This is a genomic window from Embleya sp. NBC_00888 (genome assembly GCF_045207655.1).
Lineage (GTDB): Bacteria > Actinomycetota > Actinomycetes > Streptomycetales > Streptomycetaceae > Embleya.
Genome location: NZ_CP108784.1, coordinates 5,052,764 through 5,168,106 on the forward strand (window position 1 = coordinate 5,052,764; position 115,343 = coordinate 5,168,106).

Here is a 115,343-nt window from a genome sequence, read left to right on the forward strand (position 1 = left end):
CGCGCTGGTGTCCGGCCGGGCCGCCACCGGCGACCCGCTGGAGAAGTTCATGTCGGCGCCGCTGCCGGTGGTCGGCTCCGGCGAGCCGATCGCGCGGCTCGCACGGGTGCTGGAGCAGGCCGACGCGGCGCTGGTGCTGGTGCACGGCAAGCCGCAGGGTGTGGTCACCCGGCAGGACCTGCTCGGCCACCTGGCGGGCTAGTCCCGCGCACGGCGCGGGCCGCCGTGTTTCGCCACCGGGGCGGCGACGTCACCGGATCGGTTCGCTCCGGACACGCACACGTAGTCGATGCGTAACACCGCCTCGACACCGTGGGGTTCGACGGGGAACGGACCACGAGGGGACCGCTCCGGTGGCGAGAGGCGGTAGGGACATGACGGCGATTTCGGTGCGGGGTCGGGCCCGGCTCACCATGGTGAGCGAGGTCGGCGCGGGCGAGTGGCCGTCGCACGTACGGGTGCGAGTGGCCCGCGCGGAGGACGCCGCGCAGGTGCGCGCGATGCACGAGCGCTGCTCCCCGGAGACCCGTCGATTGCGCTACTTCACGTCGGCACCCCGGTTGCCGGAGAGCGCGCTGGGTCGGCTGCTGGTGCCGGAGCACGGGGTGAGTCTGGTGGCGGTCGCGCCCGACGGTGCGATCGGGGCGTTGGCCACCCTCTTCCACCCGGCGCACGAGCCGGTGGCCGAAGTGGCGTTGCTGGTCGAGGACGGGTGGCAGCGGCACGGGCTCGGTACCGCGCTGTTGTGCTCGCTGGTCGAGCACGCGGCCGTGCGCGGGGTGAGCGAGGTGCGCGCGCACGTGTTGCCGTGGAATCGGCGGATGCTCGCCCTGTTCGATCGGGCCGGGCTGGTCAGTCGGCGCGGCTACGAGGACGGCGTGGTGCTCGTGGAGGCCGACGTGCCGCCGGGGGTGCTCGCTTCGGACCGCTGCGCCTGACGCGATCGACGGGCGATGGGATTTCCGCTGGTTTGCCTGATTTGGGGCTTGGTGAGGCGAGAAAAAATTGCCTCTGAGGCAAGTTAATTGCCTCATTGGTCAGCGCCTGCCTAGCCTCGAAACATGGTCGCCACCCCAAGCTACGACATGGACGAGCCGGACCCGGCATCCGCCGAGGCGGTACCGACCGGGCTCGGTGAGCGGTTGCGCGCGGCCCGTCGGGCGAACGGCTTCAAGCTCGACGAGGCCGCGCGGCTGACCAGGCTCTCCGTCGCCTATCTCTCCCGGCTCGAACACGAGCGCCGACAGCCGTCGCTGCCCGCGCTGTTGACCCTGGCCCGGGCCTACAACACCACGGTCTCCGAACTGCTCGGCGAGGACAGCGCCTCGGCCGAGCCGGTGGTCCGGGCCCGCGCGGCCGAACCGGTCGAGGCGCACGGCTGGACCTATTGGCGCGTGGGCAGTCCGCGGCGCGGCATGCAGGCACTGCGGGTGCGGGTGCCGGCGGGGCGCGCGGACGGGCCGGCGCGGGTGCATCCGGGCGAGGAATGGCTGTACGTGCTCAGCGGCCAGCTCCGGTTGACCCTGGACGGGGCCACCCACCTGCTCGCGCCCGGCGACGTGGCGCACTTCGATTCGGGGCTCGCGCATCGGATGGAGTCGGCCGACGCGTATCTGTCGGTCGAGTTCCTGATGGTCCACGCGGCGCCCGCGTTGGTGGCGTTCTCGCCGTGTCTGCCGGCGCATGTGTGAGCGGCGCGCGGGTGAGCGTGGCGCGTGTGTCCGAGTACTTGTCGATGTGCGATCGGTGTCCGCGCTCGGTGTCCGAGCGCGCCCATGTCCGAGGAGTTCGTGATGGAGAGTGAGAAGAGCCGGGCGGCCGGGATGTGGATCCGGATCGCGATCTACATCCTGGGATTCTCCGTGGTGTTCGGGGCGCTGATGTTCACCGCGGTGACCTACGGCCACCGCTGAGCGTGCGGCGCGTCCTCGCGCCGACGGCCGGGCGTGGGCCCGTAGGCTCGCGCTCATGGACAACGCGACTTCCTCCGACTCCACGACCCGCTACATCCGGCTCAACCTCGAAATCGTGCTTGAGGTCACCGACGCCGACGCGCTGCGTGCCGCGGCGCTGGACAGCGTCAAGGCGGACGAGGAGCTGTCGCCCGGCGACCGGGCCGACGCGACCGCCGCGATCGAGAGCGACCTGGCCGAGTCCGTCTCGTACCTGATCGACCCGTTCAGCCTCGTCGAGGACATCGCCGGTACCGAACTGAGCGAGGCCGGCTGGCAGTCCGAGGGCGCCGAGTACCTGCCCGAGGACGACGACGAGGACGACGAGGACGCCTGACGCCCGTCGGCTCGTGGCCTCGCCGCCGCTCGGGCGCGGCCACGATTCCCGCAGACCGTACGCAGATCCGATCGTCCCCCCGCGCCCCGCGAAGCGTCCGCTCCGCGGGGCGCCGACCGTTGCGGTGGTGCGGTGGTGCGGTGGTGCGCCCGCGCCCGGCACCGGCGTACGGCGCAAGCATTCGTCCACGTAGGGGTGAATCGGCGGCCAACCGGACGGCGGGGCGTTGCCCATCGTCGCGGCCTTCGTTGTCCCACGTGCCGCATCCGTTCGTGCGGCACTGTGACATGGAGGAAGAATGAACACGGTCAAGAAGGCGGCCTTCATCACCGTCGCCGCCGGCGGCATCCTCGCCGCGGGTATGGGTGCGGCCAACGCCAGTTCCGAGGCGGATGGCGCTGCGGTCGGCTCGCCGGGTGTCGCCTCGGGCAACAACATCCAGGTGCCGGTGCACGTTCCGGTCAACCTGTGTGGCAACACTGTCGACGTGGTCGGCGTGCTGAACCCGGCGTTCGGGAACGTTTGCATCAACCACGGCTGAACATCTGTACCTTCGGTGGGCGCTGTACGGGGCAACCGGTCCCGGGACGGCGCCCTCTGGCTTTTGGGTTCGCCTCATGCGCGCGCCGGCGGGGCTGGGTTGGCCTCATGCGCCGGCCCGGCTATTTGGCCTCAAGCGCCGGCCGGGCTGAGTGGCCTCATGCGCCGGCCGGGCCGGTGTGGCCCGGCCGGTGTTGAGGGTGGGGTTGTGGTCAGGCGTGTGTGCCGCCGTCTATGCGGAGGGATGTGCCGGTGACGAATTTGCCGTCGTCGGAGGCCAGGGCGGCGATCATGCCGGCTATGACGTCGGGGGAGGCCATGCCTTCGCCGATGATGGGCATCAGTTTGGCGAAGAGTTCCCAGTCGGCGTCGTCGGGGACCTGGTTCGGGGTGTCGTCGACTATGCCGCTGGAGATGCTGCCGGGGGCGACGTTGACCGCGCGCAGGCCCTGACGGCTGTATTCGAGGGCGATCGCGTGGGTGAAGGCGTCGATCGCGCCCTTGCTGGCCGCGTAGGCCGCCATGTACGGGTGGGCGAAGCTCGCCGAGGTCGAGCTGAAGTTGATGATCACGCCGTTGCCGGTTTCCAGGAGCGGGGGCAGTGCGGCGCGGGTCATCAGGAAGGTGCCCGTCAGGTTGACGGTGATGATCTGGTTCCACTTTTCGAGCGGGAACGTGTGGGTGTGTCCCGCGCGCAGGATCCCCGCCGCGTTCACCAGCACGTCCAGGCCACCCAGACGCTCGACGATCTCGGCTACTCCGGCGCCGACCGCGTCCTCGTCCGACACGTCCAGCACGCTCGTGCTCAGCCGGGCCTCCAGGCCCTTCTCCGCCGCCATCGCACGGGTCTTCTCCAGCCCGTCGGCGTTGACGTCCGCCGCGTGTACCGTGCCCGCCTCGCTCAGCAGCCGCAGCACCGTGGCCTGGCCGATGCCCGAGCCGCCACCGGTGACGATGATGCGCCGATCCTGGAATCGCTCCACAGTGTTTCCTCCTTGGACGGGGTGTACGGGTCCCATCACAAGCTTTCGTACACGCGGGAGCAAGCCTCCTGAACGGTTGGCGGGACGTGAAATGAAACATGTTCCACGGCAGCCACGCGGCCGATCGGATTAATTCGCCCGGATTGCGTGACGAACCGATCGGGAAGGGGTCAGACCTCATGTGAAGGGGAGCCCCCACCCCTCACGAAGCGGCGAAAGACGAGGTTCCAGCCATGGCAGACTCACCCGCCCGCACACCGGAGAAGACCCAGGCCCGCCCGGAGCGGGCGGAGCGGCCACAGACCGGCTCCGGACACCTCACCGAGGTGACCGCGCTGGCCACGGATCGGGGGCGGACCTCGATCGCGGACGGGGTGGTGGCCAAGGTCGCCGGCTTGGCGGCGCGCGAGATCCCGGGGGTGTACGCGCTCGGCAGCGGCGTCTCGCGGGCGTTCGCGGCGATGCGCAAGGCGGTACCCGGCGGTCGTCCCGACGTCGCGCGCGGGGTCGGCGTCGAGGTCGGCGAGAAGCAGTGCGCGGTCGACCTGAGCCTGGTGGTCGAGTACGGCGCGCCGATCGCCGAGGTCGCGGCCGCGGTGCGCGAGCACGTGATCGAGTCGATCGAGCGGATGACCGGCCTCGAAGTGGTCGAGGTGGACATCTCCGTGGACGACATCCACATCGAGCAGGACGACGACGACACGTCCTCGCGCAACCTGGCCTGAGTCCCGGGCGCGCGGCCTCCGGGCCGCGTCGCCCCGGCGCACGGGGAAAGGGCGGGCCCGGATCGCACCGGGCCCGCCCTTTCCCCGTGTTCGCGTCGCGCGGTCAGCGCCGCCGGCCGCGCGTGCCCAACCCGACCGCGCCCACCACGATCGCCACGACCGAGGCCGCGAGCACCGACCACGCCATGGTGGTCAGCGAGTCGGTGAACACGTTGTAGATCGCCTCGATGCCGTCCCGGTTCAAGGTGTTCCGGGTGGCCAGCTCGTCCGCGACCGGACCGCGCGCGGCGGAGACCAGGATCAACAGCAGGCCGCTGGTGACCAACAGGCCGACGCCGGTCATCACCAGCGCGCGGAACCGGTTCACCGCGACCACCAGGCCGACCACCAGCAGCACCAGGGCCAGGATCGGCAACCACTTGCCCGCGTCGTCCACGGCCTGGAGCGCGTCCCGGCTCTGCTCGGCCTCGGACGCGTGCGGCAGTTCGGCCAGGTCGATCGGGATGGTGGTCGGCAGACCCGCCTTCGACACCGGGATCCCGGACTTGTTGAGCTGCGCGACGATCGCGTCGAGCGGGCTCTTGAGGTTGACCACGACCTTGTCGCCGTCGGAGGTGACGTTCTTGCTGTCCCGGCCCAGCAGGGAGGACATCACGACGTCGTGCGCGGTGGCGATGCCGTCCTTCCAGATCGCCTTGAACGCGGGCTTGCCGATCTCCTCGGTCACCGCGGTCCGCACCACATCGCGCGGGACCTGGCTGCGCACGTTCGACGGGAGCTGCTTCATCACCTCGTCGGTCATCAGCCGGGCGACCTCGGTGCGGATCGCCGACTCGTCGATCAGCGCCACCGCGTTGTCGGTGAAGCCCTGCTCGGAGACCACCTCCCAGCGCAGCCACAGCGCGGACAGCGCCGGGATCGTCAGCAGCACCGCCAGCACCAGACTGAGCCCGGCGACGGCGCCGCGCAGCGCGCCGTACGCGGGCCGCGACGGCTGCCGGGACGGCGGGCCGTGCGGGCCGCCACCGCCGCCGGGGCCACCGGGTTGGTACGGACCGCCCGGATCGTACGGCGGCGGTGGGGCGGGCGTGGCCGCGTAGGGCGGGGGCGGGGGCGGGTAGCCGCCACCCTGGCCCGGATACGAGCCCGGGGACGAGTGCATCGCGCTTCCTCCGTCGTCGTGGTCGGACCGCCGTGGAATCGGCCCGGCTTTCGAGAGTCTCACCCACGCGCCGCTGCCACTGCCGCGCGCCCGGTGTTGTGCCTGTTCGGTGACACGGGCGGGCGGCGGCACGGGAGTGTTCGACGGCGCGTAGGTGTCCCGGTGCGACGGTCCGGGTCGGTACCGGCGATCCGCGCACCCGGGCATAACCTGCTCGGATGGACACTGTGGACAACGCGCCGCAAGCGGGCCGCCGGCGACCCCGGGTAGGCCATATCCAGTACCTCAACTGCCTGCCCATCTACTGGGGCCTGGCCCGCACGGGCTCGTTGGTGGACCTGGACCTCACCAAGGACACCCCGGACAACCTCAACGACGCCCTCGTGCGCGGCGACCTCGACATCGCTCCGATCAGCGTGGTCGAGTTCCTGCGGCACGCGGACGACCTGGTGGTGCTCCCGGACATCGCCGTGGCCGCCGACGGACCGGTGATGTCGGTCATGCTGGTCAGCCAGGTGCCGGTGGAGCAGTTGGACGGGGCGCGGGTCGCGCTCGGTTCGCAGAGCCGTACCGGGGTCCGGCTGGCCCGGCTGCTGCTGGAGGAGAAGTACGGCGTGCGGCCGAAGTTCTTCACCTCGGCGCCCGACCTGGGACTGATGATGCAGGAGGCGGACGCCGCGGTGGTGATCGGCGACGTCGCGCTGCGCGCGACGTTGTACGACGCGCCGCGGCTGGGCCTGCTGGTCTACGACCTCGCGCACGAGTGGAAGCAATGGACCGGACTGCCGTTCGTGTTCGCGGTGTGGGCCGCCCGCCGGGAGTTCCTGGCCGCGCACCCGGCCGAGGTGCACGCGGTGCACCGGGCCTTCCTGGAGTCCCGCGACCTGTGCATGCAGGAGGTGGACAAGGTCTGCGAGCACGTGGCCCGGTGGGAGGCGTTCGACGCGGCCACCCTGGAGCGCTATTACACCGAGGCGCTGGACTACTCGCTCGGTGAGCGCCACCTGGCGGGGATGGCCGAGTTCGCCCGCCGAACCGCGCACGACACCGGGTATCCGGCCGATGTGCGGGTGACCCTGCTCGACGCCCCGCCGACGTCGTGAGCGGGCCGGATAGGCTCGTTGACGAGCTTTTGTTCCACTGGCATTCGTTCCACTCGTATTCGTTCCATGCGGAGGCTTCCCCGTGAGCAGCGATCTCCAGCCGGTCCTGGACCGGGCCGCCACCGGTGGGCGGATCACGCCCGACGAGGCACTCGCCCTGTACGTCCACGCGCCGCTGCACGCGCTCGGCCGGGCAGCCGACGCCGCGCGGCGCCTGCGCTACGCGGACACCGTCGACATCGCGACGTACATCATCGAGCGCAACATCAACTACACGAACGTGTGCGTCACCGCGTGCAAGTTCTGCGCGTTCTACGCTCCGCCCAAGAGCGAGAAGGGCTGGGTCCGCGAGATCGACGACATCCTGCGCCGGTGCGCGGAGACGGTCGAACTCGGCGGCACCCAGATCATGTTCCAGGGCGGGCACCACCCGGACTTCGGCGTCGAGTACTACGAGCGCTCGTTCGCCGCGATCAAGGCCGAGTTCCCGCAGTTGGTGATCCACTCGCTCGGCGCGTCCGAGGTCGCGCACATGGCCAAGGTCTCCGGGGTGGGCATCGAGGAGGCCATCACCCGGATCCACGCCGCGGGCCTGGACTCGTTCGCGGGCGCCGGCGCGGAACTGCTCCCGGAGCGACCGCGCAAGGCGATCGCGCCGCTGAAGGAATCCGGCGAGCGCTGGCTGGAGATCATGGAGACCGCGCACGGTCTGGGCGTGGAGTCGACCTCGACGATGCTGATGGGCACCGGCGAGACCAACGCCGAGCGGATCGAGCACCTGCGGATGATCCGCGACGTGCAGGACCGCACGGGCGGCTTCCGGGCCTTCATCCCGTACACCTACCAGCCGGAGAACAACCACCTGAAGGGGCAGACGCAGGCCACCCTGCTCGAATACCTGCGCCTGATCGCGGTTGCCCGGCTGTTCCTGCACAACGTCGCGCACATCCAGGGCTCGTGGCTCACCACGGGCAAGGAGGCCGGCCAGCTCACCCTGCACTACGGCGCGGACGACCTGGGCTCGGTGATGCTGGAGGAGAACGTGGTCTCCTCCGCCGGCGCCAAGCACCGCTCCAACCGGATGGAGCTGCTGCACCTGATCCGCGCCGCCGGCCGGATCCCCGCCCAGCGCGACACCACCTACAACCACCTGATCGTGCACGACGACCCGGCGAACGACCCGGTCGACGACAAGGTGGTCTCGCACTTCTCCTCCACGGCCCTCGACGGCGGCACCGCCCGCCCCCTGCTCAAGGTCGTCGACGCGCGCTGAGAGCGGCTTGCGATGATGGGCGCATGTCGTTGACCTTGCATGTCGCGCCCGTTGTCCTGTCGATGGTCGACGCGGAGCCCATCCGCGACGGGGCCGTGCTCGTGGAGGACGGCCGGATCGTCGCGGTGGGCTCGCGGGGGGAGTTGGCCTCGGCGGGCGCGCGGGAGCGGGTCTGGCGGGGTGTGCTCACGCCGGGGCTGGTGAACGCGCACGCGCATCTGCAGTACACCGACTTCGGGGATCTGGCGTTGTCCGGGCTGGCGTTTCCGGAGTGGATTCGCACGCTGACCGCGCGGCGGGCCGACTTCTCCGAGGTGATGTGGCAGGAGAGCGCGCGGCGCGGGGTGCATCACATGTTGCGGTCCGGGACGACGGCGGCGGCGGACGTGGTCACCGATCCCTGTGTGTTGGTGCCGGTGGGGCGGTCGGGGCTGCGCGGGATCAGCTACGTCGAGGTGATCGCGGACGACGCGATGTGGACCGGCGGGCGGCGCGCGGCCTTCCTGGAGACGTTGGACGGGGCGAGCGGTGGGCGCGCGTTGGGGGTCTCGCCGCACACGCCGTTCACGGTCGGCACGTCGGTGTTCGAGGAGTGTGTGGCGATCGCGCGCGAGCGCGGTCTGCGGCTGCACCCGCACCTGGCGGAGACCGCGCACGAGGCGGAGTTCATCCGACACGGCACCGGCCGGTTCGCGGACATGAACCGGGCGATCGGGATGGCCCTGGAACTGCTCGACGGCGGCAGCGGCGCCGGCCCGGCGGCCTACCTGGACGGGTTCGCCGGCCTGGGCGCGGACGTACATGTCGCGCACGGGGTGCACCTGGCGGGAGAGGATCGTGCGCTGCTGCGCGAACAGGGCACCGCCGTCGCGCTGTGCGTGCGCTCCAACGCGATCCTGGCGGCGGGTGAGCCGCCGGTCGCCGACTACCTGGCCGAGGGCGCGCCGATCGCGCTGGGCACCGACTCGCTCGCCTCCTCGCCGTCCCTGGACCTGTGGGAAGAGGCGGCGGCGGTCCGGGAACTGGCGGTCCGTCAGGGATATCGCGCGGACGACCTGGATCGGCGCCTGGTCGAGGCGGTCACGATCGGCGGTGCGACGGCGATGGGTGGGCTGGACGGCGCGGGCACGCTGCGCGCGGGCGGACTCGCCGACCTCGCGGTGTTCGACGTGCCGACGGAGGGTGATCCGTACGCCGCGCTGGTCGCGCACGGGACGGGGTCGTGTGTGGCCACGGTGCTCGGCGGGCGGCTGGTGCATCGGCGCTGAGCGGGTCGGGCGGGCATTCGGTCGGCGATGGTCGCACGATCGTTTCGGCATGGTCGCGCATACGCGTACGGACCCGGGGCAGGCGCTCGGTCAGAACGACACGGTATTCGCAAAGGCCACTTACCGACCCGGGCCCTGTCCGTCCGGGATGAGGAGGCACACCATGTCCGTCGGTACCCGCATTCGTTCCATCGTCCGCGCCGTCACCCCGCGCCGTAGGGGTCGACGCACCGGCGGCGGCCGTGGTGGCGGCGTCGGCATCGGCGCCCGGATCGGCCGCGTCGGTGGCGGCGTCGGGGCGAACCGGCGCGGCGTCGGCGGTGGCGTCGGCCGTCGGTGACGCACACGCACGACATGATCGATTCCGGGCGGGTCGCGGATCGCACGCGACCCGCCCGGTGCGTTGTCCGCCCCACGGCACGAGGGCCCGGTCCGGCGCGAGATGATGACCGGGTGACTCGAGCATCCCTGGACAAGCAACCGCGTGAAGTCGCGTCGATGTTCGACGCGGTCGCGGCGCGCTACGACCTGACCAACACCGTGTTGTCCATGGGCCAGGACCGGTCCTGGCGCAAGGCCGTGGCCCGGGCCGTGGACGCCCGGCCGGGCGAGCGCGTGCTCGACCTCGCGGCCGGCACCGGTACCTCCTCGCTGCCCTTCCGGGACGCGGGCGCGGACGTGGTGCCGTGCGACTTCTCGGTGGGCATGCTGCGCGAGGGCAAGCGCAAGCACCCCGAACTGCCCTTCACCGCGGGCGACGCGACCAGGCTCCCGTTCAAGGACGCCACGTTCGACGCGGTGACCATCTCGTTCGGCCTGCGCAACGTCGAGGACACCCAGGGCGCGCTGCGCGAGATGTTGCGGGTGACCCGGCCGGGCGGCCGACTGGTGGTCTGCGAGTTCAGCCGGCCCACCTGGCGTCCGTTCGAGACGGTGTACGTGGAGTACCTGATGCGCGCGCTGCCGCAGGTGGCCACCGCGGTCAGCAGCAACCCGGACGCGTACGTGTACCTGGCCGAGTCGATCCGCGCGTGGCCCGACCAGGCCGGCCTCGCGGCGCTGATCGGCGGGGCCGGGTGGGTGAACCCGGCCTGGCGCAACCTCACCGGCGGTGTGGTCGCGCTGCATCGGGGCTTCCGGCCGTCCGAGTGACCCGCGGGTCGGTCCCGTGCCCGTGCGGGTGACCGCGGGCCGGCGTCGCGTCCCGCGGGGGTGGACCACAGCCCGTCCCGCGCCCGGCGAGTGGCCACAGGCCGGCCCGTCGCCCGCTCCTCATAGACTTGTCCGGCCGGAACCGTCCCGGTTTCGGTACTGCCGCAGAGACTTCCAGGGGAGTCGTCCGTGACCGACGCAGCGCCCGTCACAACCACCAAGCGCGCCGACTCGACGCATGAGGCCGACGTCATCGTGGTCGGGGCCGGTCCGGCCGGATCGACCACGGCGTACCACCTGGCCAAGTCCGGCGTCAGCGTGATCCTGCTGGAGAAGACCGAGTTCCCCCGGGAGAAGGTCTGCGGCGACGGGCTCACCCCGCGCGCGACCAAGCAGCTCATCGCGATGGGTGTGGACACCTCGGTCGAGGCCGGTTGGCTGCCGAACAAGGGTCTGCGGATCCTCGGCGGCGGCATGCGCCTGGAGCTGGACTGGCCGGATCTGGCCAGCTATCCCGCGCACGGTCTGGTCCGCAAGCGGGCCGACTTCGACGAGATCCTGGCCCGCCAGGCGGCGTCCGCCGGCGCCAAGCTGTACGAGCGCGCGAACGTCACCGGCCCGATCCTGGACGATCGCACCGGCCGCATCGTGGGCGTCAACGTGCGGATGAACGGGTCGAAGGAGGAGACCGTCTTCCGCGCGCCGATCGTGGTCGCCGCCGACGGCAACTCGACCCGGCTCTCCCTCGCGATGGGCCTGCACCGCCGCGAGGACCGACCGATGGGTGTCGCGGTGCGCACCTACTTCAAGTCCCCGCGCAGCGACGACGACTACCTCGAATCGTGGTTGGAGCTGTGGGACCGCCGCGACGGCCAGGAGAAGCTGCTGCCCGGCTACGGCTGGGTGTTCGGCATGGGCGACGGCACCTCGAACGTGGGCCTGGGCCTGCTGAACACCTCGGCCGCCTTCAAGGACATCGACTACCGCGACCTGCTCAAGGGCTGGGTCTCGGGGATGCCCGAGGAGTGGGGCTACACCGACGAGAACCAGGAGGGCTCGATCCGCGGCGCCGCCCTCCCGATGGGCTTCAACCGTCAACCGCACTACACCAAGGGCCTGTTGCTGGTCGGCGACGCGGGCGGGATGGTCAACCCGTTCAACGGCGAGGGCATCGCCTACGCGATGGAGTCGGGCGAGATCGCGGCCCAGGTGATCACCCAGGCGGTGGCCAGGCTCACCCCCGAGGGACGCGAGCGCGCGCTGCACGACTATCCGCGCATCCTCAAGCAGACCTACGGTGGCTACTACACGCTGGGTCGGGTGTTCGTGAAGCTGATCGGCGACCCGAGGGTGATGAACTTCGCCACCAAGCACGGTCTGCCGCATCCGATGCTGATGAAGTTCGTGCTCAAGATGCTGGCCAACCTGACCGACCCGCGCGGCGGCGACGCGATGGACCGGATCATCAACGGCATGGTGCGGATCGCGCCCGCGGCGTGAGGCGCGCGGTGCGGGCGTGCCACGCGGGTGGTCCGCGGGTAGCCCGCGCGTGATGCGCGCGTAGTGCGTGCGTAGTGGTGGTGTGCTTGGCTCGGCGGCGCACCATCACTACGACTCCGGAGGACTGCTCCCATGCAAGACGCCCGTGACATGCGCGACTTCATCGCCGGACTGCCCAAGTGCGAGCTGCATCTGCACATCGAGGGCACGCTGGAGCCCGAGCTGAAGTTCACGCTGGCCGAGCGCAACGGGATCGAGCTGCCGTACTCCTCGGTCGAGGAGATGCGCGCCTCGTATCGGTTCGACAGCCTCGCGTCGTTCCTCACCGTGTACTACGAGGGCATGCGGGTCCTGGTGCACGAGCCGGACTTCTACGACCTCGCGATGGCGTACCTGCGCAAGGCCGCCGCGCAGAACGTGCGGTACGTGGAGATGTTCTTCGACCCGCAGGCGCACACCGGTCGCGGGGTGCCGTTCGACGTGGTGGTGCGCGGGCTGACCCGGGCGATCGGCGACGCCCGGCGCGAGCTGGGCATCCGGGCCCAGTTGATCATGTGCTTCCTGCGCGACTTCCAGGCCGAGTACGCGATGGCCACCCTGGTGCAGTCGCTGGCGTACCGGGAATGGATCGTGGGGATCGGGCTCGACTCGGACGAGCGCGGCAATCCGCCGGCCAAGTTCGCCGCCGTGTACGCGCGGGCGCGGGCCGAGGGCTACCGGTTGACCATGCACTGCGACGTCGACCAGGAGAACAGCGTCGAGCACATCCGGCAGGCGATCGAGGACATCGGCGTGGACCGGATCGACCACGGCTCGAACGCGCTGGAGGACCCGAAGCTGGTCGCGGCGATCAAGGAGCGCGGGCTCGGGCTGACCGTGTGCCCGGTCTCGAACTCCTTCGTGGTGGACGGCATCAAGGGCGCGGAGATCCGGCGGATGCTGGACGAGGGCATCCTGGTCACGATCAACTCGGACGACCCCGCCTACATGGACGCGTACGTCCTGGAGAACCTCGAGCGCGCCCAGGCCGACCTGGGGCTGAGCCGGGCCGAGGTGGCACGGTTCGAGTACAACGCGTTCGCGATCTCGTGGTTGCCGGAGGATGTGCGGGACGGGTACGTGGCGGAGTTGGACGCCTATCTGGCGAACACCGCGAGCTGAGCCGTCGCACGGGTCGAACTCCCGTGTGCGCACGGGAGTTCGACTGCCGGACCGTACGGGCTAAGGGAGCGGCGCGACCCAGGTGCCCGGGTCCGCGACGTTCTTGAAGTCGAGGCTCTCGACCATCCGTGCGAGTGCCGGGTAGGGCACCAGGGTGTTGCTCTCGACCAGGATCAGCAGTTCGTGTCCACCGACGTCGACCACCATCAGGGCACCCCCGGGGGTCGGTGAGTATCCGACGGCGGGCGCGGTGAAGTACCAGGTGTCGCGGCTCCCGAGCACGGTCGGCGGGCCACTCTGGCGTACCCGACCCAGGTGGCCGTTGTCGGAGGCGGTGAGTTGCATCCGCAGGGACCCCCTCTCCGTCAGACCCAACAAATCGGTCCGCTTCATGGCCGGCCGGCCGGCGTCGACGAAGACGAGGACCGAGTTCGCCTCCGATGGCATGGAGGTGGCCGAGCCGCCGTAGTCGAACCGCAGGCCGGGGGGTACGAATCCGATCCGGTAGGGCGCGGTGACTCCGGTCGGCACGACGCGTACCGCTTCGGCGAGCAGGTCCAGTTCGGCGCGGTTCTGCGCCCCGGAGACGATCACCCATCGACCGGATGCGTCCGGCCACGCGATCACGGGACTTCGCACGTCGTGCGGGGTCGGGAGGACGGCTTTGCCGGGGCCGATGGTGGGGATGTCTTGTCGTTTGACCGCGATTTCCTCGTCCTCGGCCCGGCTGAGCAGGTAGTCCGGGACGTACCGGGCGGGTTTCCCCTGTACCCGGATCGGGGTGCCGGCCTCGATCGCGGCCATGTCGACGTCGGCCGCCGGGTAGGCGGCGATGTTGCCGCCCCAGCCCGTCACGGCCGTGTTGTGCGACCGGATGCTCGCCAGGGCCCGAGGCCCGGCGAACCCCTGTTGCAGCGGGTAGAAGCCGTTGGCCCGGTCCACGTCGAGGGTCAGGGCCGGCGCGTTGGAGAGTGGCGCGGGCTTCGGCACCGGCGGGGTGGGTGCCGTCGCGTGCTCCGGGCGGTCGTCGCGAAACGGGGACACCACCGCGGGGGTGATCGCGCCGATCGCGACCACCGCGGCCACCCCGACGCCGGCGACGGTCAGTCGGCGGCGGCGGATCCGGCGGGCACCGGCGTAGGCCTGCTCCACCATCCCGTCGGGGGGTGGCGCGAGGTCGTCGTGGCGGGCGAGGGTCTGCCGTAGATCCCGGATATCGGTCATGTCGCTTCTCCCTGGACGGGTTCGGGGGTCCTGGTCAGGTCCACGCGCAAGGTGGCGAGGGCACGGGAGGCGTAGCCGCGGACGGTGCCGGGCCGGCAGTTCAGCGTCTCGGCGATCTCGTCGTCGGTCAGGTCCTCGTAGTAGCGCAGCACCAGCACGGCTCGCTGCTGACGCGGCAACTCGCCCAGTCGGTGCCACAGGTCGTCCGCGAGCCCGGCGTCGGCGGCGTGATCCGGCACGCTCGGCCCACCGAGTCCGTCCATGGCCGCGTGCTCCAAGGCGACGGTCCGCACCGCCTTGCGCCTGCGCAACGAGAGGAATTCGTTGGTGACCATGGTGCGCAGGTAAGCGTCCGGCCGATCCATGCCGCCGATGCGTTTCCACCGCACCAGGGCCTTGGCCAGCGCGTCCTGGACCAAGTCGCGCGCCAACTCCCGATCGCCGCACAGGAGCGCGGCGTAGCGCAGCAACCCCGGCAGCCTCGCCGCCGCGAAGTCCTCGAACCGCATCCTGGTCGTCTCCTCGCCGGCGATCCCCGGTGGACGGCCTCTACCGATACAAACGCGACCACCGGGCGATCTGCTGTGCCGGACGCGCGATTGGCACCCGTGCTCGGCCACGCGCGACCGCCGCGCGACTGCCACGCGCGACGCGCACGGCATCGGCGACCGGTCCGGAACATCCCGGAACAACATTCTCCGTACTACTGTGCATTGCGTGGTACCGTGCAACGCACAAGAGCTGGAGGTGTCATGGATCCGAGTCAGTTGCTCAAGGGAGTGCTGGACCTGGCGGTACTCGCCGTGCTGCGCGAGGAGGACGGCTACGGCTACGACGTACTGCGCAGACTGCGCAAGGCCGGTCTCGACGACGTCGGCGACGCCTCGGTCTACGGCACGCTGCGTCGGCTGTACAACGCCGGACTCCTCACGTCCTATGTGGTGGCGAGCGACGAAGGCCCGAACCGCAAGTACTACGCGCTGAACGAGCCGGGCCGGCTGCGGTTCCGGGAGTCCACCGACACGTGGAACTCGTTCGCCCGGACGATGTCGGAACTGGTGGGGGAGACCCGATGAAGGACACCGCACTGCACCCCGTCGCGGCGGACTACCGCCTCGAGGTCGCCCGCATCCTGGCCGACCTGCCGGTCGCCGAGGCGGAGGAGATCCTGGACGACGTCGAGGTGAACCTGAGCGAGGTGCTCGCCGAACTCGACGAAGTGGTCACCTCCGAGTCGCTGCGTGCTCGGCTGGGCACCCCGCACGAGTACGCGGCCGAACTGCGGGCGGCAGCCGGGTATCCGCCGCTGACGCCGACCGGGTCGGGGCCCCTGTCCCGCATCGGCAAGCTCGAACTCCTTTGCCTGGGACTGTTCGTGGCGCTCGGAGCGGCGTTCGTGACCGGCATCGGGATCGGTGCCGCCGAGCACGGGCAGGAGCGGTGGTGGATTCTTCCGTGCCTGCTGGGCCTGGTTGTCGAGGCGCTGAACGCGTTGTGGCTGCGTGGTCGCGCGCCGGGACTGCCCGAGATCGCCGCGCTGTCGATCACCCGACGTGCGAGGACTCTCGGGGAGTCCTTGCGCACGGGCCGATGGGCGGAACCCGTACGGTTTCTGATCGGTCTGCAAAGCGCGTGGTGGGTCACCCGGGCGCTGATCGTGGCCGTGCTCGTGTGGGTCCTCGCGGGCGGTGTGTGGTGGCCGGTGGCGGCCGGTGTCCTGGCCCTGGCCGGGTCGTTGTGGTTGGGGCCGCGTGCGGCGCACGACCGTCGGCTGTTGTGGGCGGCGGTGCCGATCAACGCGCTCGTGATCGGAGCAGGGATCGGGATGCTCGCCGCGGGACAGTTGACACCGGAGAGCAGGACCGAGTACGTGCACAACAACGTCCCGCCACGGTCGAAATACTACTCGCCCGTGGACGGTCACCCGCTGGACGGCGGCGCCCTGCTGACCAAGGCGGACGGGGGACCGCTGAAGAACATCTATCCCTTCGACGCCCAGGGGCGTCCACTCAAGGACGTCCTGCTCTTCGACCACAACGGCAAGCAACTCGGCATCGTCGGCGACGAGTACGAACGCTACTGCGGGCCCTCGAACCAGTCCGTGGTGCCCAACCGGGACAGCCTGCCGTTCCCGCAGCCTCGGGTCGTCGGCGACTCGGCGACAGGAAGGTGCCGCGTCGAGGAGGGCACCGCGCCCTTCACGATTGCGATCCCGGTCCGACCGGGCGGGCAGCCTTCGGCGGATCCGAACCCGGGCGCGGTGCCGCAGTCCGGTGCGCAGGTTCCGCAGGGCGGTGGGCAACTGCCGCAGGCCGTCCCGTCGACGCCACCCTCGGCCGGTGCGTCGGGCGCGGTGAACCCGGCGAACCCGCCGGCGAGCCCCACGAGCCCGACCACCCCGCCGGTGTCGCCGAACTCGGCTCCGCCCGCCTCGCAGACGGGTCCCAAGACCGGGGAGTCGGCGACAGCTCCTGCGGAGAGCGGGAGTTGAGACTCGGGACCGGGCCCCGACTCGGGTCCCGGGACCGGCGCTCGGGGACCGCCGGTCCCGGGTCTACCGGCTGCCGGCCGGGTGAGGCACGGCCGGCAGCCGTTACACCCGGGCCGGGCCGGCGTCCTCGGCCCGGCGCCCGCGCGGGGCGAATCGACGTCGGGCGCGACCGCGTCCGGTCGATGGCCAGTGCGCGGCAGGACGGCGGCAAGGGTGTTCAACGGACGTCGAGTGAGCGTTGAACGCGGCGTGGGACAACGGCCGGACGACTTCAGCCCCGGCCGCCGCTCGGCCGCTCGTGACGCATCAGTAAGGTCTCTTATCCATGCTGACGTTTCGTGTTCTGGGAGCGCTCGAAGCGTGGGACGGTGACCGGCCGGCCGACCTGCGCGGCCCGCGCCATCGGGCCGTTCTCGCTCGGCTCGTCCTGGCGCGGGGGCACGTCGTACCGGTCGACCGGTTGATCGAGGATCTGTGGCACGGCGAGTCGCCGCATCGCGCGCTCGGCTCCGTACAGACCTTCGTGTCGCACCTGCGCCGTGCGCTCGAACCCGATCGCGCGCCGCGCACGCCCTCGACCGTACTGGTGACCGCGCCGCCCGGATACGCGTTCCGGGTCGGCACGGACGAGGTCGACGCGTGGCGCTTCGAGGCCCTGGTGCACCGGGCCGGCGGCCTGTTGGCGGCCGGTGCCGCCGAGGAGGCGCTGCGTGAGTTGACCGCGGCGCTGGACCTGTGGCGTGGGCCCGCGTACGCGCAGTTCGCGGACGAGCCGTGGGCCCGGCCCGAGGCGGCCCGGCTGGAGGAACTGCGGTTGGTCGCGGTCGAGCGCCGGGCCGAGGCGGGGCTCGCGATCGGGCAGGCGTCCGGGATCGTGCCGGGGTTGGAGGCGCACGCGGCGGCCCACCCACTACGCGAGGAGAGTTGGCGATTGCTCGCGCTGGCGATGTACCGATGCGCCCGTCAGGGCGATGCGTTGGCCGTGCTGCGCCGGGTACGCACCGCGCTGCGCGAGGAGTTGGGCGTCGAGCCGGGGGCGCGGTTGCAGCGGCTGGAGGCGGACATCCTGGCGCACGCCGCCGAGTTGGACGCCCCGGCAGCGGTGTCGACCTCGGCGGGGCCGGCGACCGGGGCCGCCGCGCCGCGTGAGGTTCCGAACACGGCGCAGGCCGCCGACGAGGCGACGGAGGACGGATTCGTGCCGCGGACGACCACCCTGATCGGCCGGACGGTGGAGACCGCGACCCTGCTGGCCGCGGCGAAGCGGGCCGACGGGCGGCTCTCGGTCGCCCTGGTCAGCGGCGATCCGGGCGAGGGCAAGACCGCGTTGACCGAGCACGTACGGGAGTTGCTGGCCGCCGAGGGCTGGCGGGCCGCGTGGGGGCGCTGCCCCGAGTCCGGTGGCGCGCCGGCCGGGTGGCCGTGGACCCAGATGTTGCGCACGCTCGCCGCGGTGAGTCCGCCGGACGAGGAGACCGCGCGGGTGCTCGCACCCTTGCTGGCCGACTCGTTCGTCCCGGTCGGCGATCAGGCCGCGGCGAAGTTGATGCTGCATCAGGCGGTGGTGGGCTACCTGGCGCGGGCCACCGCCGAGACGCCGTGGCTGCTGGTGCTGGACGACGTGCACCGCGCGGACGAGGAGACATTGGCACTGTTGTGTCACCTGGCCACCGACCGGGACGCGGCCGGGCGGGTGTTGCTCGTGGTCACCTACCGGCACAACGAGGTCGGGGACCTGCTCGCCGACGCGCTCGCCCGGCTGGCACGATGCGGTCCGGAACGCATCGAACTCACCGGCCTGGCCCCGGAGGCGGTCGCCGACCTGGTGCGCGGCGCGGTCTCGGCGGCGATCGACGAGGACACCGTACGGGCGATCGTGGACCGCACGGCGGGCAACCCGTTCTACGTCCTGGAGACCGCCCGGGTGCTCGCTGCCGAGGGCGCGCACGCGGCGGTGTCCGAGGTCCCGGTCGGAGTGCGGGACGTGATCCGGCGGCATGTCGCGGGGCTGCCGAAGGCCGCGCAGGAGGTGCTCAAGCAGGCCTGCGTACTCGGCCGGGACATCGACGTGGACGTGCTGTTGGCGCAGGGCAACGCGGACGAGGACACCGTGCTGGACGCGGTCGAGTCGGCGCTGCTGACCGGGCTGCTCGTCGAGCCGGACGCGGGCCAGTTGCGGTTCACCCACGCGCTGGTGCGGGACACGCTGTACGAGGACCTGTCCCAGCTTCGCCGGGCCCGGATGCACGCGCGCACGGCCGAGGCGATCGAGGCCGTGCGGCCTCGGGACGTGGCGGCACTGGCGCATCACTACCTGGCCTCGGCGTCGCGGGCGACGGCGGCGAAGGCAACGCACTTCGCGCGCTTGGCGGCGCTCGACGCGGAGATCCACTTCGCGTATCGCGAGGCCGCGCAGTTGTGGCGGGGCGCGCTGACGGCCTTCGAGCGGTCGGGGGCCGCGGACGACGCGGCCCGCAAGGAGATGGAGGCGGGAGTCGAGCGCTCGCTTGCCCAGTCGGGGGACCACAGCCAGGGGTAGCGGCATGGGTGGGGCCGCGGTGGTGCGGGCCGGGCCGGTACGGGCCGGGCCCACCGCTGGGGGTCGACGGCTCCGGATCGACCGCTTCGGGCCGAACGCTCCGACCGGACGGGACGGCCTGCTCCGATCCGGCCGGGAACGACACCCGTTCGGCGCGCGTCGCTGCCATCGGCGGAGCCCTTCCGGAAGCCTTGCCCACGCCGCGACGCACCCCGCACCGCGCCGTGCCGGCGCGGTGCGGGGTGCGTCGGGGTCGAGGCTAGGCCGGGATGTGCGGGGCGATGATGGCGGCGTAGTTGGCTTCGCCTCGGCGGTTGGGATGCAGCGGGGCCGCGAGGTCGGTGGGGACGTAGCCCTCGACCCATTTGGCCGAGGGGGCCTGGCAGGCGTCGTGCCCGGTGCTCGGGCCGGCCACGTCCACGTAGGTGGCGCCGTGGCCCGCGGCCTGGGTGGCGATGGCCGTGTTGAGCCGGTTCACGCTGCCCTGGAGGTAGTCCGCGTCGACGCCGAGGACCGGCTGGTACGGCCAGCAGCCGCCGGGCTTGATGTACAGGCCGTATCCGGTGACCACGACCCGTGCCTGGGGCGCGCGTTGGTGGATCCCGGCGAGCACCGCGCCGAGCTTGGGCGCGAACGCGTCGATGCGCTGCGCGATCTGGTCGACGCCGCCGGCCGTCCACTTGTCCTTGCACGGGGTCGCGAACGGGTTGAGCGTCGCGCAGCCCTGCGCCACGCCGACCAGGCCGACGTCGTTGCCGCCGATGGTGAGGGTGACCAGCGTGGTGTCCGCACTCAGCGCGTCGAACTGCGGCGGTGCCTCGCCCATGTCGATGCCGCCGAGGGACAGGTGTTGCGGCGAGGTCATGTCGTTGCTGTCCGCACCGCTACAGGTCACGTCGCGCAGTTCGGCGACGTTCAGGCGCGCGGCGAGCACGTGTGCGTAGTTGTTGGTGGACCGGCCGCACGCGAGCGGCCCGGTGATGTCCGGGATCAGCGGACCCGAGGCCATCGAGTCGCCGAGCGCGACGTAGACCTGATGATCCGCCGCGCCCGCCGGCCCGGTCGCGGCGACCAGACCGGCCAGTGCCAGTGCGCCCGCCGCGATCGCCGCCGCCGTCCCGCGCCCGAACCGGCGCAGCCGGCCAGGTGGATTCCGTGGACTGTTGTGTAGCCGACTCCTCATGCGTGCCGCAGAGTTCATGACGACTCCCGCCGGTCGTGGAATGTCCCACGCGTCATCATGCAGACTCGGACACAGCGGCTTAACTGGTGAGTAACACAGACTTTCCGGGAGGTCCCTGTGACACGTGACAACCCGCCGGGTGATCGGGCGCCCACCACCCGCGAGCGCCCGCCCGCCGAACGATCGCGGCGCGGCCCGCTGCGGATCGGCGGGCGTCCCGTGGCGGCCCGACTGCGGGCCGGTGCGCCGCGGTTGACCAGGGAGGTGCTGGACGGGCTGCCCGCCGAGCTGCCCGCGTACGCGGCGCTGCCGGCCGAGGAACTGGCCGGGGACATCGCCGAGATCGTGCAGCACACCGTGCGCCTGTTCGCCGACGTCGTGGAGGGCCGGCTCACCGCCTGCGACGCCGACCTCGCGCCGCAGCGCGCCTCGGCGGCCCAGCGGGCGGAGGAGGGCGTACCGCTCGACGCGATTCTGACCGCCTATCAGATCGGCGTGGAGATGTGCTGGCGGGAGACCACCGGTCAGGCCCGCCCGGAGGAACTCGCGGACGTCCTAGCCCTGTTCGCCGACCTGCTCGGGCTCCAGCGGGCCATCGTCACGGCGGTCAGCTCGGCCTATCTGGAGGCCTGTCGACTGGCGGCCGGCCCGGAACAGAGCGGCCGGCACGAGCTGTTCGCGGCGCTGTTGGCGGGCGAATCGGCGGACGCGGTCGCCGGGCGGACGGGGGTGCGCCCGGCGGCCCGGTACCTGGTGCTGACGCTGGCGCTGGCCGCGCACCCGGACGAGGCCCGGCCCGGCCCGTGTGCCGTCATCGCCGCGCGGCGCAAGCTGCGCCGGATTCGGCAGGCCCTGGACGGATTCACCGGCGCGCCCGCGCTGGCCGCGCTCGACCCGCGCGGAGGGACGGTGCTGCTGCCGGTGGACGCCGCGCCGGGCTGGCCCGAGGTACGCGCCCTGATCGCACACGCGGCGCACGCGGCCGACACCGCGATCACCGCGTCGGCCGCGCTCACCGAGCCGACCGGGATCCCGGACGCGGTGGACCGCAACGCCGAGGTGCTGCGCCTGGTCCGCGGCAGTGGCCGCGGCCCCGGCCTGTACCTGCTCGCCGACGTGCTGCTGGACTACCAACTCAGCCGACCGAGCGCCGCGTTGCCCGGTCTGGCCGGCCTGCTCGCGCCGCTCGACCGCAGGCCCGAACTGCTGCTGACGCTGGAGACCTACCTGACCCACGGCCGCGACCGCCGAGCCACCGCCGCGACGCTGCACCTGCACCCGAACACCGTGGACTACCGCATCCGCCGGGTGACCGGGCTCACCGGGCTGTCCCCGGGCCGCGCCGACGACCTGCATCGCCTGAACGCTGCGCTGGTGGCCCGGCGCACACTGCGCACGGACGGAGTGGGCGGGGGACTCGGGGGCGCCTGAGGCGGCCGGTTTTCGTGCTGTGCGGACGGGTCGGCGGCGAGGGGCCGGTCCGGCATCTCCGAATCGGCGGCGAGGGGCCGGTTCAGCACCTTCGGGTCAGCGGCGAAGGGCCGGGTACAGCACTTCGGGGTCGGCGGACAGGGCGGCCTTGGCGTCGCGGCTGTAGTGGTCGACGAGGACCTCGTACAGCTCGGCCTCGACCGCGTCGAAGGTCTGCGCGGCGACGTCGGCCGGGGCGATCTTGGGCAGTTGTACGCCCGCCGCCATGTCGGTGTCGATGAAGCCCGCGTGCACGCCGATCACCAGGGTGCCCTGGGCGGCGAGTTCGAGACGCAGCGCGTTGGTCAGCGACCAGGCGGCGGCCTTGGAGGCGCTGTACGAGCCGACTCGGGGGATGGTCATGAAGGACAACACGGAGAGCATGTTGACCAGCGCGCCGCCGCCGTTGCGGGCCAGGACGGGGGCGAACGCGCGGCTCAGCGAGAGGGTGCCGAAGTAGTTGGTCTCGATCTCCGCGCGGGCCGGGTCCAGGCTCTCCGCGGTCAGGAACGAGGCGGCGCGGGAGACGCCCGCGTTGTTGACGAGCAGGTCGACGTCGTCGAGTCGGCGGGCGACCTCGGCCACCTGGTCGGGATCGGTGATGTCCAGCTCGATCGGCATGACCCCGGGGTCGGTGACGGTGCCCGGGTCGCGGGCGCCGGCGTATACGGTGCGCGCTCCGCGTTCGACCAGGGCGCGGGTGAAGGCGCGGCCGAGGCCGCGGTTGGCCCCGGTGACGAGGGCTACCGAACCTGCGATCTTCATGCGGGTGCTTCTTTCGGGATCGGGAGGGTGGAACCGCGGTACGGGGCGGCGGGTTGCCTGCCGGGTGGCCGGGTGGCCGGGTGGCCGGGTGGCCGGGTGGCCGGGTGGCCGGGCTGCGGGTCGTTGGTCGAGGTGGGCGGACGGGTGGGTCAGGCGAGGCGCTCGATGATGGTGACGTTGGCCATGCCGCCGCCTTCGCACATGGTCTGCAGGCCGTAGCGGCCGTTGCTGCGTTCGAGTTCGTTGAGCAGCGTGGCCAGCAGTTTGGTGCCGCTCGCGCCCAGGGGGTGGCCGAGTGCGATCGCACCGCCGTTGACGTTGACCCGCTCCGGGTCCGCGCCGGTCGCGCGCTGCCAGGCGAGGACCACGGACGCGAACGCCTCGTTGATCTCGACCAGGTCGATGTCGTCCAGGGACAGGCCGGTGCGTTCCAACGCCCGGGCGGTCGCCGGGATCGGTCCGGTCAACATCATCACCGGGTCGTCGCCGAGCACGGTGAGGTGGTGGATCCGGGCGCGCGGGCGCAATCCGTGTACACGCAGGGCGCGTTCGGAGACCACGAGGGCGGCCGAGGCGCCGTCGGAGACCTGGCTCGCGAGCGCCGCGGTGATCCGGCCGCCGGGGCGCAGGGTGGGCAGCGAGCGGATCTTGGCCGGGTCCGGCTCGCGCGGGCCCTCGTCCCGGGTGACCTCGCCGTACGGCACGATCTCGTTGGCGAAGCGACCCTCGCGCTGGGCGCGCAGCGCGCGTTCGTGCGACGTGATCGCGAACGCCTCCATCTCCTCCCGGGTCAGGCCCCAGCGCTCGGCGATCAGTTCGGCCGCGCGGAACTGGGTGATCTCCTGGTCGCCGAACCGGTCCCGCCAGCCCTGCGCGCCGTCGTACGGGGTCTCGAAGCCGAACTCCCGTCCGGCGCGCAGCGACGCGGAGATCGGTACGGCGCTCATGTTCTGTACGCCGCCGGCGACCACGACGTCGGCGGTGCCGCTGAGTACGGCCTGCGCGGCGAAGTGCACGGCCTGCTGGGAGGAGCCGCACTGGCGGTCGATGGTGGTGCCCGGGACGCTCGTCGGGAGACCGGCGGACAGCCAGGAGGTGCGGGCGATGTTGCCGGCCTGCGGGCCGATCACGTCGAGGCAGCCGAAGATCACGTCGTCCACGGCGGCGGGATCGAGGCCGGTGCCGTCGATCAGACTGCGCAGGATGTGCGCGCCGAGGTCGGCGGGGTGGACCTTGGCGAGACCTCCGTTGCGCTTGCCGACCGGGGTTCGGATGGCGTCGACGATGTACGCCTCGTTGCTCATGAGCGGCCGCCTTTCGACAGGGCGTGCGATCGGGCCTGGCGGCGTCCGCGCGCTGTGGCGATCCGCCCGAGGCCAGAGGGTTGGAAAATCCAACTCGCTTCTCCGTCAACGTAGCGCGAGTGGGTTGGAGATGGCAACCTTGTCGATGTGATCGTCATGAGTGGTTCCTCGAACGGTTCGTCCGCCGACGACTCGACGGCGTCCGCCGGCGGCTCCAAAGCCCCGACCCGGTCCGGACGCGGGCCGGTCGGGCGGCCGTGTTCGGTCGCGGCCACGCTGTCGGTGGTGGGCGAGAAGTGGGCGCTGCTCGCCATCCGCGAGCTGAGCTTCGGCAATCACCGCTTCGACGCGATCGCGCGCAACACCGGCGCGCCGCGCGACATCCTCACCACCAGGCTGCGCGCGCTGGAGGCGGCCGGGATTCTGGAGCGCCGCCGCTACCAGGAGCGTCCGCCGCGCTTCGAGTACCACCTGACCGACCAGGGCCGCGACCTCGCGCCCGTGTTGCAGACCCTGGCCTCCTGGGGCGACCGCTGGCTGACCGAGGAGCCGCCGGTGGTGTTCGGGCACGGCGACCACGAACTGGACGTCGCGGTGATGTGCCGGGGCTGTGGCCGGGAGGTCGAGCCGGGCAGCGTGCAGATCCACGTCCACGCGAAGGGGTGGGACCGGGCGGGGCCGGTGGGATGAGGGGTCGACCCGGCGGGGGCGGGTGACGGGTGGGTCGGCGGGCGTCCTCGTGGGCGCGGCGAACGGTGCCACCGCCTCGCGGCCGCGGGCGTGGTCCCGACCGCGGCATCCGTCGATCCGTGGATCGGCGGATGCCGGGCGCGCGGGCGGGAGCGTACGTCCTTCGCTACCTCACCGTCGTGATCGGACTCGCCCGGAAGCCGGGCGGCCGGGTCGCACCCTCCCATTGGCCCCGGGGCCCCGCGCATCGGCGATGTGCCACAGCGCGGCCCATTGATGCGCCGTCAGATCCTTCGGCAGTGCGAACGGCGGGAGCCGCTCGTCCCGGAACCAGCCGCGCAGCGCGGTACCCGCGAACCGCCCCGTCCGGGCGAGGACCTCGCGCAGGCCGCGGCCCGGTCCGGTGAACACCTCGCGCACCAACTCCTGGTACGGGCCCGGTCGTTCCTCGACCAGTGGGATATCCCGGCGCGTCATCGTGAGCAGCCCGCCGTCCACCGACGGCATCGGCCGGAACGCCCGAGCCGGCACGCGCGCGTGCAGCCCGAACTCGAACCACGGCCACCAGGCCGCCGTCAGCATCGTCGCCCCGCCCACGCCCGCCCGCCGCCGGGCCACCTCCCACTGCACCAACAACACCGCGCTCCGCCAGTGCTCGGTTTCCAACAGTCGTCGCAACACCGGGGTGGTCAGATGAAACGGCAGATTTCCCACCACGGTGTGCGGCTCGTGCGGAAACCGGAACCGCAGTACATCGGCGGCCACGACCTCGACGTGTCCGGGCACCCTACGAGCCAGCCGCCGGGCGCGCTTCGGGTCGAGCTCGACCGCCGTGATCGGCCGCCCGGTCCGAGCGAGCGGCAACGTGATGGCGCCGTCGCCGGGCCCGATCTCGACGATCGGCCCGGACGTACGGGCGACCAGGTCCTCGAAGAGTGCGATCACCGCACGATCGACAAGGAAGTTCTGACCAAGCTCATGACGTCCACCATGAGTGGGATAAGGCACGAGGGGACTCCGCGAAGGCAGTTCGGAGCCGGGCAGCACGAAGGGCCGCACCGGCGAATGGACCCGAAGTGCGGCGGAACTGGGAGAGAAGAGACCCTCGGCCCGCCGCTAGAAGCGGCGAGTCCTCGTGAAGGCGGAAGCGAACATGCTCCGACCATAGCCCGACACCCGCGCTGTCCTCGAACCCATTTCCCGGCCGGGGGTCAGGGAGGCGGGCGGAGCCTCGGTGGGATCGGAGGTGGGGCTTGGTACGAATCGGCGCAACTGGTAGGTGGTCGGCCGCATCAACCGTCCGCAGAAGATGTCGATCCTGATGGTCGACGCATCGAGCTGCTAGTCCTCGGCATGCGGGTGCCGGAGACAAGCCCCTGCCTGTGAAGGCTCTCCGGACGCGAAGGTCACCTCCCAGTGCCCCGCGCCGGGCGCGAAGCGGGCAGCGTCCCGCCGACGCCGCTCCTGCGCCCGTTGCTTCCGCCTTCCCCTTCCCCTGCCCTGGCATGGTCCCGGCATCGTTGTCGACCACCACTACGACAAGGCAATTCGCCGGCACGCCGGCGCGGCGTGCGCGCTTGAGCGGCGGGCTGGGTGGGGGAGGGGTCCCTGCTCGCCCGAGGTGCCTCCGGAGCAAGCCTGCGATTGTCACGGTTCGTTACGCGCATGCGTAGGCGCCGGGGTGTGCCGGCCGATGCGTACGAACCCGACCGAGCCGGCGACGAAGACACCGGCAGCGTGGCGTGTGGGGACCGGTGGGAACGGCGACGGCACCGCGGAACGGCGGGACTTCCAGGGTTTCGTACATCGGTCGAGCAGTGGCGGTTGTCGCCGGGGCGGGTGTGCCGTTGTCGGGGTGACGAACGGGGCTGAAGGGGCTGATATTGCGTCCTGTGACCATGTCACCGGTCTGCGACAGCGGTGTCGTGGGACGACGACTCCCATATCCCCGGCGTCCGCGGGCGCTTCATAGTGATCACGCAGACACCGAGAAGCCGAGATCGTCTCGGCCTCAACTACGGGATACCAAGGGGTATTTACATGTCCGGCAACCGCCGCAAGTCCATTCTCGTCTCCGCAGCCCTCCTCGGCGGCGCCATGCTGATGACGGCGTGCCAGGGCACGGACTCGAACTCGGGTGCTGCGAAGGGTGCTGCGCCCGCCCCTGTCGCCGGCCAGGCGGTCGCGCCGTCCGGCTCATCGACCACGGGCGGCAACCAGGGCGCCGAGGCCAACCAGGTCACCAATCAGCTCAGCAATCAGGGCGGCAATCAGGGTGGCGGCAAGACCTCGACCGGGAAGGACTCAGCCGGGAAGACCTCCGGCGGGCAGGGCACCACCGGCACCACCGGCGGGGCCGGGAACGACGACAGCTCGATCGGCAAGTGCCGCACCGACGACCTCAGGGCCACCGCGCAGGACGCCACCATCGGCGGCGACGACGAACTCACCGTCATGGTGACGTTCAAGAACATCGGCCACAACTGCACGATGTCCGGATTCGCGGGCGTCGACCTCCAGACCGCCAAGGGGCCCCTGTCCGCCAAGCGCGTCGGCGCCCCGGCCGACCCGTTCGTCCTCAAGAGCGACAAGTCCGTGTCCTTCGGCGTCACCTACCCCAGCGGCGCCACCGGCGACTACGGCGTCAAGATCACGGGCCTGCAGGTCACCCCGCCCGGAGAGACCAAGACCATCACCCTCAGCTGGCCCGGCACCCCCACCCTGCCGGTCATCGACGGCGCCGGCTCCCCGGTCAACGTCGGCCCCATCGGCGGCGCCGGCCAAGGCGGCTGACCCACACACCCGCAACACCGACGCACACCCCGGGCCCCGCCCCACCGCACAAGCGGTGGGGCCCCTGCCCACAGACCCATCAACACAGCCACCCACATGCCGGCCTGCGGCCGGCATCGGTGTCGGCGCCGACGGATGATCGATCGGCGTGCAACGACCCGGCCCTGATGCGCACCGACGCCATGCGTCGTCGTGAGCACCCCGCCGTCCGCCGAGAGCATCGACCGAAACGCCCGCGGGAATCGACGGGCGCGGTCGACGGAGCCGAGACCGACACTCGGCACATGAACCAGGAACACGAGGCCGCGTCGACGGACCCCGCCGAGGTGTTCTCCGGCGCTGGTGACCTCGACGTGCTCAGGGCCTGTCCGGCGGATCATGCCGGGCAGTTCACCGACGCTGGATTGCTGTAGCTACCCGCCGGACAAGTGCCTCGACATCGGCCACAGTCATCGGGAACGCTTGGCACGATGACCAGAATCGACGACACGCCGCCCGCGTGGGACGAGCGCGCACAGCTCACCACATTTCTCGACTACACACGTGCCACCGCCCGCGCCAAGTGCGATGGCGTCTCCGCGGAGAACGCCCGCAAGGCGCTCCTGCCGGGCTCACCGCTGATGACCGTGAGCGGATTGATCAACCACCTCCGCTGGGTCGAGTACCACTGGTTCCGGGTGGTCTTCCTCGGCGAGGAGGACCGGGGCCCCTGGACCGATGAGGACCCCGACCGCGAGATGCGTATCGCCGTCGACTTCCCGCTCGCGCAGTTGCTCGACGAATACGCCGAACAGAGCGCCCGCCACCGCGAACTGGTCGCCGGGAACAGCCTGGACACCCAGGCCAGGGGAGCCGTCCGCGACGGTCTCCACGTCGACCTGCGCTGGATCCTCCTGCACCTCACCGAGGAGACGGCCCGCCACAACGGCCACCTGGACATCCTGCGCGAGATGCTCGACGGCACGACCGGCGACTAGACACGGCGGAGATCACGGCCGGAGCCGGAGCCGGATCGAGGCGATGGTGGGCCGTGGAAGACGGAGACACGGACCAACAGCGGGCCAACACTCGTTCGGCCGCCTGTCCGACGGGTCTGCGTCAGCGGGAGAGCTTCATGGCTTCGGCGAAGATCGTCCACGCCCGATAGTCGTACGTGTGGATGGGCCCCGAGACCACCTTGCTGTCCCTGACCAGGACACCACGGCTGTCGAGGGCGGTTTCGACACAACCGCCGCCGTCGCTGTAGGACGAGGTTCTCCACGCTGGCGTGGTGTTTGGCTGTGACATGTGACCTCCCAGGCTAGGCATGCTTTCCTCCATCATGGAACCGGGGCGTGACTCGCGGAAACGCGGGGCCATCGATCCTGCGTGCGTTGCTGCACAGATCGACCGTCGGCCGTTGGAAGACGGCGCGAGATCGACCTACTTCGAGTGGAACTCCCGCAGACTGCACAGGAATTCCGCGCTCTCGTCCGGCTCGAGAGACAGCGTCTCGATAGCAGCGAAGGCATCGGCGAAGCCCGCCACCTGATCTTCCTTGGTGAAGTACGTGCTACCGCTGAGGTTTTCCGTGTAGACGACGTCCGGCATCTCAGTCTCGCGTGGCAACTTGAGCCACAGGAAGGCATTGGTCAGCCCTCTGTGGGCACCAGCCTCGAACGTGACCACTCTGATCGTGATGTTGGGCAGCACGGCAAGGTCGATCAGGTGTGAAATCTGGTCTCGCATGATGGCATGGCTACCGATGACGCGGCGTAGGGCGCTCTCGTCGATGAGAGCCAGCAGACTCGGCGGAGACTCACGCCGAAGCAATTCCTGGCGGCGCAAGCGCAGTCGGACGCGGCCCTCGACCAGCGACTGATCCGTGGTGTGCACACTGATGATCTCTCGGGCGTACTCCTCGATCTGGAGCATGCCAAACAGCATTCCGTTGCTGACGGTTCTGAGCTCGTCGGCCGCCGTCTCGACGGCGAACAGTTGGCCCAAGCCCTGTGGGACGACGCCGGCCTCGTCCTGCCACCAATCCGGCAGCTTCGCCTTCTCCATCAGAGCGAGCGTGTCCTCGACCTCATGAGGACCTCGCTCATACAAGCGAAGCAGTTCGGCGATCTCGATGCGCTTGAGCGGCCACTGGCGACCGGTTTCATAGCGCGAAATCTTGGGCGTGGAACCGTCGATCGCTTCGGCCGCCGCCTTCGCGGAAACCCCGGCCTCGTCGCGGTACTTACGCATGCGACGACCGAGTTGAACGCTGGCCACTGTCGGCTCCGGCCTGTTCTCCGCCAACACGTCTCCTCGACTGCCCGTGTCCAGATGTCGCCGTCATCCTGCCGCATGGTGTGACGCGGCGATGCTCCTCGCCCTGAGAGTGCCGCGCCGAATCGTCGCACGGAATCACTCTTCTCATTGAAATTTCAGAGATGTCTCTTGCGCTGAGAATGTTCGCTTGTATCTTGAGGTTACCTTCGTGCTACTGATCGTGATCATGCGGGAAGGCAGTTTTGGGCGAGCAAGACCCCCTGCCGCAAGGGAGTTCGAGATGACATCAGCCCCAGCCCCCCAGCTGGATCTGCCTAGGGACACGGTCGTGACAAAGGCCGCTCGTGCATACGTACTTGACGTGTGCACCGCCCTGGGCGTCGACCGAACCACCGAGGGTCATGCCAATTGGCTGGATGACGTCCTCGTGGTTGCAACCGAGTTGGTCACCAATGCTTGGAGGCACACCACCGGCGAGATCGCCGTCCACTGGTGGGTCGACGGGCCCACGCTGATGTTCGGCGTCACGGACACCCGATTTGTGGAGCTCATATGGACTTGTGACTTGGACGCCGTGCCTGCGGAGGGCGAAGCTGGACGGGGACTTGGGATTGTCGCGAACCTCGCGGACCACTTGGCCTACGGACCCATTCGTAACGACGGCCACGATGGCAAGTGGGTCGCTGCCGGATTCACCCTTCCCGGTGCCCTCCATGCTGTGCATCGTCGTCGAGCAGCAGGGAACCGTCCGGCCTGGCATCGCGATCGGAGCGTCACGGGGCTTGGTGGCCCGGAAGGAAGCGAAAGCCCGATCAAGGGCTGTACGAGTCCATATCGGGCAATTCGGGCGGCACTTCGACTTCTTGCGGTGCAAACCTCAGCGGGAGTGGTGAGGGGCGTGGCTCGTGCGATGTGCCGTAGCCGTACAGGTTCGTCGTCCAGCGCGGCCCTGACCCCGAGGCCCCAGAGGGTGCCGGCGGCCGATTGAGCGAAGAGAAGGAAGACCGGGCGGCCGAATGTCGCCGCCTCCTCGACCGGCAGCGGTCGGGCGTCTCGATTCCAGGCGTGAGCCCGGCCGCTGCCTCCACCTATCCACCGTGAGGCAGTGATGGAGATTCAAGAATATCGAGCCGACGCACAGCCGCGGATTCGTGTCGGTTGTCGTGTTCGGCACGTCGATGCGCATGCCGATCTTCCGGAGGGAACGGTCGTTGCCCTTCCGCCCGCGTCGGAGCGTGTTGCCGTGGTGCAGCCGCATCGGGTGGGGAGGTTGCCCTACCTGTGCCCGATCGGTCACCTGGCGGTGCTCGATCTCGATGTGGAACTGGGCAGGGCGGTACGGCGGTTGATGCGGGTGGACCACCTCGGTCGCGAAGTCGGCGCAGTGTTGTTGTCGGTGACATCGACCGGGAAGCCTTGCCTCCGTCCGGCCGTGCGGACCGAGCCGATTCGGGAGGTGGGATGAGCAGGCGTTATGTGTGGCCTGAACTCCCTTTCGCGGTACAGGGGTTCATCGAGACTACGGTCGGGCCCGTGCTCTCGGTCGAGTCCGTTTCCGGTCCCCACACCAGTTCCTTCGCCGCGACCGTCACCACCCCGACCGGTCCGGTGTTCGTCAAGGTCGCCGAGGAGGACACCGCACCGCTGTCGGCGCGAGCGCAGACGAGCGAGATCGCGGCGAGCGCCGTCACGGGAGTGCTGTCGCCACGCTTGTTGCGGCACGGCACGGTCGACGGATGGCGCGTACTGGTCTTCGAACACGTGGAGGGCCGTCCCCTCCGGCTGTGCCTGGGATCACCGGACATGGTGCTGGTGGTCGGAGCCCTCGACCGCATCGGGCGCATCCGACCCGGCCGCAGCGCCGGCCTGCCCACACTGGTCGGGCGGCTGCGGTCACACCTGCCGCCGGGACGTACCGGACCGCTGTGTGGCAACCGCCTGCTGCACACCGACCTGACCTCGGCCAACATGATCGTCCGGCCGGACGGGCGGCTGTCCGTCGTCGACTGGGGGCAGGTGGCACTCGGGCCGCCATGGGCGGAGGTCGCCTACCTGGGCGCGAACCTGGTGGACGCCGGCCACAACTTCGGCGAGGTCCGCCGCTGGATGTGGCGGTTCCCCGAGTGGCGACGGGCGTCCCCCAGCGCGCGGCGGGCGCTCGCGGAAGCGATGGTCGGCCATACAGCCGGCCACGCGACCTGGTGGCCCCTCCTGATCGAACCGCCCATCGCGGGCTGACCCGTCCGGGTCCGGCGCCGAGCGCGGGCCGCACCGTGGCGGCCCGCGCCGGATCGGTAGGGCGCTCGCAGCGGTGGACGGGATGCCGGCGACGCAAACTGTGGAGATGATTCGTGCGGTGACGGCGGAGGGGAGCCGATGAACGCCGAAGCGAGGTGGATGTTTGAGCGCTACGGCGTCGAGCGTGTCGACGAGGTCGAGCCGATCGTGCGGGCGCTCTACGCGGAGGTGTATGCCGAGGCTCCCTACAACGAGACGGCGGAGAGCGTGGCGGCTTGGATCGCGGGTCCGTGGGCCAGGCAGCGGGCCATGGCGGGATTCGCGGTCGTGGTCGCGCGTGCGCGGGAGGGGCAGCCCGCAGGCATGGGGTACGGGGTGGCGTTGCCGGTGGGGTCGCGGTGGTGGGCGGGGTTGCCGAGTCCGCTGCCGCTGGACGAGGCTCGTGAGGACGGGAAGCGCACGTTCGTGATCATGGAGTTCGTAGTGCGGAGTGGTTTTCGGCGCGATGGGCTCGGCAGCGCTTTGCACGACGCGTTGGTCGGTCCGTGGCGAGGAGAACGGACCGCGTTGACGGCTCGACAGGATGCTCCGGGGGCCTTGGCGTTTTGGTCGGCTCAGGGGTACCGCTCGTTGGGGCCGAGCGTTCCGCGTGAGAGTGGGCCACGGTTCGAGACGTTCGTGCGTTCGGTCGACTGACGACTTGGCGAGTAATGCCGTGTCGCTCGGTGCCCGGGATGTGCTGGTTCACCGGTGTGAGTGATGTGGTGGATGGGGCAGTTGGGCCGCCCGGGTGAGGGAGGCCGCCGAATGTCGCGACTCGGGCCGGCCAACCGCTTGAACCCCCCGAGCACCGCTTCGGGAGCCCGTCGCCCACCACTCCGCCACGACCCACGTCACCCCCCTCCGGCGCCGCTGCGCACTCGGCGGCTCCCCGGCGCGTCAGCGCCCACGACTTGATCGTCGACCAGTGATCGACGAGCACGCGAGGAGAGCGGCCGGAGGCCGCCGGCGGCGCAGCCGCCCCCGCGCGAAGCGCGGCGTTTCCGGGAGCGGCCGGAGGCCGCCGGCGGCGCAGCCGCCCCGCCCGCAGGGCGGCTTTTCCAGTGACGCTCTGTGCGCGAGGGCCCCGATCGGCTATCACAATCGATCATGTTCGGCCAAATTTGATGCGCTTGTGAACGGGTGGTATAGGCGATTTTCGTGATCAACATCGTCCGTGAGTGCCGAACCGTTTAGGCTCCCCTATTTCTCACCCTGTGTGATTTTTGCCTGCACGCAACCGTTTCTGATCGATCATCAGGTGGGGAAGATCACACCATGATCGTTCCCTACCCGTGTCGCAGATCACATCGTGAGGGGCCTAGGATGGGCGCCGTTCCGGCAGCTTGTGAACCCGGTCACATGCGTGACTCCGGGGGACTGAGAAGGGAGATGGGAGCGCGGTGAACCTGTACGCGCCGATCCTCGTGCTCGGGGGCATTGCCCTGGCCTTCGGAGTGGTCTCCCTCGTGATGGGGGCGCTCACCGGGCCCAAGCGCTACAACCGGGCCAAGCTCGAAGCCTACGAATGCGGCATCGAGCCCACCCCGCAGCCGATCGGCGGCGGGCGATTCCCGGTCAAGTACTACCTGACGGCGATGCTCTTCATCGTCTTCGACATCGAGATCGTCTTCCTCTACCCGTGGGCCGTGTACTTCGACTCGCTCGGGATGTTCGGTCTCGTCGAGATGGTCCTGTTCGTCGCCGCGGTCTTCGTCGCGTACGCCTACCTGTGGCGTCGCGGCGGCCTGGATTGGGACTGACGTGGAAGCGACGGACGACGTGGGACCGATGAGCCGAGACGCCCAGGCTTCCCCACAGGCTTCCCCCAACGACTGACGGAGAGAGGGCATCCGCGTGGGTATCGAGGAGAAGCTGCCCAGCGGCTTCCTGCTGAGCACCGTGGAAGGGCTGGCCGGCTACTTCCGCAAGGGATCCTTCTGGCCGGCCACGTTCGGACTCGCGTGCTGCGCGATCGAGATGATGGCGACCGGTGCGGGGCGCTACGACCTGGCCCGGTTCGGCATGGAGGTGTTCCGCGCCTCGCCGCGCCAGGCCGACCTGATGATCGTCGCCGGCCGGGTCAGCCAGAAGATGGCGCCGGTCCTGCGACAGATCTACGACCAGATGCCCAACCCCAAGTGGGTGCTGTCCATGGGCGTCTGCGCGTCCTCGGGCGGCATGTTCAACAACTACGCGATCGTCCAGGGCGTCGACCACGTGGTGCCGGTGGACATCTACCTTCCCGGCTGCCCGCCCCGACCCGAGATGCTGATGGACGCGATCATCAAACTCCGCGAGGAGATCCAGGCGGCGCCGCTCGGCGTCAACCGCGAGAAGGCCGCCCGCGCCGCCGAACAGGCCGCCCTGAAGGCGCTGCCCACCATCGAGATGTTGCCCGCGAGCGCCCGCCGCGGCGCGCACGAGCTCGATCCCGGCATCCCGGTCGGCCACGCACCCGACGGGGGCGCCCGATGACCACTCCCGGCAGCACCCCCGAGGAGAAGGCCCAGCTGCCCATCCCCCGCGACGCCGACGTGGAACCCATCGAGGTCCGGCACGGCATGTTCGGCGCGAGTGGATCGGGCGACACCTCCGGCTACGGCAAGCTGGTCCGTACCGTCGCCTTCCCCGGCTCCGCCGCCCGCCCCTACGGCGGCCCGCGCGGAACCGCGGACGGCGAGGGCGAGTTCGACCTGGTCGCCGACGAACTCTCCGGCGCCCTCGCGGAAGCCGGCATCGAGTTCGACGACGCGATCGAGAAGGTCGTGGTCGACCGCGGCGAACTCACCTTCCACGTGCGCCGCGAGTCGCTGCCCCGGATCGCGCTGACCCTGCGCAACGACCCGGCACTGCGGTTCGAGCTGTGCACCGGCGTCTCCGGTACGCACTACCCCCAGGAGACCGGCCGCGAGCTGCACGCGGTCTACCACCTGCGCTCGATCACCCACAATCGCGCGGTCCGGCTCGAGGTGAGCGTCCCCGACGCCGATCCGCACCTGCCGTCCCTGGTGAGCGTGTATCCCGCGCTGGACTGGCACGAGCGCGAGACCTACGACTTCTTCGGCCTCGTCTTCGACGGCCACCCCGCGCTCACGCGCATCCTCATGCCGGACGACTGGCCCGGCCACCCGCAGCGGAAGGACTACCCGCTCGGCGGCGTGCCCGTCGAGTACAAGGGCGCCCAGATCCCGCCGCCCGACCAGCGGAGGTCGTACACCTGATGAGCGATCAGACAACGACACCCCCATCCGCCGCGCACGCGCGGGAGACCACCGAGGGCCGGGTCTACACGGTCACCGGCTCCGACTGGGACGAAGTGGTCCAGGCCGCGGCGGACGCCGAAGAGCGCATCGTCGTCAACATGGGCCCGCAACACCCCTCCACCCACGGTGTGTTGCGGCTGATCCTGGAGATCGACGGGGAGAGCGTCACCGAGGCCCGCTGCGGAATCGGTTATCTGCACACCGGCATCGAGAAGAACCTGGAGTTCCGCAACTGGACCCAGGGCGTCACCTTCGTGACGCGCATGGACTACCTGATGCCGCTGCACAACGAGACCGCGTACTGCCTCGCGGTGGAGAAGCTGCTCGGCATCACCGACGACATCCCCGAGCGCGCGCAGGTGATCCGGGTCCTGCTGATGGAGCTCAACCGGATCTCCTCGCACATGGTCTGCCTGGCCACCGGCGGCATGGAGATCGGCGCGCTCACCGTGATGACCTTCGGGTTCCGCGACCGCGAACTGATCCTCGACGTCTTCGAGATGATCACCGGGCTCCGGATGAACCACGCCTACATCCGCCCCGGCGGCCTCGCCCAGGACCTCCCGCCGGGCGCCGTGGACAAGGTCCGCGAACTGGTGAACATCCTGCCCGGCCGGATCCGCGAGTACGAACTGCTGCTCAACGACAACGCGATCTTCAAGGGCCGCACCCAGGGCATCGGCTACCTCGACCTGGCCGGCTGCATGGCCCTGGGCCTGACCGGCCCGGTGCTGCGCTCCACCGGACTGCCGCACGACCTGCGCAAGACGCAGCCGTACTGCGGGTACGAGAACTACGAGTTCGACGTGGCCACCACGGACTCCTGCGACTCCTGGGGGCGGTACCTGATCCGCATCGAGGAGATGAAGCAGTCGCTGCGGATCGTCGAACAGTGCCTGGACCGGCTGGCCCCCGGCCCGGTCATGGTCGGCGACAAGAAGATCGCCTGGCCCGCGCAACTCGCGCTCGGCTCGGACGGCCTGGGCAACTCGCCCGCCCACATCGCGAACATCATGGGCACCTCGATGGAGTCCCTCATCCACCACTTCAAGCTGGTCACCGAGGGCTTCCGGGTACCACCGGGCCAGGTCTACAGCGCGATCGAGTCGCCGCGCGGCGAACTGGGCGTACACGCGGTCAGCGACGGCGGCACCCGCCCCTACCGCGTGCACTTCCGCGACCCCTCGTTCAACAACCTGCAGGCCATGGCCGCGATGTGCGAAGGCGGTCAGGTGGCCGACGTGATCGTCGCAGTGGCGGGCATCGACCCCGTCATGGGAGGTGTCGACCGATGAGTACGGACCTGGGCATGCCGATGCCGCCGGCCAAACCGGCTCCGCCGTTCCCGCCCGCGGTGCGCGCGCGTCTGGAGGTGGACGCGAAGGAGGTGATCGGGCGCTACCCGCAGGCCCGCTCGGCGCTGCTGCCGCTGCTGCACCTGGTGCAGGCCGAAGAGGGCTACGTCACCGGCACCGGCATCGAGTTCTGCGCCGACGTGCTGGGCCTGACCACGGCGGAGGTCTCCGCGGTCTCCACCTTCTACACGATGTACCGGCGTCGCCAGGGCGGCGACTTCCACGTCGGCGTCTGTACCAACACGCTGTGCGCGGTGATGGGCGGCGACGAGATCTTCGCGAGCCTGAAGGACCACCTCGGGATCGGCAACAAGGAGACCACCGCCGACGGCGTGGTCACCCTGGAGCACATCGAGTGCAACGCCGCCTGCGACTACGCGCCCGTGGTGATGGTCAACTGGGAGTTCTTCGACGACGCGACCCCGCAGTCGGCCAAGGAACTCGTGGACGACCTGCGCGCGGGCAAGGACGCGGTGCCCACCCGCGGCGCGCGACTGTGCACCTTCCGGGACACCTCGCGGATCCTGGCCGGCTTCCCGGACGAGCGACCCGGCGCGGTCGACGAGGGCGGCGCCGGCGGCGCGGCCAGCCTGGTCGGGCTGCGTATCGCCAACGACACACACACCGACCGGCCGGCCCGGGCGGCGACCCCGCCCGCCCCCCGGCGGGCCGACGAGGAGGGCGCGGACGAGGTTCCGCGGACCCCGAGTTCGCACGACGCCCCGGCGCCCACCGCCGAGTCCGACCCGGCCCACCCCGCGGCCGCCACCGACCAGGACGGGGACCAAGCGCCGTGACCGAGCCCTCCCTCCTCACCCCCGTGCTCTCCGCGAACTGGGATGAGCACCAGCCGTGGACGCTGGACACCTACCGGCGCGGCGGCGGCTACGACGGACTGCGCAAGGCGCTGGCGATGCACCCCGACGAGGTGATCCAGACCGTCAAGGACTCCGGTCTGCGCGGTCGCGGCGGCGCGGGCTTCCCCACCGGCATGAAGTGGGGCTTCATCCCGCAGAACGACGGCAAGCCGCACTACCTCGTGGTCAACGCGGACGAGTCCGAGCCGGGAACCTGCAAGGACATCCCGCTCATGTACGCCAACCCGCACGTGCTGATCGAGGGTGTGATCATCGCGTCCTACGCGATCCGCTCCGAGCACGCGTTCATCTACGTGCGCGGCGAGGTGGTCCCGGTGCTGCGCCGACTGCACAACGCGGTCCGCGAGGCGTACGCCGCCGGCTACCTCGGCAAGAACGTGCTGGGCTCGGGCTTCGACCTCGAACTCACCGTGCACGCGGGCGCCGGCGCGTACATCTGCGGCGAGGAGACCGCGCTGCTCGACTCGCTCGAGGGCCGCCGGGGTCAGCCCCGACTGCGCCCGCCCTTCCCGGCGGTGGCCGGCCTGTACGCGTCCCCGACCTGCGTGAACAACGTCGAGTCGATCGCGTCGGTGCCGCCGATCCTGAACAAGGGCGTCGAGTGGTTCCGCTCGATGGGCTCGGAGAAGTCGCCCGGTTTCACGCTGTACTCGCTGTCCGGACACGTCGAGCGACCCGGCCAGTACGAGGCCCCGCTCGGGGTCACCCTGCGCCAACTCCTGGACCTGGCGGGCGGCGTGCGCGAGGGGCACCGGATCAAGTTCTGGACGCCCGGCGGCTCGTCCACGCCGATGTTCACCGACGAGCACCTGGACGTGCCGCTCGACTACGAGGGCGTCGGCGCGGCCGGTTCCATGCTCGGCACCAAGGCGCTGCAGATCTTCGACGAGACCGTGTGCGTGGTGCGCGCGGTGCTGCGCTGGACCGAGTTCTACGAGCACGAGTCCTGCGGCAAGTGCACGCCGTGCCGCGAAGGCACCTACTGGCTCACCCAGTTGCTCACCCGACTCGAGCGCGGCGAGGGCACCGAGGAGGACTTGGAGACGTTGCTCGACGTCGCCGACAACATCCTCGGCAAGTCCTTCTGCGCGCTCGGCGACGGTGCGGCGAGCCCGATCCAGTCCTCGCTCAAGTACTTCCGCGACGAGTACCTGGCGCACTTCGAGCACGGCGGCTGTCCGTTCGACACCGCGGCATCCACCGCGTGGGCGAAGACAGCCCCCGCTTCAACCGGGGCAGGAGCGCACAGCTGACATGACAGTCACGACCAACACCCCCGCGAGCGGGCCGCCGGCCCCCAAGCCGGAGGACCTCGTCACCATCTCGGTGGACGGGATCGACGTCTCCGTGCCCAAGGGCACCCTGGTGATCCGGGCCGCCGAGCTGATCGGCATCCAGATCCCCAGGTTCTGCGACCACCCGCTGCTCGACCCGGTCGGCGCCTGCCGGCAGTGCCTGGTCGACGTCGAGGGCCAGCGCAAGCCGCTCGCTTCCTGCACCACCACCGTCACCGACGGCATGGTCGTGCGCACCCAGCTCACCTCGCCGGTCGCGAAGAAGTCGCAGGACGGGGTGATGGAGCTGCTGCTGATCAACCACCCCCTGGACTGCCCCGTCTGCGACAAGGGCGGCGAGTGCCCGCTGCAGAACCAGGCGATGAGCGCGGGTCGTTCGGCCTCGCGCTTCACCGAGGTCAAGCGGACCTTCCCCAAGCCGCTGCGGATCTCCTCCGAGGTGCTCCTGGACCGCGAGCGCTGCGTGTTGTGCGCGCGCTGCACCCGCTTCTCCGAGCAGGTCGCGGGCGACCCGTTCATCGCGCTGATCGAACGCGGCGCGCTCCAGCAGGTCGGGATCTACGAGAAGCAGCCGTTCGAGTCCTACTTCTCCGGCAACACCATCCAGATCTGCCCGGTCGGCGCCCTCACCTCGGCCGCCTACCGGTTCCGGGCCCGGCCGTTCGACCTGGTGTCCTCCCCGACCACGTGCGAGCACTGCGCGTCCGGGTGCTCGCTGCGCGCGGACCACCGGCGGGGCAAGGTGCTGCGCCGGCTGGCCGGCGACGACCCCGAGGTCAACGAGGAATGGAACTGCGACAAGGGCCGCTTCGCGTTCCGCTACGCCACTCGACAGGACCGGCTCACCTCCCCACTGATCCGGGACGAGGACAGCGGCGAACTGGTTCCCGCGTCCTGGTCCGAGGCACTGGGCGTGGCCGCGCGCGGGCTGGCCGCCGCCCGCGGCTCGGCCGGCGTCCTGGTCGGCGGCCGGGTCACCCTCGAGGACGCCTACGCGTACGGCAAGTTCGCCCGGGTCGCGCTGGACAGCAACGACATCGACTTCCGCGCCCGCGAACACTCGGCCGAGGAGGCCGAGTTCCTCGCCGCCGAGGTGGCCGGTACCGGGCTGGGCGTGACCTACGCCGAGCTGGAGAAGGCCCCCGGTGTGCTGCTCGTCGGGTTCGAACCCGAGGACGAGTCGCCGATCGTGTTCCTGCGGCTGCGCAAGGCCGCCCGCAAGGGCCTGAAGGTGTACGGCATCGCGCCGTTCGCCTCGCCCGGCCTGATCCGGATGAAGGGCAGCCTGCTGCGGGCCGCGCCCGGCACCGAGACCGAGTGGCTGTCCGCGCTCGGCGACCCGGCGATCGAGGGCGAGCTCGCCCGGGGCGCGGCCGACCTGCTGCGCACCCCGGGCGCCGTCGTGCTCGTCGGCGAACGACTGGCGGGCGTGCCGGGCGCACTGGCCGAGGTCACCGCGCTGGCCGCGCGCACCGGCGCCCGACTCGCCTGGATCCCGCGCCGGGCCGGCGAGCGCGGCGCGCTCGACGCGGGCGCGCTGTACAACGTGCTCCCGGGCGGGCGACCGCTCGGCGATCCGGCGGCCCGCGCCGAGGTGGCCTCGCTCTGGCGGGTCGCCGACCTGCCCGGCGGCTACGGCCTGGACACCACCTCGATGCTCACCGCGGCCCGCGAACAGCGCCTGGCCGCGCTCGTGGTCGGCGGCGTCGACGTGGACGACCTGCCCGACCCGGCCGGCGCCCTGGCCGCGCTGGACGCGGCCCGCTTCGTGGTCAGCCTGGAACTGCGGCACAGCGCGGTCACCGAACGCGCCGACGTGGTCTTCCCGGTCGCCGCGCCCGCCGAGAAGCCGGGCACCTTCGTCGACTGGGAGGGCCGCGAGCGCCCGTTCGCCACCGTGCTGAAGAAGGACCAGCTCGCCGGCGACCTGGCCGCGGTGATGTCCGACCTGCGCGTGCTCGACGCGATCGCCGAGGCGATGGCCGAGCAGCGCGAGGGCACCCCGATCGGACTGCCCACGCTCACCGCCGCCCGGCGCGAACTGCGCCGGCTCGGCCGGTGGACCGGCGACCGCGGTCCGGCCCCCGAGGGCCGGGCCCGCGAACTCCCGCGTCCCGGCGCGGGCGAGGCCGTACTGGCCACCTGGCGTCTGCTCCTGGACGAGGGCCGGGGCCAGGACGGCGAACCGCATCTGGCGGGCACCCGGCGTGCGCCGGTCGTCCGGCTGTGTGCGTCCACGGCCGCCGAGATCGGCGCCGAGGACGGGGGCGGCGTCACCGTGACCTCGTTGCACGGGGAGGTCACGTTGCCGCTGCGCGTCACCGACATGACCGAGCGCGTGGTGTTCCTGCCCGCGAACTCGCCGGGCTCCTCGGTGCGTCGCGCACTGGGCGTCGGCGCGGGCGAGGTGGTCAAGATCCGGCCGGCTGTCGTGGATCTCGCCCAGGCCGAAGGCCCACCCAACGGCACCGGCCACAACGGTCGGACCGCACACGTTCACGAGGAGGAGCGGTGACGGACAGCGGCATGCAGCTCGCCGCCGTCGGGTTCGGCACCGACGTCTGGTGGCTGGTCCTGCTCAAGGCGGTGCTCATCTTCGCGTTCTGCGTCGTGATGACGCTGTTCGCGATCTGGTGGGAACGCAAGGTCGTGGCCTGGATGCAGATGCGCATCGGGCCCAAGTACACCGGCCCGCAGGGCCTGCTCCAGTCCCTCGCGGACGGCGTGAAGCTCGCGCTCAAGGAGGACATCACCGTCAAGGGCGCCGACAAGGCCGTCTACATCATCGCCCCGATCGTGGCGATGGTCCCGGCGTTCATGGCGTTCGCGGTGATCCCCTTCGGCCCCGAGGTCTCCATCTTCGGGGAGCGCACACACCTGCAACTGACCGACCTGCCGGTCGCGGTCCTCTACATCCTCGCGGTCGCGTCCGTGGGCATCTACGGCATCGTGCTCGCGGGCTGGTCCTCGGGCTCGACCTACCCGCTGCTCGGCGGGCTGCGCAGCTCGGCGCAGATGATCTCGTACGAGATCGCGATGGGCCTGTCGTTCGCGGCGGTCTTCCTCTACGCCGGTTCGATGTCCACGTCGGAGATCGTCGCCGCCCAGCAGGACACCTGGTACGCCGTTCTGCTGCCGGTCTCGTTCATCATCTACGTCGTCGCGATGATCGGTGAGACCAACCGCGCGCCGTTCGACCTCCCCGAGGCCGAGGGCGAGCTGGTCGGTGGCTTCCACACCGAGTACTCGTCGCTGAAGTTCGCGCTGTTCTTCCTCGCCGAGTACGTGAACATGGTCGTGGTCAGCTCGCTGGCGACCACCCTGTTCCTCGGCGGCTACCTCGCGCCGTGGCCGATCACCGCGGTCTGGGACGGCGCCAACTCCGGCTGGTGGCCCTTCCTCTGGTACTTCCTCAAGGTCCAGGCCTTCATCTTCGTGTTCATCTGGCTGCGCGGCACGCTGCCGCGCTTCCGCTACGACCAGTTCATGAAGATCGGCTGGAAGGTGCTGATCCCGCTCTCGCTGGTGTGGCTGATGCTGGTGGCCACCGTGCGCGCGCTCAAGAACGAGGGCTACGAGCAGTCCCGGATCGTGCTGTGGGTCGCCGGCGGCGTGGTCGCCCTGCTCCTGCTGTCGATCCTGTGGGACGCGGTCACGCCCAACAAGGACGAGGAGGCCGACGCGAAGGCGGCCGGCCCCGAACCGTTCGACCCGATGGCGGGCGGGTTCCCCGTACCGCCGATGCCGGGACAGCAACTCCCGCCGGTGCCGCGCCGCAGCGTGCGCAAACCCGAGCCGGTCGGGGTGCCGGCCGCGGCGGAGCCCCCGGCCGACCGCACTGAAGGAGAGGCATAGACCCGTGCCCAAGTTCCTCGGACCGGTCGCGGGGTTCGGTGTCACCTTCGCGACGATGTTCAAGAAGGCGAACACCGAGTACTACCCGTACGAGAAGAAGGTCACCGCACCGCGATTCCACGGCCGACACCAGCTCAACCGGTACGCCGACGGCCTGGAGAAGTGCATCGGCTGCGAACTGTGCGCGTGGGCGTGTCCCGCCGACGCGATCTTCGTGGAAGGTGCCGACAACACCGACGAGGAGCGCTTCTCGCCCGGTGAGCGGTACGGCCGCAACTACCAGATCAACTACCTGCGCTGCATCTTCTGCGGCCTGTGCATCGAGGCCTGCCCGACCCGGGCGCTGACCATGACCAACGAGTTCGAGCTCGCCGACACCAGCCGGGCGAGCCTGATCTTCACCAAGGAACAGCTGCTCGCGCCGCTGTACGAGGGCATGGTCCCGGCGCCGCACGAGATGTACCCGGGCACCACCGACACCGACTACTACCTGGGCAAGGTCACCGCGGCCGCGCCCGGCACGGTGACCCAGGGGCAGCCCCGTGAGACGGCCGAGGCGCACAAGCAGGGGACGGAGGCGGGCCGATGAGCCCCGGAATCGACTTCGCGGCCGAGGTCACCAAGACCTCCACCGGCGAGGCGCTGCAGTTCTGGGTGCTCGCGGCCGTCGCGCTGATCGGCGCCCTGGCCACCGTCTTCATGAAGAAGGCGGTGCACAGCGCGCTCGCGCTGGTCACCACGATGATGTGCCTGGCGATCTTCTACCTGGCCCAGGGCGCGATGTTCCTGGGCATCGTGCAGATCGTGGTCTACACCGGCGCGATCATGATGCTGTTCCTGTTCGTGCTGATGCTGGTCGGCGTCTCCTCGGTGGACTCGCTCAAGGAGACGCTGAAGGGCCAGCGGATCGCCGCCGCGGGGCTCGGTCTGGGCTTCGGCATCCTGCTCGTCGCCGGCATCGCCAACGCGTCCATCACGCACTTCAGCGCCCTGGCCACCAAGCCGCCGGGCAGCCGCCCGGTCTACCCGGCCGAGACCGACGACGAGGCACTGCGCGCGGTGGCCGAGGGCAACGTCCAGGGCCTGGCGCACCAGATCTTCACCAAGTACATCTGGGCCTTCGAGATGACCAGCGCGCTGCTGATCACCGCGGCGGTCGGCGCGATGGTGCTCGCGCACCGCGAGCGGCTGGTGGCGCGCAAGACCCAGCGCGAACTCTCCGAGGAGCGGGTGCGCGACAACAAGCAGGTCGCGCCGCTGCCCACGCCCGGTGTGTACGCCCGGCACAACGCGGTGGACGTGCCCGCGCTGCTGCCGGACGGCAGCATCTCGCAGTTGTCGATCAACAACACGCTCCGCGCTCGCGGACAGATCCGCGACGTCAGCGCCGAGCAGGTGCACAGCGTCGCCGAGTTGGAGAGCGCCGGCGCCGACACCGACGACGAGGCGTGGCCGGACGAGTCGGACGGACCCTCGTCCGCGCCGGTGCCGACCGCCCGGCAGGAACACGACGACGCCGACACCTCGGCGGGCGACGGGTCGGGCAACGAGGTTGCCGCCGGCGCAGGCTCCAAGGAGGGGCGCCCGTGAACCCGGTGAACTACCTGTACCTGTCCGCGCTGTTGTTCACCATCGGCGCGGCCGGGGTCCTGCTCCGGCGCAACGCGATCGTCGTGTTCATGTGCGTCGAACTGATGTTGAACGCGTGCAACCTCGCGTTCGTGACGTTCGGCCGCATGCACGACAACCTCGACGGCCAGATCATCGCGTTCTTCACGATGGTCGTCGCCGCGTGCGAGGTCGTGGTCGGACTGTCCATCATCATCGCCATCTTCCGCAGCCGCCGTTCGGCCTCGGTCGACGACGCCAGCCTCATGAAGTGGTAGGTCGGAACCGGTGATCGAAACCTCCTCCCTGGCCTCCGGCGTCGTGCTCGCCAACGAGGGCGGCGGCGGGCTGCACTCCGTCGCGGCGAGTGGCGCGTTCTCGGCGCTGTGGCTGGTCGTCGGCCTGCCGCTGCTGGGCGCGCTGCTGCTGCTCGTCGGCGGCAAGCGCACCAACGCCTTCGGCCACATCCTCGCCACCGCTTTGGCCCTCGGGTCGTTCGTGGTCGGCGCGCTCATGTTCGTGACCATGCTCGGCAAGGACGACGCGGACCGCTCCGTCGACCAGCACCTGTGGACCTGGGCGCCGGTCAACGAGTTCCAGGCCGACATCGGCCTGCACCTGGACCAACTGTCCATGGTGTTCGTGCTGTTGATCACCGGTGTGGGCTCGCTGATCCACATCTACTCGATCGGCTACATGGCGCACGACGAGAACCGTCGACGCTTCTTCGCCTATCTGAACCTGTTCGTCGCCGCGATGCTGCTGCTGGTGCTGGCGAACAACTACCTTCTGCTGTACGTCGGTTGGGAGGGTGTGGGTCTTGCCTCCTACCTGCTGATCGGTTTCTGGCAGCACAAGCCCAGCGCCGCGACCGCCGCCAAGAAGGCGTTCATCATGAACCGCGTCGGCGACTTCGGTCTGGCCGTCGCGATCTTCCTGATGTTCACCACGTTCGGCAGCTTCGACTTCGCCGACGTGCTCGGCGGCAGTGCGAGCGCGAGCGACGGCACGATGACCGCGATCGGCCTGATGTTGCTGCTCGCCGCGTGCGGCAAGTCGGCGCAGTTCCCGCTCCAGGCCTGGCTCGGCGACGCGATGGAGGGCCCGACCCCGGTCTCCGCGCTGATCCACGCGGCGACCATGGTCACCGCCGGCGTGTACCTGATCACGCGGTCGGCGGAGATCTTCAACGCCTCGCCGGACGCCCAGCTCGCGGTCACCATCGTGGGCGCGATCACCGTGCTGTTCGGGGCGATCGTGGGTTGCGCCAAGGACGACATCAAGAAGGCGCTGGCCGCCTCGACGATGAGTCAGATCGGCTACATGATCCTGGCCGCGGGCCTGGGTCCGATCGGCTACGCCTTCGCGATCATGCACCTGGTCACGCACGGCTTCTTCAAGGCCGGGTTGTTCCTGGGCGCGGGTTCGGTCATGCACGGCATGAACGACGAGGTCGACATGCGCCGCTACGGCGGCCTGCGCAAGTACATGCCGATCACCTTCGCCACCTTCGGCCTGGGCTACCTGTCGATCATCGGCTTCCCACTGCTGTCCGGGTTCTTCTCCAAGGACAAGATCATCGAGGCGGCGTTCGCCAAGGGCGGCACCTCCGGCTGGATCCTGGGCGCGGTCACCCTGCTCGCCGCCGGCCTCACCGCGTTCTACATGACGCGGGTGATGCTGATGACCTTCTTCGGCAAGGAACGCTGGAAGGAGGCGCCCGCCGGTGCCCCGGCGGACTGGCACGAGCCGCACCCGCACGAGTCGCCGACCTCGATGACCGGTCCGATGATCCTGCTCGCGTTCGGATCGGTGTTCGCCGGTGGCCTGTTCGTGCTCAACGACTCGTTCGTGAAGTGGCTGACGCCGGTCACCGGCTTCTCGCACGGCGACCCGCCGATGAGCGAATGGGCGGTCACCGGCATGGCGCTCGCGATGGTCGCGCTCGGCTCGGCGGTGGCCTACGTGCAGTACGCCCGCCGGGACGTGCCCGCCGTGGCGCCGGCCGCGAGCCTGGTCACCGTGGCCGCTCGTCGGGACCTGTACCAGGACGCGGTCAACGAGGGCCTGGTGATGCGGCCCGGTCAGTACCTGACCCGCCTGCTCGTGTGGTTCGACAACCGCGGCGTGGACGGATTCGTGGGCGGACTCGCGGCGTTCTTCGGCGGCACCTCGGCGCGCGTGCGCAAGGTGCAGACCGGCTTCGTCCGCTCGTACGCGCTGTCCATGTTCGGCGGCACGCTGCTGGTCGTGGCCTGCACGCTGATGGCTCGGATGGCCTGAACATGACCATCCGGACACGACCCCAGATCGCCCACACCGTAGGCGCCTCGGCGGAGGGACTTCGATGAACGGCCACTTTCCCTGGCTGACGACGCTCGCGGCGCTGCCGTTCGTCGGCGGCCTGTGCGTCGCCGCCGTTCCGGCCGGCAAGCGCAAGCTCGCCAAGAACGTGGCGCTGCTGTTCAGCCTGCTCACACTGGCCGTCGCGATCGTGGTGGCGACCAGGTTCGACAACGACGGCGGCCGTTTCCAGATCACCGAGAGCTACAGCTGGATCTCCTCGTTCGGGGTGCGCTGGTCGCTGGGTGTGGACGGGATCGGCCTGGTGCTGATCCTGCTCACCGCGGTGCTGATGCCGTTGCTGATCCTGGCCTCCTGGCACGACGCGGACCAGGCGCCGGTGAACGCCGACGGCTCGGCCGGCACCGGCAAGCCCGCGCCGCGCAGCACGCACGCGTTCTTCGCGCTGATGCTGCTGGTCGAGGCCATGGTCGTGGTGTCCTTCGCGGCCACCGACGTGTTCATGTTCTACGTCTTCTTCGAAGCCATGCTGATCCCGATGTACTTCCTGATCGGCGGCTACGGCGGCGCGCAACGCTCCTACGCGGCGGTCAAGTTCCTGCTCTACAACCTGCTCGGCGGACTGGTCATGCTGGCCGCCGTGGTCGGGCTGTACGTGGCGACCGCGAACCAGGGCATCGGGATCGACGGCAACGGCACGTTCGACTTCGTGAAGATCTCGCAGGCGGTGGCCACCGGTCAGCTCGACATCGATCCGACCGCGGAGAAGGCGCTGTTCCTGGGCTTCATGTTCGCGTTCGCGGTCAAGGCCCCGCTGTGGCCGTTCCACACCTGGCTGCCGGACACCATGACCGAGGCCACGCCCGGCATCGCGGTGCTGGTCACCGCGATGGTGGACAAGGTCGGCACGTTCGCGATGTTGCGGTTCTGCCTGGAGATCTTCCCGGACGCGTCGAAGTACTTCGCCCCCGTGATCATCACGCTCGCGGTGATCGGGATCATCTACGGCGCGCTGCTGGCGGTCGGCCAGACCGACATCAAGCGGCTGATCGCGTACACGTCCATCTCGCACTTCGGTTTCATCATCCTGGGCATCTTCGTGATGACCAGTCAGGGCCAGTCGGGCGCGACGTTGTACATGGTCAACCACGGCTTCTCCACCGCGGCCCTGCTGCTGATCGCGGGCTTCCTGATCACCCGCCGCGGCAGCAAGACGATCGCCGACTTCGGCGGCGTGCAGAAGGTCGCCCCCATTCTCGCGGGTACGTTCCTGGTGGCCGGACTCGCGACCCTCTCGATGCCGGGACTCGCCCCGTTCGTGAGCGAATTCCTGGTGTTGGTGGGCGCGTTCGCGAAGTACAAGGTGGCCGCGATCTTCGCCACCACCGGCATCGTGCTCGCCGCCCTGTACGTGCTGGTGTTGTACCAACGCACGATGACCGGCCCACTGCGGCCGGGCAATGAGAAGCTCCGCGACCTGGTGCCGCGTGAACTGGCGGTCGTGGTACCGCTGATCGCGTTCCTGCTCGTGCTCGGCGTCTATCCCAAGCCGGTGCTCGACGCGGTGAACCCGGTCGTGGACCACACGCTCAGCCGGGTGGAGCAGAAGGACCCGGCGCCCACCAAGCCCATCGAACAGGCCGCGGGCACCGAGGCGCACACCACTGGAGGCTCCAAGTGAGCATGAGCACCGCCGCTACGGCAACGCTCGCCGCGACGAAGGTGGACGCGCCCACCGTCGAGTACGGCAAGCTCTCGCCGATCCTGATCATCGCGGGCGTCGCCGTGGTCGGCGTGCTGATCGAGGCGTTCCTGCCCCGACCGGCCCGCTACCGCGCGCAGCTCACCGTGGCCCTGGTGGGCATGATCGGCGCCTTCGGCGCGGTCGTCTGGCTCGCCCGGGACCTCCCGGACGACCACCGGGGCAGCATCACCGCGATGGGCGCGGTCGCCGTGGACGGCCCGTCGCTGTTTCTGCAGGGCACGCTGCTGCTGATCGGCATCGCCTCGGTGTTGCTGATCGGCGAGCGCAGGCTGGAACCGGCCGGCGGCGACGCGTTCGCCCCGCAGGCCGCGGCGGCGCCGGGCAGTCAGCAGGAGAAGGACGCGACGGCGGCCGGGTGGACGCAGACCGAGGTCTACCCGCTGACCATGTTCTCGCTGGTGGGCATGCTGCTCTTCCCGGCGGCGAACGACCTGCTGATGATGTTCGTGGCGCTCGAGGTGTTGTCGCTGCCGCTCTACCTGCTGTGCGGGCTGGCCCGGCGCAACCGGCTGCTGTCCCAGGAGGCGGCGCTCAAGTACTTCCTGCTCGGCGCGTTCTCCTCGGCGTTCTTCCTGTTCGGCGTGGCCATGCTGTACGGCTACTCGGGCAGCGTCTCGCTGGACAGGATCGGCGTGGCCTCGGCGGGCGCGATGGACAACGACGCGCTGCTGCTGATCGGGCTCGCGATGGTGGCGGTCGGCCTGCTGTTCAAGGTCGGCGCCGTGCCGTTCCACTCCTGGACGCCGGACGTGTACCAGGGCGCGCCGACCCCGATCACCGGGTTCATGGCGGCGGCCACCAAGGTCGCCGCGTTCGGCGCGATGATGCGGTTCTTCTACGTCGCGCTGCCGGGCATGCGCTGGGACTGGCGGCCGGTGATGATCGGCGTCGCGATACTGACCATGGTCGCCGGCGCGATCATCGCGATCACCCAGACCGACGTGAAGCGACTGTTGGCCTACTCGTCGATCGCCCACGCGGGTTTCATTCTGACCGGAATGATCGCGATGAACGACGCGGGCGTGTCGTCCACGATGTTCTACCTTGTGGCCTATGGGTTCGTCACTCTGGGTGCCTTCGCGGTGGTCACACTGGTACGCGACGCCCGCGGCGAGGCGACCCATCTGTCCCACTGGGCGGGTCTGGGCAGGCGCTCCCCGCTGGTCGCGGGAGTGTTCGCACTGTTCCTGCTCGCCTTCGCCGGCATCCCGCTGACCAGCGGTTTCTCCGGAAAGTTCGCGGTCTTCCAGGCGGCGGCGCAAGGGGGTGCGGGCAGCCTCGTGGTGGTCGGTGTGCTGTGCAGCGCGATCGCCGCATTCTTCTACGTGCGGGTGATCGTGTTGATGTTCTTCTCGGAGCCCAAGGTCGACGGTCCGACGGTTGTCGTACCCAGCGTGATGACCACCGCTGCCATCGCGCTCGGGGTAGCCGTTACCGTGGTCCTTGGCATCCTCCCGCAGCCGGTACTGGACCTCGCGGACAAGGCAGCCTTGTTCGTCCATTGAGCACGACGCAGAGACTCTGCGTGATCGACAGGAGAGAACCGTCATGGCGATCGTGGGGCCCTTCGGGCTGAGCGTCACGGACGAGACTCTCGACGCCGATATCAGGGCGGGGATGGCCGCCGTGGAGCAGGAGCTCCTGGCGGCCACCAAGAGCGAGTTCCCCTACCTGACGCAGACCTCGCGGCACCTGGTCGAGGCGGGCGGCAAGCGGTTCCGGCCTCTGCTGGTGCTGCTCGCCGCCCAGTTCGGCGACTGGCAGGCCCCGGGCGTGGTGCCCGCGGCGGTGGTGTGCGAACTGACCCACCTGGCCACGCTGTACCACGACGACGTGATGGACGAGGCCCCGCTGCGGCGCGGCGCGCCCAGCGCGAACTCCCGGTGGGACAACTCGGTCGCGATCCTGACCGGCGACTTCCTGTTCGCACGGGCCTCGGAGATCGTCGCCGACCTGGGCAACGAGGCGGTCCGGATCCAGGCGCGGGCGTTCGCCCGGCTGGTCACCGGCCAGATCCGCGAGACGGTCGGACCGGGCCCCGGCGACGACCCGGTCGAGCACTACCTGTCGGTGATGGCGGACAAGACCGGCTCGCTGATCGCGGCCTCGGGCCAGTTCGGCGCGATGTTCGCGGGCGCGGACGAGCACGTGGTGGACATCCTGACCCGCTACGGCGAGCGGTTCGGCGTCGCGTTCCAACTGGCCGACGACGTGCTCGACATCGCCAGCGAGGCGACCGAGTCCGGCAAGACGCCGGGCACCGACCTGCGCGAGGGTGTGCCGACGTTGCCGGTGCTGCACCTGCGGGCGGGCGTGGCCGGGTCGTCGCCGGCGGCCGACCGGCACCTGCTGAACCTGCTGGACGGGCCGATCACCGACGACGACGAGCACGCCGAGGCGCTCGCGCTGTTGCGCGCGCACCCGGCACTCGCGAAGGCCCGCGAGGACACTCGGCGTTATGCCGAAGCGGCTCGGGAGGTCCTGGCGCCGCTGCCGGAGTGCAGCGCGAAGCGGGCGTTGTCCTCGTTGTGCGAGTTGGTCGTGGAGCGCAGCGCGTAGTTCTCGATGCCGGCCCGCCCACCCGTGACGTCGGGTGGGCGGGCCGTGGTGTACCGCGGGAGTGCTCGCCGGCTGCTCCCTCGGGAGTAGCGCGGGAGGTGGTGCGTCACCATCAAGTCCCGTACTCGGGTGCGGCGCACGTCTTGAGGGTGACGTTTTGCGGTGACGTGAGGCCGACGCCGACTGCCCGGTCCCGGTGATCCCCTTGTGGTGTCGCATTCGACACTCGAATCAGGGGGCAATCTCCATGACTCGCACCACCCGCCGATCCGTTCCGTGGCGCTTCGCGGTGCCGGCCGCGATCGCGGCGGCGACCGTGGGCGCCGTGACGTTCGGCCCCGCCGCGTTCGCCGACGACTCGCATCCGGGGCTACCGGACCAGAGCGCCGATCAACTCGTCGCCAAGGTCGCCGCCGCCCGGGCGGACGCGCTGACCGGCACCGTCCGCATCGACACCGACCTGGGCCTGCCCGCCCTGCCCGGCAAGGCCGGCGGCGGCCCGCAGGCGCTGCTGTCCGGCACCAACAAGCTCCAGGTGGCCGTGGACGGCCCGGACCGACAGCGGATCGGCATCATCTCCGATCTGGCCGAGTACAACGTCATCCACAACGGCCGGGACGTGTGGACCTACGACAGCCGCGCGCACGCGGCCACCCACGGCACGATCGACACGAGCCGGCCGGACGTGGCCGCGCTGCTGCCGACCACGCCGCAGGACGCGGCCGGGCAACTGCTCGACCTGGTCGGCCCGAGCACCGACGTCCGGGTCGACGGCACCGCCCGGGTCGCCGGGCACGACGTCTACAAGCTCCGCTTCGCGCCCAAGGCGCAGGGCAGCCTGATCGCCGCGGCGACGGTGTTCGTGGACGCGAGGACCGGGGTGCCGCTGCGGGTGACGGTCGACACCGTCAAGGGTGGCAAGCCCGCGATCGACATCGGCTTCGAGAAGGTCTCCTACGACAAGCCGGCGGCCGACACGTTCGACTTCAAGCCGCCGGCCGGGGCGCGGGTCAAGGAGGTGCCGACGAACGAGGCGGTGCCCGAGCCGCCCGCCGCGCCGAACCCGCCCGCCGCTCCCACCGGGGAGCAGCCGAAGCAGAACCCGGGTCTGTTCGGCGACGGCTGGGCCACCGTGGTCGAGCTGCCCGCCGGCGCGGAGGGCAGGGACGCCACCCGGCTGTTGGGCAAGCTGGGCAAGCCGGTTCCGGGCGGGACGCTGATCGACACCCGGCTGCTGAACGTGTTGAGCACCGACTCGGGCCGGATCTTCGCCGGCGCGGTCGACGCGGACACGCTCCAGCGGATCGCGGCACAGCGATGAGCGCGTCCACGGCGGTCGGTGCCGCGGCGATCCGTACCGAGGGGCTGTCCAAGCGCTACGGCCGGGACCGGCTCGCCGTGGACGGACTCGACCTGACCGTGCCGGCCGGTTCCGTCTTCGGGTTCCTCGGGCCCAACGGTTCCGGCAAGACCACGACCATCCGGATGTTGCTCGGCCTGATCCGGCCGACCGGCGGTTCGGTCACCCTGCTCGACGGCCCCATGCCCGGGGCCGTCGGGCAGGTCCTGCCCAGGGTCGGCGCGCTGATCGAAGGCCCGGCCCACTACGGCTTCCTGACGGGTCGGCAGAACCTGGAGCGGCTGGACGCCGCGGACCCCACGTCGGAGCCGCGCACCCGCGCCGCCCGGGTGGACGAGGCCCTGGCCAAGGTCGGGCTGACCGCGGTGGCCGGGCGCAAGGCGCGGGCGTACTCGCTGGGCATGAAACAGCGGCTCGGCATCGCCTCCGCGCTGTTGCGACCGCGCGACCTGCTGGTGCTGGACGAGCCGACCAACGGCCTGGACCCGCAGGGGATGCGCGAGATCCGGGCGCTGATCCGCGCCTTGGCCGCGGACGGCACGACGGTGTTCCTGTCCTCGCACCTGCTGGACGAGATCGAGCAGGTGTGCACGGACGTCGCGGTGATGAGCCACGGCAGGCTGATCACCCAGGGCACGGTGGAATCGCTGCGCGCGGGCACCCGGGCCCGCCTGGTGGTCACGACTCCCGACGCGGAGGCGGCGGTCGTGGTGCTGGCCAGGCTCGGCGCGAGCGACATCGTCACCACCTCGGACGGTGTCGAGGCCGACCCCGCTCCCCTGGAGCCCGACGAGGTCTGTGCGGCGCTGGTGCGCGCCGACGTCCGGGTCCGTTCGTTCACCCTCGCGCGGCCGTCCCTGGAGGACGCGTTCGTCGCCCTGACCGGAGAAGGCTTCGATGTCACCGACTGACGCACTGCCCAAGACGGGCGTCCTGTCGCCCGCGTTCCGGTACTCGACGGGCACCGAGGCGTTCGGGTCCGAGCGGCCGCCGCGGCTGCGCGGGCTGATGCGCAGCGAGCTGCGCCTGGTCTTCCTGCGCCCGCGCACGGCCGCGATGCTGGGCTTCCTGGCCTTCGTGCCGGTCATGCTCGGGGTCGCGTTGCGCTACTTCCACGACGGGGGTTCCTCGGGCGGTGGCGGCGGCGGGGGGATGGACTTCGTGAACCAGGTCACCGGCAACGGGCTCTTCCTGGTCTTCGCGTCGCTGGCCGCCGCGCTGCCGTTCTTCCTGCCGATGACGGTCGGCGTGGTGGCGGGGGACTCGATCGCGGGCGAGGCGCACGCCGGGACGCTGCGCTATCTGCTGGTCGCGCCGGCCGGCCGGACCCGGTTGTTGCTGGTGAAGTTCGCCGGCGTGCTGGCCTTCTGCCTGGCCGCCACGCTCACGGTGGCGCTGTCCGCGCTGGTGGTGGGCGCCGCGCTGTTCCCGATGGGCGATGTGCCGCTGTTGACCGGGGACACCATCTCGATGGCCGAGGCGTCCTGGCGCGCGCTGTTGATCGCGCTGTGCGTCGCGGCCTCGCTGGTCGGCCTCGCGGCGATCGGGCTGTTCGTGTCGACGCTGACCACGGTGCCGGTCGCGGCGATGGCCACCACGGTGGGCGTGGTCATCGTGACCGCGATCCTCACCGGCATCCCGCAACTGTCCGGAATCCACCCGTGGTTGTTCACCGACGGCTGGATGAGCTTCGGCGACCTGCTGCGCAACCCGATCCCCACCGACGAGATCCTGCGCAACCTGGGCGTCCAGACGGCCTACACGGCCATCTTCGGCGCGGCGGCCTGGGCCCGGATGACCGAACGCGACATCACCACGTGAGCGCGGGCGGGCCGGCCGGTGGTCCGGGTGGGCGACTCGTCCGGGTGAATGTCCGGTTGGCGCGGGTGTCCCGGGTGCATGTACGGCCCCATGAGGATGCGCGCGGCGATCGCGATGGTGTCGGCGGCCGCGGCCGCGGTGTTCGGCACGGTGCCCGCGGCGGCGCGGTCGGCGGACACGCCGCCGGAGACCTACTCGTACCTGGTGCTGACCCGGCCCGACGGCGCGGCGGGCGCGGTGCTCGCCGAGGCGGTGGTGCGGCGGGCCGGGGGCACGGTGGTGCAGGCGTACGGGCGGATCGGGGTGGTGGTCGCGCACGGTGGGCCGGGATTCGCGGCGGCGGTGCGCGGGCGGCCCGGGGTGGCGCGGGTCGGCGCGACGCGCACGGTGCCGGTGCGCGCGGCGGAGCGGTCCGGCGGGCCGGCCGCGGATCCGGCCGAGGCGGCGCAGTGGAACCTGGCGATGGTGCACGCGTACGAGGCGCAGCGGATCACCGAGGGTGCTCCCGACGTCGTGGTCGCGGTGGCCGACACGGGCGTGGACGATCGGCATCCGGATCTGGCGCCGAACTTCGACGCCGCGTTGTCCGCGGACTGTTCGACGGGCCGGCCGATCCAGGCGGACGCGGCGTGGCGGGCCCCGCGCTCGGATCACGGCACACACGTGGCCGGCACCATCGCGGCGGTCCGCAACGGCACGGGCGTGGTCGGCGTGGCGCCCGGGGTGCGGATCGCGGCGCTGCGGATCGGTGACGCGGACGTGATGTTCCACGGCGAGGCGAGCGTGTGCGGATTCGTCTGGCTCGCCGAGCACGCGGACCGGGGGCTGCGGATCGCCAACCACAGCTACTACAACGACCCGTGGTGGCTGCTGTGTCCGGACGACGAGGACCAGGCGGTGATCCACGAGGCGGTACGCCGGGCGGCGGCGTACGCGGCCGAGCGGGGCGTGTTGTCGATCGCGGCGGCGGGCAACGCCGACTACGACCTCGCGCACAAGACGGTGGATTCGTACAGCCCCGACGACGCGGCCGATCGGCCCGCGAGGCCGCGGCCGGTGACCGACGCGTGCCGGATGTTGCCGGCCGAACTCCCGGGCGTGGTCACGGTCGCGGCGGTCGGCGCGGACGGGCGCCGGGCCGGCTACTCGAACACCGGTCTGGGTGTGGTGGATCTGGCCGGCCCGGGCGGCGGGGCGGGTGGCGAGGGCGTGTTGTCGACGGCGCGCGAGGGTGGTTGGGCGCACAAGGCGGGCACGTCGATGGCGGCGCCGGCGGTGAGCGGGGTGGCCGCGCTGATCGCCTCGGCGCATCCCGCGTGGGGGCCGGCGGCGATCACCGCCCGGTTGTACGCGACGGCGACCCGACTGCCGTGCGCGGCGCCGTGCACCGCGTCGGGCGAGATCGACTCGTTCCACGGCCACGGCTTGGTGGACGCGTTCCACGCGGTGCGGCCGGGGGAGTGACCCGGTCGCGCACCCGGCACTCGTCCCGTGCGCCGACCACGGGCGCGCGGGGCGGGTCACCGGAGACTTCGGCCCGCGCCGAAAACACCCGCGTGCCGGCGTGCCCGGGCCGGCAGGGTGGTGCCGTGAGTGCTCCCTCCCGCAGTTATCGCTATGTCGGGCCGGCGGACATCCGGGCCGAGGTGGTGCGTGACGGAGGCGGGGGCCGGCCGATCCGCTCGGCCGGCGAGTTGGCGGCCTGGCTCGGGGCCCAGGCGCGCGGCGACCTGGCCGAGCCCTTCACATACGTGGTCGCGCTCGACGGGGTGCTGCGGCTGGCCCCGCGCCGCAGCGAGCACGTGGCCTGCGCGGGCGGCGAACGGGTACTCGGCGCCGGAGAGATCGCCTTCGGGGTCGAGGACGGGGCGTGGGCGGTGGTCGAGATCGGCAACCAGTCGACCGGCTATTGCCCGGAACCGGATTCGTGGCCGGCGGTCGCCGCGGCCCTCGCCCGGATCGGGGTGGCCCGTCCGGACGGCTTCACCGACGTGTTCGTGTTTCGCCGGTGTCCGGATTGCGGTGAGCGCGCGGTGGTCAAGGAGGACGACTTCGTCTGCGCCTGCTGTGCCGCCGAGTTGCCGCGGGACTGGAACTTCGAGTGAATGCGCAGGTCGGCGGGGGTGGCTGACAGCCGGCGCCGGCGCTGACAGCGGGCTGTCGGGGCGGTCAGTGGTTTGTGCGGGGGCTGCCGGCGGTGAAGTGGATGCTCTTGCACATGGACACCACGAGCAACACCACCGCCAAGGCACCCGGAGTGATCGGCTCCTTCGTCCGCTTCGTCGTCTTCGGCGGCGGTGTCGGCCTCGCGAGCAGCGCGACGCTGGTCCTGCTCTCCGGCCACGTGCCGTTCGCCGCCGCCAACGCGCTGGTGACCGTCGGCTCGACGCTGATCGCCACCGAGCTGCACAGCCGGTTCACCTTCGGTCAGGACAAGCCCGGCAAGAGCGACCACCTCAAGGCGGCGCTGACCGTCCTGGTCTGCTACCTGTTCACCACCGCCGCGATGCTCGCCCTGCGCGCGATCGAGCCGAACGCCGGTGTGCTGGTCGAGCAGTCGGTGTACCTGTCCGCGTCGGGCCTGGCCGGCATCGGCCGGTTCGCCTTCATGCGCCTGGTGATCTTCGCGAAGAAGGGCCCGAAGGCCACGCAGCGGGTGCTGGCCCGCGAAGCGGTGGTCACCGCGGCCTGACCGGACCGACCCGACGATCGACGGATCGGCGCGAAGCAGCGAGCGGCGAAGTGTCCCGCCGACTCCCTGCCTCGCGCCGATCCGTCGCCGCGTTTTTGGGTGTCCCGAGCCGGCCGCCGGGATCAGGTCACGAAGCAGAACTCGTTGCCCTCGGGGTCGCCCATCACTTGGAACGAGCCCTGCTCGTCGGTGACCGTGGTGCCGCGGGCGTCGGCGCCGAGGGAGACCGCCAAGGCCACGGCGGCGTCGATGTCGGTCACCCGCAGGTCCAGGTGCAACCGGTTCTTCCCGGCCTTGCCCTCGGGCACCGGCTGGAACGACATGCGTACCGCCCCGGGCGGTTCGACATGCGACCAACCCCGTTCCCGATCCACCGGCTCGCCGCCGAGCAGGCCGGCCCAGAACCGCACCAACTGCCGGGGCTCCCGGGCGTCCACCACGATCTGATGCAGGTCCACGCGCATAGGCCGCAGCCTAGGCCCAGCCCGGAAGGCCCCGCCTCGGCTCGATCGGGTGAACCGGATCGGGAGGACTACTGTGCGGTCGGACCCGAAACTAGGCTGAAGATGTTGCCTCGGGGAGGGGAGGAGCGGGTGTGATGTCCGTCGAAGCTGTGTACACACATGGTGTGGAAACCGACGACGATGCGATGCCGGATCCGTTGCAGGTGTTCTTCGCCCTGTCCGAGCGACTTCACGACTATCGCGTGGAGTTCATCGATCGGGAGACGAGCGTGGCACCACCGCCGGACGGCGATCACGAGACCTTGATCTGGCGCCTGGTCAGACAACTCGCGCGTTTCGACGTGGACGAACGCTTCGATGCCGCGATGAACAAGGGCTTGCAGACCCCGGGTGGGGCTCGGGTCATTCCGGACATCACGGTGACCTCGTCCGGTGGCATGCGGGACGCGGAGCCGTGGATGCCGTCCGGCGACGTGCTCTTGGTGGTCGAGGTGACATCGACCGCCCCAGGACGGGATCGCATCACCAAACGGCAGGTCTACGCCGAGGCCGCGATCCCCTTGTACCTCCTGATCGACCGCTCCGAATCCAAGCTCACGCTGTTCACCGATCCGGACAAGGGCAGCTACACCGGTCGGGTCGAGGTCGGCTTCGGCAAGCGGCTGCCGCTGCCCGATCCTTTTGGATTCGTGCTCGACACCGCTTCGATCGTCGACTGAACCGTGGGGACGTGATCCCGTGTCGGATGCTTCGGACAGTGACCTCAGCCCGCTTGCCCGGCGGGTGCTCGCGTGCATGTTGGCGGTGCCCGCGGGGATCAAGTTCACCGGTAAGGACGTGGCCGACGTGATGCCGGAAGGGCCGTACCGGGTGCAGAAGGCGTTGCGCGAACTGGGCGCCACCGGGCATCGCACCGTGCGCCGGCTGAAGAAGCCCAACGGTCAGTTCTACGTCGAGGTCGAATACCACGCGATACCCGTGCGGGCCGATGACTCGTCGATGGATTGAAGAGATTACGTAACTGCGTAACAATCACGACGTGGCGCATCGACCGGACGACGACAGTGAGCGGCCCGACCCGACCACTGCGACCGACAAGACCGACAAGACCGATAAGACAGACAAGATCGAGAAGACCGACCAGGCGGCCCTGCTCGCGCGCCTGGACGCGTTGACCGAGCGCGTCGCGGCGCTGGAGGCCGCGGCCGCCGAACCGCCGACCGGATCGGCCGACCGGTTCGTGCCGAGCTCGGACGCCGAGACGTTCTGGGCCCTGGAAGGGCTCAAGGAGCACTACGGGATCGGCGCGCTGCTGTACACCGGCGCCCTGCGACTGCCCGAGGGAACGCCCGTCGAGTGGCAACTGGCCGCCGACGCGGACGCGTTGCTCGCCGAGGACTGGGCACCGTTCGCCGAGCACCTGGGCGCCCTCGGCCACCCCGTACGACTGTCCCTGCTGCGCGAGATCCTGCGCGGCACCGACACCGCGGCCGAACTCGGCGCCCTGGAAGGGATGGGGACCAGCGGGCAGATCTACCACCACCTGCGCCAACTGGTCGCCGCCGGCTGGCTGCGCACCGTGGGCCGAGGGCACTACGAGGTACCCGCGATGCGCGTCGTACCACTCCTGACCGTGCTGTTCGCCGCACGCCCCTGACCCGCGCCACCCGATCCCCCACCACCGGTGAAGCCCTCGCAGAGCCGTTCTCTACGATCTGGATCATGGGGCGGACGACGGTCGAGACGATGCGAGGCCACTTCCACGAGACCGCGCGTGCGCGCGGATACCTGCTCGACGCGGCACAGGAGCAGGCCGCCGATCGGCTCGCCGAACTCGGCGCGGCGCTGGGCCGGGGCCGAGGGCACGGCCTGTTCCATCGCCGGCCGGCAGCGGGGCTGTACCTGTGGGGTCCGGTCGGCCGGGGCAAGACCTGGCTGCTCGACACGTTCTTCGCGGCCGTACCGCTGCCCGCCGAGCGCCGGACGCGGGTGCACTTTCACGCCTTCTTCCGCCGCCTGCACGAGGCGGTCCGCCGGCACCGCGACGACCACGGCCACGAGCGCAGCGCCGTCGACGCGGCCGTGTCCGAACTGGTCGGCGACGTCGACCTGTTGTGCTTCGACGAGTTCCACGTGCACGACCCGGGCGACGCGATGCTGGTCACCCGCCTGCTGCGGGAGCTGCACGCGCGCGGGGTGGTTCTGGTCTGCACGTCCAACTACCCGCCCGCCGGGCTGCTGCCCAACCCGCTCTACCACCACCTGTTCGAGCCGACGATCCGCGAGATTCAGGCGCGGATGACCGTGGTCACCGTCGCCGGTCCGCGGGACTATCGGTCGCTGCCCCGGACCGAGACCCTGGACACCGCGTTCGCCCGCGGCGCGGTGTTGTGGCCCGGCGACCCCGAGCAGTTGCGCGGGCAGCAACTCGTACCGCCCACGCCGGACGAAGCGGTCACGCTGCGGGTCAACCACCGCGAGCTCGCCGTCGCGGCGGCCCGACCGGGCGAGTTGTGGAGCGGGTTCGCGGCGCTGTGCGAGGGCCGGACGTCGCCGCTGGACTACCTCGTCCTGGCCGAGACGTATCCCACGTGGGTGCTCGGTGGGCTGCCCGCGCTCAAGACGGCGAGCGCCGAGGCCCGGCAGCGGTTCGTGAACCTGGTCGACGTCTGCTGCGACGCCGACGTACGGCTCTTCCTGTGCAGCGACCGCACCCTGACCGAAATCCTCGCCGGCGACGACCTGCCGACGGACATCACCCGCACGGCCAGCCGCCTGGGCCTGCTCCGCCGCGTCGACGGCTCGAACAACGGCGATGGCGACGGCGGCAAGAGCGTCGAGGGTGCCGAGGGCGCCCACCAAGGCGGCGGCGCGGAGCACTCCGACTAGGCCCAATACCAGTGACTTTGATGGGGTTCGCTCGTTGGATGGGTTGTGCCAAGGCCTGGGCAGGTGAAGTCGTCGACGGGTGAGCGGTTCTCGGATCGGATCGCGTTGGGGGTGTTGACGCGTGCGTTTCCGCCGGAGTTGGTCGACGAGGTGGTCGCGGGGTGTGGGCGGGTCGAGCAGCGTCGTCGGTTGTTGCCGGCGAGGGTGGTCGTCTACTTCGTCCTGGCGATGTGTCTGTTCTCGGGTCAGGGCTACGAGGAGGTCGCGCGTCTGCTCACGCAGGGTCTGGAGCGGGAGCGTCGGTGGGTGGGGACGTGGCGGGTTCCGACGACCGGGGCGATCGGGCGGGCGCGGCTGCGGTTGGGGCCGGAGCCGTTGAGGGTGTTGTTCGCTCGGGTGTGTCGTCCGGTGGCGGTGCCGGGGACGGTCGGGGCGTGGTATCGCGGGCGCCGTCTGGTCGCGGTGGACGGCACGACCTTCGACCTGCCCGACAGCGAGGCGAACGCGGGTTTCTTCGGTCGGCCGGGTACGAGTCGGGGCCAGGGTCGGAGCGCGTATCCGCAGGCGAGGGTGGCCGTGTTGGTCGAGTGCGGCACCCACGTGGTGTTCGCGGCCGACATCGCGCCGCTCGCCGTGCGCGAAACGACCGCGGCCCGGCGGTTGTTCGCGTCGTTGGAGCCCGGGATGCTCCTGTTGGCCGACCGGGGTTTCCACGACTTCGAACTGTGGCGGGCGGCCTCCGGGACCGGCGCGGACCTGTTGTGGCGGATCAAGGGCAACGCCGTGCTCCCGGTCCTGACCTCCCTGCCCGACGGGTCCTACCTGTCCGAGATCTTCGCCGGTCACGACCGCCGGCGCGTCGATCCGATCCGGGTCCGTGTGGTCGAGTACACCCTGGGCCCGGGCGGTGGGGAGGAGATCGTGTATCGGCTGATCACCACCGTCCACGATCCCTCGGCGGCTCCGGCCGCCGAGTTGGCGGCGCTGTATCACGAGCGGTGGGAGATCGAGACCGCCCTCGACGAGATCAAGACCCACCAGGGCGGTCCCGGCCACGTGTTGCGTTCCCGTCACCCGGCGGGTGTCGAACAGGAGATCCTCGGTGTTCTCCTGGTCCATCACGCCCTGCGCGACCTGATGCACCACGCCGCTCGGGATGTGGACTGCGACCCGGACAGGCTGTCCTTCATCCGAACCCTGCGCGTCGTCCGCCGCCACGTCACCGGCCAGGCGGCGTTTTCCCCCCTCCCGACTCGCCGTCGCACTCCTCGCCACCCTGTGTGAGATCCACGAACGGCCCCTGCCGCCGAGGCGGTTGCGCTCCAACCCCCGCGTCATCAAACGCAAGATGTCCAACTGGGCGCTCAAGCGAACCGAGCACCGCAGCACACCCCCACCGAACCCACCCGACGTCACGCTCGTCGGACCGACCCGCACCACCCCAACCTGCCGCAGAAAGACCTAAAAACACCGGTATTGCGACTAGGCCCTGTCCGCCGGACAGGGCCTAGTCGTCCTCCGGCAGCAGTTCATAGCTCGGGTCGGACATCGCCAGGTGCCCCTCCGACTCGCCGACCACCCCGTGGACCCGCATCCGGCGGCCCGGTTCCACGCCGGCGAGGTGCCGGCGGCCGTGGAAGAGCAGCCTGAGGCCGCCGGTGCGGTCGTACAGCTCGACCTCCAGGGCCGGCCGGGCGCTCTCCGGCGATGTGGATACCGACCGGACCCGGCCGACCACCTCGGCTCGCTGCCGCCACTTGAGCTCGGCCACCGACGTGGCACCCGCCGCGTGATCCGCCGACTCCGGCTCCGCGTCCATCGTCGGCAACAACCGGGTCACACACTTGGCCGCCGCGGGCTCCGTGGGCATCGGCCGGTGCGCCATCGCCGCGGCCACGTCGAACGGCACGACGGTGGCGATCGCGTGCGGCACTCGGGTCAGCGCCGACGCGATCGAGTCGGTGGTGCGGCCGTGCAGCAGGCGCCCGATCACCGGTGGATAGGTGTGCCGAGGCAGCAGCATGGTGACTCCGGACGCGCCGTCCGCCACCTCGCGCGCGGCCAGTTCCAGCACCGCCCGGGCCAGCCGCCGGTCCGGACACTCGATCAGCTCCAGCGGGATGTCGGCGGCCCGGCTCGCCTCCCACCGCTTGCTCAGCTTCTTCGCGTGCCGGCTGTCCAGCACGAAGTGCGCCGCGTGCAGGTCGTCCGCGCGCAGCGAGCGGGCGTAGCGCACCGCCTGGAGCACCGCGACGTCGAGCGAGTCGACCAGCACCACGACCACCGAGCGATCGCGAATGTTGAAGTCCGCCGTGGCCGGCGCCACCGCGAGTGCCGCCGCCTCCTCGCGGTAGCGCCGGTTGACCCCGATCAGCGCCCACACGCCCAACGGGAAGAGCACCACCACCAGCCACGCGCCCTCGGTGAACTTGGTGACCGCGAAGATCAGCACCACCGCGGCGGAGACCACGGCCGCGAGCGCGTTGAGCACGGTCGCGGCCCGCCAGCGACCGGTGCGCACCCTCCAGTGGTGCCTGGTCAGCCCGGCGCCGGCCATCATGAACCCGGTGAACACGCCGATCGCGTACAGCGCGACGAGCGAGTCCACGCTCGCCCCGGTCGCCAGCAGCAGCGCGACGGCGGGCACCGCGAGCAGGATGATCCCGTTCGAGAAGGCCAGCCGGTGGCCGCGCTTGCGCAACATCTTCGGCAGGAACGCGTCCTCGGCGACGAAGTCGGCCAGGAACGGGAAGCCGTTGAACGGCGTGTTCGCGCCGGTGTACAGGATCAGCGCGGTGGCCAGTTGCACGAAGATCAACCCGGCCCGACCGAGCACGCCCTCGCCCAGGACCAGGTGCGCCTCCTGCGCGATCACCGTCGGATCGCCCTCCAGGTAGGGGATCGCGTGGGTGGCGTGCGCGAGCAGCGAGATGCCCAACACCAGGGTCGCGAGCACCAGCGACATCGCCACCAGCGTCTTGCGCGCGTTGCGGGCGCGCGGTTCGCGGAAGGTGGACACGCTGTTCGAGAGCGCCTCCAGACCGGTCAGCGAGGAGCCGCCGTTGGCGAACGCCCGCAGCACCACGAACAACGAGGCGCCGTAGAGCAGTCCGTTGCCGGACTCGCCGAGCGGCACGGCGCCGGCGGCGTGTACGTCCGCCTGCGGCAGCGCGCCGTCGCTCGCCCAGCGCACCAGCGCGACCGTGAACACGATCGCCATCGCGCCGATGAACAGGTAGGCCGGCAGCGCGAACGTGCGCCCGGCCTCCTTGACCCCGCGCAGGTTGCCGTAGAACAGCACCGCGACCACGCCGACACAGATCTCCGGCTTCCAGCCGCTGATGTCGGTGCCCCACAGCAGGTGCAGCAGCGAGGCGATGGCGTCGGTGCCGGCCGCCGTCTGCACCGCGACGGTGACCACGTAGTCGATCAGCAGCGCGACCGAGGCGACCTGCGCGACGCGCGGCCCGAAGTTGTCGCGCGCGACGATGTAGGAGCCGCCCGCCTTGCTGTACAGGCTCACCACGTCCCGATAGCACAGGGTCAGCAACAGCAGCACCGCGAGGATCGCGTAGGTGACCGGCAGGAGCAGGGTGAACGCGGCGAGGCCGATGTAGGGCACCAGCGCCCGCAACATCTGCTCGGTGCCGTACGCCGACGACGAGATGCAGTCCGAGGCCAGTACGCCCAGCGCGGTCGGGTTGGACAATTTCTCGCCGCGCAGCCGCGAGGTCACCAGCGGCGGGCCGAGCAGTCGTTTCTTGAGCCGGTATCCGACCGTCTCGGGAATCCGGACGTCCACGCTGAGCGGAGCGGGCGGGCCGGTGGGTGGCTGCATGACCCCTCGGCTGCCCCGGCGCCCCGCCGCACATGCCCGCGCTCGGCCGAACAGGGGCCGTGGCGCCGGCCCGGCACGTGGGGTGGGACGACGGGCGGGCACACGCGTGGGGCCCGGCGGAAATTCCGCCGGGCCCCATCCGCGTACCGGCGTCGCCGGTCGTGCCGAGTCGCTAGTTGATCGTCCAGGTGTCGTTGCCCCGGATCAGCGAGGCCAGGTCGCCGGCGCCCTGGGTGCTCGCCGCCTCGGCCATCTGGGCCGACATCAGCCGGTCGTAGACCGGGCGCCGAATGTCGCGGAAGACGCCGATGGGGGTGTGCGTGTTGCTGGTCAGATCGCCCAGCCGGGTCAGCGCGAAGGCCAACTCGGGGTTGTCCGCGTGCGCGTCGTGCACCATCAGCGCGTCCTCGCCGACCTTGGCCACCTCGGCCACGTCCAGCGAACCGCGCGCACCCCGGATCACGCCGAACTGCCCGTCCGAGCCGAACCGGATCGGCTGCCCGTGCTCCAGCCGGATGGTCACGTCGTCCCGCTTCTCCGGGTCCTTGAGCTGCTCGAACGCGCCGTCGTTGAAGATGTTGCAGTTCTGGTAGATCTCCACCAGCGCGGTGCCCTCGTGCGCCGCCGCCGCGCGCAGCACCGAGGTCAGGTGCTTGCGGTCGGAGTCGATGGACCGGGCCACGAACGAGGCCTCGGCGCCGATGGCCACCGACAGCGGGTTGAACGGGTGGTCGAGCGAGCCCATCGGGGTGGACTTGGTGATCTTGCCGGTCTCGGAGGTCGGCGAGTACTGACCCTTGGTCAGGCCGTAGATCCGGTTGTTGAACAGCAGGATCTTCAGGTTGACGTTGCGCCGGAGTGCGTGGATCAGGTGGTTGCCGCCGATGGACAGCGCGTCGCCGTCACCGGTGACCACCCATACCGACAGGTCCTCGCGCGAGGTGGCCAGACCGGTCGCGATGGCCGGCGCGCGCCCGTGGATCGAGTGCATGCCGTAGGTGTTCATGTAGTACGGGAAACGGCTGGAGCAGCCGATGCCCGAGACCCACACGATGTTCTCCTTGCGGAGACCGAGTTCGGGCATGAAGCCCTGCACGGCCGCCAGGATCGCGTAATCCCCGCAACCCGGGCACCAGCGCACCTCCTGGTCCGACTTGAAGTCCTTCATGGACTGCTTGCCGTCGGCCTTCGGGATCAGCGACAGCGAAGGAAACCCGCCGGCGCCGTTCGCAGACTCAGACACTCTCGATCACTTCCTGGATCACGTGAGCCAGTTCCTCGGACTTGAACGGCAGACCGCGAACCTGGGTGTAGGACATGGCGTCCACGAGGAACTTCCCGCGCAGGAGCAGGGCGAGCTGACCCAGGTTCATCTCCGGGACGATCACCTTGTCGTACGACTTGAGCACCTCGGCCGTGTTGGCCGGGAAAGGGTTGAGGTGACGCAGGTGGGCCTGCGCGACCTTGCCGCCCGCGGCCCGCACCCGACGGACACCGGCGGCGATCGGACCGTAGGTGGAGCCCCACCCGATCACGAGCACCTTGGCGTCACCGGTCGCGTCGTCCACCCACAGCGGCTCGATGTCGTTCGCGATCCCGTCGACCTTGGCCTGTCGGGTGCGCACCATCAGGTCGTGGTTGGCCGGGTCGTAGGAGATCGATCCGATGCCGTCGGCCTTCTCGATGCCGCCGATCCGGTGCTCCAAGCCCGGCGTGCCGGGGACCGCCCACGGGCGGGCCAGCGTCTCGGGGTCGCGCTTGTAGGGCCAGAACTCCTTGGTCCCGTCCGGCATCTCCTGGTTCGGTTCGGTCGCGAACTCGACGCGCAGGTCCGGCAGTTCGGACGTCTCCGGCAGGCGCCACGGCTCCGAGCCGTTGGCCAGGTAGCCGTCGGAGAGCAGGAAGACCGGGGTGCGGTACTTCAGCGCGATCCGGGCCGCCTCGATGGTGGCCGCGAAGCAGTCGGACGGGGTCTGCGGGGCCACGATCGGCACCGGGGCCTCGCCGTTGCGCCCGAACATGGCCTGGAGCAGGTCGGACTGCTCGGTCTTGGTCGGCAGACCGGTCGAGGGCCCGCCGCGCTGCACGTCGACGATCAGCAGCGGAAGCTCCAGCGAGACGGCCAGGCCGATCGTCTCGGACTTGAGCGCGACGCCGGGGCCGGACGTGGTGGTCACCCCGAGCGCGCCGCCGAAGGACGCGCCGAGCGCGGCACCGATGCCCGCGATCTCGTCCTCGGCCTGGAAGGTGCGCACGCCGAAGTTCTTGTGCTTGGCCAGTTCGTGCAGGATGTCCGAGGCCGGGGTGATCGGATACGAACCGAGGTAAACCGGCAGCTCGGACAGTTGCCCGGCGGCCACCAGGCCGTAGGACAGCGCGAGGTTGCCGGTGATGTTGCGGTACGTGCCGGCCGGCAGCTTCGCCGGGGCCACCTCGTAGGAGACCGCGAAGTCGTCCGTGGTCTCACCGAAGTTCCAACCCGCCTTGAACGCCGCGACGTTGGCTTCGGCGATCACCGGCAGCTTGGCGAACTTCTTGCGCAGGAAGGCGATGGTCGCCTCGGTCGGCCGGTGGTACAGCCAGGACAGCAGACCGAGCGCGAACATGTTCTTCGCCCGCTCGGCGTCCTTCTTGGAGATCTCGAACTCGGCCAGCGAACCGACGGTCAGCGTGGTCAGCGGGATCGCGTGCACGTTGTACGCGTCCAGCGAGCCGTCCTCCAGCGGATTGTTCGCGTAGCCGACCTTGGCCATCGCCCGCTTGGAGAACTCGTCGGTGTTGACGATGATCTCGGCCCCGCGCGGCAGGTCGCGGATGTTGGCCTTGAGCGCCGCCGGGTTCATCGCGACCAGGACGGTCGGGGCGTCGCCCGGCGTCAGGATGTCGTGGTCGGCGAAGTGGAGCTGGAAACTCGACACGCCCGGCAGGGTGCCCGCGGGCGCCCGAATCTCGGCGGGGAAGTTGGGAAGGGTCGACAGATCGTTTCCGAACGTCGCCGTCTCGGACGTGAAACGGTCACCCGTCAGCTGCATTCCGTCACCGGAATCGCCGGCGAACCGGATCACTACCCGGTCGAGCTGCTTGACCTGCTTGGTCACGGGGAAGGACCTCCTCGGCGCTGCGGCGGTTGGTCCGCGCACCGCGCGGATGTCGCAGTTTTCATCGTACGGCGGTACAGATGGGGGCCGTGGCGCCCCCCGGAGCGGGCGAGGATCCGCCCTGGCGCGTGACGTGAGCGGTGTCACGCTGCGGACATGACCCGCAGGGGGGCACATATCCGCCTATATCCGAGCAAACCAAGAGCCCGTCCCGATTCGGGACGGCTGCTCCGATCGACCGGATGATTGCATGGGTCCAGTAATTCGATCCCTACGATGTCAGGATCCGAGATACGCGAGTACCGCGAGGACTCGTCTGTGATCGGTGTCACTGGGCGCGAGACCGAGCTTCCCGAAGATGTTGCTGACGTGCTTCTCCACCGCTCCGTCGGACACCACCAGGGCCTGCGCGACCGCCGCGTTCGTGCGTCCCTCGGCCATCAGGCCGAGCACCTCGCGCTCGCGCGGTGTGAGCTTTTCCACCACGTCGCGCTTGCGGGAACGGCCGAGCAACTGGGAGACGACCTCGGGGTCGAGCGCCGTGCCGCCGGTCGCGACCCGCTCGACCGCCGCGACGAAGTCGCCGACGTCGGCGACCCGGTCCTTGAGCAGATAGCCGACCCCGCTGGTGTTGCCCGCCAGCAACTCCGTCGCGTACTGCTCCTCGACGTACTGTGACAGGACAAGCACGCCGACCTGCGGCAGCGTCGCCCGCATCCGCACCGCCGCGCGAATGCCCTCGTCGGTGTGCGTGGGCGGCATGCGCACGTCCACGACGCACACGTCCGGGAGCAGCTCGCCCGCGACGGCGACCAACCGCTCGGCATCCCCGACCTCGCCCACGACCTCATGGCCGCGAGCGGTCAACAGACGGGACAAACCGTCTCTAAGTAGTACGGAATCCTCAGCGATGACGACGCGCACAGCGTTCACATCCCCCAAATCCGGTAGCCGCACCCGAGGAGCGGGTGCGGCTACAGTCTTCCGGATTCGAGTCGATGCGGTGTACCGCGGGCGGGTCGGATCTCAGCCCCGCCGCGTCCTCACAGCGGCAGCCACACGGTGACCCTGGTGGGCCCGCCCTCGGGACTGTCCACGGTCAGCGTGCCGTCCACCCCGCGCACCCGCTCGATCAGGCCGGCCAGCCCGGACCCCTTGCCGGTCGAGGCACCACCGGCGCCGTCGTCGGCGACGATCAGATACATCCGGCCGTCCTGATGGCCCACGGTCACCCACGCGTGGGTGGCCCGGGCGTGCTTGGAGACGTTGGTCAGCAGTTCGGACGCGCAGAAGTAGGCGACCGATTCGATCGGCGCGGCCGGCCGGCCGGGCAGGTCCACCTCGACCCGGACCGGGACCGTACAGCGGGCCGCGATCGAGGACAGCGCCGCGTCCAGACCCCGGTCGGTGAGCACCGCCGGGTGGATGCCCCGGGCCAGGTCGCGCAGTTCCTGGAGGGCGAGCTTGACCTCGTCGTGCGCGGAGGAGACCATCCGCGCGGTCTCGATGTCCTCGCTCGTGTTCAGATTCTCCTTCGCCATGCCCAGGTCCATCGCCAGGGCGACCAGCCGGGCCTGCGCGCCGTCGTGCAGGTCGCGCTCGATCCGGCGCAGGTCGGACGCGGCGGTGTCGACGGCGGCCTCCCGGGACACGGTCAGGTCGCGCACCTGCTCGGACAGGAATTTGGGGCCGAGCAGCCCGCGCACCATCACCCGGTCCACGTTGGCCATCCCGCGCACCAGCCACGGCGTCGCCAGGAACAGCAGTACGCCCGCCGCCACGGTCAGCGTCACCGGGCCCGGCCCGGCGAGGTAGTGGTCGGCGCCCGGCGCGTGCGGCCCGTCGCCGGAGAGCTTCGCGCCGGGCATGTCGGCCCGGCGGTACAGCGGCTGGGTGAGCGGATAGGTGACCATGGTCAGCGACGCCGCCCACAGCGCCGTGGTGACGGCGAAGGTGAAGACGCCCCAGGGCAGTTGCACGCACAGATACAGGCAGGCCCGCCACCCGGTCCGGTCGGTCAGCGCGGACTTGATCCAGCCGGTGACCCCCGGCCGCGGCCGGAGCGGGGCCGGTGCGCGCACGTGCTCGTCCAACAGCGCGCTCGCCCGGGCCCGCTCCATCCGGCCGAACAGCCGGCTGCCCATCAGGGTCAACGCCAACAGCGGCAACCCGATCAGGAACAGCGGGGTCAGACCGACGCCGAGCGCGATGAACACCACGGCGTAGGTGAAACCGACGATGCCGATGGGCAGATTGAGCACGAGATGGATCGTGTCGGTCCACGTGCGCACCGTGAACGGCGCGCGCAGGATGCCCGGCCGCGCTCGGGCCGGGGCATCACCTGTGGACCCGTCGTAGGCAGTCACGGGTGAGGGCATGGACATGGAGTTGCCTCGCTGGGAGAGAAGCCGATCCGTTGGGTCAACTCTGCCCGGTGACCCGGGCGGGTCCCATGGCGCGGGTCGGTGTCTTGGGGGTGGGGTTGTCCCTACCACCTTCGGTTCGGGAGCGGTATCGCCGATCCGGCCGGCCGGCGGATTGGACACCGGGGACAGGTCCGGCGCAACCCCCCTAGACTCCCGTGCCACAAACGTAAGCAACGTCCACGCAACGTTCGGGCAATGTCGGATCGGGAGGCAGGCGCCAGGTGGAGGGCTACTACGGAACGTACGCGCTCGTGGGTCTGGTGCTTCTCGTCGCGTCGGCCTTCGTCGCGGTGGCGTTCGCCGGCGGGCGGCTGTTGCGACCGAGCGTACCCACGCACGAGAAGCTCACGACGTACGAGTGCGGGGTCGACCCGGTGGGGGTGGGGTGGGCGCAGGTCCACATCCGGTACTACCTCTACGCGTACCTCTACGTCATCTTCGCGGTCGACGTGATCTACCTGTTCCCCTGGGCGACGGTGTTCGACGCGCCGGGCTTCGGCGCCGCGACCCTGGTGGAGATGTTCGTGTTCGTCGGCTTCCTGGCCACCGGACTGCTGTACGCGTGGCGAAAGGGCGTCCTCGCATGGACCTGACACCGGCACCGGTGGAACGCACACCGGTCGACCTCCCGCAGCCGAGGCTCGGGGTGCTCTCGCGGCTCGCGCCGGACCCGGTGCGGCTCGTGCTCAACTGGGGACGGCGCTACTCCCTCTGGGTGTTCAACTTCGGCCTGGCGTGTTGCGCGATCGAGTTCATCGCGTCCTCGATGGCCAGGCACGACTTCATCCGCCTGGGCGTGATCCCGTTCGCCCCCGGGCCCCGGCAGGCCGACCTGATGGTCGTCTCGGGGACGGTCAGCGACAAGATGGCGCCCGCGATCAAGCGGCTGTACGAGCAGATGCCCGAGCCCAAGTACGTCATCTCGTTCGGGTCCTGCGCGAACTGCGGCGGGCCGTACTGGGATTCGTACTGCGTCACCAAGGGCGTGGACCAGATCGTGCCGGTCGACGTGTACGTGCCCGGCTGCCCGCCCCGGCCCGAGGCGCTGCTCCAGGGCATCCTCAAGCTCCAGGAGCGGATCGCGGTGGAGAACCCGGCGGCCCGGTACGCCCGCAAGCTGCCCGCCGCCGCGCTCGCGCGACCGCTGGTCGCGCCGCCGAAGCCCGCGGCGGGGGATGCCGGATGACCCCGGAGGAGATCCGCGCGGGCCTGGGCGAGGAGTTGGTGCTCGCGGTGTCGGACGCGTACGGACTGGTCACCGTCGATGTCGCGGCGCGGAACTGGGCGGCCGCGCTGACCGCCGCGCGCGACGTGCTGGGCTGCGCGTTCTTCGACTGGCTCACCGGTGTCGACGAACTCGCCGAGGGGTTCGACGTGGTCGCGCACGTGTGCGCGATCCCGACCGGGCCCCGGCTGTTGCTGCGCACCCGCGTGCCGCGCGAGGCCGCCGTGCTCGCGAGCGTGACCGGCGTGTACGCGGGGGCCCGCTGGCACGAGCGGGAGACGCACGAGATGTTCGGCATCGACTTCACCGACCACCCGGGCCTGGATCCGCTGTTGTTGCCGGACGGCTTCGAGGGACACCCGCTGCGCAAGGAGTTCGTCCTGGCCGCGCGGGTGGCCAAGGCGTGGCCCGGTGCCAAGGAACCGGGCGAGTCCGACCACGGCGGCGGGCCGGGCCGCTCGCCGGGCCGCCGCCGTACGTTGCCGCCGGGCGTACCGGATCCGGCGACCTGGGGCCCGCACAAGGAGGAGGCGGCGGCCGAGGCCGCTGCCGCCGCCGAGGAACGCCCACGCCGCGCCCGCGGTGCCGCGGCGGGCTCGGCGAGCCAGGCCGGCGAGGGCGCACCGCCGGCGCGCCGCACCCGCAGCGTGTCGCAGGGTTCGGCGAGCCAGGCCGGCGCGCCGCCGGCCGAACCGGCCGCGCCGGAGCCGGCGTCGCCCGAGCCTCCCGCGACCGACTCGACTCCGCCGGCCGAGCCGGCGTCACCGGCGCCCGCGGCGCCGGCCGAGCCCGCCGCGCGACCCGAGCCCACGACGCCCTCCGCATCCGATGCGTCGCCCGAGGCGCCATCCGAGCCTGCGGCGCCGGACGAGTCCGAGGCGCCGGACGAGTCCACCGCGCCCGGCGAATCCACCGCGTCGCCCGAGGCGCCCGCCGTCGAGCCGCGCGAGAGCGGTCCGACCCGCCCGTCCACCGAAGGGGACACCCCGTGAGTCTCCTCGACGTGTGCCTCCGGCTCGTTCTCGTGCTCGGGGCGTTCCTCGTGCTGCCCCTGCTGATCGGGCAGACCGAGCACAAGGTGATGGCGCACATGCAGGCGCGGGTCGGCCCGATCTACGCGGGCGCCTTCCACGGCTGGGCGCAGTTGGTCGCCGACGGCGTCAAGTTCGCCCAGAAGGAGGACATCGTCCCGGCCGGCGCCGACCGCAGGGTGTTCAAGCTCGCGCCGGCCGTCGCGCTGATCCCCTACTTCGTGGTGCTGATCGCCATCCCGATCGGCCCCAACGGCCTGGTCGGCCGGACCGTCGACGCCGGCATCGTGTTCGTGCTCGCGGTGATGGGCGTCGGCGTGCTCGGCTCGCTGATGGGCGGCTGGGCCTCGGCCAACAAGTACTCGCTGCTCGGCGGCATCCGCTCGGCCGCCCAGTTGATGGCGTACGAACTGCCGATGCTGCTGGCCGCGGCCTCGGTCGCGATGGCCGCCGGGACCGTGTCGCTGTCCGGGATCGTCGAGGGCTTCGAGTGGTGGTGGCTGCCCTGGCAGGCGATCGGCGGCGTGGTGTTCTTCACCGCCGGCCTCGCCGAGATCCAGCGCCCGCCGTTCGACATGCCGGTCGCCGACTCGGAGATCATCTTCGGCGCCTACACCGAGTACTCCGGCCTGCGCTTCGCGCTGTTCCTGCTGTCCGAGTACGCCGGAATCCTGATCGTGTGCGCGCTGACCACCGTGCTGTTCCTGGGCGGGTGGCACGGGCCGTGGTCGGACTCGGTCGGCTGGTTGTGGACCCTGCTCAAGACCGGCCTCCTGGCGTTCGTGGTGATCTGGCTGCGGGTCAGCTATCCGCGCCTGCGCGAGGACCAACTGCAAAAGCTCGCGTGGACGGTGCTCGTCCCGCTCGCGCTCGGCCAACTCGTCCTGACCGGCGTGGTAAAGGTGGCGACCTGATGAAGGGCCTGGCCAAGGGCCTCGCGGTGACCCTGAGGACGCTCACCAAGAGGTCCGTCACACAGTCCTATCCGGAGGTTCTCCCGGAACTGCCGCCCCGCTCGCGCGGGGTGATCGCGCTGTTCGAGGAGAACTGCACGGTCTGCATGTTGTGCGCGCGCGAATGCCCGGACTGGTGCATCTACATCGACTCGCACAAGGAGGTCGTGCCCGCCCGCGAACCCGGCGCGCGCGACCGCACCCGCAATGTGCTCGACCGCTTCGCGATCGACTTCGCGCTGTGCATGTACTGCGGCATCTGCGTCGAGGTGTGTCCGTTCGACGCGCTGTTCTGGTCGCCGGAGTTCGAGTACGCGACCGGCGACATCCACGAACTCACGCACGAGAAGGACAAGCTGCGCGAGTGGATGTGGACCGTGCCGCCACCACCCGCGCTGGACGAGCACGCCGAGGACCCCAAGGAACTGATCCAGGCCCGCAAGGCCGTCGAGAAGGCGGAGAAGGCCGCGGCCGCGGCCCGGGCCGCCGCACCGGAAGCGGAGGAGACCCCGTGAACCTCGCCGCCACCGAGCACGCATTCCTCTCGCCCACCGGCGCCGAGATCGCCTTCGTCCTGGTCGGCGTCGTCGTGCTCGGCTCCGCGCTGCTCGTGGTGAGCACCCGTCAGGTCGTGCACGCCGCGCTGTGGCTGGTGGTCACGCTCGGCGGGCTGGCCGCCGAGTACCTGCTGCTCACCGCCGAGTTCATCGCCTGGGTCCAGGTGCTGATCTACGTCGGCGCGGTCGTGGTGCTGCTGTTGTTCGGCCTGATGCTCACCAAGGCGCCGATCGGATACTCCGAACCGGCCGATCCCGCCGCCCGGATCCCGGCCGCCGTGGTCGCGCTGGGCGCCACCGCGACCCTGCTCACCGTGATCGTGGACGCCTTCCGCACCGCCTACCTGCATCTGGGCGACGACACCGTGGGCAGCACCCGGGTCACCGGGGAGAGCCTGTTCAAGGTGTGGGTGCTGCCGTTCGAGGTGTTGTCCGTGCTGCTCCTGGCCGCGCTGATCGGCGCCATCGTGCTGTCCCGCTCCCGATCGGGCGTGCGCTCGGGCCGGAAGGACTGACCCCGCGATGCATCTGGTCTATCCGCTCGTCCTCGCCGTCCTGCTGTTCGGCATCGGGCTCTACGGGGTGATCGCGCGCCGCAACGCGATCCTCGTGCTGATGTCGATCGAGCTGATGCTCAACGCCGTCAACATCAACCTGGTCGCGTTCGACATGTATCTGCGCGACACGCTGCACGCCGGTCAGGCGCTGACCCTGTTCGTGATCACCATCGCCGCAGCCGAGATCGGTCTCGGGCTGGCCATCGTGCTGATGGTGTTCCGCAACCGGGCCACCACCGACGTTCCCGAACTGCGCGAGCTCGCCGAGCACAAGGAGGGATCGGTATGACGGTCGCCGCCGCGACGGCCACCGGCCTGCCCGCGCTCGCGGCCCTGCTCGGGCTGTTCCTCGGGCGCCGGGTGCGCCCGGTCCTGTTCGCCGTACCCGCGGCCCTGGTCGCGACCGTGCTCGCGATCGTCGTGGCCGCCGGCATCGGCGACGACACGCGCGAATCGGCGGTGCGGCTGACCCCCACCGGCGCCCTGGACATCACCCTGGGGCTACAGGTGGACGGACTCGCCGCGATGTCCGCGGTGCTGGTCACCGTGGTCGCGCTGCTGGTGCAGGTCTACTCGGCCGCCTACCTGCGCGAGGACCCGCGCTACTCGTCCTACGCGGCGCTGGTGTCGCTGTTCACCGCGGCGATGCTGCTCGTGGTGTTCACCGGCGACCTGATCGTGCTCCTGGTCGGCTGGGAGGTGATGGGCGTCTGCTCGTACTTCCTGATCGGCCACCACTGGGAGACCGAGGCGGCCCGCTCCGCCTCGATCAAGGCGTTCGTGGTCACCAAGCTCGGCGACGTGCCGTTCCTGATCGGCATCCTCGTGCTCGCCGTGGGCGCCGACTCGTTCCGGATCCGGGACGTGCTCGCCGCCGTGCCCGAGGGCGGCGCCGGGTGGGTGACCGCGGGCACCCTGCTGCTGTTGGGCGGCGTCGCGGGCAAGTCCGCGCAGGTACCGCTGCAGACCTGGCTGCCGGACGCGATGGCCGGCCCGACCCCGGTGTCCGCGCTGATCCACGCGGCCACCATGGTCGCCGCCGGCGCCTACCTGGTGGCCCGCCTGTACCCGGCCTTCCTGGCCGCGCACGCGACGCTGATCGTGCTCGCGGTGCTCGCCGCGGTGACGATGATCGGCTCCGCGCTGGCCGCGCTCGCCCAGGAGGACCTCAAGCGGGTGCTCGCGTGGTCGACGGTCGGCCAACTCGCCTACATGACCGGCGGGCTCGCGGTCGGCGGGCGCGACGCGGCGGTGTTCCACCTGCTCTCGCACGGCGCGTTCAAGGCGCTGCTCTTCCTCGGCGCCGGGGTGGCCATCCACGTCGCCGGAACCGGTGCGCTGGCCGGCATGGGCGGGCTGCGGCACCGCGCGCCGATCGCGTTCTGGACGATGACCGCCGGGCTCGCCGCGCTCGCGGGTGTGCCGCCGTTCTCCGGCTTCTTCAGCAAGGAGGCGGTGCTCGGCGCGGCCGAGCACACCGCCGCCGGCCACGGCTCGGTACCGCAGGTGGCCGGCTGGCTGGTCCTGGTGGCCGGGCTGCTCACCGCGGTGCTGACCGCGGCCTACGCGACCCGGGTATGGCTGCGGGTGTTCCTCGGGCCGGTGCGCGAGGCGGCGCCCGGCGCGGAGGTGCCCGCGCACGCGGACGCGGCGGACTACGGCGAGCCCACGCACCCGGGCGAGGCGCCCGCCGCGATGGTGTGGCCGCTGATCGTGCTCACGGTGCCCACCGTGCTGTTCGGCTTCGTGGCCTTCCCGGGCCTGCCGCCCCTGGGCAGCGACCTGGGCTATGCCGAACTGACCCCGAACCCGCTGACCACGGTGCTCGCCCTGATCGCGCTCGGGCTCGGGGTCGGCTCGGTCGCCGCGCTGTGGCGGCGCGACCCGGTCGCCGATCCGGCCCGCGCGCTGGGTCCGCTGCGCGGTCCGGCACTGCGCGGGTTCGACGTGGACGGGCTGTACGCGGCGCTGGTCCTGACCCCCGTCCGACTCGCCGCCAAGGCGTCCCGGTTCACCGACGGGGCCGTCGTCGACACCTACGTCAAGGGCGCCGCACAGAGCGCGTGGCTGCTCGGCGGCGGAATCCGGCGAGGCCAGAACGGCAACGTCCGGCTGTATCTGACCGGCCTGTTCGCGGGCGTGGTCGTGCTCGCCGTCGCGGTGGCGGTGGGCTCGTGACGCGCCGTCGACCGTTGCCCCCGACGCCCCCTCATGCCCAGGAGACCTCGCGGTGAGCGTCGTGCTGATCCTCGTCGTGGCCGCGCCGCTGCTCGGCGCCGCCCTGCTCCTGCTGCCCGGGGTCGGTGATCGCGCGGCCCGGCTGATCGGCGTCGCCGCGAGCGCGGCGACCCTGGTCGGCGCCGTTGTGCTCGCGTGCGGGTTCGACCGCGGGCGCGGCATGCAGTTCGAGACCGACGTGTCCTGGGCACCCTCGCTGGGCCTGCGCTTCCACCTGGGCATCGACGGCATCTCGCTGCCGCTGCTCCTGCTCACCGCGCTGCTCACGCTGCTGGTCGCCGTGCACAGCCTGTGGAACATTCCGCCCGGCGGCGACTCACGGGCGTTCGTGGCGCTGTTCCTGCTCCTGGAGACCGGCACGCTGGGCACCTTCGCGGCGCTCGACCTGATCCTGTTCTTCCTGTTCTTCGAGGTCGTGCTGGTCCCGATGTACTTCCTCATCAACCGCTGGGGGAGTCCGGGCGAGCGCGGCCCCGCCTCGTACAAGTTCATCCTGTACACCCTGCTCGGATCGGCCGTGATGCTGCTCGGCTTCCTGCTGATCCAGGCGAAGACCGGCACCTTCGACATGGTCGAGCTCGCCGAACGGCACGGCGCGGGCATGTCGCACGGCGTCCAGGTGCTCGCGTTCCTGGCGATCGGCCTGGGTCTGGCGGTCAAGGTGCCGATGTGGCCGCTGCACACCTGGCTGCCCGACGCGCACACCGCCGCGCCGACGGCGGGCTCGGTGCTGCTGGCCGGCGTGCTGCTCAAGATGGGCACGTACGGCCTGATCCGGATCGCGGTGCCGATGTTGCCGGAGGGCGCCGAGACGTTCGCGCCGTATCTGGCCGCGTTCGGCGTGGTGGGCATCGTCTACGGCTCGCTGGTGTGTCTGGCCCTGCTGCGCGACCCGGACGGCGACCTCAAGCGCATCATCGCCTACTCGTCGGTGGGCCACATGGGCTTCGCGCTGCTGGGCATCGCGACCCTGACCCCACAGGGGATCAACGGCGCGTTGTTCGTCAACATCGGCCACGGCCTGATCACCGGCCTGCTGTTCTTCCTGGCCGGCGCGGTCAAGGACCGGCACGGCACCGCGCTGCTGGGCCGACTCGGGGGCGGGATGTACGGGCGGACCCCGCGACTGGGCGCACTCGTGGCGTTCGGCGCGGTGGCCGGGCTCGGGCTGCCCGGGCTGGCCGGCTTCTGGGGCGAACTGCTCGCGATGTACGGCGCGTACGAGCCCGCGGCCGGGTTGTCCACCGGCGGCTACCGGACCTTCCTGGTCCTGGCCGGCCTGGGCACCGTGCTGACCGCGGCCTACATGCTCGGCCTGGTCCGCCGATTGTGCATGGGCCCGGCGGGCGAGGCCCCGACCGGGCGGCCCGAGGTGGACGTGACCGGTCGTGAAGTCGTGGTGTGGACCCCGCTCGTCGCGCTGACCCTGCTTGCCGGACTGTGGCCGGCCACCGTGCTCGCGATCACCGACCCGGCCGTGCGTGCCCTCATGGGAGGCAGCTGACATGCCGTTCGACGTCCAGTCGATCGACTGGCTCGCGATCGGGCCGGTGGTCGCCGTCGCGGTCGCCGCCCTCGTGGTGCTGCTCGCGGACCTGTTCCTGGAGGGGGCGCGCAAGGCCGCGCTGCCCTGGCTCACCCTGGCCGGACTCGGCGCCGCGCTGGTGCTGTTGTTGCCGCTGCGCGCCGCGGACGACAACGCGCGCGGCACCTTCTGCTCGCCGTCGGGCTGCTCGTACGTGGTCACCGACCTGACCATGGTGCTGCAACTGGTGCTGCTCGGCTCGGCGTTCGTGGTCGTGCTGCTGTCGATGCCGATGACCCACCCGAGCGCGGACGGCGACGAGGGCGAGGTGCCCGGCGGCGAGTACCACTTCCTGCTGCTGTCCTCGGTGACCGGCGCGGTCGCGCTGGCCGGCGCGCGCGACCTGCTCACCCTGGTGGTGGCCCTGGAGACGTTGTCGCTGCCCGCGTTCGCGCTGGTCGGCCTGCGTCGGGACGGCCGGGGCGGCGAGGCCGCGCTGAAGTTCTTCCTGCTGTCCGTGGCCGCCACGGCGGTAATGCTGTTCGGCGTGAGCCTGGTCTACGGGAGCACCGGCAGCGTGCACCTGGCCAGGATCGCGGGCGACCTGGAGCATCTGGACCCGCGGCTGACCAAGGTGGCCGCGACCGGCGCGGTACTGACCATGGTCGGCTTCGCGTTCAAGGTCGCGGCGGTGCCGTTCCACTCGTGGGTGCCGGACACCTATCGCGGCGCGCCGATCCCGGTGGCCGCCTACCTGTCGGTGGTCTCCAAGACCGCCGGGTTCGCCGGACTGCTCCTGGTCGCCGGCATCGCGTTCCGGCCGTACGTGCACATCTGGGGTCCGGCCATGGCGGTGCTCGCCGCGGTGACGATGACCGCGGGCAACCTGGCCGCGCTGCGGCAGACCGACGCGGTGCGGCTGCTGGCGTGGTCCTCGATCGCCCAGTCGGGCTACGTACTGGTCCCGTTCGGAACCGCCGCCGGACACGGCGAGGACCTGGCCGACACGCTGCCCGCGGCGGTCGCCTACCTCGCGGTGTACGCGGTGATGAACCTGGGCGCGTTCGCGGTGGTGACGCTGGTGGCCCGCGAGCGCGGCGGGCTGGTCTCCGACCACCGCGCGCTGTTCCGGTCGCGCCCGGTCGGCGCCGCGGCGATGGCCTTCTTCCTGCTGTGTCTGGCGGGCATCCCGCCGGGGTTGGCCGGGCTGTTCGCGAAGGTGACCGTGTTCCAGGCGGTGATCGACTCCGGCACCGGGTGGCTCGCGGTGGTGATGGCGGTCAACGTGGTGATCGGGCTGTACTACTACCTGGCCTGGACGGCGCAGTTGTTCGCTCCCGCGGCCCCCGGGGTGCCGGGCGCGATCGGGGGCGCGGAGGGCTCGGCGGGCACGGGCGGCGCGGAGGGTGCGGCGGGCTCGGCCGGCTCGCCCGGCGGTGTCGAGGGTGGTCGAACGCCGGCTCCATTGGTCGCCGCGCTGGTGCTCACGGGGGCGCTCGGGGTGCTGCTCTCGGTCGCGCCACAGCTCGTGCTGCACGTGCTCACCGTGCCGGGTCTACTCGGCTGACCTGCGGTTCCGGTCCCGGAGCGGGGGGTTACGCCCGCCTCGGGAGGGAACTCTGCGAGGCGTTGTCCCGTTGCGAAGGAAGAGACAACGGGCAGAGGGCGACAAGCCGGCGGATACCCCGCACGGACCCGCATTGTCACCCCTGGGACGCTTGCGAGAGGACTCTGCCGTGCACGGCCAGCACAACGGACTGAAGACCGCCGTACTGCTCGGCGGCATGTCGGCGCTCATCCTGGTCGTCGGCAGCTTCTTCGGTCGGACCGGGTTGATCATCGCCCTGTTCGTGGCCCTGGCCACGAACGGCTACGCCTACTTCAACAGCGACAAGATCGCGCTGCGCTCGATGCGCGCGCGACCGGTCGGCGAGGCGGAGAACCCCGAGCTGTACCGGATCGTGCGCGAGCTCTCCAACGACGCCCGGCAGCCGATGCCGCGCCTGTACATCTCGCCCACCGAGGCGCCGAACGCGTTCGCCACCGGCCGCAACCCGCGCAACGCGGCGGTGTGCTGTACGACCGGCATCCTGCGCATCCTGGACGCGCGCGAGCTGCGCGGGGTGCTCGGACACGAGCTGTCGCACGTCTACAACCGGGACATCCTGATCTCGTCGGTGGCCGGTGCGCTGGCCAGTGTGATCATGTTCCTGGTCAACTTCGCCTGGCTGATCCCGTTCGGCCGCAGCAACGACGACGAGGGGCCGGGTCTGTTCGGGATGCTGGCCATCATGATCCTGGGTCCGCTGGCGGCCGGTGTCATCCAGTTGGCGGTCAGTCGTTCGCGTGAATATCAGGCGGACGCCTCCGGGGCTCGCCTCACCGGAGACCCGATGGCGCTCGCGAGCGCGCTGCGCAAGCTGGACGCGGGCACGCAGGCGCTGCCGCTGCCGCCGGAGCCGAAGCTGCAGACCACCAGCTCGCTGATGATCGCCAACCCGTTCCGCCGGGGCGCGGGCGGGATGAGCAAGCTGTTCTCGACGCATCCGCCGATGGCGGACCGGATCGCGCGGCTCGAGGCGATGGCGGGGCACTGAGGCGGGGCCGGCATCGGGCTTGCGGGCCGGGGTAGAACAAGTCCGTGAAAACTGTCCTGAACATCATTTGGCTCGTGTTCTCCGGCCTGTGGCTGGCCATCGGCTACGCCATCGCCGGCATCGTCTGCTTTCTGTTGTTCTTCCTCGTCGTCACCATCCCGCTGGGCATCGCGTCCTGGCGGATCGCGGCGTACGCGCTGTGGCCGTTCGGCCGCCGGGTGGAATGGCGTCGCGACGCCGGCGCCGGGTCGATGCTCGGCAACATCCTGTGGATCGTGCTGTTCGGCTGGTGGCTGGCGATCATGCACCTGTTCACCGGCGTCGTCCTGTGCATCACCATCATCGGCATCCCGCTCGGGCTGGCGAACTTCAAGCTGATCCCGGTGTCGCTGACTCCGCTGGGCCGCGAGATCGTCTCGACCGACGACCCGATGCACGTGGGCGTCTGAGCGGGTCGGTTCGCGCGGGTTCGGGCCTCGGCGATCGCCCATCGGGTGGTCGCTGAGCCCGGACAGGCCAATCGTGTGGTCTCGTACGAGGGAGACCGGAGCCAACCGCTCCAGCCGCGCTCCCGGTGTGTCGATATGTCCCGGTAGGCCCGGGTAGACGGAGAAGACACCCACACCGGGAAGCAGACCCACACCGGGAAGCGCGGAGGTTGCCGTGGCGGCGACGGTCAGTGTCATCGTTCCGACCCGCGACCGCACGGCCCTGCTGGCCGATGCCCTGCGCAGCGTGGCCCTCCAGGGCACGCGGGACATCGAGGTCGTCGTGGTCAACGACGGCGGCGCGGACGTGGCGGGCGTGCTGCCGCTGGGCGTGCGGGGGATGACCGTGCGGTTGCTCTCCTTCCCGCGCTCGCGCGGCCCGGCGGCGGCGCGCAACGCCGGTCTGGAGATCGCCACGGGGCGGTTCGTCGCCTTCCTCGACGACGACGACATGTACCTGCCCGGCCATCTCGACCGGGCCCTGGCCGCACTGGAGCGCACCGGCTCCGACGCCGTGTACGCGGACTGCATCCTCAGCGGCGACCGGGCGGCGCCGGGCGAGACGCCGGGCAGCCCGTACCGCTACGACTTCCCGTACGACCCGGACATGCTCTCGGTGGCCAACTTCGTGCCGACCACCGCCGTGGTCGCCCGCAATCCCGCGCACACCGCGCCCGCGTCGTGGTTCCGCTTCGACCCGGAGTTGCCCCTCCTGGTCGACTGGTCGTTGTGGTTGCGGCTGGTGCACGATCGGGGCTGGTCGTTCGCCCGGCTGTCCGAGCCCGGCGTGGTCTACCACCGGGAACCCGCCGACTCCAGCCTGTCCGGCGGCGCGGCGGCCCAACTCGACTCACTGGGCCGGTACGAGGACACCTACCGCACGATCATCGCCCGCTGGCCGGTCCCACCCACCGGCCGCGTCGCGCGCTTCCGCCGACACGCTTTGACCATGTTCGCGATCGCTCGGGAACAACTGTCCACCGGCGCCCACCTGGCCCCGTTCGCCTACGAGGACGCCCTGCGCGTCCTGCACGCGGGCTTCACCGGCCGACTGGAGGAGGACGCCGTACCCACCCGCTTGTCCGCCGTCCTGACCGGCGCCCACACCCCGACGATCGACGCGTGCGGGCCCCTGGTGGAGCGCGTGCAGCAGTAGGGCGGTTCCGGCTCGGGAGGCCGATCGCGGCAGGCGGCACCCGGCACGCGGCACGCGGCACCCGGACACCGTCCCCCACGGCCGCGCAAAAAGGGCACGAAAACGGGCACAGCGAGGGCGGTGGATCCACCGGCCGGGTCCGACCGGCGATCCGCCCTCGCTGTGCCCTCGACCCGTCACCCACCGGGCCCGCCACGATCCCGCCGCCGCGGGGTGGCGGCCTCGGTCAGCGGTAGTTCACGAACTGCAGCGCGAAGTCCAGGTCCTTGCCCTTGAGCAGCGCGATGACCTCCTGGAGGTCGTCCCGGTTCTTGGACGAGACGCGCAGCTCCTCACCCTGGATCTGCGCCTTGACGCCCTTGGGCCCCTCGTCGCGGATGATCTTGGAGACCTTCTTCGCGTTCTCCTGGGAGATGCCCTCCTGGATCGACGCGAAGATCTTGTACTCCTTGCCGGAAGCCTTCGGCTCCCCGGCGTCGAGCGACTTGAGCGAGATGCTGCGCTTGATCAGCTTGCCCTGGAACACGTCGAGGATCGCGTTCACGCGCTCCTCGGAGTTGGCGCGCATCTCGATCTGCTCGCCGGTCCAGCCGATGTGCGCGCCGACGTTCTTGAAGTCGAACCGCTGCGCGATCTCCTTCGAGGTCTGGTTCAGCGCGTTGTCGACCTCCTGACGGTCGACCTTGGACACGATGTCGAAAGAGGAGTCAGCCAAGGCTCGGAATCGCTTTCTGTGGGATCTGAAGTGAGAGGGAAGGCAACCCCTCCAGCCTAGAGCGTCCCCCACGACCCGGACTCCGACCGCGCCCCACCCCGCCCGATCCGATACCGAGTGGCGAAGCACCCCGGGTGGTCCGCTATTGTTGTCCCGTCGCGCCGCAAGGCGCACACGGCGGGTTGCCCGAGTGGCCAAAGGGAGCAGACTGTAAATCTGCCGGTGTATGCCTACGTTGGTTCGAACCCAACACCCGCCACATCGAAACGAAGGCCCCTGATCAGCGGAAACGCTGGCCGGGGGCCTTTGTCGTGTGCGGGGTCGTTCGTTCGGTGGGTGGTGGGCGGGTGGGGCGGCGGCATACTTCGCTCGTGGGTTGTGGGTGGGGAGGGTGGCGGTGACCTCGGGGGCTGTGGTTCTTTATGGGCCGCCGGCGGCCGGGAAGGACACGGTCACGGCGGCTTTGTCGCGGGTGGACCGGGCGTTTGTTCAGTTCCGGCGGTTGAAGGCCGGGCCGGGGCGTTCGTCCGGGTATCGCATGACGGACTCGCGGGTGTTGGCGGGGTTGCGGCGGGACGGGTTGATCGTGCACGGCAACCGGCGTTACGGGGCGGAGTACGCGACGGACGTACCCGAGCTCGATCGGCTTACGGCGCGCGGGTGTGTTCCCGTGGTGCACGTCGGACAGGTCGAGGCGGTCTTCGCGCTCGCGGCGTATCCGGTGCACTGGACGCGGGTTTTGTTGTGGTGTTCGCGGGATGTCACCGCCGAGCGTTCGGCCGGTCGGGGTGATGTCGACGGTGATGCCCGGTTGCGGGTCTGGGCGGAGACGTACGCCGATCTGGAGGCGCATCGCGAGGTGCCGTGGTCCGTGATCGTGCGGACCGACCGGACGTCGCCGGACGAGTCCGCGGCGCTGATCCGGCAGGCTGTGCGTGACCGGGCGCCGGATCGATTCACCCCGACCCACCTGCTTCGAGGGGCCACATGACCACGATCGGAATTCTTCATCCGGGCAGCATGGGCGCGGCGGTGGCGGGGGAGTTGACCGGCCGCGGGATCACCGTGTTGTGGTGTCCCACGGGTCGTGGTGCGGCGACCGCGGCGCGCGCGGAGAGGTTCGGCCTCGAACCCGTCGAGGAGCTCGACGAGTTGCTCGATCGCAGTGCCTGTGTGATCTCGCTGTGCCCTCCCGCCGCGGCGGAGGCGGTTGCCCGTTCGGTCGCCGAGCGGCGGTACGCCGGGTTGTACATGGAGGCGAACGCGGTGAGCCCGGAGCGGATGGGGCGCATGGCCGCGCTGCTTGCCGCGGGCGGCGCCGCCGTTGTCGATGGAGGTGTGGTCGGGTCTCCGCCTTCGCCGACCCGGTCTCCCCGCCTCTACCTGTCCGGTGCGGGCGACGAGGTGGCTCGTGTCGCCGAGTTGTTCGCCGACACGAGGGTGCGGGTGCGAGGCCTGCCCGGCGGGATCGGGCAGGCGTCCGGGCTGAAGTTGTCGTTCGCGAGCTATCAGAAGGCGAGCAGGGCGCTCGCCGCCGTGGCACATGCGATGGCGAGCGAATACGGCGTCGGGGCGGAGCTGCTCGACATTGCCCGGGATCACTCCACGCGGCATCTCGCGGAGCCGGACTACATCGCGGACGCCGCCGCCAAGGCCTGGCGCTGGGAGCCGGAGATGAGAGAGGTCGCCGCGGCCCTGACGGCCGTCGGCCTGCCCGCCGAGATGGCCCTCGGCGCCGCCGATGTCCTCGCGCGGTGGGCGCCCGCGAAGGACACCGGGCTCGACCCGACCGAGGCCATCGAGATGCTGCGCGACACACCGTAGCGGCGGCATCCGCGCCTGACTCCGGTGCCCGGCCCCGGCCCCGGCTCCGGCGCCCGGCTCCGGCTCCGGCGCCCGGCTCCGGCGCCCGGCTCCGGCGCCCGGCTCCGGCTCCGGCGCCCGGCTCCGGCTCCGGCGCCCGGCTCCGGCTCCGGCGCCCGGCTCCCGGCTCCCGGCTCCGGCTCCGGCGCCCGGCTCCCGGCCCCGGCCCCGGCTCCCGGCCCCGGCTCCGGGTCCCCGCGTCCGGCCCCCGCGCCGAACCCGCGCATCGGACCCGCCCATCCGCCGCGCGTTCGCCCGCCGCGTTCGCCCGCCGCGTTCGGCCCCGCATGCAGGCCCCGAAATTCGGTACATGCGATCGTCGGCCAGGATGGAGCCACGACTACGACGGACGCGGCGGGGGAGCGGATGAGCGTGAGCGGTAACGACGAACCGGTATCCCAGGGACCGATCGACCACCACGCGACCTTCCCGGGGATGCCGGGGGTGCCGGGGATGCCGGTGGTCGCGTCCGTGGTGCTGCGCGATCGGCACGGTGGGCTCGTGGTGTTGGATCCCGGTCACAGGCCGGGACTGGACCTTCCGGGTGGGACGGCCGAGCCGGGGGAGGCCCCGCACGAGGCCGCCCGACGTGCGGTGCGGGAGGTGTTGGCTCTCGACCTCACCGTCGGCCGATTGCTCGCGGTGTGCACCTCGAGGGCCGGGGCGTCCGGCCGGGTCGTGCTCGACTTCCTCTTCGACGGGCCGACGCTGACCGACGAGCAGGTCGCCGCACTGGTCCCGGTCGCCGCCGGGTCGCACGCGGTGTACGTGCTCACGCCCGACCAGGCGCTGCCGCGCTTTGCGGGGCGGACTCGGCGGCGGGTGTCGGTGGCGTTGGAGGCGTACGCGTCGGGGGCCTGTCTGTACGTGGTCGACGGGCGCGAGTACCGGCCGGCCAAGGAGCGGGTGTGGCACGAGGACGAACCGATCCCGGCCGGGGCCCCGGTCCTCCGCGCGGCGGGCTGGCTGTTCGACCCGGAGGGTCGGGTCCTGCTGGTCGGTGACCCGGACGGCGGGTACGCGCTGCCCGGCGGCGGCGCCGAACCGGAGGACGTGGACGCGCTCGCGACCCTGACGCGCGAGGTCGCCGAGGAGGCCAACGCGGTGCTGGGCAAGACCACCCACGTGGGCTATCTGTCCGACCCGGACGGCGGCGACGTCAGGTCCCGCAGCGCCGCCCGGATCGCCTCACTCGGTCCGCTAGCCCCCGACCCGGCGACGGGATGGTCGTGGAGCCGCGCCCTGGTCACCCCGCGCCGAGCCGCCGCACTCCTCAGCGGCGGCTACGACGCGCGCCTGCCTCAGGCACTGGCCGCCCAACGCATCGCCCACGAACGCCTCGGCGTCCCGATCCTCGACGACGACAGCCGGGTGGACGTACCACCCGAGGGCGTCACGTTCGAGTAGGCGCGAGGAGCGGGCGCGGCCCGCACCGGCTGTCGGAACCGCAGGGGGCCACCAGCGGTCCGGTGTGATCGGCCGACCGTCGGGGCGTATCTCGCTCCGTCAGGACGACCGGTCCCGTCGGACGCGCTTCGGCCCGTCACCACGAGTCGGGGCACGCCCCGCCCGTCACAACGACTGGTTCAGGTGCCGGCTCAGGTCGCCCACGTAGTCGGTGATCATGTGGCGCCGGGTGAAGCGCCAGGTTCCCTCGGGTCGTTCGAAGGTGTCGTGGTAGCGGCCGGTGAAGACGGGTTGGAGCGGGAAGTCGGGAAGGGCCTGGAAGACCGTCACGTAGCTGCGGCACGTTCCGGTGCCCGCGTCGTCGTCCACGTCCAGGATCAGGTTCGTGGTCACGTGCCGGGTGTGCGGTGTGCCGTTGTCGGGATAGCGGCGCGTCCACGCCTCGAACATCGCCCGGGCCGCGTCCGCCCCGGCCACCTTCAGGTCCCGACCCTCGGCGGTGATCACCGCGTGCGCGAACAACTCGCCCACGCCCGCGTAGTCGCCGGCGTCGATGCGCTCGGCGTACAGCCCGATCAGATTCGGAATCGCGTGGTATCCGGACGACATGACGGCGACCTCTCGACCTCTCGACGCTTCGACCGACGGCAACGGCTCGACCCACGGCGCACCGGGTTCCGAAGCCCACCGCGCCTCGCAGCCCGTCGCGCCCCGCGACACACCACGACCCGCAGTCCACCGCAGCCCGACCGCCCGACCGTAGCTGACGCGGCGTCAGATGTCTCGGTCCGAATGCCTCGATCCCGCCCCGCCCCCGCCTCGAACCCTCGCCCCGCTCCGGCTCGAACCCCGCCCCGCCTCAAACCCCCCGCCGAATGTCCTTCGTCAATTCCAACAACTCCGCCTCACGATCCGCCCGCTCACGAGGCCACCCGATCGCGTCCGGCCGGGTCTGCCACGGATGCGGCCCGGCCAAGGGCCGGTACTCCACTCCCAGCGCGTCCAGCCGAGCCAGGTGCGCCGACGTCAACCGCTCCGTGAACTCGGCGAAGTCGCCGGGACCCGACCACACCGCCTCGGCGAACGCGCACAACCTCGGGAACGCCATGTAGTCGATCCGCCGGACCGAGTCCATGTGCTCGGTCCAGATCTGCGCCTGCCCGCCCAGCACCCGCGCGCCCTCCTCGGCCGTCAGCGCCGAGGGCACCGGCCGGAAGGCGTACACGTCCGCCAACGTCAACAACGGCCCGACCGGAATCGGCTCGTCCGCGCCCTCGCCCTGCCGGTAGTCGAAGTACACCGAGGTGTCCGGGCACGCCACCACCTCGAATCCGGCCCGCGCCGCCGCGATCGTGCCGTGCTCGCCGCGCCAGCCGCCGATCAGCGCGTCCGCCGGAACCGCCGCGCCGCCCGCCAGGACCTCGTCCCAGCCGAACAGCCGCCGCCCGTGCGCGGCCAGCATCCTGGCCAACTCGGCCACGAACCAGCCGCCGAGCGAGCCCGGATCGGGGTGACCCATCCGCTCCCACGGCCCGGTCGGCACCTCGTCGCCGCCCACGCACACGTACCGGGACGGGAAGATCGCGCACACCTCGGCCAGCACGTCGCGACAGAACCCCAGCGCCTCCTCGGTCGGCGCGAGCACCCCGTCGGACAACCCGCCCCACCGGGTGCGCACCCCCTCCACCGGCACCGCGCCGAGCGACGGATAGGCCGCCGCCACCGCCTGCACGTGCGCCGGCAGGTCGATCTCGGGCACCACGGTGATGTGCCGATCGGCCGCGTACGCGACGATCTCGCGCAGGTCCGCACCGGTGTAGTAGCCGCCGTGCGGACGCTCGTCGAACATCTCGTGCTGCCGCGATCCCCGCATGCTGCCCGTGCGCCACGCGCCCACCGAGGTCAGCCGCGGCCACCCCGGAACCTCGATCCGCCAGCCCTGGTCGTCGGTCAGATGCAGGTGCAGCACGTTCAACCGGTGCACCGCCATCAGGTCCACGAAGCGCAACACGTCCTGCTTGGGCAGGAAGTGCCGGGCCACGTCCAGCATCACCCCGCGCCAGGCGAAGGCCGGCTCGTCCTCGATCACGCACACCGGCAGCGACCACCCGGCCGTGCCCACCCGCGCGCGCCGGAACGCGTCCGCCGGGAGCAGTTGGCGCAGCGTCTGCAGACCCGCGAACACCCCGGCCGCCGAGCCGCCGCGCAGTTCGACCGCCGTCGTGGTGACCTCCAACCGGTACCCCTCGGCCGGCAGCGCGTCCGGGTCGAGCAGCAGCGTGATGCCCGGACCGGACCCCAGGAGGCATCCGGTCGCCGGGCCGAGCGCGCCGCGCAACCACGCGGCCTCGGCCGCCAGTTCCGGCGGATGGGTCACACCCGTGGTCGCGGTGGGCGTGAACGTGCCCGCGCCCGGGACGACCCGAGCCGGCCGCGGCAGCACGGACGTCGCCGGCGACGGCGACGAGGAGGCGCCGGTCGAGGAGGACGAGGAGGTGGTCATGGAGGAATCAGTCCTTCACCGCTCCGCCGAGCCCCGAGACCAGGTGCCGCTGGACCAGCACGAAGAAGATCAGGACCGGAATGGTCATCAGGGTGGAGGCGGCCATGATGCCGCCCCAGTCGTTCTCGTCCGGCTTGAAGAACACCATCAGCGCCGCCGGCAGCGTCTGGTGGTCGGTGTCCAGGATGAAGGTCTTCGCGAACACGAAGTCGTTCCACGCGGTGATGAACGAGAACACCGACGTGGCCGCGAGCCCGGGCGCCACCAGCGGGAACAGGATCCGCCACAGGATGGTGAACCGGTTCGCGCCGTCGATCCGGGCGGCCTCCTCCAGCGATTCGGGGATCGCCTTGACGAAGCCGCGCAACATCCAGATCGCGAACGGCAGCGAGAAGGCCAGGTTGACCAGCATCAGCGAGCCCAGCGTGCTGAGCCCGAATCCGGGGGCCACCGAGCCGATGTCGCGGACCAGGAAGAACAGCGGGATGGTCAGCGCCTCGACCGGCACCATCTGGGCGACCAGGAACATCACCAGGATCGTGGTGCGGAACTTGAAGTTGAACCGGGTCAGCGCCACCGCCGCCAGGAACGACACCAGGCCGGAGAGTACGACCACCACGGTCGCCACGATCAGGCTGTTGAGGAAGTAGCCGCCGAAGCCGCTGACCCCGAACGCGTCGCGGAAGTTGTCCAGCGTCGGATGCCACGTCCACGGCCGCGGGTTCACCGAGTTGATCTCGCCGTCCGGCTTGATCGCGGAGAGCACCATCCAGTAGAGCGGGAACACCGTCAGCAGCGCGACCACGATCGCGGTCGTGTTGGCGATCCGCCGGGACACCTTCCGGTTCCCCTTGGAACGGCGCGGCCCGACGGGGCGACGCGGCCGGTCGGGTCGAACGGCGGCGCCCGACCCGGGGACCGCGGGGCCCGAAGAAGTGGACACAGTGCTCACAGCTCCTCCCCGGAGCGACGCAGCGCGCGGATGTAGAAGACCGTGACGACGAGCAGGATCAGCGTCATCAGCACGCCGATCGCCGCGCCCAGGCTGTAGTCCGAGGACGCGAACGCCTTCTGGTACGCGTACACGTTGAGCACCAGGTTCTGGCCGGCGATGCCGCCGCCCCCGGTCATCACGTAGATCTGGGTGAAGACCTTGAAGTCCCAGATGATCGACTGGATCACCACGATGGTCAGGATCGGCCGCAGGATCGGCAACATCACGTGCCGGAAGGTGGTCCAGGTGGACGCGCCGTCCAGCCGGGCGGCCTCCAGGACCGAGACCGGGATCGACTCGATGCCCGCGTACAGCGAGATCATCACGAACGGGAACGAGTGCCACACCACCACGACGCCGACCAGCGCGAACGCGGACCACTTGTCGTAGAACCAGTTGTGGCCCTGCATGCCCAGGACCTCGTTGACCAGGCCCAGGTTGGTGTCGAACAGGAACATCCACACCGTCGAGCCGGTCATCGCCGGGGCCGCCCACGCGCCGAGCGCGGCGAACATCAGCAGCAGCCGCGGCCACTTGCCGATCCGGGTCAACAGCACCGCGAGCGCCGCGCCGACCGCGAGGGTGGCCACCACACAGGCCGCCGCGAAGATCACGGTCTGGGTCAGCACGTCCCAGAACTGGTCGTCGCCCAGCAGGGTCGAGTAGTTGTCGAAGCCGACGAACTCCGCGACCTCGCCCGCCGAGGCCTGCGGCTGCCCGAACTTCAGGAAGGAGAGCAGGCCGAGCTGGTAGAGCGGGTAGCCGAACAGCGGGATCAGGATGACCGCGGAGGGCAGCAACAGCCACAGCGGCATCCACGAGCGGCGCCGACCGGTCCTCGTCTTCTTCGCGCCGCCGCGCGGGCGGACCGGGGCCGAGGCCGGCCGGTCCGCCCGCGCGGGCGTGGTGGTCGTGGTCACCGTGCTACTTCCCGGCGAACGCGTTGTCGATCGCGGTCTTGGCCTCGCCCGTCGCCCCCGGGACGTCGGACTTGCCGGTGACCACCTTCTGGAACATGGTCGGCACCACGGACTGCGAGTCGATCTTGGCCCACGCGGCGTCCTTGGGCACGAACTTGGTGCCCGCGTTCAGGGTGTCGATGAACGGCTTGAGCCACGGGTCCTTGGCCACCACGTCGCCGCGCGCCGAGGCGAGTGTGGGCAGGTTGCCCATCGCGTCGAACATCTGGAGCTGGTACTTCTTGCCGCCCAGGATCTTCATGAAGTCGACCGCGAGCGAGCGGTGCTGCGAGGACTTCATCACGCCGAGGTCGTTGCCGCCGGAGAAGGCCGGCGCGATCGAACCCGGGGCGTTGCCCGGCAGCGGGACCACCGCGTACTTGCCCTTGGCCACGCCCGCCTCGACCGCGCTGCGCGAGGAGTTGGGCAGGATCGCCATGCCCGCGGTGCCGGCCGCGAAGGCCTCCACCGTCTTGCCGCCGGTCAGGTCGGCGCACTGCTGGGGCGGACAGATGTCCTTGGAGAACAGGTCGGTGTACGCCTTGACGCCTGCCTGCGACTGCGGCGAGTCGATCGCGGCCGCGTACTTGCCACCCTGCTGGGTGGCGATGTCGCCGCCGTTGGCCCACAGGAAGGGCAGACCGCCGAAGGTGTACTTGCCGCCGACCGCGATGCCGAACATGTCCGGCTTGGCCGCGCGCACCTTCTTCGCGGCGTCGACCAGCTCGGCGTACGAGGTCGGCGGCTTCAGGCCGAGCTCGGTGAACACGTCCGTGCGGTAGTACAGCGAGCGCAGGCCCAGCCACCACGGCAGGCCGTAGGTCTTGCCGTCGACCAGCGTGGTGTCCTTGAGGTCCTTGGGCAGGTCGCCCGCCTCGGACCAGTTGCCCAGGTCGGCGGAGATGTCCGCGAGACCGCCGGCCTGGACGTAGCCGAACAGGTCGGTGTTGCCGAACTCGACCACGTCCGGCGCGCTGTTCGGATCGTTGAACGCGCCCTTCATCTTCTCCGCGCGCGGGCCGGCGTCGGTGGGTATGTAGCCGAGCTCGACGTTCACCTTCGGGTGCGCGGCCTTGAACTCGGCGACGGCCGCGTTGACGACCTTCTCCTTGGGCCCGCGGTTCGCCTCGTCGTACAGCCACACCTTGAGCGTGCCGGTCTGTTCGTCGGCGGACTTGGACTTGGACGCCGTGCCCGGCGCGCACGCCGCCAGCGCGATGCCGGCCACTGCGACGGCGGCCAAACTCCGGATCTTCACGACAATTCCTCCTGCGGCGAGGCAGGCCGGAGCGATCGCGGGGATGCCGCGACCCGAGGGTCGGCCTGTACGTCTGGACGTCTGCATCAATCGACACGAACGGGCCGCAAGGGGGGAAACATCCGGTGCGGCGTGAGCGGGACGTTAGAAAGCGGCGCCGCGTTCCGACAAGGCGTCCCGCCGAACGTTGTGCAGTGCAAAATGGTGTGCTGCGAAAGTGGCACCGAGCGCTCACGGACACGTAACGTCCCTGCTCGGTCGATCCGTCGGCCATCCGCAGGACACCGCCCGTTCCTACCGGCTCGGACGCGAGGGACCACGAAGGGCAGGGAGGGCTCGCATGTACGACGTACTGCTGCGCGGCGGGCAGGTGCTCGACGGCACCGGCGCACCCGCCTTCCGGGCCGACGTCGCGATCACCGGCGACCGGATCGCCGCGATCGGCCACCTGGACGGCGCCCGGGCCGCGACCGAACTCGACGCGAGCGGCCGGTACGTGGCGCCCGGCTTCGTCGACGCCCACGTGCACGGCGATGCCGCCGTGCTCGACCCCGACGTCCAGCTCGCCGCGCTGCGCCAGGGCGTGACCACCTTCGTGCTCGGCCAGGACGGCCTGTCCTACGCCCCCGCGACCCCCGCCGCGCTGGCCTACGCGACCCGCTACTTCGCGGCGATCAACGGCACCCACCCCGGCCTGGGCGAAGGTCCGGTCTCGGTCGCCGACCTGCTCGACACCTACGACCGCAGCACCGCGGTCAACACCGCCTACCTCGTGCCGCACGGCACCGTCCGCTACAGCGCGCTCGGCCCCACCGCGCGCCCCGCCGACGCCGCCGAGCTGGCCGCGATGACCAAGGCCGTCGAACAGGGCCTGGACGAGGGCGCGTGCGGCCTGTCCACCGGCCTGGAGTACGTGCCCGGCCGCTACGCGGACACCGCCGAGCTGGCCGCCCTGCTCGCCCCCGTCGCGGCCCGCGGCCTGCCGCACGTCTCGCACATGCGCGGTTACGAGGGCGCCGCCGGACCGGCCATGCGCGAGATGCTCGACGTGGCCCGCGCGGCCGGCGTGGCCACCCACGTCTCGCACTACCACGGCCCGGCCGAGGAACTGATCGCGATGGTGGACGCGGCCCGGTCCGAGGGCCTGGACCTCACCTACGACGCGTACCCCTACCTGCGCGGCTGCAGCATCCTGGCGATGGTCGCGCTGCCCCGCGCGCTGGACGATCCCGATCCCGACCAGGTGGTGGCCGCACTGGCCCGACCGGCCACCCGACGCCTCCTGGCCGACGAGGTGGACCCGGCCCTGTGGCCCCGGATCACCCTCGCGCACGTGCCCGCCGCCGACTTCCGCTGGGCCGAGGGCCGGCGCCTCGTGGACGCCGCCGCCGAGGTCGGCGCGAGCCCCGCGGAATTCTGCGCCGACCTGCTGATCGCCACCGACCTGGTGGCGAGCGCCGTGTTCGACCAGCCGCCGACCAACAGCGACGAATCGGTCCGCGCGCTGCTGCGCCACCCCGCGCATGTCGGCGGCTCCGACGGCATCTACATCGGCGGCAGCCCGCACCCGCGCGGCTGGGGCGCGTTCGCCCGACTGCTCGCCCGACACGTGGTCGAACTGGGCGACTGGACCTGGGAACAGGCCGCCGTGCACCTCGCGTCGCACCCGGCCCGCCGCTTCGGGCTGACCGACCGGGGCCTGCTCCGGGTCGGCCTGGCCGCCGACATCGCGGTGATCGACCCGACCCGGGTGGCCGACCTCGCCGACTACGGCGACGCCCGCCGACCCGCCGCCGGCATCGACGACGTCCTGGTGGCCGGTGTCCCCGTACTCTCGTCCGGAGCCCTGACGGGCAACACGCCCGGGCGCCCGGTCGGACCGTCCTGAGGACATGCCAGTGAGCACTCACGAGCACGAGCGCGGCGCCCACGAGTCGCCGAGCGAGCCCCGCGGCGAGACCCGCGGCGGACCGCGCGGCGAGGACCGCCCGCCGGCGGCGCGCAACCAGTCCGCGTCGCTGCGCCGCGCCCTCGCCGTCCTGGAGGAGGTCCGCGACCACGCGGGCGCCGAGGGCCTGAACCTGACCGAACTCGCCGACGCGCTCGGCCTGTCCAAGAGCACCGTGCTGCGCCTGGCCCAGCCGCTCCTGGACACCGGGCTGCTCGCCCGGGACCGCCGGCACGGCCACTTCCGGCTCGGCCCCGGCGCGCTCGCGCTCGGCCAGGCGTACCTGGCCGGCATCGACCTGCGCACCGCCGCCGCCGAGGAGGCGCACCGGCTGATGCGCGAGGCGGGCGGCACCGTGCACCTGTGCGTTCCGGACGCGCCGCACATCGTCTACATCGACAAGGTCGAGAACGAGACCGCCGTGCGGATGGCCTCGCGGATCGGCAGCCGCGCGCCGATGTACTGCACGGCCGTGGGCAAGGCCATGCTCGCCTGGCTGCCCGAGGAAGTGTTCGCGCAGGTGGTCGACGCGGGCCTGCCCACCGTCACCGCCCGCACCCTCACCGACCCGGTGCTGCTGCGTACCGAACTGGCCCGGATCCGCAACCGGGGCTACTCGGTGGACGATCGGGAGAACGAGCCCGAGGTGCGCTGTGTCGCGGCGCCTATCTTCGATCACAACGACGTCGTGGTCGGAGCGCTGTCGGTCTCCGGTCTCACGTCCCGCGTCACCGCCGCGCGGGTCCGCGAACTGGGACCCGCCGTCGCGGGGGCGGCCCTCCGTGTATCGCGCACCCTGGGAGCGACCCGATGACCCTCGACTCGTACACCAAAGGCACCTGGCTGCCGTATGAGGAACTCACCGACGACGAACTCGGCGCCGCCGAACACAGCCTGTTCGACGGTCCGTTCACGTGGCCGGTGATGGTCGCGCGCAAGTCCGCGCTGATCGCGAACGTGGCCACGATGAGCGAGTACACCGCGCGGCACGGCGTGTTGTTCGCGCCGCACGGCAAGACCACCATGTCGCCCGAACTGTTCGCCGAGCAACTGGCCGCCGGCGCCTGGGGGATCACCGTGGCGACCGCGAACCAGGCGCTGGCCGCACACCGGTTCCGGGTGCCCAGGATCCTGATCGCCAACGAGGTGCTGGACGAGAAGGTGCTGCGCTGGGCCGCCACCCGGCCGGACCTGCTGTTCTACGTGGACTCCAGGGCCGGCGTCGAGGTCGCCGCGAGGGCGCTGGCGGCGGTGCCCGGCGGGAAGTTGTCGGTGCTGGTCGAGCTGGGTCGCCCGGGCGGGCGGACCGGCTGCCGCGGCATCGCCGAGGGCGTCGAGCTGGCCCGGGCCGCGGCCGAGGTGCCGGGGCTGACCGTGGCGGGCGTGGCCGGCTACGAGGGCGGCCTGCCGGACGCCGCGGCGGTGGCGGACTGGATGCGCGAACTGGCCGGGCTGGCCGACGCGATCGCCGACCTGGTGCCCGGGACGCCGATCGTCTCGGCGGGGGGCAGCGCCTGGTTCGACGCGGTCGTGGACGTGCTCGCGCCGGAGGGCAAGCCGCTGCCGGACCGCACGATCATCCTGCGCAGCGGCGCCTACGTCTCGCACGACGACGGCTTCTACACGCGCGTGACGCCGTTCGCCAGGCACCCCGAGGAGGGCTCGCTCGCGGCCGCCCTGGAGGTGTGGGCACAGGTGCTCTCCGCGCCCGAGCCGGGTCTGGCCGTGCTCGGCGCGGGCCGCCGCGACGTGCCGTTCGACCAGGACCTGCCGATTCCGCTGCGGGTGCGCGCGCTGGACGGGACGATGCGCGAAGCGGGGGAGGCGCGCGTGGTCAAGCTGGACGACCAGCACGCGTACGTCGACCTCGCCGGGACCACGATGGCCCCGGGCGAGCTGGTCTGCCTGGGTATCTCGCACCCCTGTACGGCGTTCGACAAGTGGCGCGCGGTGCCGGTGGTGGACGACGACCATCGGGTCGTGGACGTGCTGAACACCCACTTCTGAGCCCACCGCTCGGGTCGCCGCGCCGGCGACCCGACCCCCGATCCGCCGCCGAGCCGTCCCGAATCCGAAACCCGAACCCGACTCCGAACCCGACCCCGAATCCGATGCCACCGATGACGCGAATCACGCGAGAGGACATCATGACCGCCGAACCCCGGGAAGCCCCGGACGTGGTCACGCTCGGCGAGACCATGGTGCTGCTCACCGCGCCGCACATCGGCCCGCTGCGGCACGCTCGCACGCTCGACGTCGCCACCGGCGGGGCCGAGAGCAACCTGGCCATCGGGATCACCCGACTGGGCCGGCGGGCCGCCTGGATCGGTCGGGTGGGCGACGACGAGTTCGGTCGGCTGGTGCTGACCGTGCTCGGCGGCGAGGGGCTGGACACCCGCGGCGCGGTGGTCGACCCGGACGCGCCCACCGGATTGATGGTCAAGGCGCGGCGCACCAGCGCGGCCACCGACGTGCGCTACTACCGCGCGGGCAGCGCCGGTTCACGGTTGTGCCCGCAGGACGTGGATCCCGCGTTGGTGCGCTCGGCGAGGATCCTGCACGTCACCGGCATCACCCCCGCGCTGTCCACGACCGCGCGCGCGGCGGTCCGCGCGGCGGTGGCCGAGGCGAACGCGGCCGGCGTCCCGGTCTCGCTCGACCTGAACTACCGCAAGGCGCTGTGGTCGGCCGAGGACGCGGCGACCGAACTGCGCGCGCTGGCCGCCGGCGCGGACATCGTGTTCGCCACCGAGGACGAGGCCCGCCTGGTGCTCAAGGCGCCGGAGCACACCCCGGTGCTCGACCTCGCGCGCGAACTCGGCGCGCTGGGCCCCACCCAGGTGCTGCTCAAGCAGGGCTCGCGCGGCGCCGTCGCGATCGTCGACGGCCGGCCGCACGAGGTGCCGCTGCACCGGGTCGACGCGGTCGACCCGGTGGGCGCGGGCGACGCGTTCGCCGCCGGCTATCTCGCCGAACTGGTCGAGGGCGGCTCGGTCGCCGCCCGGGTGGCCACCGCCGCCGCGGCCGGCGCGTTCGCGGTCACCGTGCCCGGCGACTGGGAGGGCCTGCCCCGCCGGGACGAACTGCGACTGCTGCACCAGGACGACGCGGTCGCCCGCTGAGCCGCCCGCTCACATACCGTCCACCAGCACGAACAATGCGATCAAGAAAGCGAACTCCCATGGCACACAAGGAAATCCGCACCGACGCCGCGCCCAAGCCGGGTGGCACGTACTCGCAGGGCATCGACGCCGGCGACTTCGTCTACACCGCGGGCATGGGCCCGATCGACCCGGCCACCGGCGCGACCGTGGGCGACGACGTGGCGACCCAGACCCGCCAGGTGCTGGACAACCTCAAGGCCGTGCTGGCCGAGGCCGGCCTCGACTTCGGCCACGTGGTCAAGGTGACCACCCACCTGGAGCACCTCAAGCGCGACTTCGCCGGTTACGACGAGGTCTACCGCGAGTACTTCACCGCGCCGTACCCGGTGCGCACGACGGTCGGCTCGGACCTGATGAACATCCTGGTCGAGATCGACGTGGTGGCCCGCCGCCCGTGACCTCGGGCCGCGCGGTCGGTCACAGCGGCTGGAGGAATTCCAGCCGGTTGCCCACCGCGTCCTGTGCGTAGCACCTGCGGTGGCCGGGGAACTCGCCGTCCGGGACGACCTCGGTGCCGTTCGCGGTGAGTCTGGCCATCACGTCGTCCAGGTCGGCGACCAGGATGCCGGGATGCGCCTTGCGCGCGGGTCGGAAGTCGGCCTCGACACCGAGGTGCATCTCCAGCGTGCCGGCCCGCACCCACAGACCGCCGCGCGCGGCCAACACCGGCGGCTTGGCCACCTCGGTCATGCCCAGGACGCCGAGGTAGAAGGCGCGGCACGCGTCCTCGCTGCCGGCCGGGATGGCGAGCTGTACGTGGTGCAGGGCGTAGGTCGTCATGCGCGGATGCCTACCCCGGCGCCGCGCCGCGCCGAACCCCGGTTCGAACCGACGCACCGACGAGCCCCGGTCCGAAGCCGGGGAGCCCCGGTCGGCCGCCGGGCGCCGGTTTCGCTCCGTCCCGCCGCCCGTCGCGGCACATGACACGGCCCCGCTCGATGCGTGGAAGAACGCACCGAGCGGGGCCGAGGTGTTTGTCAGCCGACGTCGACGTCAGCCGCCGTTGATGCAGGTGTTGCCGATGGTGGGGTTGAGCGCCGCGATGATGTTCACGGTGTTGCCGCACAAGTTGATCGGGACGTGAACCGGAACCTGGATGTTGTTGCCGGAGAGCACGCCGGGCGAGCCCACGGCCGCGCCGTCCGCCTCGGAGCTGGCCATGGCGGGCCCGGCAGCGCCCGCGAGAGCGGCGCCCACAGTGGCGGTCAGGACTGCGGCCTTGGCGATACGCGACATCTTGTGTCGGTCCTTTCGGTTCGTACAGGTCCCACCCGCGGCGGGTGGGTCCTGAACAACGCGCCAACATGCCTTCGGATACGGCGACACGGCCGAACGAGCGGTCGCGCTCGGTGAAGTTACGCCGGATGGGCGGCGGCGCGCAGCCGCAGAGCCAGTTCGTGGGCCACCTGCGCGAGTTCCGCGGGAGCGGTCGCGGCCAGCGCGCACAACACGTCCGCGGACGCCTCGGCGACCGCGCGCGGCACCGTCACCGGCGCCAGCGCGTCCAGCACCGAACGGGTACGCGCCGCGACCGGCGCGGGTTCGGCCGGCTGCGACACCGGGCAGGCCGAGATCGGCGCGCCGGCGGCCGTATCGCCGGCCGTGGCGCCGGGATCCCCTTCCGGCCCGGGACCGGGAATCAGGCTGCGCAGACCTCGGGGTGCGGCGGGCACTGTCATTCCACGCAAGTTAGTCCAAGCGCCGCCCCGAGTTTCCCTCTCGGGCGCGATATTCGGCCATCGAAGGCGGATTTCCCCGGGGTTTCATCCTGGCGGGTGACGGCGCTGTCGGAATCGGCGGCTAACGTTCCCGCCAACCTCGTCACCGGCGCCGAGCGCCTTGTGCCGCTTGGCATTTGACGGGGTGTCACCGACATTCGCGAAGAGCTGTGGAGGGAACGATCGTGGGATGGATCCGGGCGGGCGACTATGAGGTCGCCGTGCAGGACGGCAAGGTGGTGTGCCGCAATGCCAAGGGGCGGCAACTGAAGTCGGTGCCCGGGAAACTCGCCGAGGACCCGGCCGTGGTGGGCCTGCGACAGCTCGTCGAGTGGCTGGAGCGGCACGACCGCTCGTGCCAGGACGCGGTCGAGCGCTGGATGATCGGCTCGCTCCCGGTCCCGGTCGCGGTGTTGTCCCGGGTGTGGCCGGATCCGTCCTGGCAGCGGGTGCTGCGCGATCTGGTGGTCACCGCCGACGGCGCCGACGTGGCCGGATTCCTGCGCGGTGCGGACTCCGAGCGCGGCGTCGGCATCGTCGACCCCGACGGCGACACCGTCTACCTCGACGCGCGGACCGTGCGGATCCCGCACCCGGTGCTGCTGGAGGACCTGGAGGACCTGCGCGAGTTCGCCGTCGAACTGGGCGTCGAGCAGCGGGTGCAGCAGCTCTACCGCGAGGTGTGGCACCGGCCCGCCGACCTGGACGGCACCCGCAGCGGCATCGAGGAGTTCTCCGGCGGGCGCTACGACCAGTTGCGCTTCCTGATCGGCCGGGCCACCCAACTGGGCTACCAGGTGCGCGGCGGCCAGGCCGTGTGCGCGGTGCTGGACGGAGACCGCGAGGTCGAGGCCCGGATGTGGCTGGGCGACTACGACGGCTACGAATCGACCGAGACCGGCTCGGTCACCTGGACCGAGGGCGGCAGCACGCTGACCCTGGACCGGGTCCCGCCGGTGGCCTGGTCGGAAGGCATGCGCATGGGCGCCGCGCTGTACGCGGGCCGCACGATCGAGACCACGGAGGAAGCGGCATGAGCACCACCCCCGACCCGTCCCGCGTGCTGCTGGACGCCGGCGGCATCCTGCCCGCCGACACCCTGACCGGCGACGACATCGACACGCTCACGGTGCGCACCTACCTGCACCCCGCGTTCGAGGACCGCCCGATCGTCCGGCTGGTCCCGGCGACGCTGGGCGAGGCCGAGGACCTGGCGCTCGGCTTCCTGGGCCTGGCCCGCGAACAGGACGCGCCCGAGGTCGGCCAGGTCCGCCGCGAGGCGCTCGGCTTCCCGGCCTGGGCCCTGGTCAACGACCCGGCGAACGGCCACCACGCGCTGGCCCTGGTCCGCGACATCGAGCGGCTGGACCGGCAGGCCAAGACCAAGCCCGGCGCGGCCAAGGACGGCTTCGACCAGCTCGCGACCCGACTGGGCCGGGCCGTACCGCACTTCCTGCCCACCTTCCACGAGCAGGCCGCGCGGATCTTCCTCAAGCACGACAACACGACCTACGCGTCCGCGTTCTTCGGCAAGGCCCGCGAGGCCGAGCGGGTGCACAACCTGCCGATCGAGGAGGAGCGACTGCGCGCGGTCTTCCTGGAGTTCGCCTTCGCCGGCGCGCTCACCGCCAAGGCGCTCAAGGAACACGCCAAGGCGCTGTCCGCGCGGCTGGGTCCGATCGAGGCATGGGCGCAGTTCCGCCAACTCGCGGTCGAGCGCTGCACCGCGGGCATGCCGCCGTACGCGGGCCTGGCCGAGGACGCCCGCGCGTTGATCCGCGCGGCCGGCGGCGACCACACCGCCGAGGAGCACGCGCTGCTGCGCGAACTGCTCGCCACGCCCGCGATCGGCCGCGCGCCGCTGTCCTTCTGGAAGGTCAACCGCAAGCCGATCGCGGCGCTGGCCGCCGCCGAGCCGGAGGTCCGGGTCCGGCTGCTGGAGATCCTGCCCACCCCCGGTGGCTCGACCCCGGACGCCGAACTCGACGATCTGTGGCTCGACCTGCTCGCCGAAGCCGGAGTCCTGGACCTGCTGGTCGGCGGCGACCTGGTCGCCGGCGCCCGGGCCCAATGGGTCACCCGCTGGTCCACGCACCGGCAGCGCGGCTGGCGCTACAACGCGCGCAGCGAGCGCACCGCGAAGCTGCTCGCCGAGATGGCCGACGCGCTGCGCGCCGAGGCGGTGCCGGTCGACCTGTTCAGTGGCAACGGCTGGCGCTCCAGTGTGGACATCGACCTGCTCGACACGGCCCTGGCCGAGCGCATACCGCTGGCCGACCCGGACCCCAAGGGTTCGATCGACCTGGGCGAATGGTGGAACGACCAGGCACCGGGCCGCAGCGAGCTGGCCCACATCGCCGCCGACGAGCGCTACACCGCCCTGCTCCAGGCCGCGATCGGCGGCCTCAAGGGCAACCACCACGCGGCCACCGCCGCGCACCCGGTGCTGCGCGGTGTGCTCGCCCGCTGGCTGACCGAGCAGGGCGCCCGGGTCACCGCGGCGGCCGGCCTGCCCACCGCCGAGCGCGAGTTCAAGGTGCTGAACGAGTTCCGCGAGGTGGTCGAGGACGTCACCCCGGACCTGGTCGCCCGGATCCGCGCGTTCGACGCCGTCGCCCTGCTGACCACCACGCTGCGCGCCGGCGTCTACGACGAACTCGGCTGGCCCGCGCTGGAGGAGGCGATCGACCTCTTCGGCCGCAAGAGCGAGATCCGGGTCGACGAGGCGTGGCCCGCGCTGGTGCTCTCCTCCGACAAGCGCGCCGTCGTGGTCGGCCCCGAGGGCATCCTGCTCGACCACGAGCCGCGGCTGCCCAAGGAGCGCACCTCGTGGCAGCGCCCCGCCTTCCGCTACGTCGACGGACAACTCCTGGTCGCCTGGTACAACAAGGAATACGACTGGGAGGCGTACTGGTCCGGGCGCCCGACCGAGACCTTCCTGCTCACCGGCGAGAGCCCCAACGGCGGCTCGGACGCCAACCCGATGCTCTCCCTCGCGCTGCCCGACGGCGGCCGCACCACCGGCGGCCGGCCGCTGTACGCCGGCGACACCAAGCTGCCGCCGCGCCGGGGCGTGCTCACCGACGGCACCACGCACTGGTCGCTCGACTACGACCGCAGCGACCGCAAGTGGACCGAGTACGACCCGGCCACCGGCACCCACGGCCGGGCCTCGCTGCCCGCGCCGTTCGCCGCCGCGGTCGCCGACGGCGGCGCACTGGTGGCCGACCGATGCGAACTGCTGCCGCTGCTGCCCGGGCTGGAGAACACTCCGCTGGGCACCGACGGCAAACTGCTCGGCCGCTGGGTCCGCGTCGACGGGGACACGATCACCGCCGGCTCCGTGGACGGCCGCACCGTCGGCGCGCCCGTGCGCAACCGGCGGCACTGGGACAACACGCCGCAGGAGGTGCCGATCGGCGCGCTGCGCCTGCCCGGCGGCGCGGCCCCGACGGCGGTCGTCGAGAGCGGCGGCAACGTGACGCTGTGGGCCGGCGACGTGCTGCTCGGCCAGTGCGGCCAACGGGGCGGCGTCGGCGACCTGGCCCTGGGCAGCCGGATCGTCCCGCAGCCGGCGTTCTGGCACGCACTGCGCCCGCGCGACGAGGCCGGCTCGCTGGCCCTGCGCGCGCTCACCCCCGAGCGGGCCGCCGAACTGGTCACCGAGGTGCACGCGGACCACGAGCGCGCGATGGCCGAGTACGCGATCGCCAAGAAGTCCGAGGACAAGAACAAGCCGAGCCGACCCGACGCCGTGCGGACCGAGCCGGTGCGCCGACTGCTGCCCGAGATCGGCCACGCCGGACTCGTGCGCTGTGTCGCCGGACTGGCCGCGGACACCTCCCGACTCGCTCGCAAACTCCGCGACTTCGGCAAGGTCACCGTCAAGGAGCGCAAGGCCCGCGTGGTGCCCACCGGCCCCGCGCACGGCCAGGACGCCGAACTGCACCCGGCCCTCGTCGGGATCGCGCGCAACGGCGGATACCGGCACTACGGCACGGGCCTGGCCGCGTGGACCACGATGAACCACATCACCGCCGTGGCCGCGGCGCTGGCCCGCACCGACGGCCCGGCCGAGTGGACCACCGAGTCCGACCGGCTCACCGATCCGCACATGTCCTGGCACGAACTGCTCGACCACCGTGCCGCGATGCTCGCCCGTGCGCTGTCCCCGTTCACCTCCGAGGAGCACCGCGCGTCGCTGCTCGTGGCGCTGGAGGCGCTCGCCGCCGGCCCGCTGGGCACACCCGCCGGGACGCTGCGCTCGGTCACCCTGTGCGAGCCCAGCCGCAAGAAGAACAAGGACAACAAGCGCCGGGGCCGAGTGATCCGCCGCGGCGACCGCACCATCGTGATCCTGGACAGCCAGTACACCTACGGCAACGACAAGGAGCACTGGACCGCGCTCGACCACGACCCCTCGGGAACGTTCGCGGCGATCGACGGCTTCACCACCCACGAGGAACACCGCTACGTCGAGCCGATGTCCCCGGAGCGGGTCGCCGCCGTGGTGCGCGGGATCCGCGAACACGGTCCGGTGACCTGGCGGCCGGAGGGGGTCACCGCTCTGATGGAGGGCACCGGCCTGGGCCGGGCCGAGGCGAGCCTGTTGCTGACCGGACTGACCGCCGGCGACCTGGACAAGGACCAGCGGGCCCTGCTCCGGCTCAAGGTGGCCGAGATCGACAGCGCCCGCTCGCAGCTGGACCGGCTGGAGGGCACCGCGCGGGCCGGCGTGCTGGGCGCGCTGATCCCCGAACGCCCCGAGGACGTCCACACCCTGTGGACGACGGGCCACGACATCGAGGCCGGTTGCCGCGCCTGGAACACCGCGTTCGGCCGGGTGCTCCGGTTGCCCGAGGACGTCGCGGCGGACGTCCGGGGCCTGTCCGCCGGATCGTTCGAGAGCGTGCTCACCCCGGAATCGTGCAAGTGGATCACCGGCACCTCCACCCACACGGTGGACAAGGACGGCCGCCTGCGCGCCTCCGACAGCGAGGCGGTGCCCAGCGGCCACGGCCTCAACGCCACGGTGACCGCACTCGCCTGGCTCGCCTACCGGCTGCCCTACGGCGATCCGCTGCGCGCGCACCTGCCGAACGTGGTCGGCCTGCTGCGCACCCGACTGGCCGACCCGGGCCTGGTCTTCGACCTGGACATCGAGTACGCCGAGCGCGGCAACACCGCGACCCTGCTGCGCGAGGCGGCCGGACTGCCCGCCACCGGCGGCACCGACCCGGACGGCATACTCCGGCTCGAGGACCGCTTCTGGCTCCGGCCCTGGTACGGCGAGAGCGAGTTCGCCGAGGTCCGACCCGCCGGCTTCACCGGTGCCGACGACCCGTGGTTCGACCGGCTGATCGCGCTCCGCGGCGCCGCCGACTCGGCCGGCTTCAAGTCCTTCCGCCGGATCCTGGACCCGGCCTTCGAGGAGCTGCTGCGCGCCGACGGCCCGCCCGGCATCCAGCAGGACCCGGCGTACGCGGTGCCCGACCTGGTCGCCGAGGTGGCCAAGACACACGGCATCGGCGAGGACGCGGCGGTCCTGTACCTGCAACTGCTCGCCCTGCCCGACCCCACCGACCGGCACGTCGCCCGCTGGACCGGCTGGAAGCCCGCGCGCCTGAAGAAGGCCCGCACCGAACTCGCGGGCACCGACCTGGTGGTCGAGGCCAAGCGCTCGCGTGCCGGCCGCACGCTGTTCCTGCCCGGCGGCTGGAGTGCGCTCAAGGCCCCCGCACTGCCCGTGGAGACCTGGAAGGAAGGGCTGTACGCGACGCCCACCCACACCACGATCGTGCCCGATTGCCCGGTGCCCGAACTGTTCCACCGGGCCTGGCGGCGGGTGCAGGACGGCGATGCGCCAGGCTTCGAACAACTCGTCACCCGTACCACCCGGAAGGGCCGCCGCTGATGGCAACCGCAACCGAACCCGCCACGAGTGCGCGCCAGGTACAACCCCCCGAGGACCTGTACGCGAGCGAACTCGCCTTCCTGGCCGCCTACGACCGCGGCCCGCGCCCGCCGGCCTGGCGGCTGACCCCGCGCGCCGTGGTCACCTTCGTGATGGGCAGCGGCGACGAACTCAAGCTGCCCGAACCGGTCGACGGCCTGCCGCGCACCCTGACCATCGGCGCCAAGTTCGTCGGCGAACGCGCCCTCGTCGAGCGCTGCGTGGTCACCCTCGCCGGCGAGCGCGGCCTGCTCCTGGTCGGCGAGCCCGGCACCGCGAAGTCGATGTTGTCCGAACTGCTGGCCGCCGCCGTGTGCGGCACCAGCGGGCTCACCGTGCAGGGCACCGCGGGCACCACCGAGGACCAGCTCAAGTACGGCTGGAACTACGCGCTGTTGCTCGCCCAGGGCCCCAGCCGGGGGGCCCTGGTGCCCTCGCCGGTGCTCACCGCGATGACCACCGGCGGGGTGGCCCGGATCGAAGAGGTCACCCGCTGCCTGCCCGAGGTGCAGGACGCGTTGGTGTCGCTGCTGTCCGAGCGCCGGATCGCGGTGCCCGAACTCGCGGGCGGCACCGACGCGCAGGTACACGCCGCGCCCGGCTTCACCCTGATCGCCACCGCGAACCTGCGCGACCGGGGCGTCTCGGAGATGTCCGCCGCGCTCAAGCGCCGGTTCAACTTCGAGACGGTCGGCCCGATCGGCGACCACGACGCGGAGATCGCGCTGGTCCGCCGCCAGGCCAAGGCCGCGGTGGAGCGCACCGGGACCGCGTACGCCGTCGACGACACGGTCCTGGAGGTACTGGTCACCGCGTTCCGCGACCTGCGCACCGGCCGCTCCGCCGAGGGCTGGGAGATCGAACGCCCCTCCACCGTGCTGAGCACCGCCGAGGCGGTCTCGGTGGCCTCCTCGCTCGCGCTGGCCGCGGCCTACTTCCCGGGCGACCGGGACGTGCTGAGCCTGCTCCCGGGGCACCTGCTCGGCGTCGCGAAGAAGGACGACCCGGCCGACGCCGCCCGGCTCCTGTCCTACTGGGACGCGGCGGTGCGCCGCCGCGCGGAACACGGCTCGGCCACCTGGCGCACCCTGTGGGACCTGCGCGGAGTCCTGGAGGGCTGACGAGGTGTCGACCACACGTACGGACGGGCCCATCGACGAGGCCCGTCCCGCCGCCGAGCGCCTGGCCGCGTCCCGGCAGCCCTACCTGATCGGCGTGCGCCACCACGCCCCCTCGCTCGCCGCCGCCGTTCCGGCACTGCTGGACGCGGCCCGCCCCGAGGTCCTGCTCGTCGAACTGCCGCACGAGGCCGCGCCCTGGCTGGAGTGGCTCGCGCACGAGGACACCCGGGCGCCGATCGCACTGGCCGGGACCGGCCCGAACGGGCTCGGCTTCTACCCGTTCGCCGACTTCTCGCCGGAGCTGGCCGCCCTGCGCTGGGCCGCCCGCAACGGCGTCCCGGCGATCCCGTGCGACCTCCCACTCGGGCACCCCGGATGGGACCGCACCGACCACGTGCCCGCGGACGCCGGCGACGGCTCGGCACACGGCGCGGGGACCCTGCACGCCGCGCTGCGCGACCGGCTCACCGGCCGCGCCGGCGACGACCTGTGGGACCGGCTGGTCGAGGCCACCGCACCCGGCTCGCCCGCCGAGGCGATCCGCCGGGCGGCGCTCACCGTCGGCTGGGCACTGCGCCGCGACGCGGGCACCGTGGACCCGGTCGACCTGCGCCGCGAGGCGTGGATGCGCGCCACCCTGCGCGAGGCGACCGCCGGCGGCGCGCGCGCCGCGGTGGTGCTCGGCGCCTTCCACGCGCCGGCCCTGCTCGACGAGGACACCGTCGCGCCCACCGCCGAGGTCGCCGACGTCACGATGTCGCTGATCCCGTACACCTACCCGCTCCTGGACGCGCGCTCCGGCTACCCGGCCGGCATCCGCGACCCGGAGTGGCAGCAGAGTGTGCTGGAATCCGGCGGCGACCCGGCCGCGCTGCACGAGGCGCTGATCGCCGCGGCCGTCCGGATCTGCACCGAACTGCGCCGCCAGGGCCACCCCAGCGGGCCGGCCGACGCCCGCGAGATCGTCCGGCTCGCGGGCGACCTGGCCAACCTGCGCGGGCTGCCCGCGGCGGGCCGCGGCGAACTGCTCGAGGCGGTGCAGACCGTGCTCACCCACGGCGAGCCGCTGGGTCGGGGCCGCTCGGTGGCCCGCGCGCTCGAACACGTCCTGGTCGGCACCCGGGCCGGCCGCCCCGCGCCGGCCGCGCCGCGCAGCGGCCTGGGCCCCGAGGTCGAACGCCGGATCGCCGAACTCGGCCTGCCCGGCCCCGCCGACCCGGCCGAACGCGACCTGCGCCTGGACCCGCTGCGCAGCGACCTGGATCGGCGCCGCGAACTGCTCCTGCAACAACTGACGACCTGTCGGATCCCGTACGCCGAACCGGTCGCGGTGGTCGGCGCAGGTGGCGCGGACGCGGTCACCACCCGCTGGCGGGTGCGCTGGACACCGTCCGCCGCGGCCCTGCTGGACGCGGCGGGCATGCGCGGCGTGACCCCCGAACAGGCCGCCGAGGGCACCCTGCGCGCGCGGCACCGGACCGAACTCGACGAGGGCGGCCCCACCGCCGAACAGATCCTCACCGGGCTCGAACGCGCCGCCGCGTGCGGCCTGACCGAGCTCACCGCGACCCGGCTGACCGAAACCGCCGACACACTCCCCGGCATCGCCACCCTCCCGAACCTGCTCACCGCGCTGACCCTGACCGACCGCATCCACGCGGGCCACCTGGGCGTCGCACCGGAGCCCGCACCCGAGTCCGGGCCGGTACCCGAACCCGAGGCCGGACCCGAGTCCGAGCCGGGCGGCGACGTGCCGGGCGGCGACGTGCCGGGCGACGACGTGCCGGGCGGCGACGCGCCGGACGCCGACCCGAAGGCGGTCGATCCGAAGCCCGGCGCCGGCCCCGCCGGGGCCGCCGACATCACCCGGACCCTGCTCACCGCCGCCGTCCGCCACCTCGACGGCCTGGACGGATCCGACGATCCCGCCGACGCGCGAGCCCTGGCCGATCTGGCCGGGCGCGCCGACGCGTTCGGCGGACTGCGGCTGTCCACCGGACTGGCCCGGCTGGCCGCCGACGGTTCGCCGCTGATGTCCGCCGCCGCCGGCGCGATCCGGGTCCTGCTCGGGCACGAGGACGCGGCCGTCCTCGGCGACCGGATCGGCTCCTGGATCGACACCGCCACCACTGCGGCGGCCCGCGCCGACCTGACCCGTCGACTCACCGGCCTGCTCACCGCGGCCGGCCCGCTGCTGCAAACCGGCGGCCCGGTATTGACCGCGCTCCTGGGCCGCGTCGACACCCTCGCCGACCGCCCGTTCCTGGAGCGCCTGCCGGCGTTGCGCGGCGGCTTCGACACGCTCAGCCCCGCGGCCCGCGACCGGGTACTGGACGCGGTGGCCGACCACCTGGGCGACCGCGTCGACACCGACACCGACCCGATCGAACTGGCCCGCTGGACCGGCGCCGACCTGGCCGCCCGCGAAGCCCTCACCCGACGCGGCCTGCTACCCCCACCCGAACCCACCGCCGGCGCGCCGCGGGGCGAGATCGGCTCGCCCGGCGCCGTGACACCGCAGCCGCCGAATTCCGCGCACCGGGTGGGCGAGGGCGCACAATTGCCGGCCGATCGAACCGCAACCCCGCCACCCGCCCACGAAATCCCGAGCGCCCAGCGCTGGAAGCTCATCCTCGGCCGCCGCTCCGACCGCCTCCCGGGCAACGCCGCCCGGATGGCCACCGCGCTCGACGAGCTCTACGGCACCGGCCGAGGCGAAGGTGCCCGGGGCGACCTCGGCGACGGCGACCGCGGCGGCCGGGAAGCCCCCTACCCGGGCGTGCGGGAATGGTCCGAGGAACTGATCGCCCTGTTCGGTCCGGCCGTCCGCGAGGAGGTGCTGGCCGCCGCCGCGGCGGCCGGGCGCACCGACGTGCTCACCCACCTCGACCCGGCCGCGGCCCGCCCCTCCGTGGACCTGCTCAAGACCGTCCTGGCCCACGCCGGCGGCCTCCCCGAGGGCAAACTCGCGCTGCTGCGCCCGCTGATCGCCCGGATCGTCGCCGAGCTCACCCGCGAACTCGCCACCCGCCTGCGACCCGCCCTGACCGGCATCACCACACCGCGCCCGACCCGCCGCCCCGGCGGCGCGCTCGACCTGCCGCGCACTCTGCGCGCCAACCTCACCACCGCCCGCCGCGACCCGGAGGGCACCGTGGTCGTGGTCCCGGAGCGGCCGATCTTCAGGACCCGCGCGAGCCGCAGCAACGACTGGCGGCTGATCCTGGTCGTCGACGTGTCCGGCTCGATGGAGGCGTCCACCATCTGGTCCGCGCTCACCGCGTCGATCCTGGCCGGCGTCCCGTCGCTGAGCACGCACTTCCTGGCCTTCTCCACCGAGGTGATCGACCTCACCGAGCATGTGCACGACCCGCTCGGCCTGCTCCTGGAGGTGAACGTCGGCGGCGGCACGCACATCGCCGCCGGCCTGCGGGCCGCCCGCGAACTGGTCACCGTGCCCTCCCGCACGCTGATCACCGTGATCAGCGACTTCGAGGAGGGCTACCCGCTGGGCGGCCTGCTCGGCGAGGTGCGTGCGCTGGCCTCCTCCGGCTGCCACATCCTCGGCTGCGCGAGCCTGGACGACGCGGGCCGCCCGCGCTACTCCACCGCCGTCGCCGGCAGCCTCGTCGCCGCCGGCATGCCGGTCGCCGCCCTGAGCCCCACCGAACTGGCCCGCTGGGTCGGAGAGAAGGTCCGATGAGCACGCAGGGCCTGCCACCCGTCGCGCCGGACGTGACCGCCGACATCGTCGAGGCACTCACCCCGCGCCTGCGCAAACGCCTGGACGCCGCGATCGGCAAACTCGCCGCGTGCGCGGTCGAACGCGACGGCGACACCGTGCGGATCACCGTCGGCGACGACGCCGAACTGACCCTGTACATCCCGACCGGGGCGGTCACCACCACCGCCGACCTGCGCTGCTCGTGCCTGCTCGCACCCGCCTGCGTACACCGCGCCGCGGCCGCCGCCTCGGCTCCGGTCGCCGAGGGCACACCCGACGCCGACGCCGAGCCCGCGGACCCGGCCGGAACCGCGACGCCGACCGAGGCCGCCGGACCCAGCGCCGCCGAACCCATCGGCGCCGAACCCGCCGGCCCCACCGACGCCGAGCGCGCCGCCGCCGACGGGCTGTGGACCGCCGGCGCCGCGATCGTGGACGCCGGTCTGGACAGCGCCGGCGCGGTGCTCCAGGCCGGCCTGCTGCGCGCCGCGCACACCGCGCGCCTGGCCGGACTGCACCGCGCCTCCGCCGCCGCGGTCGCGGTGGCGACCGGGCTGCGCGCCGCCCGCGCCGAGGATCCCGCGTACCGGCTCGCCGACCTGGTCGCCGCGCTGCGCGAACTGCTCGACGTCGCCCACGCGTTGCGGACCTCGACGGGCGAGACCGCGCAGCCGCTCGAGGCGCTGCGCGGCACCTCCCGCCGGGCCTACGCCGCGGCCGGTTCGCTGCGCCTGTACGGCCTGTTCACCGAACCGGTGCTGACCGCACGCGGCTTCGCGGGCGCGGTGACCACCACCGTGGACTCCACCGGCACACTGCGCACGATCGGCGACGTCGCCCCCGGCGGCGCCGAACGCGCGGTCGGCGCCGCGACCCGCGCGATTCGGGTCGGCGACACCTCCATCGACCCGGTCGCGCTCACCCGCGCGGGCCTGGTCGTCTCCGGCGCCACCGCGTCCGCGGGCGGCCGACTGGGCGCCGGCCAGGGCGTGCGCGCGGCGCGGGCGAGCGGCGCGGCCTGGACCGAGGAACCCCTGCGCGGCCTGTGGGAGGTCCCGCTGCCCGCCCAGGTCGACCGCGTGGTGGGACATCGCGACCTGCCCCCCGACGACCGTCCCGCCGGCGCCGACCTGCTCTTCCTCGACGTCACCGTGCTCGGCACCACCCCCGGCGCCCGGGACCGGGTGCACGCCGCGTGCGGCGAACTGGACGTGCACCTGCTGGTCGCGCACGCCGACCCCGCCTTCGCCTACCGGGACAACCTGCGCCTGCTGGCAACCTGCCCCGGCCTGCGGCTGCGGCTGATCGGTCGGCTCGAACCCGGTGCCGACCGCGCGGTCCGGGTGCTGGCGATCGGCATCCCGCCGGGGGACGGACCCACCCTGCGGCTGACCGAGGAGCGGCTGGGCCGGATCGACCTGGGCCTGGACCGGCTGCATCGTGCCGACCTTCCGAGTGCCGCGCCGGCCGGGGCCCCGACCGGCGCGGCCGAGGAACCGCCGCCCGCCCCGCTGTACCTGATGCACCGTCACGTCGAACGCGCGATCAGCGGCGGCCGGCCGGTGCTCGCCCTGGCCGGCTCCACCGTCGGCGACACCGCCCGACTGCGCCGGGTCGGACTGACCACGGGGGCGGATCTGGTCGAGCGCCTCACGCACGTCGCGGCGGGCCGCGAACGGGATGTTTTCGGGCGTCTTCGCACGGGCGACAACGACCTTTTGTCCGCTGCGTGGCTGGCCGCCGCCGTGTACGCGCAAACCGTCGAAGGGGCTCTGACCAGGTCTGTTTGGTCCACCGAGTAGTCGAGCCGGGGGCGTTGCGCCAATCGATTTCCGATCGGTGACGGGCAGCGTGTATGGTTTTCCTGCTCGCCCCAATAGCTCAGTCGGTAGAGCGTCTCCATGGTAAGGAGAAGGTCTACGGTTCGATTCCGTATTGGGGCTCAGACGATGGGATCCCCGCTTGGGAACAGGCGGGGGCCTCGTTGAGGCGGCGTAGCTCAGACGGTAGAGCAAGCGGCTCATAATCGCTGTGTCACCGGTTCAAGTCCGGTCGCCGCTACCAAGCGAGCCGATTCGGGGGAGACTCCGCATCGGCTGCTTTTGCTGTATTCACCCCTGACCGCAAGGAAGGCACTCCAGTGGCTGCCACCGACGTCCGCCCGAAGATCACGCTGGCCTGCGTGGAGTGCAAGGAGCGGAACTACATCACCAAGAAGAACCGGCGTAACGACCCGGACCGTCTTGAGATGAAGAAGCACTGCCCTCGCTGCAACGCGCACACCGCGCACCGCGAAACCCGCTAGGCGGTTCGCACCACGACACCGACGAGGCCACTCCCCGCAAGGGGGGTGGCCTCGTTGTCGTATTCTCCGCAACGTCGCCCGCGCCGGCCCGCCTCCGCCGGCCCGCGATGCAACGGTCCGCCATCCATCAGCCAGCCCATCCATCAGGGAGACCCGCTTCATGCCGCTGGACGCGAAGTTCATCGGACGGACGTATCCGCCCACCGAGCCGTACGAGGTGGGTCGGGAGAAGATCCGCGAGTTCGCCGCGGCGATCGGTGACCCCGATCCCGCGTACAACGACCCCGAGGCGGCCAAGGCGCTCGGCCACCCGGACGTGATCGCGCCGCCGACGTTCGCGATCGTGGTCACCATGCGCGCGGCCGACCAGGTGGTGTACGACCCCGAACTGGGCCTGGACTACTCGCGCGTCGTGCACGGCGACCAGAAGTTCACCTACACGCGGCCGGTTCGCGCGGGCGACCGACTGACCGTGGTGACCACCGTGGACAACATCAAGTCCCTCGCGGGCAACGACATCCTCACCACGCGCGCCGAGGTGACCACGGTGGAGGGCGAGCACATCGTCACCGCGCTCTCGTCCCTGGTGGCCCGGGCCGCCGACTCGGAGGCCTGATCATGACCGCCAAGATCTCCTTCGACGACGTCGAGGTCGGCACCGAACTGCCCGCGCGCAGCTTCCCGGTCACCCGCGAGACCCTGGTCCGCTACGCGGGCGCCTCCGGCGACTTCAACCCGATCCACTGGAACGGCCGCTTCGCCGGCGAGGTCGGCCTGCCCGACGTCATCGCGCACGGGATGTTCACCATGGCCGAGGCCGCGCGCGTGGTCACCGACTGGCTCGGCGACCCGGGCGCGCTGATCGAGTTCGGTGTGCGCTTCACCAAGCCGGTCGTGGTCCCCGACACCGTCGACGGCGCGACCATCGAGGTCAGCGGCAAGGTCGCGGTGCTCCTGGACGACCGCCGGGCCCGGGTGGACCTGCTGGTCACCGCCGCCGGCGCCAAGGTCCTGGGCGTGCCCCGGGCCATCGTGCAGCTGGCCTGAGCCCCGCCCCGGTCGGGTGATGCGAGAATCCAACGGTGCAGCCTGAAACCGACGCGCCTCTCGCCTCCCTGACCACCCTCCGCCTCGGCGGTCCGGCTCGTCGGCTCCACACGGCCACGACCACCGACGCGGTACTGGCGACCGTGCGCGCCGCCGACGAGCAGGGCATCCCGTTGCTCGTGCTCGGCGGCGGCAGCAACCTGGTCGTCGGCGACGACGGCTTCCCGGGCGACGTGCTGCGGATCGCCACCACCGGACTCCGCGTCGACGGCACCGACGTGAGCGTCGAGGCCGGCGTACCGTGGGACGACGTGGTCACCGCCGCCGTCGCCGCGGGCCTGTCCGGCATCGAATGCCTCGCGGGCATCCCGGGCAGCGCCGGCGCGACCCCGGTGCAGAACGTCGGCGCGTACGGCCAGGAGGTCGCCGAGACCATCGCCTCGGTCGAGGTCTACGACCGCACCGAGCGCGCCCCGCGCACGCTGACCGCCGCCGAGTGCGGCTTCACCTACCGGCACAGCGTGTTCAAGGGCGACGACCGCTACGTGGTGCTGCGGGTGCGCTTTCGACTGCGCGACGACGCGGGCCGCTCGGCGCCGATCCGGTACGCCGAACTGGCTCGCACGCTCGGCGTCGAGCCCGGTGAGCGGGTCCCGGTCGAGGCCGCCCGCGCCGCGGTGCTCGGCCTGCGGCGCGGCAAGGGCATGGTGCTGGACCCGGCCGACCACGACACCTGGAGCGCGGGTTCGTTCTTCACCAACCCGATCCTGACCCACGACGCCTTCGCCGACCTGACCGCGCGGGCCGCGCGGCACCTGGGCCCCGACGTCACCCCGCCGCGCTACCCGTCCGGCGCCGACCACGTCAAGACCTCGGCGGCCTGGCTGATCGAACGCGCCGGCTTCCCCAAGGGCTACGGGCAGGGCCGGGCGCGGATCTCCACCAAGCACACCCTGGCCCTGACCAACCGGGGCCGGGCCAGCACCGAGGATCTGCTCAGCCTGGCACGCGAGGTCCGGGACGGTGTGCACGCGACGTTCGGCGTCACCCTGATCAACGAACCGGTCCTGATCAACGCCAAGCTCTGACCGCTCGGGCCGCTCGGAACCCGCGCCCCCGCCGGCTCAGCCGACCGGCGGCCGGGCCGGAACCAGATCCGGCGCGGGCGCGGCACCCGGTGCCGCCAGCCACCCGTCCACCCCGTCCAGCAACGCCCGCTGCACCTGCGCCGGCGCCACCGACCCGAGGATCGACTGCCGGGCCAGTTCGGCCAACTCCGGGTCGGTGAACCCGTGTTCGTCCCGGGCCAGCTCGTACTGCGCGGCCAACCGGGACCCGAACAACAACGGATCGTCGGCCCCCAGCGCGATCGGCACCCCCGCCTCGAACAGCCTCCGCAGCGGCACGTCCGAGACCTTGTCGTAGACGCCGAGCGCGACGTTGGAGGCCGGGCACACCTCGCACACGATCCGCCGCCGCGCCAGCAGCGCCATCAGCTCGGGATCCTCCACCACCCGGATCCCGTGCCCGAGCCGGCGCGCGCCCAACACGTCCACGCATTCGCGAATGCTGCGCGGCCCGTCCAACTCGCCACCGTGCGGGTTCGCGAACAACCCGGCGTGCCGGGCGATCTCGAAGGCCCGCTCGAACGCGGGCGCACGGCCCCGCCGCTCGTCGTTGGACAACCCGAACCCGACCACGCCGCGATCGGTGTACTGCGCGGCGAGCCGGGCCAGCGTGCGCGCCTCCAGCTGGTGCTTGGTGCGATTGGCCGCGATCACCACGGCGATCCCGATCCCGGTCGCCGCGCGGGCGGCCTCCACCGCGTCCAGCACGATCTCCACCGCGGGCGTCAGTCCGCCCAGACGAGGCGCGTACGACGTCGGATCCACCTGGATCTCCAACCAGCCCGACCCCTCGGCCCGGTCGTCCTCGGCCGCCTCGCGGACCAGCCGATGCATGTCGTCCGCGGTTCGCACACACGAGCGGGCGATGTCGTACAGCCGCTGGAACCGGAACCAGCCCCGCTCGTCGGTGGCCCGCAATCGTGGTGGTCGACCCGAGGTCAGCGAGTCGGGCAGCCGCACTCCGTGCAGATCCGCCAGTTCCAACAGGGTTTCCGACCGCATGGATCCCGTGAAGTGCAGGTGGAGATGAGCCTTCGGGAGGGTGCGGACATCGCGTGCGGGACGATCCATCCACAGATCATGGACCACCGGCCCCGCCCACGTGAGGGGTACCGCGGATGATCCCCCTGAAGGAGAGCGGAAACTTCGGGGACCGGCGCGTGAACGCCCCCGCGTCCACCCTCGTCCGCCCGCACCCGGGACCGCCGGGAAAGGGCCGCCGCCCGGCCTCCCGTGCGACGGCCCCGGTACGCGGACGCCTACTCGGCCTCGGCCAGCAGCCGCGCGATCCGCCCGACGCCCTCGACCAGGTCGTCGTCGCCGAGCGCGTAGGACAACCGCAGATAGCCCGGGGTGCCGAAGGCCTCGCCCGACACCACGGCCACCTCGACCTCGTCCAGGATCAGGTTCGCCAACTCGGCCGAGCTGCTCGGGCGGGCGCCGCGGATCGTTCGGCCCAGCAGCCCCTTGACCGACGGATACACGTAGAAGGCGCCCTTGGGCTCGGGGCACCGCACGCCCGGGATCTCGTTCAGCATCCGCACGATCGTGCGCCGGCGGCGGTCGAATGCCACCTTCATCGTGTC

The 115,343-nt window shown here is 71.4% G+C and carries 106 protein-coding genes, 3 tRNA genes and 1 pseudogene (2 of these 110 running past the window's edge); 83 read left to right on the top strand and 27 right to left on the bottom strand.

Annotated features, from left to right (window positions below; genetic code table 11):
* The 5 genes from OG948_RS21530 to OG948_RS21550 form a co-directional block, all read left to right on the top strand.
* A protein-coding gene (locus OG948_RS21530; RefSeq protein ID WP_395864132.1) for a cystathionine beta-synthase crosses the window boundary here: on the top strand, positions 1-202 show its end. It extends 1,175 nt beyond the left edge of the window; only the last 202 of its 1,377 coding nucleotides appear in the window; its start codon lies beyond the left edge, outside the window; its stop codon occupies positions 200-202.
* A gap of 172 nt (positions 203-374) precedes the next feature.
* Complete coding sequence (locus tag OG948_RS21535; protein ID WP_406298104.1) at positions 375-938, top strand: GNAT family N-acetyltransferase; 564 nt, start codon at positions 375-377, stop codon at positions 936-938.
* Between the two features lie 123 nt (positions 939-1,061).
* Positions 1,062-1,691, top strand: coding sequence for a helix-turn-helix domain-containing protein (locus OG948_RS21540; RefSeq protein ID WP_395864128.1), 630 nt, complete (start codon positions 1,062-1,064; stop codon positions 1,689-1,691).
* Positions 1,692-1,968: 277 nt separating this feature from the next.
* Entirely contained in the window at positions 1,969-2,289 is a 321-nt protein-coding gene (locus OG948_RS21545) for a hypothetical protein (RefSeq protein WP_395864124.1), read from the top strand.
* 298 nt (positions 2,290-2,587) lie between these two features.
* Positions 2,588-2,830 (top strand): chaplin, encoded by a 243-nt coding sequence (locus OG948_RS21550; RefSeq protein WP_406298105.1) that lies wholly within the window; start codon positions 2,588-2,590, stop codon positions 2,828-2,830.
* Positions 2,831-3,041: 211 nt separating this feature from the next.
* Here OG948_RS21550 and OG948_RS21555 read toward each other — a convergent pair whose 3' ends face one another.
* The gene (locus OG948_RS21555; protein WP_395864120.1) at positions 3,042-3,812 is read right to left on the bottom strand and encodes an SDR family NAD(P)-dependent oxidoreductase; all 771 of its coding nucleotides are present in this window, start codon (positions 3,810-3,812) and stop codon (positions 3,042-3,044) included.
* A gap of 233 nt (positions 3,813-4,045) precedes the next feature.
* On the opposite strand from OG948_RS21555, the gene OG948_RS21560 reads away from it, so the two are divergent.
* The gene (locus OG948_RS21560) at positions 4,046-4,537 is read left to right on the top strand and encodes an Asp23/Gls24 family envelope stress response protein (protein WP_406298106.1); all 492 of its coding nucleotides are present in this window, start codon (positions 4,046-4,048) and stop codon (positions 4,535-4,537) included.
* Positions 4,538-4,640: 103 nt separating this feature from the next.
* Here the strand turns inward: OG948_RS21560 and OG948_RS21565 are convergent, their stop codons facing one another.
* Positions 4,641-5,699, bottom strand: a complete 1,059-nt coding sequence (locus OG948_RS21565) for a hypothetical protein (protein ID WP_406298107.1) — start codon at positions 5,697-5,699, stop codon at positions 4,641-4,643.
* Positions 5,700-5,917: 218 nt separating this feature from the next.
* Here OG948_RS21565 and OG948_RS21570 point away from each other — a divergent pair, with 218 nt between their 5' ends.
* From OG948_RS21570 to add, 6 genes are all read left to right on the top strand, one after another.
* A complete protein-coding gene (locus tag OG948_RS21570; RefSeq protein WP_406298108.1) occupies positions 5,918-6,802 on the top strand; it encodes a menaquinone biosynthetic enzyme MqnA/MqnD family protein in 885 nt (294 codons plus the stop codon).
* An 82-nt stretch (positions 6,803-6,884) separates the two neighbouring features.
* Positions 6,885-8,075: a cyclic dehypoxanthinyl futalosine synthase gene (gene mqnC / locus OG948_RS21575; RefSeq protein ID WP_395864113.1), complete on the top strand. Its 1,191-nt coding sequence runs from the start codon at positions 6,885-6,887 to the stop codon at positions 8,073-8,075.
* A 23-nt stretch (positions 8,076-8,098) separates the two neighbouring features.
* A complete protein-coding gene (locus OG948_RS21580; RefSeq protein ID WP_406298109.1) occupies positions 8,099-9,343 on the top strand; it encodes an amidohydrolase family protein in 1,245 nt (414 codons plus the stop codon).
* Between the two features lie 453 nt (positions 9,344-9,796).
* Entirely contained in the window at positions 9,797-10,495 is a 699-nt protein-coding gene (locus tag OG948_RS21585; protein WP_406298110.1) for a demethylmenaquinone methyltransferase, read from the top strand.
* Positions 10,496-10,654: 159 nt separating this feature from the next.
* Positions 10,655-11,995 carry a geranylgeranyl reductase family protein gene (locus OG948_RS21590; RefSeq protein WP_406300309.1) on the top strand — a complete coding sequence of 447 codons (1,341 nt, stop codon included), beginning with the start codon at positions 10,655-10,657 and terminating at the stop codon, positions 11,993-11,995.
* A 132-nt stretch (positions 11,996-12,127) separates the two neighbouring features.
* Complete coding sequence (gene add / locus OG948_RS21595) at positions 12,128-13,156, top strand: adenosine deaminase (RefSeq protein ID WP_406298111.1); 1,029 nt, start codon at positions 12,128-12,130, stop codon at positions 13,154-13,156.
* Between the two features lie 60 nt (positions 13,157-13,216).
* Here add and OG948_RS21600 read toward each other — a convergent pair whose 3' ends face one another.
* Positions 13,217-14,380, bottom strand: coding sequence for a hypothetical protein (locus OG948_RS21600; RefSeq protein WP_406298112.1), 1,164 nt, complete (start codon positions 14,378-14,380; stop codon positions 13,217-13,219).
* Positions 14,377-14,889, bottom strand: coding sequence for a SigE family RNA polymerase sigma factor (locus tag OG948_RS21605; protein WP_406298113.1), 513 nt, complete (start codon positions 14,887-14,889; stop codon positions 14,377-14,379). The genes OG948_RS21600 and OG948_RS21605 overlap by 4 nt, the downstream gene beginning before the upstream one ends.
* A 243-nt stretch (positions 14,890-15,132) precedes the next feature.
* Between OG948_RS21605 and OG948_RS21610 the strand changes: the two genes are divergently transcribed.
* The 3 genes from OG948_RS21610 (at position 15,133) to OG948_RS21620 (ending at position 19,410) form a co-directional block, all read left to right on the top strand.
* Positions 15,133-15,456, top strand: coding sequence for a PadR family transcriptional regulator (locus OG948_RS21610; protein ID WP_161357719.1), 324 nt, complete (start codon positions 15,133-15,135; stop codon positions 15,454-15,456).
* Positions 15,453-16,871, top strand: a complete 1,419-nt coding sequence (locus OG948_RS21615; RefSeq protein ID WP_406298114.1) for a hypothetical protein — start codon at positions 15,453-15,455, stop codon at positions 16,869-16,871. The genes OG948_RS21610 and OG948_RS21615 overlap by 4 nt, the downstream gene beginning before the upstream one ends.
* A 325-nt stretch (positions 16,872-17,196) precedes the next feature.
* Positions 17,197-19,410 (top strand): BTAD domain-containing putative transcriptional regulator, encoded by a 2,214-nt coding sequence (locus OG948_RS21620; protein ID WP_406298115.1) that lies wholly within the window; start codon positions 17,197-17,199, stop codon positions 19,408-19,410.
* A gap of 259 nt (positions 19,411-19,669) precedes the next feature.
* On the opposite strand, the gene OG948_RS21625 is transcribed toward OG948_RS21620, so the two are convergent.
* Positions 19,670-20,611 carry an SGNH/GDSL hydrolase family protein gene (locus tag OG948_RS21625; RefSeq protein ID WP_406298116.1) on the bottom strand — a complete coding sequence of 314 codons (942 nt, stop codon included), beginning with the start codon at positions 20,609-20,611 and terminating at the stop codon, positions 19,670-19,672.
* A gap of 180 nt (positions 20,612-20,791) precedes the next feature.
* Here OG948_RS21625 and OG948_RS21630 point away from each other — a divergent pair, with 180 nt between their 5' ends.
* Positions 20,792-22,024, top strand: coding sequence for a PucR family transcriptional regulator (locus OG948_RS21630; RefSeq protein ID WP_406300310.1), 1,233 nt, complete (start codon positions 20,792-20,794; stop codon positions 22,022-22,024).
* Between the two features lie 96 nt (positions 22,025-22,120).
* Here the strand turns inward: OG948_RS21630 and OG948_RS21635 are convergent, their stop codons facing one another.
* Positions 22,121-22,828 (bottom strand): SDR family oxidoreductase, encoded by a 708-nt coding sequence (locus OG948_RS21635; RefSeq protein ID WP_406298117.1) that lies wholly within the window; start codon positions 22,826-22,828, stop codon positions 22,121-22,123.
* A 149-nt stretch (positions 22,829-22,977) separates the two neighbouring features.
* Positions 22,978-24,132 (bottom strand): acetyl-CoA C-acetyltransferase, encoded by a 1,155-nt coding sequence (locus OG948_RS21640; RefSeq protein ID WP_406298118.1) that lies wholly within the window; start codon positions 24,130-24,132, stop codon positions 22,978-22,980.
* Between the two features lie 156 nt (positions 24,133-24,288).
* On the opposite strand from OG948_RS21640, the gene OG948_RS21645 reads away from it, so the two are divergent.
* Positions 24,289-24,822 (top strand): winged helix-turn-helix transcriptional regulator, encoded by a 534-nt coding sequence (locus OG948_RS21645; protein ID WP_406298119.1) that lies wholly within the window; start codon positions 24,289-24,291, stop codon positions 24,820-24,822.
* Between the two features lie 171 nt (positions 24,823-24,993).
* Here the strand turns inward: OG948_RS21645 and erm are convergent, their stop codons facing one another.
* Positions 24,994-25,830, bottom strand: coding sequence for a 23S ribosomal RNA methyltransferase Erm (gene erm / locus OG948_RS21650; protein ID WP_406298120.1), 837 nt, complete (start codon positions 25,828-25,830; stop codon positions 24,994-24,996).
* A gap of 1,032 nt (positions 25,831-26,862) precedes the next feature.
* On the opposite strand from erm, the gene OG948_RS21655 reads away from it, so the two are divergent.
* The 3 genes from OG948_RS21655 to OG948_RS21665 all read left to right on the top strand — a co-directional run bounded on the left by OG948_RS21655 (position 26,863) and on the right by OG948_RS21665 (position 28,592).
* Positions 26,863-27,615, top strand: a complete 753-nt coding sequence (locus OG948_RS21655; protein ID WP_406298121.1) for a DUF4232 domain-containing protein — start codon at positions 26,863-26,865, stop codon at positions 27,613-27,615.
* Positions 27,616-27,899: 284 nt separating this feature from the next.
* Positions 27,900-28,028, top strand: a complete 129-nt coding sequence (locus OG948_RS21660; protein ID WP_406298122.1) for a hypothetical protein — start codon at positions 27,900-27,902, stop codon at positions 28,026-28,028.
* Between the two features lie 57 nt (positions 28,029-28,085).
* The gene (locus OG948_RS21665; protein ID WP_406298123.1) at positions 28,086-28,592 is read left to right on the top strand and encodes a DinB family protein; all 507 of its coding nucleotides are present in this window, start codon (positions 28,086-28,088) and stop codon (positions 28,590-28,592) included.
* Between the two features lie 121 nt (positions 28,593-28,713).
* Here OG948_RS21665 and OG948_RS21670 read toward each other — a convergent pair whose 3' ends face one another.
* Together OG948_RS21670 and OG948_RS21675 are read right to left on the bottom strand one after the other, a co-directional pair.
* Entirely contained in the window at positions 28,714-28,902 is a 189-nt protein-coding gene (locus OG948_RS21670) for a DUF397 domain-containing protein (RefSeq protein WP_406298124.1), read from the bottom strand.
* Positions 28,903-29,037: 135 nt separating this feature from the next.
* Entirely contained in the window at positions 29,038-29,904 is an 867-nt protein-coding gene (locus OG948_RS21675; protein ID WP_406298125.1) for a helix-turn-helix domain-containing protein, read from the bottom strand.
* A 250-nt stretch (positions 29,905-30,154) separates the two neighbouring features.
* On the opposite strand from OG948_RS21675, the gene OG948_RS21680 reads away from it, so the two are divergent.
* From OG948_RS21680 to OG948_RS21800, 25 genes are all read left to right on the top strand, one after another.
* Positions 30,155-30,862, top strand: coding sequence for an ATP-binding protein (locus tag OG948_RS21680; protein WP_406300311.1), 708 nt, complete (start codon positions 30,155-30,157; stop codon positions 30,860-30,862).
* Between the two features lie 117 nt (positions 30,863-30,979).
* Positions 30,980-31,339 (top strand): hypothetical protein, encoded by a 360-nt coding sequence (locus tag OG948_RS21685; protein ID WP_406298127.1) that lies wholly within the window; start codon positions 30,980-30,982, stop codon positions 31,337-31,339.
* A 68-nt stretch (positions 31,340-31,407) separates the two neighbouring features.
* The gene (locus OG948_RS21690) at positions 31,408-32,112 is read left to right on the top strand and encodes a phosphotransferase (RefSeq protein ID WP_406298128.1); all 705 of its coding nucleotides are present in this window, start codon (positions 31,408-31,410) and stop codon (positions 32,110-32,112) included.
* A gap of 138 nt (positions 32,113-32,250) precedes the next feature.
* Complete coding sequence (locus tag OG948_RS21695) at positions 32,251-32,808, top strand: GNAT family N-acetyltransferase (protein ID WP_406298129.1); 558 nt, start codon at positions 32,251-32,253, stop codon at positions 32,806-32,808.
* Between the two features lie 746 nt (positions 32,809-33,554).
* A complete protein-coding gene (locus tag OG948_RS21700) occupies positions 33,555-33,914 on the top strand; it encodes an NADH-quinone oxidoreductase subunit A (protein WP_395871826.1) in 360 nt (119 codons plus the stop codon).
* Positions 33,915-34,008: 94 nt separating this feature from the next.
* Complete coding sequence (locus OG948_RS21705; RefSeq protein ID WP_406298130.1) at positions 34,009-34,629, top strand: NuoB/complex I 20 kDa subunit family protein; 621 nt, start codon at positions 34,009-34,011, stop codon at positions 34,627-34,629.
* On the top strand, positions 34,626-35,375 hold the full coding sequence (locus OG948_RS21710) for an NADH-quinone oxidoreductase subunit C (RefSeq protein WP_406298131.1): 750 nt from the start codon (positions 34,626-34,628) through the stop codon (positions 35,373-35,375). The genes OG948_RS21705 and OG948_RS21710 overlap by 4 nt, the downstream gene beginning before the upstream one ends.
* Positions 35,375-36,712: an NADH-quinone oxidoreductase subunit D gene (locus OG948_RS21715; RefSeq protein ID WP_406298132.1), complete on the top strand. Its 1,338-nt coding sequence runs from the start codon at positions 35,375-35,377 to the stop codon at positions 36,710-36,712. The genes OG948_RS21710 and OG948_RS21715 overlap by 1 nt, the downstream gene beginning before the upstream one ends.
* Positions 36,709-37,569, top strand: a complete 861-nt coding sequence (gene nuoE / locus OG948_RS21720) for an NADH-quinone oxidoreductase subunit NuoE (RefSeq protein WP_406298133.1) — start codon at positions 36,709-36,711, stop codon at positions 37,567-37,569. The genes OG948_RS21715 and nuoE overlap by 4 nt, the downstream gene beginning before the upstream one ends.
* Positions 37,566-38,903 (top strand): NADH-quinone oxidoreductase subunit NuoF, encoded by a 1,338-nt coding sequence (gene nuoF, locus OG948_RS21725; protein WP_395871816.1) that lies wholly within the window; start codon positions 37,566-37,568, stop codon positions 38,901-38,903. The genes nuoE and nuoF overlap by 4 nt, the downstream gene beginning before the upstream one ends.
* A 1-nt stretch (position 38,904) precedes the next feature.
* Entirely contained in the window at positions 38,905-41,460 is a 2,556-nt protein-coding gene (locus OG948_RS21730; protein WP_406298134.1) for an NADH-quinone oxidoreductase subunit G, read from the top strand.
* Between the two features lie 11 nt (positions 41,461-41,471).
* The gene (gene nuoH / locus OG948_RS21735; protein WP_406300312.1) at positions 41,472-42,800 is read left to right on the top strand and encodes an NADH-quinone oxidoreductase subunit NuoH; all 1,329 of its coding nucleotides are present in this window, start codon (positions 41,472-41,474) and stop codon (positions 42,798-42,800) included.
* 4 nt (positions 42,801-42,804) lie between these two features.
* Positions 42,805-43,389: an NADH-quinone oxidoreductase subunit NuoI gene (nuoI, locus tag OG948_RS21740; RefSeq protein WP_395871812.1), complete on the top strand. Its 585-nt coding sequence runs from the start codon at positions 42,805-42,807 to the stop codon at positions 43,387-43,389.
* Positions 43,386-44,390, top strand: coding sequence for an NADH-quinone oxidoreductase subunit J (locus tag OG948_RS21745; protein ID WP_406298135.1), 1,005 nt, complete (start codon positions 43,386-43,388; stop codon positions 44,388-44,390). The genes nuoI and OG948_RS21745 overlap by 4 nt, the downstream gene beginning before the upstream one ends.
* Complete coding sequence (gene nuoK, locus OG948_RS21750) at positions 44,387-44,686, top strand: NADH-quinone oxidoreductase subunit NuoK (RefSeq protein ID WP_020549317.1); 300 nt, start codon at positions 44,387-44,389, stop codon at positions 44,684-44,686. Before OG948_RS21745 ends, nuoK (OG948_RS21750) begins: the two co-directional genes overlap by 4 nt.
* 70 nt (positions 44,687-44,756) lie before the next feature.
* Positions 44,757-46,691, top strand: a complete 1,935-nt coding sequence (gene nuoL / locus OG948_RS21755; RefSeq protein ID WP_406300313.1) for an NADH-quinone oxidoreductase subunit L — start codon at positions 44,757-44,759, stop codon at positions 46,689-46,691.
* Between the two features lie 64 nt (positions 46,692-46,755).
* Positions 46,756-48,393: an NADH-quinone oxidoreductase subunit M gene (locus OG948_RS21760; RefSeq protein ID WP_406298136.1), complete on the top strand. Its 1,638-nt coding sequence runs from the start codon at positions 46,756-46,758 to the stop codon at positions 48,391-48,393.
* 2 nt (positions 48,394-48,395) lie between these two features.
* Positions 48,396-49,982, top strand: a complete 1,587-nt coding sequence (gene nuoN, locus OG948_RS21765; protein ID WP_406298137.1) for an NADH-quinone oxidoreductase subunit NuoN — start codon at positions 48,396-48,398, stop codon at positions 49,980-49,982.
* Between the two features lie 43 nt (positions 49,983-50,025).
* Positions 50,026-51,036, top strand: coding sequence for a polyprenyl synthetase family protein (locus OG948_RS21770; RefSeq protein WP_395871804.1), 1,011 nt, complete (start codon positions 50,026-50,028; stop codon positions 51,034-51,036).
* A 247-nt stretch (positions 51,037-51,283) separates the two neighbouring features.
* A complete protein-coding gene (locus OG948_RS21775) occupies positions 51,284-52,357 on the top strand; it encodes a LolA family protein (RefSeq protein ID WP_406298138.1) in 1,074 nt (357 codons plus the stop codon).
* A complete protein-coding gene (locus OG948_RS21780) occupies positions 52,354-53,307 on the top strand; it encodes an ATP-binding cassette domain-containing protein (RefSeq protein ID WP_406298139.1) in 954 nt (317 codons plus the stop codon). Before OG948_RS21775 ends, OG948_RS21780 begins: the two co-directional genes overlap by 4 nt.
* Positions 53,294-54,217 (top strand): ABC transporter permease, encoded by a 924-nt coding sequence (locus OG948_RS21785; protein ID WP_406298140.1) that lies wholly within the window; start codon positions 53,294-53,296, stop codon positions 54,215-54,217. The genes OG948_RS21780 and OG948_RS21785 overlap by 14 nt, the downstream gene beginning before the upstream one ends.
* 90 nt (positions 54,218-54,307) lie before the next feature.
* On the top strand, positions 54,308-55,681 hold the full coding sequence (locus OG948_RS21790; protein ID WP_406298141.1) for a S8 family serine peptidase: 1,374 nt from the start codon (positions 54,308-54,310) through the stop codon (positions 55,679-55,681).
* Positions 55,682-55,806: 125 nt separating this feature from the next.
* The gene (locus OG948_RS21795; RefSeq protein WP_406298142.1) at positions 55,807-56,322 is read left to right on the top strand and encodes a hypothetical protein; all 516 of its coding nucleotides are present in this window, start codon (positions 55,807-55,809) and stop codon (positions 56,320-56,322) included.
* A 113-nt stretch (positions 56,323-56,435) separates the two neighbouring features.
* Complete coding sequence (locus tag OG948_RS21800) at positions 56,436-56,909, top strand: GtrA family protein (protein ID WP_406298143.1); 474 nt, start codon at positions 56,436-56,438, stop codon at positions 56,907-56,909.
* 122 nt (positions 56,910-57,031) lie between these two features.
* Here the strand turns inward: OG948_RS21800 and OG948_RS21805 are convergent, their stop codons facing one another.
* On the bottom strand, positions 57,032-57,373 hold the full coding sequence (locus tag OG948_RS21805; RefSeq protein WP_406298144.1) for a VOC family protein: 342 nt from the start codon (positions 57,371-57,373) through the stop codon (positions 57,032-57,034).
* A gap of 164 nt (positions 57,374-57,537) precedes the next feature.
* Between OG948_RS21805 and OG948_RS21810 the strand changes: the two genes are divergently transcribed.
* The 5 genes from OG948_RS21810 to OG948_RS21830 all read left to right on the top strand — a co-directional run bounded on the left by OG948_RS21810 (position 57,538) and on the right by OG948_RS21830 (position 61,546).
* Positions 57,538-58,092 carry a Uma2 family endonuclease gene (locus tag OG948_RS21810; protein ID WP_406298145.1) on the top strand — a complete coding sequence of 185 codons (555 nt, stop codon included), beginning with the start codon at positions 57,538-57,540 and terminating at the stop codon, positions 58,090-58,092.
* Between the two features lie 19 nt (positions 58,093-58,111).
* The gene (locus OG948_RS21815) at positions 58,112-58,381 is read left to right on the top strand and encodes a hypothetical protein (RefSeq protein WP_406298146.1); all 270 of its coding nucleotides are present in this window, start codon (positions 58,112-58,114) and stop codon (positions 58,379-58,381) included.
* A 142-nt stretch (positions 58,382-58,523) separates the two neighbouring features.
* A complete protein-coding gene (locus OG948_RS21820) occupies positions 58,524-59,030 on the top strand; it encodes an ArsR/SmtB family transcription factor (protein WP_406300314.1) in 507 nt (168 codons plus the stop codon).
* Positions 59,031-59,095: 65 nt separating this feature from the next.
* Positions 59,096-60,262 (top strand): cell division protein ZapE, encoded by a 1,167-nt coding sequence (gene zapE, locus OG948_RS21825; protein ID WP_406298147.1) that lies wholly within the window; start codon positions 59,096-59,098, stop codon positions 60,260-60,262.
* Between the two features lie 45 nt (positions 60,263-60,307).
* Positions 60,308-61,546 (top strand): IS4 family transposase, encoded by a 1,239-nt coding sequence (locus OG948_RS21830; protein WP_406298148.1) that lies wholly within the window; start codon positions 60,308-60,310, stop codon positions 61,544-61,546.
* Positions 61,547-62,144: 598 nt separating this feature from the next.
* On the opposite strand, the pseudogene OG948_RS21835 reads toward OG948_RS21830, so the two are convergent.
* The 5 genes and pseudogenes from OG948_RS21835 to OG948_RS21855 form a co-directional block, all read right to left on the bottom strand.
* Positions 62,145-64,100: pseudogene (locus tag OG948_RS21835) on the bottom strand (APC family permease); the annotation flags it as partial.
* Positions 64,101-64,272: 172 nt separating this feature from the next.
* Positions 64,273-65,268, bottom strand: coding sequence for a 2-oxoacid:ferredoxin oxidoreductase subunit beta (locus tag OG948_RS21840; protein ID WP_395871830.1), 996 nt, complete (start codon positions 65,266-65,268; stop codon positions 64,273-64,275).
* 67 nt (positions 65,269-65,335) lie between these two features.
* Positions 65,336-67,198 carry a 2-oxoacid:acceptor oxidoreductase subunit alpha gene (locus OG948_RS21845; RefSeq protein WP_406298149.1) on the bottom strand — a complete coding sequence of 621 codons (1,863 nt, stop codon included), beginning with the start codon at positions 67,196-67,198 and terminating at the stop codon, positions 65,336-65,338.
* Positions 67,199-67,477: 279 nt separating this feature from the next.
* Positions 67,478-68,122 carry a response regulator gene (locus tag OG948_RS21850; RefSeq protein WP_395871781.1) on the bottom strand — a complete coding sequence of 215 codons (645 nt, stop codon included), beginning with the start codon at positions 68,120-68,122 and terminating at the stop codon, positions 67,478-67,480.
* Positions 68,123-68,241: 119 nt separating this feature from the next.
* On the bottom strand, positions 68,242-69,576 hold the full coding sequence (locus OG948_RS21855; RefSeq protein ID WP_406298150.1) for a sensor histidine kinase: 1,335 nt from the start codon (positions 69,574-69,576) through the stop codon (positions 68,242-68,244).
* Positions 69,577-69,845: 269 nt separating this feature from the next.
* Between OG948_RS21855 and ndhC the strand changes: the two genes are divergently transcribed.
* The 13 genes from ndhC to OG948_RS21920 all read left to right on the top strand — a co-directional run bounded on the left by ndhC (position 69,846) and on the right by OG948_RS21920 (position 81,951).
* Positions 69,846-70,217 (top strand): NADH-quinone oxidoreductase subunit A, encoded by a 372-nt coding sequence (gene ndhC, locus OG948_RS21860; protein WP_395871777.1) that lies wholly within the window; start codon positions 69,846-69,848, stop codon positions 70,215-70,217.
* Positions 70,208-70,810, top strand: coding sequence for an NADH-quinone oxidoreductase subunit B (locus OG948_RS21865; protein ID WP_395871775.1), 603 nt, complete (start codon positions 70,208-70,210; stop codon positions 70,808-70,810). The genes ndhC and OG948_RS21865 overlap by 10 nt, the downstream gene beginning before the upstream one ends.
* The gene (locus OG948_RS21870) at positions 70,807-71,841 is read left to right on the top strand and encodes an NADH-quinone oxidoreductase subunit C (protein ID WP_406298151.1); all 1,035 of its coding nucleotides are present in this window, start codon (positions 70,807-70,809) and stop codon (positions 71,839-71,841) included. The genes OG948_RS21865 and OG948_RS21870 overlap by 4 nt, the downstream gene beginning before the upstream one ends.
* Positions 71,838-72,794 (top strand): NADH-quinone oxidoreductase subunit H, encoded by a 957-nt coding sequence (locus tag OG948_RS21875; protein WP_406298152.1) that lies wholly within the window; start codon positions 71,838-71,840, stop codon positions 72,792-72,794. The genes OG948_RS21870 and OG948_RS21875 overlap by 4 nt, the downstream gene beginning before the upstream one ends.
* Entirely contained in the window at positions 72,794-73,348 is a 555-nt protein-coding gene (locus OG948_RS21880; RefSeq protein ID WP_406298153.1) for a NuoI/complex I 23 kDa subunit family protein, read from the top strand. The genes OG948_RS21875 and OG948_RS21880 overlap by 1 nt, the downstream gene beginning before the upstream one ends.
* Positions 73,345-73,905, top strand: coding sequence for an NADH-quinone oxidoreductase subunit J (locus tag OG948_RS21885; protein ID WP_406298154.1), 561 nt, complete (start codon positions 73,345-73,347; stop codon positions 73,903-73,905). The genes OG948_RS21880 and OG948_RS21885 overlap by 4 nt, the downstream gene beginning before the upstream one ends.
* A gap of 7 nt (positions 73,906-73,912) precedes the next feature.
* Entirely contained in the window at positions 73,913-74,236 is a 324-nt protein-coding gene (gene nuoK / locus OG948_RS21890; protein ID WP_406298155.1) for an NADH-quinone oxidoreductase subunit NuoK, read from the top strand.
* Complete coding sequence (locus OG948_RS21895; protein WP_406300315.1) at positions 74,227-76,125, top strand: NADH-quinone oxidoreductase subunit L; 1,899 nt, start codon at positions 74,227-74,229, stop codon at positions 76,123-76,125. Before nuoK (OG948_RS21890) ends, OG948_RS21895 begins: the two co-directional genes overlap by 10 nt.
* Positions 76,126-76,177: 52 nt before the next feature.
* Positions 76,178-77,689 (top strand): NuoM family protein, encoded by a 1,512-nt coding sequence (locus OG948_RS21900; RefSeq protein ID WP_406298156.1) that lies wholly within the window; start codon positions 76,178-76,180, stop codon positions 77,687-77,689.
* A 1-nt stretch (position 77,690) separates the two neighbouring features.
* Complete coding sequence (locus tag OG948_RS21905) at positions 77,691-79,277, top strand: NADH-quinone oxidoreductase subunit N (RefSeq protein ID WP_406298157.1); 1,587 nt, start codon at positions 77,691-77,693, stop codon at positions 79,275-79,277.
* 169 nt (positions 79,278-79,446) lie between these two features.
* Entirely contained in the window at positions 79,447-80,307 is an 861-nt protein-coding gene (gene htpX, locus OG948_RS21910; RefSeq protein WP_406298158.1) for a zinc metalloprotease HtpX, read from the top strand.
* Between the two features lie 44 nt (positions 80,308-80,351).
* On the top strand, positions 80,352-80,756 hold the full coding sequence (locus OG948_RS21915; RefSeq protein ID WP_406298159.1) for a YccF domain-containing protein: 405 nt from the start codon (positions 80,352-80,354) through the stop codon (positions 80,754-80,756).
* Positions 80,757-80,970: 214 nt separating this feature from the next.
* Entirely contained in the window at positions 80,971-81,951 is a 981-nt protein-coding gene (locus OG948_RS21920) for a glycosyltransferase family 2 protein (RefSeq protein WP_406298160.1), read from the top strand.
* Between the two features lie 226 nt (positions 81,952-82,177).
* On the opposite strand, the gene OG948_RS21925 is transcribed toward OG948_RS21920, so the two are convergent.
* Positions 82,178-82,666, bottom strand: a complete 489-nt coding sequence (locus OG948_RS21925) for a YajQ family cyclic di-GMP-binding protein (protein ID WP_026217952.1) — start codon at positions 82,664-82,666, stop codon at positions 82,178-82,180.
* A 176-nt stretch (positions 82,667-82,842) separates the two neighbouring features.
* Here OG948_RS21925 and OG948_RS21930 point away from each other — a divergent pair.
* The 4 genes from OG948_RS21930 (at position 82,843) to OG948_RS21945 (ending at position 85,936) form a co-directional block, all read left to right on the top strand.
* A tRNA-Tyr gene (locus tag OG948_RS21930) sits at positions 82,843-82,925 on the top strand.
* A gap of 279 nt (positions 82,926-83,204) precedes the next feature.
* Positions 83,205-83,657 (top strand): guanylate kinase, encoded by a 453-nt coding sequence (locus tag OG948_RS21935; RefSeq protein ID WP_406298161.1) that lies wholly within the window; start codon positions 83,205-83,207, stop codon positions 83,655-83,657.
* Positions 83,654-84,490 (top strand): DUF1932 domain-containing protein, encoded by an 837-nt coding sequence (locus OG948_RS21940; RefSeq protein WP_406298162.1) that lies wholly within the window; start codon positions 83,654-83,656, stop codon positions 84,488-84,490. Before OG948_RS21935 ends, OG948_RS21940 begins: the two co-directional genes overlap by 4 nt.
* Before the next feature lie 411 nt (positions 84,491-84,901).
* Complete coding sequence (locus tag OG948_RS21945) at positions 84,902-85,936, top strand: NUDIX hydrolase (RefSeq protein ID WP_406298163.1); 1,035 nt, start codon at positions 84,902-84,904, stop codon at positions 85,934-85,936.
* Positions 85,937-86,101: 165 nt separating this feature from the next.
* On the opposite strand, the gene OG948_RS21950 is transcribed toward OG948_RS21945, so the two are convergent.
* The 5 genes from OG948_RS21950 to OG948_RS21970 all read right to left on the bottom strand — a co-directional run bounded on the left by OG948_RS21950 (position 86,102) and on the right by OG948_RS21970 (position 91,650).
* Positions 86,102-86,545 carry a nuclear transport factor 2 family protein gene (locus OG948_RS21950; protein WP_406298164.1) on the bottom strand — a complete coding sequence of 148 codons (444 nt, stop codon included), beginning with the start codon at positions 86,543-86,545 and terminating at the stop codon, positions 86,102-86,104.
* Positions 86,546-86,795: 250 nt separating this feature from the next.
* A complete protein-coding gene (locus OG948_RS21955; RefSeq protein WP_406298165.1) occupies positions 86,796-88,439 on the bottom strand; it encodes a beta-N-acetylhexosaminidase in 1,644 nt (547 codons plus the stop codon).
* A 7-nt stretch (positions 88,440-88,446) separates the two neighbouring features.
* A complete protein-coding gene (locus tag OG948_RS21960) occupies positions 88,447-89,277 on the bottom strand; it encodes a carbohydrate ABC transporter permease (protein ID WP_406298166.1) in 831 nt (276 codons plus the stop codon).
* Between the two features lie 110 nt (positions 89,278-89,387).
* Entirely contained in the window at positions 89,388-90,353 is a 966-nt protein-coding gene (locus OG948_RS21965; RefSeq protein ID WP_406298167.1) for a carbohydrate ABC transporter permease, read from the bottom strand.
* Between the two features lie 4 nt (positions 90,354-90,357).
* Positions 90,358-91,650, bottom strand: coding sequence for an extracellular solute-binding protein (locus tag OG948_RS21970; protein WP_406298168.1), 1,293 nt, complete (start codon positions 91,648-91,650; stop codon positions 90,358-90,360).
* 340 nt (positions 91,651-91,990) lie between these two features.
* Here OG948_RS21970 and OG948_RS21975 point away from each other — a divergent pair, with 340 nt between their 5' ends.
* The 5 genes from OG948_RS21975 (at position 91,991) to OG948_RS21995 (ending at position 97,160) form a co-directional block, all read left to right on the top strand.
* A complete protein-coding gene (locus tag OG948_RS21975; protein WP_406298169.1) occupies positions 91,991-93,538 on the top strand; it encodes an amidohydrolase family protein in 1,548 nt (515 codons plus the stop codon).
* 4 nt (positions 93,539-93,542) lie between these two features.
* The gene (locus tag OG948_RS21980; protein ID WP_406298170.1) at positions 93,543-94,412 is read left to right on the top strand and encodes an IclR family transcriptional regulator; all 870 of its coding nucleotides are present in this window, start codon (positions 93,543-93,545) and stop codon (positions 94,410-94,412) included.
* Positions 94,409-95,605, top strand: a complete 1,197-nt coding sequence (locus tag OG948_RS21985) for an alanine racemase (protein ID WP_406298171.1) — start codon at positions 94,409-94,411, stop codon at positions 95,603-95,605. Before OG948_RS21980 ends, OG948_RS21985 begins: the two co-directional genes overlap by 4 nt.
* 113 nt (positions 95,606-95,718) lie before the next feature.
* Positions 95,719-96,720: a sugar kinase gene (locus tag OG948_RS21990; RefSeq protein WP_406298172.1), complete on the top strand. Its 1,002-nt coding sequence runs from the start codon at positions 95,719-95,721 to the stop codon at positions 96,718-96,720.
* A 59-nt stretch (positions 96,721-96,779) separates the two neighbouring features.
* Positions 96,780-97,160 carry a RidA family protein gene (locus tag OG948_RS21995; protein WP_406298173.1) on the top strand — a complete coding sequence of 127 codons (381 nt, stop codon included), beginning with the start codon at positions 96,780-96,782 and terminating at the stop codon, positions 97,158-97,160.
* Positions 97,161-97,179: 19 nt separating this feature from the next.
* Here OG948_RS21995 and OG948_RS22000 read toward each other — a convergent pair whose 3' ends face one another.
* The 3 genes from OG948_RS22000 to OG948_RS22010 form a co-directional block, all read right to left on the bottom strand.
* The gene (locus OG948_RS22000) at positions 97,180-97,542 is read right to left on the bottom strand and encodes a VOC family protein (protein ID WP_406298174.1); all 363 of its coding nucleotides are present in this window, start codon (positions 97,540-97,542) and stop codon (positions 97,180-97,182) included.
* Positions 97,543-97,755: 213 nt separating this feature from the next.
* Positions 97,756-97,998 carry a chaplin gene (locus OG948_RS22005; RefSeq protein ID WP_406298175.1) on the bottom strand — a complete coding sequence of 81 codons (243 nt, stop codon included), beginning with the start codon at positions 97,996-97,998 and terminating at the stop codon, positions 97,756-97,758.
* Positions 97,999-98,117: 119 nt separating this feature from the next.
* The gene (locus tag OG948_RS22010; RefSeq protein WP_406298176.1) at positions 98,118-98,441 is read right to left on the bottom strand and encodes a hypothetical protein; all 324 of its coding nucleotides are present in this window, start codon (positions 98,439-98,441) and stop codon (positions 98,118-98,120) included.
* A 224-nt stretch (positions 98,442-98,665) separates the two neighbouring features.
* Between OG948_RS22010 and OG948_RS22015 the strand changes: the two genes are divergently transcribed.
* The 11 genes from OG948_RS22015 (at position 98,666) to OG948_RS22065 (ending at position 113,718) form a co-directional block, all read left to right on the top strand.
* Positions 98,666-99,517 carry a DUF4132 domain-containing protein gene (locus OG948_RS22015; protein ID WP_406298177.1) on the top strand — a complete coding sequence of 284 codons (852 nt, stop codon included), beginning with the start codon at positions 98,666-98,668 and terminating at the stop codon, positions 99,515-99,517.
* Complete coding sequence (locus OG948_RS22020; protein ID WP_406298178.1) at positions 99,514-104,394, top strand: hypothetical protein; 4,881 nt, start codon at positions 99,514-99,516, stop codon at positions 104,392-104,394. Before OG948_RS22015 ends, OG948_RS22020 begins: the two co-directional genes overlap by 4 nt.
* The gene (locus OG948_RS22025) at positions 104,394-105,554 is read left to right on the top strand and encodes an AAA family ATPase (RefSeq protein ID WP_406298179.1); all 1,161 of its coding nucleotides are present in this window, start codon (positions 104,394-104,396) and stop codon (positions 105,552-105,554) included. The genes OG948_RS22020 and OG948_RS22025 overlap by 1 nt, the downstream gene beginning before the upstream one ends.
* A gap of 4 nt (positions 105,555-105,558) precedes the next feature.
* Positions 105,559-109,257 carry a DUF5682 family protein gene (locus OG948_RS22030; RefSeq protein WP_406298180.1) on the top strand — a complete coding sequence of 1,233 codons (3,699 nt, stop codon included), beginning with the start codon at positions 105,559-105,561 and terminating at the stop codon, positions 109,255-109,257.
* On the top strand, positions 109,254-111,080 hold the full coding sequence (locus OG948_RS22035; protein WP_406298181.1) for a hypothetical protein: 1,827 nt from the start codon (positions 109,254-109,256) through the stop codon (positions 111,078-111,080). Before OG948_RS22030 ends, OG948_RS22035 begins: the two co-directional genes overlap by 4 nt.
* A gap of 68 nt (positions 111,081-111,148) precedes the next feature.
* Positions 111,149-111,221, top strand: a tRNA-Thr gene (locus tag OG948_RS22040).
* A gap of 45 nt (positions 111,222-111,266) precedes the next feature.
* Positions 111,267-111,342, top strand: a tRNA-Met gene (locus OG948_RS22045).
* A gap of 76 nt (positions 111,343-111,418) precedes the next feature.
* The gene (rpmG, locus tag OG948_RS22050) at positions 111,419-111,583 is read left to right on the top strand and encodes a 50S ribosomal protein L33 (protein WP_004571794.1); all 165 of its coding nucleotides are present in this window, start codon (positions 111,419-111,421) and stop codon (positions 111,581-111,583) included.
* A gap of 160 nt (positions 111,584-111,743) precedes the next feature.
* Positions 111,744-112,199 (top strand): MaoC family dehydratase N-terminal domain-containing protein, encoded by a 456-nt coding sequence (locus OG948_RS22055; protein WP_395871712.1) that lies wholly within the window; start codon positions 111,744-111,746, stop codon positions 112,197-112,199.
* A gap of 2 nt (positions 112,200-112,201) precedes the next feature.
* Positions 112,202-112,630, top strand: a complete 429-nt coding sequence (locus OG948_RS22060) for a MaoC family dehydratase (RefSeq protein WP_402238270.1) — start codon at positions 112,202-112,204, stop codon at positions 112,628-112,630.
* 35 nt (positions 112,631-112,665) lie between these two features.
* Positions 112,666-113,718 (top strand): UDP-N-acetylmuramate dehydrogenase, encoded by a 1,053-nt coding sequence (locus OG948_RS22065; protein ID WP_406298182.1) that lies wholly within the window; start codon positions 112,666-112,668, stop codon positions 113,716-113,718.
* 36 nt (positions 113,719-113,754) lie between these two features.
* On the opposite strand, the gene OG948_RS22070 is transcribed toward OG948_RS22065, so the two are convergent.
* Both OG948_RS22070 and OG948_RS22075 read right to left on the bottom strand, forming a co-directional pair.
* A complete protein-coding gene (locus OG948_RS22070; protein ID WP_395871706.1) occupies positions 113,755-114,828 on the bottom strand; it encodes an adenosine deaminase in 1,074 nt (357 codons plus the stop codon).
* A 188-nt stretch (positions 114,829-115,016) separates the two neighbouring features.
* Positions 115,017-115,343: the 3' portion of a pyridoxal phosphate-dependent aminotransferase gene (locus tag OG948_RS22075; protein WP_406298183.1), read on the bottom strand. The gene runs 915 nt beyond the window's last position; only the last 327 of its 1,242 coding nucleotides appear in the window; its start codon lies beyond the right edge, outside the window; the stop codon is at positions 115,017-115,019.

Coding starts and splice junctions, on each gene's coding strand:
- OG948_RS21865 (WP_395871775.1), top strand. CDS start 70,208: ATGGACCTGACACCGGCACCGGTGGAACGCACACCGGTCGACCTCCCG.
- OG948_RS21645 (WP_406298119.1), top strand. CDS start 24,289: ATGAGTGGTTCCTCGAACGGTTCGTCCGCCGACGACTCGACGGCGTCC.
- zapE (WP_406298147.1), top strand. CDS start 59,096: ATGGGGCGGACGACGGTCGAGACGATGCGAGGCCACTTCCACGAGACC.
- OG948_RS21935 (WP_406298161.1), top strand. CDS start 83,205: ATGACGGACTCGCGGGTGTTGGCGGGGTTGCGGCGGGACGGGTTGATC.
- OG948_RS21660 (WP_406298122.1), top strand. CDS start 27,900: ATGAACCAGGAACACGAGGCCGCGTCGACGGACCCCGCCGAGGTGTTC.
- nuoN (WP_406298137.1), top strand. CDS start 48,396: ATGAGCACCGCCGCTACGGCAACGCTCGCCGCGACGAAGGTGGACGCG.
- OG948_RS21950 (WP_406298164.1), bottom strand. CDS start 86,545: ATGTCGTCCGGATACCACGCGATTCCGAATCTGATCGGGCTGTACGCC.
- OG948_RS21615 (WP_406298114.1), top strand. CDS start 15,453: ATGAAGGACACCGCACTGCACCCCGTCGCGGCGGACTACCGCCTCGAG.
- OG948_RS21780 (WP_406298139.1), top strand. CDS start 52,354: ATGAGCGCGTCCACGGCGGTCGGTGCCGCGGCGATCCGTACCGAGGGG.
- add (WP_406298111.1), top strand. CDS start 12,128: ATGCAAGACGCCCGTGACATGCGCGACTTCATCGCCGGACTGCCCAAG.
- OG948_RS21995 (WP_406298173.1), top strand. CDS start 96,780: ATGGCACACAAGGAAATCCGCACCGACGCCGCGCCCAAGCCGGGTGGC.
- nuoK (WP_406298155.1), top strand. CDS start 73,913: ATGCATCTGGTCTATCCGCTCGTCCTCGCCGTCCTGCTGTTCGGCATC.
- OG948_RS21605 (WP_406298113.1), bottom strand. CDS start 14,889: ATGCGGTTCGAGGACTTCGCGGCGGCGAGGCTGCCGGGGTTGCTGCGC.
- OG948_RS21565 (WP_406298107.1), bottom strand. CDS start 5,699: ATGCACTCGTCCCCGGGCTCGTATCCGGGCCAGGGTGGCGGCTACCCG.
- OG948_RS21990 (WP_406298172.1), top strand. CDS start 95,719: ATGACGCGAATCACGCGAGAGGACATCATGACCGCCGAACCCCGGGAA.
- OG948_RS21695 (WP_406298129.1), top strand. CDS start 32,251: ATGAACGCCGAAGCGAGGTGGATGTTTGAGCGCTACGGCGTCGAGCGT.
- OG948_RS21975 (WP_406298169.1), top strand. CDS start 91,991: ATGTACGACGTACTGCTGCGCGGCGGGCAGGTGCTCGACGGCACCGGC.
- OG948_RS21670 (WP_406298124.1), bottom strand. CDS start 28,902: ATGTCACAGCCAAACACCACGCCAGCGTGGAGAACCTCGTCCTACAGC.
- OG948_RS21800 (WP_406298143.1), top strand. CDS start 56,436: ATGGACACCACGAGCAACACCACCGCCAAGGCACCCGGAGTGATCGGC.
- OG948_RS21840 (WP_395871830.1), bottom strand. CDS start 65,268: ATGAAGGACTTCAAGTCGGACCAGGAGGTGCGCTGGTGCCCGGGTTGC.
- OG948_RS21715 (WP_406298132.1), top strand. CDS start 35,375: ATGAGCGATCAGACAACGACACCCCCATCCGCCGCGCACGCGCGGGAG.
- OG948_RS21980 (WP_406298170.1), top strand. CDS start 93,543: ATGCCAGTGAGCACTCACGAGCACGAGCGCGGCGCCCACGAGTCGCCG.
- OG948_RS21600 (WP_406298112.1), bottom strand. CDS start 14,380: ATGACCGATATCCGGGATCTACGGCAGACCCTCGCCCGCCACGACGAC.
- OG948_RS21940 (WP_406298162.1), top strand. CDS start 83,654: ATGACCACGATCGGAATTCTTCATCCGGGCAGCATGGGCGCGGCGGTG.
- OG948_RS21680 (WP_406300311.1), top strand. CDS start 30,155: ATGACATCAGCCCCAGCCCCCCAGCTGGATCTGCCTAGGGACACGGTC.
- OG948_RS21620 (WP_406298115.1), top strand. CDS start 17,197: ATGCTGACGTTTCGTGTTCTGGGAGCGCTCGAAGCGTGGGACGGTGAC.
- OG948_RS21535 (WP_406298104.1), top strand. CDS start 375: ATGACGGCGATTTCGGTGCGGGGTCGGGCCCGGCTCACCATGGTGAGC.
- OG948_RS21540 (WP_395864128.1), top strand. CDS start 1,062: ATGGTCGCCACCCCAAGCTACGACATGGACGAGCCGGACCCGGCATCC.
- OG948_RS21790 (WP_406298141.1), top strand. CDS start 54,308: ATGAGGATGCGCGCGGCGATCGCGATGGTGTCGGCGGCCGCGGCCGCG.
- OG948_RS21580 (WP_406298109.1), top strand. CDS start 8,099: ATGTCGTTGACCTTGCATGTCGCGCCCGTTGTCCTGTCGATGGTCGAC.
- OG948_RS21545 (WP_395864124.1), top strand. CDS start 1,969: ATGGACAACGCGACTTCCTCCGACTCCACGACCCGCTACATCCGGCTC.
- OG948_RS21550 (WP_406298105.1), top strand. CDS start 2,588: ATGAACACGGTCAAGAAGGCGGCCTTCATCACCGTCGCCGCCGGCGGC.
- OG948_RS21905 (WP_406298157.1), top strand. CDS start 77,691: ATGCCGTTCGACGTCCAGTCGATCGACTGGCTCGCGATCGGGCCGGTG.
- OG948_RS21570 (WP_406298108.1), top strand. CDS start 5,918: ATGGACACTGTGGACAACGCGCCGCAAGCGGGCCGCCGGCGACCCCGG.
- OG948_RS21855 (WP_406298150.1), bottom strand. CDS start 69,576: ATGCCCTCACCCGTGACTGCCTACGACGGGTCCACAGGTGATGCCCCG.
- nuoE (WP_406298133.1), top strand. CDS start 36,709: ATGAGTACGGACCTGGGCATGCCGATGCCGCCGGCCAAACCGGCTCCG.
- OG948_RS21655 (WP_406298121.1), top strand. CDS start 26,863: ATGTCCGGCAACCGCCGCAAGTCCATTCTCGTCTCCGCAGCCCTCCTC.
- OG948_RS21625 (WP_406298116.1), bottom strand. CDS start 20,611: ATGAACTCTGCGGCACGCATGAGGAGTCGGCTACACAACAGTCCACGG.
- OG948_RS21775 (WP_406298138.1), top strand. CDS start 51,284: ATGACTCGCACCACCCGCCGATCCGTTCCGTGGCGCTTCGCGGTGCCG.
- OG948_RS21770 (WP_395871804.1), top strand. CDS start 50,026: ATGGCGATCGTGGGGCCCTTCGGGCTGAGCGTCACGGACGAGACTCTC.
- OG948_RS22055 (WP_395871712.1), top strand. CDS start 111,744: ATGCCGCTGGACGCGAAGTTCATCGGACGGACGTATCCGCCCACCGAG.
- OG948_RS22060 (WP_402238270.1), top strand. CDS start 112,202: ATGACCGCCAAGATCTCCTTCGACGACGTCGAGGTCGGCACCGAACTG.
- OG948_RS22005 (WP_406298175.1), bottom strand. CDS start 97,998: ATGTCGCGTATCGCCAAGGCCGCAGTCCTGACCGCCACTGTGGGCGCC.
- OG948_RS21710 (WP_406298131.1), top strand. CDS start 34,626: ATGACCACTCCCGGCAGCACCCCCGAGGAGAAGGCCCAGCTGCCCATC.
- OG948_RS21635 (WP_406298117.1), bottom strand. CDS start 22,828: ATGAAGATCGCAGGTTCGGTAGCCCTCGTCACCGGGGCCAACCGCGGC.
- OG948_RS21880 (WP_406298153.1), top strand. CDS start 72,794: ATGAAGGGCCTGGCCAAGGGCCTCGCGGTGACCCTGAGGACGCTCACC.
- OG948_RS21610 (WP_161357719.1), top strand. CDS start 15,133: ATGGATCCGAGTCAGTTGCTCAAGGGAGTGCTGGACCTGGCGGTACTC.
- OG948_RS21805 (WP_406298144.1), bottom strand. CDS start 57,373: ATGCGCGTGGACCTGCATCAGATCGTGGTGGACGCCCGGGAGCCCCGG.
- OG948_RS22035 (WP_406298181.1), top strand. CDS start 109,254: ATGAGCACGCAGGGCCTGCCACCCGTCGCGCCGGACGTGACCGCCGAC.
- OG948_RS21785 (WP_406298140.1), top strand. CDS start 53,294: ATGTCACCGACTGACGCACTGCCCAAGACGGGCGTCCTGTCGCCCGCG.
- OG948_RS22000 (WP_406298174.1), bottom strand. CDS start 97,542: ATGACGACCTACGCCCTGCACCACGTACAGCTCGCCATCCCGGCCGGC.
- OG948_RS21640 (WP_406298118.1), bottom strand. CDS start 24,132: ATGAGCAACGAGGCGTACATCGTCGACGCCATCCGAACCCCGGTCGGC.
- OG948_RS21955 (WP_406298165.1), bottom strand. CDS start 88,439: ATGACCACCTCCTCGTCCTCCTCGACCGGCGCCTCCTCGTCGCCGTCG.
- OG948_RS22020 (WP_406298178.1), top strand. CDS start 99,514: ATGAGCACCACCCCCGACCCGTCCCGCGTGCTGCTGGACGCCGGCGGC.
- nuoH (WP_406300312.1), top strand. CDS start 41,472: ATGCAGCTCGCCGCCGTCGGGTTCGGCACCGACGTCTGGTGGCTGGTC.
- OG948_RS22070 (WP_395871706.1), bottom strand. CDS start 114,828: ATGGATCGTCCCGCACGCGATGTCCGCACCCTCCCGAAGGCTCATCTC.
- OG948_RS21870 (WP_406298151.1), top strand. CDS start 70,807: ATGACCCCGGAGGAGATCCGCGCGGGCCTGGGCGAGGAGTTGGTGCTC.
- OG948_RS21730 (WP_406298134.1), top strand. CDS start 38,905: ATGACAGTCACGACCAACACCCCCGCGAGCGGGCCGCCGGCCCCCAAG.
- OG948_RS22010 (WP_406298176.1), bottom strand. CDS start 98,441: ATGACAGTGCCCGCCGCACCCCGAGGTCTGCGCAGCCTGATTCCCGGT.
- OG948_RS22025 (WP_406298179.1), top strand. CDS start 104,394: ATGGCAACCGCAACCGAACCCGCCACGAGTGCGCGCCAGGTACAACCC.
- OG948_RS21745 (WP_406298135.1), top strand. CDS start 43,386: ATGAGCCCCGGAATCGACTTCGCGGCCGAGGTCACCAAGACCTCCACC.
- OG948_RS21985 (WP_406298171.1), top strand. CDS start 94,409: ATGACCCTCGACTCGTACACCAAAGGCACCTGGCTGCCGTATGAGGAA.
- OG948_RS21560 (WP_406298106.1), top strand. CDS start 4,046: ATGGCAGACTCACCCGCCCGCACACCGGAGAAGACCCAGGCCCGCCCG.
- OG948_RS21760 (WP_406298136.1), top strand. CDS start 46,756: ATGAACGGCCACTTTCCCTGGCTGACGACGCTCGCGGCGCTGCCGTTC.
- OG948_RS21665 (WP_406298123.1), top strand. CDS start 28,086: ATGACCAGAATCGACGACACGCCGCCCGCGTGGGACGAGCGCGCACAG.